Source organism: Erythrobacter sp. JB1-7 (genome assembly GCF_057365015.1).
On the sequence record NZ_CP200291.1, the window covers coordinates 3020413 to 3120059 of the forward strand.

Annotated in this window: 86 protein-coding genes, 5 tRNA genes, 1 other RNA gene and 1 pseudogene (1 of these 93 running past the window's edge); 47 read left to right on the top strand and 46 right to left on the bottom strand. The window is 57.9% G+C overall.

What is annotated here, in order from left to right; translation table 11 throughout:
* Together AC0V6W_RS14735 and argJ are read right to left on the bottom strand one after the other, a co-directional pair.
* Nucleotides 1–523: the 5' portion of an inositol monophosphatase family protein gene (locus tag AC0V6W_RS14735; protein ID WP_486151230.1), read on the bottom strand. 281 nt of this gene lie to the left of the window's left edge; the window shows 523 of its 804 coding nt (coding positions 1–523); its start codon is at nt 521–523; its stop codon lies off the left edge, out of view.
* A complete protein-coding gene (argJ, locus tag AC0V6W_RS14740; RefSeq protein WP_486151677.1) occupies nt 520–1755 on the bottom strand; it encodes a bifunctional glutamate N-acetyltransferase/amino-acid acetyltransferase ArgJ in 1236 nt (411 codons plus the stop codon). The genes AC0V6W_RS14735 and argJ overlap by 4 nt, the downstream gene beginning before the upstream one ends.
* Nucleotides 1756–1844: 89 nt before the next feature.
* On the opposite strand from argJ, the gene AC0V6W_RS14745 reads away from it, so the two are divergent.
* The 6 genes and pseudogenes from AC0V6W_RS14745 to AC0V6W_RS14770 all read left to right on the top strand — a co-directional run bounded on the left by AC0V6W_RS14745 (nt 1845) and on the right by AC0V6W_RS14770 (nt 9271).
* Complete coding sequence (locus AC0V6W_RS14745) at nt 1845–2537, top strand: energy transducer TonB (RefSeq protein WP_486151232.1); 693 nt, start codon at nt 1845–1847, stop codon at nt 2535–2537.
* A 78-nt stretch (nt 2538–2615) separates the two neighbouring features.
* Nucleotides 2616–2891: a hypothetical protein gene (locus AC0V6W_RS14750; RefSeq protein ID WP_486151234.1), complete on the top strand. Its 276-nt coding sequence runs from the start codon at nt 2616–2618 to the stop codon at nt 2889–2891.
* A 99-nt stretch (nt 2892–2990) separates the two neighbouring features.
* A pseudogene (gene secA / locus AC0V6W_RS14755) lies at nt 2991–5754 on the top strand (preprotein translocase subunit SecA).
* A gap of 33 nt (nt 5755–5787) precedes the next feature.
* Nucleotides 5788–6543 (top strand): sulfite exporter TauE/SafE family protein, encoded by a 756-nt coding sequence (locus AC0V6W_RS14760; RefSeq protein ID WP_486151236.1) that lies wholly within the window; start codon nt 5788–5790, stop codon nt 6541–6543.
* Between the two features lie 90 nt (nt 6544–6633).
* Complete coding sequence (locus tag AC0V6W_RS14765) at nt 6634–8310, top strand: formate--tetrahydrofolate ligase (protein ID WP_486151238.1); 1677 nt, start codon at nt 6634–6636, stop codon at nt 8308–8310.
* A gap of 136 nt (nt 8311–8446) precedes the next feature.
* Nucleotides 8447–9271, top strand: coding sequence for a hypothetical protein (locus tag AC0V6W_RS14770; RefSeq protein WP_486151240.1), 825 nt, complete (start codon nt 8447–8449; stop codon nt 9269–9271).
* Between the two features lie 19 nt (nt 9272–9290).
* On the opposite strand, the gene AC0V6W_RS14775 is transcribed toward AC0V6W_RS14770, so the two are convergent.
* Both AC0V6W_RS14775 and AC0V6W_RS14780 read right to left on the bottom strand, forming a co-directional pair.
* Nucleotides 9291–9365: transfer RNA gene (locus tag AC0V6W_RS14775), tRNA-Asn, on the bottom strand.
* 87 nt (nt 9366–9452) lie between these two features.
* A complete protein-coding gene (locus AC0V6W_RS14780; RefSeq protein WP_486151242.1) occupies nt 9453–10277 on the bottom strand; it encodes an NAD kinase in 825 nt (274 codons plus the stop codon).
* A 152-nt stretch (nt 10278–10429) separates the two neighbouring features.
* Here AC0V6W_RS14780 and AC0V6W_RS14785 point away from each other — a divergent pair, with 152 nt between their 5' ends.
* Complete coding sequence (locus tag AC0V6W_RS14785) at nt 10430–11275, top strand: EAL domain-containing protein (protein ID WP_486151244.1); 846 nt, start codon at nt 10430–10432, stop codon at nt 11273–11275.
* Here the strand turns inward: AC0V6W_RS14785 and mfd are convergent.
* Nucleotides 11272–14775, bottom strand: a complete 3504-nt coding sequence (gene mfd, locus AC0V6W_RS14790; RefSeq protein ID WP_486151246.1) for a transcription-repair coupling factor — start codon at nt 14773–14775, stop codon at nt 11272–11274. The two genes, AC0V6W_RS14785 and mfd, sit on opposite strands and share 4 nt — an antisense overlap.
* 86 nt (nt 14776–14861) lie before the next feature.
* On the bottom strand, nt 14862–15140 hold the full coding sequence (locus AC0V6W_RS14795) for an FAD assembly factor SdhE (protein ID WP_486151248.1): 279 nt from the start codon (nt 15138–15140) through the stop codon (nt 14862–14864).
* A 121-nt stretch (nt 15141–15261) separates the two neighbouring features.
* Between AC0V6W_RS14795 and recG the strand changes: the two genes are divergently transcribed.
* Entirely contained in the window at nt 15262–17325 is a 2064-nt protein-coding gene (recG, locus tag AC0V6W_RS14800; protein ID WP_486151679.1) for an ATP-dependent DNA helicase RecG, read from the top strand.
* A 17-nt stretch (nt 17326–17342) separates the two neighbouring features.
* On the opposite strand, the gene AC0V6W_RS14805 is transcribed toward recG, so the two are convergent.
* Nucleotides 17343–17843 carry a low molecular weight protein-tyrosine-phosphatase gene (locus tag AC0V6W_RS14805; RefSeq protein WP_486151250.1) on the bottom strand — a complete coding sequence of 167 codons (501 nt, stop codon included), beginning with the start codon at nt 17841–17843 and terminating at the stop codon, nt 17343–17345.
* Nucleotides 17844–17970: 127 nt separating this feature from the next.
* A complete protein-coding gene (locus AC0V6W_RS14810; protein WP_486151252.1) occupies nt 17971–19371 on the bottom strand; it encodes an ABC1 kinase family protein in 1401 nt (466 codons plus the stop codon).
* Between the two features lie 110 nt (nt 19372–19481).
* Between AC0V6W_RS14810 and AC0V6W_RS14815 the strand changes: the two genes are divergently transcribed.
* Entirely contained in the window at nt 19482–19967 is a 486-nt protein-coding gene (locus AC0V6W_RS14815; protein ID WP_486151254.1) for a DUF3429 domain-containing protein, read from the top strand.
* Nucleotides 19968–20004: 37 nt separating this feature from the next.
* Here the strand turns inward: AC0V6W_RS14815 and AC0V6W_RS14820 are convergent.
* Nucleotides 20005–20081 (bottom strand) — tRNA-Pro (locus tag AC0V6W_RS14820).
* 103 nt (nt 20082–20184) lie between these two features.
* Between AC0V6W_RS14820 and thyA the strand changes: the two genes are divergently transcribed.
* From thyA to AC0V6W_RS14845, 5 genes are all read left to right on the top strand, one after another.
* The gene (thyA, locus tag AC0V6W_RS14825; RefSeq protein ID WP_486151256.1) at nt 20185–21168 is read left to right on the top strand and encodes a thymidylate synthase; all 984 of its coding nucleotides are present in this window, start codon (nt 20185–20187) and stop codon (nt 21166–21168) included.
* Between the two features lie 71 nt (nt 21169–21239).
* Nucleotides 21240–22544 carry a thiamine pyrophosphate-dependent enzyme gene (locus AC0V6W_RS14830; RefSeq protein ID WP_486151681.1) on the top strand — a complete coding sequence of 435 codons (1305 nt, stop codon included), beginning with the start codon at nt 21240–21242 and terminating at the stop codon, nt 22542–22544.
* A 71-nt stretch (nt 22545–22615) separates the two neighbouring features.
* Nucleotides 22616–23614, top strand: a complete 999-nt coding sequence (locus AC0V6W_RS14835; RefSeq protein WP_486151683.1) for an alpha-ketoacid dehydrogenase subunit beta — start codon at nt 22616–22618, stop codon at nt 23612–23614.
* A 2-nt stretch (nt 23615–23616) separates the two neighbouring features.
* Nucleotides 23617–24930 (top strand): dihydrolipoamide acetyltransferase family protein, encoded by a 1314-nt coding sequence (locus AC0V6W_RS14840; RefSeq protein ID WP_486151258.1) that lies wholly within the window; start codon nt 23617–23619, stop codon nt 24928–24930.
* 88 nt (nt 24931–25018) lie between these two features.
* Nucleotides 25019–25095, top strand: a tRNA-Asp gene (locus AC0V6W_RS14845).
* A 49-nt stretch (nt 25096–25144) separates the two neighbouring features.
* On the opposite strand, the gene AC0V6W_RS14850 is transcribed toward AC0V6W_RS14845, so the two are convergent.
* The 5 genes from AC0V6W_RS14850 to AC0V6W_RS14870 form a co-directional block, all read right to left on the bottom strand.
* Nucleotides 25145–25396 (bottom strand): DUF2842 domain-containing protein, encoded by a 252-nt coding sequence (locus tag AC0V6W_RS14850; RefSeq protein WP_486151260.1) that lies wholly within the window; start codon nt 25394–25396, stop codon nt 25145–25147.
* Nucleotides 25397–25408: 12 nt separating this feature from the next.
* A complete protein-coding gene (locus AC0V6W_RS14855; protein ID WP_486151262.1) occupies nt 25409–25990 on the bottom strand; it encodes a 5-formyltetrahydrofolate cyclo-ligase in 582 nt (193 codons plus the stop codon).
* Between the two features lie 179 nt (nt 25991–26169).
* Nucleotides 26170–26360, bottom strand: a non-coding RNA gene (gene ssrS, locus AC0V6W_RS14860) — 6S RNA.
* 32 nt (nt 26361–26392) lie between these two features.
* Nucleotides 26393–26869 carry a cell division protein ZapA gene (locus AC0V6W_RS14865; protein ID WP_486151264.1) on the bottom strand — a complete coding sequence of 159 codons (477 nt, stop codon included), beginning with the start codon at nt 26867–26869 and terminating at the stop codon, nt 26393–26395.
* Entirely contained in the window at nt 26869–27114 is a 246-nt protein-coding gene (locus AC0V6W_RS14870; RefSeq protein ID WP_486151266.1) for a hypothetical protein, read from the bottom strand. Before AC0V6W_RS14870 ends, AC0V6W_RS14865 begins: the two co-directional genes overlap by 1 nt.
* Before the next feature lie 320 nt (nt 27115–27434).
* On the opposite strand from AC0V6W_RS14870, the gene tkt reads away from it, so the two are divergent.
* The 7 genes from tkt (at nt 27435) to thiE (ending at nt 34991) form a co-directional block, all read left to right on the top strand.
* Nucleotides 27435–29414 carry a transketolase gene (gene tkt, locus AC0V6W_RS14875; protein WP_486151268.1) on the top strand — a complete coding sequence of 660 codons (1980 nt, stop codon included), beginning with the start codon at nt 27435–27437 and terminating at the stop codon, nt 29412–29414.
* Between the two features lie 27 nt (nt 29415–29441).
* On the top strand, nt 29442–30449 hold the full coding sequence (gene gap / locus AC0V6W_RS14880) for a type I glyceraldehyde-3-phosphate dehydrogenase (protein ID WP_486151270.1): 1008 nt from the start codon (nt 29442–29444) through the stop codon (nt 30447–30449).
* A 114-nt stretch (nt 30450–30563) separates the two neighbouring features.
* Nucleotides 30564–31763 (top strand): phosphoglycerate kinase, encoded by a 1200-nt coding sequence (locus tag AC0V6W_RS14885; RefSeq protein ID WP_486151272.1) that lies wholly within the window; start codon nt 30564–30566, stop codon nt 31761–31763.
* A 1-nt stretch (nt 31764) separates the two neighbouring features.
* Nucleotides 31765–32853, top strand: coding sequence for a serine hydrolase domain-containing protein (locus tag AC0V6W_RS14890; RefSeq protein WP_486151274.1), 1089 nt, complete (start codon nt 31765–31767; stop codon nt 32851–32853).
* Nucleotides 32846–33304: a PaaI family thioesterase gene (locus tag AC0V6W_RS14895; protein ID WP_486151276.1), complete on the top strand. Its 459-nt coding sequence runs from the start codon at nt 32846–32848 to the stop codon at nt 33302–33304. The genes AC0V6W_RS14890 and AC0V6W_RS14895 overlap by 8 nt, the downstream gene beginning before the upstream one ends.
* 136 nt (nt 33305–33440) lie before the next feature.
* Nucleotides 33441–34331, top strand: a complete 891-nt coding sequence (locus AC0V6W_RS14900; RefSeq protein WP_486151278.1) for a fructose bisphosphate aldolase — start codon at nt 33441–33443, stop codon at nt 34329–34331.
* 12 nt (nt 34332–34343) lie between these two features.
* Nucleotides 34344–34991 (top strand): thiamine phosphate synthase, encoded by a 648-nt coding sequence (thiE, locus tag AC0V6W_RS14905; RefSeq protein WP_486151280.1) that lies wholly within the window; start codon nt 34344–34346, stop codon nt 34989–34991.
* On the opposite strand, the gene AC0V6W_RS14910 is transcribed toward thiE, so the two are convergent.
* A complete protein-coding gene (locus AC0V6W_RS14910; protein ID WP_486151282.1) occupies nt 34988–35437 on the bottom strand; it encodes an elongation factor P in 450 nt (149 codons plus the stop codon). The genes thiE and AC0V6W_RS14910 overlap by 4 nt on opposite strands.
* 194 nt (nt 35438–35631) lie before the next feature.
* Between AC0V6W_RS14910 and efp the strand changes: the two genes are divergently transcribed.
* Both efp and AC0V6W_RS14920 read left to right on the top strand, forming a co-directional pair.
* Nucleotides 35632–36195, top strand: a complete 564-nt coding sequence (gene efp, locus AC0V6W_RS14915; RefSeq protein WP_486151284.1) for an elongation factor P — start codon at nt 35632–35634, stop codon at nt 36193–36195.
* A 6-nt stretch (nt 36196–36201) separates the two neighbouring features.
* Nucleotides 36202–37020, top strand: a complete 819-nt coding sequence (locus AC0V6W_RS14920) for an inositol monophosphatase family protein (RefSeq protein ID WP_486151286.1) — start codon at nt 36202–36204, stop codon at nt 37018–37020.
* Nucleotides 37021–37292: 272 nt separating this feature from the next.
* On the opposite strand, the gene AC0V6W_RS14925 is transcribed toward AC0V6W_RS14920, so the two are convergent.
* Nucleotides 37293–37377, bottom strand: a tRNA-Leu gene (locus AC0V6W_RS14925).
* Between the two features lie 172 nt (nt 37378–37549).
* On the opposite strand from AC0V6W_RS14925, the gene AC0V6W_RS14930 reads away from it, so the two are divergent.
* Entirely contained in the window at nt 37550–39352 is a 1803-nt protein-coding gene (locus AC0V6W_RS14930) for an SLC13 family permease (protein WP_486151288.1), read from the top strand.
* Between the two features lie 366 nt (nt 39353–39718).
* Here the strand turns inward: AC0V6W_RS14930 and AC0V6W_RS14935 are convergent, their stop codons facing one another.
* Nucleotides 39719–39904 (bottom strand): hypothetical protein, encoded by a 186-nt coding sequence (locus AC0V6W_RS14935; RefSeq protein ID WP_486151290.1) that lies wholly within the window; start codon nt 39902–39904, stop codon nt 39719–39721.
* Nucleotides 39905–40097: 193 nt separating this feature from the next.
* Nucleotides 40098–41696, bottom strand: coding sequence for an isocitrate lyase (locus tag AC0V6W_RS14940; protein ID WP_486151292.1), 1599 nt, complete (start codon nt 41694–41696; stop codon nt 40098–40100).
* A gap of 152 nt (nt 41697–41848) precedes the next feature.
* On the opposite strand from AC0V6W_RS14940, the gene AC0V6W_RS14945 reads away from it, so the two are divergent.
* The 6 genes from AC0V6W_RS14945 to AC0V6W_RS14970 all read left to right on the top strand — a co-directional run bounded on the left by AC0V6W_RS14945 (nt 41849) and on the right by AC0V6W_RS14970 (nt 50770).
* Nucleotides 41849–43198, top strand: coding sequence for a helix-turn-helix domain-containing protein (locus AC0V6W_RS14945; RefSeq protein WP_486151294.1), 1350 nt, complete (start codon nt 41849–41851; stop codon nt 43196–43198).
* A gap of 146 nt (nt 43199–43344) precedes the next feature.
* Nucleotides 43345–44730 (top strand): TIGR03013 family XrtA/PEP-CTERM system glycosyltransferase, encoded by a 1386-nt coding sequence (locus AC0V6W_RS14950; protein WP_486151296.1) that lies wholly within the window; start codon nt 43345–43347, stop codon nt 44728–44730.
* On the top strand, nt 44730–46886 hold the full coding sequence (gene prsK / locus AC0V6W_RS14955) for an XrtA/PEP-CTERM system histidine kinase PrsK (RefSeq protein ID WP_486151298.1): 2157 nt from the start codon (nt 44730–44732) through the stop codon (nt 46884–46886). Before AC0V6W_RS14950 ends, prsK begins: the two co-directional genes overlap by 1 nt.
* On the top strand, nt 46886–48250 hold the full coding sequence (prsR, locus tag AC0V6W_RS14960) for a PEP-CTERM-box response regulator transcription factor (RefSeq protein WP_486151300.1): 1365 nt from the start codon (nt 46886–46888) through the stop codon (nt 48248–48250). Before prsK ends, prsR begins: the two co-directional genes overlap by 1 nt.
* Complete coding sequence (locus AC0V6W_RS14965) at nt 48234–49754, top strand: tetratricopeptide repeat protein (protein ID WP_486151302.1); 1521 nt, start codon at nt 48234–48236, stop codon at nt 49752–49754. Before prsR ends, AC0V6W_RS14965 begins: the two co-directional genes overlap by 17 nt.
* A 50-nt stretch (nt 49755–49804) precedes the next feature.
* Entirely contained in the window at nt 49805–50770 is a 966-nt protein-coding gene (locus AC0V6W_RS14970; protein ID WP_486151304.1) for a bile acid:sodium symporter family protein, read from the top strand.
* Between the two features lie 4 nt (nt 50771–50774).
* On the opposite strand, the gene AC0V6W_RS14975 is transcribed toward AC0V6W_RS14970, so the two are convergent.
* Together AC0V6W_RS14975 and panB are read right to left on the bottom strand one after the other, a co-directional pair.
* Nucleotides 50775–51839, bottom strand: a complete 1065-nt coding sequence (locus tag AC0V6W_RS14975; RefSeq protein WP_486151306.1) for a DUF475 domain-containing protein — start codon at nt 51837–51839, stop codon at nt 50775–50777.
* 38 nt (nt 51840–51877) lie between these two features.
* The gene (gene panB / locus AC0V6W_RS14980) at nt 51878–52750 is read right to left on the bottom strand and encodes a 3-methyl-2-oxobutanoate hydroxymethyltransferase (RefSeq protein ID WP_486151308.1); all 873 of its coding nucleotides are present in this window, start codon (nt 52748–52750) and stop codon (nt 51878–51880) included.
* Nucleotides 52751–52924: 174 nt separating this feature from the next.
* Here panB and AC0V6W_RS14985 point away from each other — a divergent pair, with 174 nt between their 5' ends.
* The 5 genes from AC0V6W_RS14985 (at nt 52925) to AC0V6W_RS15005 (ending at nt 58511) form a co-directional block, all read left to right on the top strand.
* Nucleotides 52925–54358, top strand: a complete 1434-nt coding sequence (locus AC0V6W_RS14985) for a sodium-dependent transporter (RefSeq protein ID WP_486151310.1) — start codon at nt 52925–52927, stop codon at nt 54356–54358.
* Nucleotides 54359–54461: 103 nt separating this feature from the next.
* On the top strand, nt 54462–55469 hold the full coding sequence (locus AC0V6W_RS14990) for an ImuA family protein (protein ID WP_486151312.1): 1008 nt from the start codon (nt 54462–54464) through the stop codon (nt 55467–55469).
* A gap of 381 nt (nt 55470–55850) precedes the next feature.
* Nucleotides 55851–57287 carry a Y-family DNA polymerase gene (locus AC0V6W_RS14995; protein WP_486151314.1) on the top strand — a complete coding sequence of 479 codons (1437 nt, stop codon included), beginning with the start codon at nt 55851–55853 and terminating at the stop codon, nt 57285–57287.
* A gap of 124 nt (nt 57288–57411) precedes the next feature.
* A complete protein-coding gene (locus AC0V6W_RS15000) occupies nt 57412–57939 on the top strand; it encodes a hypothetical protein (RefSeq protein WP_486151316.1) in 528 nt (175 codons plus the stop codon).
* A gap of 239 nt (nt 57940–58178) precedes the next feature.
* Nucleotides 58179–58511 carry a PilZ domain-containing protein gene (locus AC0V6W_RS15005; protein WP_486151318.1) on the top strand — a complete coding sequence of 111 codons (333 nt, stop codon included), beginning with the start codon at nt 58179–58181 and terminating at the stop codon, nt 58509–58511.
* A gap of 81 nt (nt 58512–58592) precedes the next feature.
* Here AC0V6W_RS15005 and AC0V6W_RS15010 read toward each other — a convergent pair whose 3' ends face one another.
* On the bottom strand, nt 58593–59174 hold the full coding sequence (locus AC0V6W_RS15010; protein ID WP_486151320.1) for a phosphoribosyl-AMP cyclohydrolase: 582 nt from the start codon (nt 59172–59174) through the stop codon (nt 58593–58595).
* 218 nt (nt 59175–59392) lie between these two features.
* On the opposite strand from AC0V6W_RS15010, the gene AC0V6W_RS15015 reads away from it, so the two are divergent.
* The 4 genes from AC0V6W_RS15015 to AC0V6W_RS15030 all read left to right on the top strand — a co-directional run bounded on the left by AC0V6W_RS15015 (nt 59393) and on the right by AC0V6W_RS15030 (nt 66774).
* The gene (locus tag AC0V6W_RS15015; RefSeq protein WP_486151321.1) at nt 59393–60631 is read left to right on the top strand and encodes a putative DNA modification/repair radical SAM protein; all 1239 of its coding nucleotides are present in this window, start codon (nt 59393–59395) and stop codon (nt 60629–60631) included.
* 199 nt (nt 60632–60830) lie between these two features.
* Entirely contained in the window at nt 60831–62321 is a 1491-nt protein-coding gene (locus tag AC0V6W_RS15020; RefSeq protein ID WP_486151322.1) for a UdgX family uracil-DNA binding protein, read from the top strand.
* Between the two features lie 2 nt (nt 62322–62323).
* Nucleotides 62324–66022, top strand: a complete 3699-nt coding sequence (locus AC0V6W_RS15025; protein ID WP_486151324.1) for an error-prone DNA polymerase — start codon at nt 62324–62326, stop codon at nt 66020–66022.
* Between the two features lie 8 nt (nt 66023–66030).
* Complete coding sequence (locus AC0V6W_RS15030) at nt 66031–66774, top strand: extensin-like domain-containing protein (protein ID WP_486151326.1); 744 nt, start codon at nt 66031–66033, stop codon at nt 66772–66774.
* 42 nt (nt 66775–66816) lie between these two features.
* On the opposite strand, the gene phoB is transcribed toward AC0V6W_RS15030, so the two are convergent.
* From phoB to recJ, 8 genes are all read right to left on the bottom strand, one after another.
* Complete coding sequence (phoB, locus tag AC0V6W_RS15035; RefSeq protein ID WP_486151328.1) at nt 66817–67506, bottom strand: phosphate regulon transcriptional regulator PhoB; 690 nt, start codon at nt 67504–67506, stop codon at nt 66817–66819.
* 137 nt (nt 67507–67643) lie between these two features.
* Entirely contained in the window at nt 67644–68312 is a 669-nt protein-coding gene (gene phoU / locus AC0V6W_RS15040) for a phosphate signaling complex protein PhoU (protein ID WP_486151330.1), read from the bottom strand.
* The gene (gene pstB / locus AC0V6W_RS15045; RefSeq protein WP_486151685.1) at nt 68312–69079 is read right to left on the bottom strand and encodes a phosphate ABC transporter ATP-binding protein PstB; all 768 of its coding nucleotides are present in this window, start codon (nt 69077–69079) and stop codon (nt 68312–68314) included. The genes phoU and pstB overlap by 1 nt, the downstream gene beginning before the upstream one ends.
* Nucleotides 69080–69096: 17 nt before the next feature.
* Entirely contained in the window at nt 69097–70380 is a 1284-nt protein-coding gene (gene pstA / locus AC0V6W_RS15050) for a phosphate ABC transporter permease PstA (RefSeq protein ID WP_486151332.1), read from the bottom strand.
* Between the two features lies 1 nt (nt 70381).
* Nucleotides 70382–71767 (bottom strand): phosphate ABC transporter permease subunit PstC, encoded by a 1386-nt coding sequence (gene pstC, locus AC0V6W_RS15055; protein ID WP_486151334.1) that lies wholly within the window; start codon nt 71765–71767, stop codon nt 70382–70384.
* Nucleotides 71768–71868: 101 nt separating this feature from the next.
* Nucleotides 71869–73110, bottom strand: coding sequence for an ATP-binding protein (locus tag AC0V6W_RS15060; RefSeq protein WP_486151336.1), 1242 nt, complete (start codon nt 73108–73110; stop codon nt 71869–71871).
* Nucleotides 73111–73220: 110 nt separating this feature from the next.
* Nucleotides 73221–73295 (bottom strand) — tRNA-Glu (locus tag AC0V6W_RS15065).
* Between the two features lie 109 nt (nt 73296–73404).
* On the bottom strand, nt 73405–75192 hold the full coding sequence (gene recJ, locus AC0V6W_RS15070) for a single-stranded-DNA-specific exonuclease RecJ (protein ID WP_486151338.1): 1788 nt from the start codon (nt 75190–75192) through the stop codon (nt 73405–73407).
* Nucleotides 75193–75273: 81 nt separating this feature from the next.
* Between recJ and AC0V6W_RS15075 the strand changes: the two genes are divergently transcribed.
* The 3 genes from AC0V6W_RS15075 to AC0V6W_RS15085 are packed head-to-tail and all read left to right on the top strand — an operon-like array spanning nt 75274 to nt 77340.
* Complete coding sequence (locus AC0V6W_RS15075) at nt 75274–75774, top strand: flavodoxin family protein (RefSeq protein ID WP_486151340.1); 501 nt, start codon at nt 75274–75276, stop codon at nt 75772–75774.
* Between the two features lie 51 nt (nt 75775–75825).
* Entirely contained in the window at nt 75826–76713 is an 888-nt protein-coding gene (locus AC0V6W_RS15080; RefSeq protein ID WP_486151342.1) for a hypothetical protein, read from the top strand.
* Between the two features lie 3 nt (nt 76714–76716).
* Complete coding sequence (locus AC0V6W_RS15085; protein ID WP_486151344.1) at nt 76717–77340, top strand: AHH domain-containing protein; 624 nt, start codon at nt 76717–76719, stop codon at nt 77338–77340.
* Here AC0V6W_RS15085 and AC0V6W_RS15090 read toward each other — a convergent pair.
* The 5 genes from AC0V6W_RS15090 to leuA form a co-directional block, all read right to left on the bottom strand.
* Complete coding sequence (locus AC0V6W_RS15090; protein ID WP_486151346.1) at nt 77337–78326, bottom strand: NAD(P)H-dependent flavin oxidoreductase; 990 nt, start codon at nt 78324–78326, stop codon at nt 77337–77339. The two genes, AC0V6W_RS15085 and AC0V6W_RS15090, sit on opposite strands and share 4 nt — an antisense overlap.
* A 49-nt stretch (nt 78327–78375) precedes the next feature.
* Nucleotides 78376–79431: an amidohydrolase family protein gene (locus AC0V6W_RS15095; protein WP_486151348.1), complete on the bottom strand. Its 1056-nt coding sequence runs from the start codon at nt 79429–79431 to the stop codon at nt 78376–78378.
* Nucleotides 79432–79675: 244 nt separating this feature from the next.
* Nucleotides 79676–80830, bottom strand: coding sequence for a serine hydrolase domain-containing protein (locus AC0V6W_RS15100; protein WP_486151350.1), 1155 nt, complete (start codon nt 80828–80830; stop codon nt 79676–79678).
* 61 nt (nt 80831–80891) lie between these two features.
* Nucleotides 80892–81668, bottom strand: a complete 777-nt coding sequence (locus tag AC0V6W_RS15105) for a glucose 1-dehydrogenase (protein ID WP_486151352.1) — start codon at nt 81666–81668, stop codon at nt 80892–80894.
* A 20-nt stretch (nt 81669–81688) separates the two neighbouring features.
* Nucleotides 81689–83365, bottom strand: coding sequence for a 2-isopropylmalate synthase (leuA, locus tag AC0V6W_RS15110; RefSeq protein WP_486151354.1), 1677 nt, complete (start codon nt 83363–83365; stop codon nt 81689–81691).
* A gap of 288 nt (nt 83366–83653) precedes the next feature.
* On the opposite strand from leuA, the gene AC0V6W_RS15115 reads away from it, so the two are divergent.
* Complete coding sequence (locus AC0V6W_RS15115) at nt 83654–84208, top strand: YHS domain-containing (seleno)protein (protein ID WP_486151356.1); 555 nt, start codon at nt 83654–83656, stop codon at nt 84206–84208.
* Nucleotides 84209–84271: 63 nt separating this feature from the next.
* Here AC0V6W_RS15115 and AC0V6W_RS15120 read toward each other — a convergent pair whose 3' ends face one another.
* Both AC0V6W_RS15120 and AC0V6W_RS15125 read right to left on the bottom strand, forming a co-directional pair.
* On the bottom strand, nt 84272–84745 hold the full coding sequence (locus AC0V6W_RS15120) for a hypothetical protein (RefSeq protein ID WP_486151358.1): 474 nt from the start codon (nt 84743–84745) through the stop codon (nt 84272–84274).
* A 96-nt stretch (nt 84746–84841) separates the two neighbouring features.
* Complete coding sequence (locus tag AC0V6W_RS15125; protein WP_486151360.1) at nt 84842–85990, bottom strand: alpha-hydroxy acid oxidase; 1149 nt, start codon at nt 85988–85990, stop codon at nt 84842–84844.
* Between the two features lie 338 nt (nt 85991–86328).
* Here AC0V6W_RS15125 and AC0V6W_RS15130 point away from each other — a divergent pair, with 338 nt between their 5' ends.
* Nucleotides 86329–86808, top strand: a complete 480-nt coding sequence (locus AC0V6W_RS15130) for a YHS domain-containing (seleno)protein (RefSeq protein WP_486151362.1) — start codon at nt 86329–86331, stop codon at nt 86806–86808.
* Between the two features lie 45 nt (nt 86809–86853).
* The gene (locus AC0V6W_RS15135) at nt 86854–87351 is read left to right on the top strand and encodes a hypothetical protein (RefSeq protein ID WP_486151364.1); all 498 of its coding nucleotides are present in this window, start codon (nt 86854–86856) and stop codon (nt 87349–87351) included.
* 108 nt (nt 87352–87459) lie between these two features.
* Here AC0V6W_RS15135 and AC0V6W_RS15140 read toward each other — a convergent pair whose 3' ends face one another.
* The 5 genes from AC0V6W_RS15140 to miaA form a co-directional block, all read right to left on the bottom strand.
* Entirely contained in the window at nt 87460–88074 is a 615-nt protein-coding gene (locus AC0V6W_RS15140) for a DUF4329 domain-containing protein (protein ID WP_486151366.1), read from the bottom strand.
* A 19-nt stretch (nt 88075–88093) separates the two neighbouring features.
* Complete coding sequence (gene ilvC, locus AC0V6W_RS15145; protein WP_486151368.1) at nt 88094–89113, bottom strand: ketol-acid reductoisomerase; 1020 nt, start codon at nt 89111–89113, stop codon at nt 88094–88096.
* Nucleotides 89114–89153: 40 nt separating this feature from the next.
* On the bottom strand, nt 89154–89672 hold the full coding sequence (gene ilvN / locus AC0V6W_RS15150) for an acetolactate synthase small subunit (protein ID WP_486151370.1): 519 nt from the start codon (nt 89670–89672) through the stop codon (nt 89154–89156).
* 34 nt (nt 89673–89706) lie between these two features.
* Nucleotides 89707–91461: a biosynthetic-type acetolactate synthase large subunit gene (gene ilvB / locus AC0V6W_RS15155; protein ID WP_486151372.1), complete on the bottom strand. Its 1755-nt coding sequence runs from the start codon at nt 91459–91461 to the stop codon at nt 89707–89709.
* A gap of 269 nt (nt 91462–91730) precedes the next feature.
* Nucleotides 91731–92678 carry a tRNA (adenosine(37)-N6)-dimethylallyltransferase MiaA gene (miaA, locus tag AC0V6W_RS15160; RefSeq protein ID WP_486151374.1) on the bottom strand — a complete coding sequence of 316 codons (948 nt, stop codon included), beginning with the start codon at nt 92676–92678 and terminating at the stop codon, nt 91731–91733.
* A gap of 28 nt (nt 92679–92706) precedes the next feature.
* On the opposite strand from miaA, the gene serB reads away from it, so the two are divergent.
* Nucleotides 92707–93537 carry a phosphoserine phosphatase SerB gene (gene serB, locus AC0V6W_RS15165; RefSeq protein ID WP_486151376.1) on the top strand — a complete coding sequence of 277 codons (831 nt, stop codon included), beginning with the start codon at nt 92707–92709 and terminating at the stop codon, nt 93535–93537.
* Between the two features lie 9 nt (nt 93538–93546).
* On the opposite strand, the gene AC0V6W_RS15170 is transcribed toward serB, so the two are convergent.
* Nucleotides 93547–94233: a nitroreductase family protein gene (locus AC0V6W_RS15170; RefSeq protein WP_486151378.1), complete on the bottom strand. Its 687-nt coding sequence runs from the start codon at nt 94231–94233 to the stop codon at nt 93547–93549.
* 117 nt (nt 94234–94350) lie between these two features.
* Here AC0V6W_RS15170 and AC0V6W_RS15175 point away from each other — a divergent pair, with 117 nt between their 5' ends.
* Nucleotides 94351–95148, top strand: a complete 798-nt coding sequence (locus AC0V6W_RS15175; protein WP_486151380.1) for a Coq4 family protein — start codon at nt 94351–94353, stop codon at nt 95146–95148.
* Here AC0V6W_RS15175 and AC0V6W_RS15180 read toward each other — a convergent pair.
* The 4 genes from AC0V6W_RS15180 to AC0V6W_RS15195 all read right to left on the bottom strand — a co-directional run.
* On the bottom strand, nt 95145–96374 hold the full coding sequence (locus tag AC0V6W_RS15180) for a TCR/Tet family MFS transporter (protein ID WP_486151382.1): 1230 nt from the start codon (nt 96372–96374) through the stop codon (nt 95145–95147). The two genes, AC0V6W_RS15175 and AC0V6W_RS15180, sit on opposite strands and share 4 nt — an antisense overlap.
* 1 nt (nt 96375) lies before the next feature.
* Nucleotides 96376–96696, bottom strand: coding sequence for a DUF6122 family protein (locus AC0V6W_RS15185; RefSeq protein ID WP_486151384.1), 321 nt, complete (start codon nt 96694–96696; stop codon nt 96376–96378).
* 115 nt (nt 96697–96811) lie between these two features.
* Nucleotides 96812–99091 (bottom strand): phosphoribosylformylglycinamidine synthase subunit PurL, encoded by a 2280-nt coding sequence (gene purL / locus AC0V6W_RS15190; RefSeq protein ID WP_486151386.1) that lies wholly within the window; start codon nt 99089–99091, stop codon nt 96812–96814.
* Nucleotides 99092–99107: 16 nt separating this feature from the next.
* Nucleotides 99108–99647, bottom strand: a 540-nt coding sequence (locus AC0V6W_RS15195) for a hypothetical protein (RefSeq protein WP_486151388.1), incomplete at its 5' end; no start/stop codon positions are given.

The following is a 99647-nucleotide window of genomic DNA, read 5'->3' on the forward strand; positions in this document are numbered from 1 at the left end:
CCATTGCGGATTGTTCTTCGGTGAGGAACATCCGGCTGACGGCGGTCACAGGCGGGGTTTTGCCCGTGGTGCGCGCTTTGATTTTCTCGCCATTGATAAACGCCCCTTCGCCTGCGCGGGTGTGGCAAAACCGGTTTTTGTTCGGATCGTAAATCCAACCCGCAACCGTTTTGCCCGCATCAGCCAAAGCGATGATGATACCGAAGGGTTCTCTGCCTTCGGTAAAATTCGCTGTGCCGTCCAGCGGATCAATGATCCAGCATTGCTCTGACAAACGATCGAGCACTTTCTTGTCCGCATGAACCGCTTCTTCGCCCACAACGGCGACCCCTGGGGCCAGTTTGGTGAGCGCTTCGGTCAGGAACGTTTCCACCTCGCGGTCAACGATGGTGACGGGATCATCCTCGCCTTTCATCTCAACATCGCTGTCTGCCAGCGCGCGAAAACGCGGCAGCATTGAACGCTGGGCGGCAAAACGCATCAGGTCGAGAATTTCCGTATCAAGGGCGCTAAGCTCGCTCATGATCTGTAATCCGCGTTGATTGAAATATATCCGTGAGTGAGGTCGCAGGTCCAAACGCTCGCGCGGCCTTCGCCCATGCCCAATTCCACCGCGAGGTCTATCTCCTCGCCTTTCAAATGCTCGGCCACGGGGGCTTCATCATAATCATCGACGGGCAGGCCATCGCGCGCGGCCCAAACCCCGCCAAACGCGATGGAGAGCTTGTCGCGGTCCGCTGGTTCGCCCGCTTTGCCCACGGCCATAACGACGCGGCCCCAATTTGCGTCTTCGCCAGCGATGGCGGTTTTCACAAGCGGAGAATTCGCGATTGCAAGGCCCACGCGCCGCGCGCTTTCATCGGACACCGCGCCCGACACGCGGATGGTGATGAATTTGGAGGCCCCTTCGCCATCGCGCACAACGGCCTGCGCCAGCTGGCGGCACATATCGGTGAGAGCGGCGGCAAAGGCATCCGCGCCGGGGCTGTCCCAGCTTTCGATCCTCGCATTGCCGGCCTTTCCGGTTGCAAAGGCCAGAACCGTGTCGCTGGTCGAGGTGTCGCCATCCACCGTGATGCAGCTGAAAGTCTGCGAATTGGCTATGCCGAGCAATTCTTGCAGAAATGCAGGCGCGATATCGGCATCGGTGAAGATATAGCCCAGCATTGTTGCCATATCGGGCGCGATCATGCCGGAGCCTTTGATAATACCCGATAGCTCTACCCGCGTAGCGCCGATCATGGCGCTGGTGTGCGCGCCTTTGGTAAACGTATCAGTCGTGCCGATGGCGCGCGCTGCATCCTCCCAGGAACATGGGGCTGTATTCAGAACTGCTGCAATGCCTTCGCGCGCTTTATCCTTGGGCAGGGGAACCCCGATCACCCCTGTTGAACACACCAGAACCTCGCGCGCCTCGCATCCAAGGCCGCCTGCGACCTGCGCCATGATCTGCTCCACCGCTTCGCGCCCGCGATAGCCGGTAAAGGCGTTGGAATTTCCCGAATTGACGATCAAAGCGCGCGCGCTGCCCGATTTCACCTGCTCGCGGCCCAGCTCCACTTCGGAGGATGCGCAGGCGGACTGGGTGAACACGCCGGCGACAGCGGTTCCCTCGCTCACTTCGACAAAGGTCAGATCAGCACGGGTTTTGGGTGAGCCATCCTTATATCCGGCATGAGCAACACGCAAAGTAACACCTGCGATATCGGGCAGATCAGGAAAAGGGAGCGCAAGCGGGGAAGGGGCAAGATCCATAATGCACAGCGCTCTAAGCGGCATTGGGGCCAGGTTCAATCGGCGTTTGGCTTATTGCCAAAATGCGCGGGGCGGTTAGGAATATGCCGATGAATAGGAAACATCTTTGTGCTGCGGCCATTGGCCTTCTTTCAACCCTCGCATCGCCTTTAGTGGCCCAGGAGGCTGCTGAGGAGACAGCGCCCGCGCCGCCGCCCATTTCGATTGCGCCGCCACCAGAGGTTATTGAGAACGATGACGGGAGCCTTCCGCCAAGGCTAGTTTCATACGACCTCTTAGGGGCGAAACCTGCCGACTATCCGCCTGAGGCATGGGTGGCAGGTGACGAGGGATCGGTGAGGTTTGAACTCTCTGTCAGCAAAGAGGGCAAGCCCGAAAAGTGCACCATTCTCGCCTCGTCTGGCTCAGCCCTTCTCGATCAAAAGACTTGCTCTATCGCGATGGAGCGCGGGGCGTTTGAGCCTGCGCTGAATGCGGAAGGGCAGCCTGTCCCGGGCAAGTATGTCGATTACATCGATTGGGGCAAGCGACAGCCCGAATTCGGCAGCAACACCGTCATCGATGTCACGTTCACCGTGACAGCCGAAGGCAAGGTTGAAAACTGCAACGTGAATGAAATGTCTGGCGATCTAAGCGAAACGATGCGCAAGAGTTTTGAGCGCGAGCCTTGTCCAGGCGTGGATCGTCCGCCGCGCGCAGTCTACCGCGACGAAAATGGCTATCCGGTGGCAAAGCAGGTTAATCTTAAGGTTTTAGTCGAGGCTAATGATATCTTAGAATGACGCTGCGATAACGCTCATCACCGGTCAAACGCGCCATTGCGGTGGACGTGAGCGGTGAATGACCCTATTTGAGACCACATGACCCGGCATCTGTTTGCCTTTCTCGCCCTGTTATCGGGCCTTGCTGCGATCAGCCAGCCAGTGCATGCGCATCTGGCTGAGGCATCGGCTGCGTGCGATACCGGGGTTGAGGCCAGCGCCGAAACGGCCGCGCAGGCCAATCATGGCGAAGTAAAAATCGCATCAGAAAAAGCCGATCAGCGCGATGCGAAACAGGGCGAGCTTGCGCTTCAGCCGCTGCCGCAGGCAATGCGTTTGCCTGTATTGATGGGTGTTGAGCGCGCTTACGAATAGCGCCTCGTTTTTTCCCTTTTCGCGCTGGCTGCGCGGTTTTCCCACATCTCACAATTCATGGCCCCACAAGCGGGCCGCATCCGTTTCAGGAATCCATCCATGTTCGAAGCTCTCGTCAAATCCGTATTTGGCTCCTCCAACGATCGCTATGTCAAATCGCTTGGTAAGATCGTTAAGCAAATCAATGATCTTGAACCACAAATTCAGGCGCTTTCCGATGAAGGGCTGCGCGCCCAGACCAATGCTTTTCGCGAAAAGCTGGATACCGGCAGCACGCTGGATGACATCCTGCCCGAAGCGTTCGCAACCGTTCGCGAAGCGTCCATGCGCGTGTTTGGCATGCGGCATTTTGATGTCCAGCTGATCGGCGGCATCGTGCTGCATCGCGGCGAGATTGCCGAAATGCGCACAGGTGAAGGTAAGACGCTGATGGCGACGCTTGCGGTGTACCTCAACGCGATTGAGGGCAAGGGCGTTCACGTTGTTACTGTCAACGATTACCTTGCGCGCCGCGATGCGCAGGACATGGGCAAGCTTTACAATTGGCTGGGCCTGAGCGTGGGCGTGATTGTCCCTAATATGGACGAATACACCAAGCGCGAAGCATACAATTCCGACATCACTTACGGCACGAATAACGAGTTTGGCTTTGATTACCTGCGCGATAATATGAAGCATTCGCGCGCGGAAATGATGCAGCGCCCGTTCTCTTTTGCGATTGTCGATGAGGTGGATTCTGATCCTGATCGACGAAGCGCGCACGCCGCTGATTATCTCCGGGCCGACCGAGGATAAATCGGACCTTTATGTTTCACTTGACGAAGTGGCCAAGGAAATCCCTGACGAATGGCTGGATAAGGATGAAAAGGCGCGCAATGTTCAATTGAACGAAGAGGGCCACGAAGAGGTTGAAAAGCTTCTGATAGAAAAAGGGCTACTGGAAACCGACAACCTTTATGACGTTGAAAACACGCAAGTTGTTCATCATCTCGATCAGGCCTTGCGCGCGGTCCATATGTTCAAGCGCGATGACAATTACATCGTCAAGGATGACAAGGTTATCCTGATTGATGAATTTACCGGCCGGATGATGGAAGGCCGGCGGCTGTCCAACGGTTTGCACCAGGCAATCGAGGCGAAAGAGGCAGTCAAGATTGAGCCTGAGAACCAGACCATGGCCTCAATCACGTTCCAGAACTATTTCCGCATGTATCCCAAACTGTCCGGCATGACCGGCACAGCCGCGACCGAAGCGGCGGAATTTTGGGACATCTACAAAGTCAATTGCGTTGAAATTCCGACCAATCTTCCCGTCGCGCGCGTTGATGAGGACGACGAGTTTTACAAAAACACGATGGACAAATTTGCCGCGATTGCAAAAGCCATCAAGGAAAAGAACGAGATTGGCCAGCCCATTCTGGTTGGCACGGTCTCCATCGAAAAGTCTGAATTGCTTAGCAAATTCCTCGATGAAGAAGGCGTCAAACACGAAATCCTGAACGCTCGCCAGCACGAACGTGAGGCGCATATTGTGGCGCAGGCGGGCCGCCTTGGCGCGGTGACGATCGCGACCAATATGGCCGGACGCGGCACCGATATTCAGCTGGGCGGCAATCTCGACTTTTTGATCGAGGATGAATTTGGCGCGGTGGAAGATGGCCCCGAAAAAGAGGCTGCCATCGCCAAGCTCAAAGAGGAAGTCGCAGCGGAAAAGGCCAAGGTCTTGGAAGCGGGCGGATTGTTTGTGCTGGGCACGGAACGCCATGAAAGCCGCCGCATCGATAACCAATTGCGTGGCCGCTCTGGCCGTCAGGGCGATCCGGGTCTTTCGCGGTTTTACCTGTGCCTTGAAGATGATCTTTTGCGCATCTTTGGCCCTGATACGCTGTTTTCCAAGATGATGAATTCAAACCTCGAAGATGGTGAGGCAATCGGGTCCAAATGGCTTTCCAAAGCGATTGAGACTGCGCAGAAAAAGGTCGAGGGGCGCAATTACGAAGCGCGCAAACAGGTCGTCCAATATGATGACGTGATGAACGACCAGCGCAAAGTCATCTATGAACAGCGCTCCGAAATCATGGATTCAGAAGCGGTGGATGACGTAGTGCTCGATATGCGTCACGATACGATTAACGCGATGGTCGGCACTGCGTGCCCTCCGGGTTCCTATCCCGAACAATGGGACATCGCCGGGCTTGAGGAAAAACTGGTCGAGATCTTCAATCTTAAAGTGCCGTTTGATGAATGGCTCGAAGAAGACCAGGTTGAGCCTGAAATCATCGAGGAACGCCTGCGCGCGATCACCGATGAGATGATGGACACCAAAACGGCCGAATATGACGAAGGCGCATGGCGCGGCGTGGAAAAAGAAGTGCTGCTGCGCCAGCTCGATTACCACTGGAAAGAGCATCTGGCGACTTTGGATGCGCTGCGTCAGGTGATCTGGATGCGCGGGATCGCGCAGAAACAGCCGATCAATGAATACAAGCAGGAAGCGTTTGGCCTGTTCGAAGGTCTGCTCGATACCCTGCGCGAGGAAGTGACCAAAATTCTGTTCCGCGCGCAATTGGTGCAGCAACAGCCCGAACCCGAAGCTTTGCCCGATCTGCCCGATTTCCTCACCGGACACATTGATCCGCTGACGGGTCTTGATAATTCCAATGATGGCGATGGTTCAGCAGAGCGGCCAGAGCTGTTCGGATCGCTAGCGGGATCTCCGCGTGCTGCATCGGGGCCGGGCGGGGCGAACACCGATAATCCCTATGCCAATTTGAATGTCAGCCGCAATTCGCCTTGCCCGTGCGGGTCAGGCAACAAATACAAGCATTGCCACGGAGCAGCAGGCGCGCGGCCAGCGGCGTAATTTGCGCGCGGCGCGTCAGAAAGGGGCTAGCCCGTGATTGGTGCGATCCCTGCGCTTTTGGCGCTCGCCTTTGCGGTGACGGCGCTGCTTTATGCGAGCGTCGGGTTTGGCGGCGGTTCGACTTATGCCGCTCTGCTCGCGATATCGGGGCTGGATTACCGCCTGCTGCCTTTGGTCGCGTTGGCGTGTAATATTGTTGTTGTTGCAGGGGCCAGCGTGCGGTTTGCGCGCGCGGGTTTGGTGCCATGGCGCGGCGCGCTGGGGCTCACCGCTTTGGCCGCGCCCGCAGCCTTTATTGGCGGGCTGATCCCGGTGGATGAGGCGCTGTTTATGGCGCTGCTCGGCATCAGCCTTATCCTGACCGGCGTGACCTTGCTCGTTCCTGTCAGCCCGTCAGCGGCAAACGAGCCGACACGGTTCGCCAACGCCATGCCGTTAGTTGCCGCGCCCATGGGCCTTGTTGCAGGGCTGGTCGGCATTGGCGGCGGGATATTCCTTGCGCCGCTTCTTCATCTGACGCGGTGGAAAGACGCGCGCGCCATTGCTGCCACGGCAAGCCTTTTCATCCTCATCAATTCGCTGTTCGGCCTCGCGGGGCAATTGGCCAAGCAAGGCCCCGGCGCGTTTACAGGTGCGATTGGATACAGCCTCCCGCTGCTGATCGCGGTGGCTATTGGCGGCCAGATCGGCAGCGTAATGGCTGCGCGCGTTCTGCCTGTGCGCTGGGTCAGGTGGCTGACGGCGGCTCTGGTTCTGATTGTGGGGGTTAGGATTTTGATAGCGGGATAATGTGATTGGCGCGCAAGGCAGCTTGCTTCGCCTGCGTTATGTTGCTTGGAGTGATCGGGCGCAATTCTGCCAAACAGGGGAAGATTGAAATTGCCCACCGATGTTGAAATTGCCCGTCAGGCCATTTTGAAACCCATCGCCGAAATCGCGCAGGATGCCGGTATCCCGGATGACGCGCTGATCCCCTATGGACGATATAAGGGCAAGATCGACACATCCGCATTGCCCGATGCGAGCAAGGGTGAGAAACCAGGGGGCAAGCTCATCCTGGTCACCGCGATCAACCCAACGCCTGCGGGCGAGGGTAAGACAACGACATCCATCGGCCTGTCAGATGCGCTCCACCGGATCGGCAAGAAAACCATGCTGTGCCTGCGAGAGCCATCGCTTGGCCCGTGCTTTGGAATGAAAGGCGGCGGGGCAGGTGGCGGCCGGTCACAGGTTATGCCGATGGATGAGATTAACCTGCATTTCACCGGCGATTTTCACGCCATTTCAAGCGCGCACAACCTGCTTGCCGCGATGATCGACAACTCGGTCCATTGGGGCAATCCGCTTGATATCGATGTGCGCCGGGTCACCTGGAAACGGGTGCTCGATATGAATGATCGCGCGCTGCGCCAGATCACGGCGTCGCTGGGCGGCGTGGCTAATGGCTTTCCGCGCGAGACCGGCTTTGACATCACCGTCGCATCGGAAGTGATGGCGATTTTGTGCCTCGCTTCCGATCTTGATGATCTGCGCCGCCGGCTTGGCGATATTGTTATTGGATACAGGCGCGATCGGACTCCGGTTTTCTGCCGCGATGTTAAGGCAGATGGCGCGATGGCAGCCTTGTTGAAAGACGCGGTTCTGCCCAATCTTGTCCAGACCTTGGAACAGCGCCCAGCATTGCTGCATGGCGGCCCCTTTGCGAATATCGCGCATGGCTGCAACAGCATTATTGCAACGAAAACGGCGTTGAAACTGGCCGATTATGTGGTGACGGAGGCGGGCTTTGGCGCGGATTTGGGCGCGGAAAAGTTCCTCGATATCAAATGCCGCCTTTCGGGCCTCAAACCCGATGCGATTGTGCTGGTCGCGACATGCCGCGCGCTCAAGATGAATGGCGGAGCGGCGAAAGACAGCCTCAATACGCCCAATCCCCAGGCCATCGGGAAAGGGTTCGCCAATCTCGCGCGGCATATCGAAAACATCAAAAAGTTCGGCGTGGAGCCAGTTGTCGCGATCAATCACTTCCATCTCGATACGCCCGAAGAAATTGCTGTCATAAAGGATATGGCCGCTGCCAAAGGCGCCGAAGTGGTATCATGCGAACACTGGGCCAAAGGCGGCGAGGGCGCTGAAGAGCTGGCGCGGGTCGTCGCAGCAAAAGCCGATGCAGGCGCACCTGATTTTAAGCTCCTCTACCCATCAGACATGCCGCTGGCAGACAAGATTACGACTGTCGCGACCCAAATCTACCGCGCGAGGGAGGTGAGCATCAGCCCGGCAATCCGCAAACAGCTTACGCAATGGGAAAGCATGGGATACGGCCACTTCCCCGTTTGCATGGCGAAAACCCAATCATCCTTCAGCACCGATCCATCCAAAGTCGGAGCGCCGGACGACCACACAGTCGAAATAAGCGAAGTGCGCCTGTCAGCGGGCGCGGGTTTCGTTGTGGCAATCTGCGGAGGGATTATGACGATGCCCGGCCTGCCCAAGAAACCGGCTGCGGAGACGATCTATCTGGATGAAACGGGTGAGATTGAGGGGCTGTTCTAAGGGGTGTTTGAAGGGGGCTTCCCAGTCCAAACTGTCACTTTCTCGACCATCAGATAACTCATCTAAAAATTGGTTGATTCCGTTCGGTTTTTATGTATTATTTAAACATCGTAAAAATTAGAGATTGGAATTCGCAATGAGCACGCGCTTTTTGCCTGTTCTCTTCGCGCCTTTACTTGCTCTGGAATCGCCAGCTTCTGCGATTGATAGAGCGATGATGAATGCCTGGGAGATAGGCACTGTTTCATATCTTGATAAATACTCGTTTCAGATGATCAAAGACCTTGCGGAAGTTGACCGCCACTGGGCGGTGACTTCCCGCCATCGAAAGCAAGGTGCCAATCATGATCATTTCGCAAACGTCAATCGCGCGGTTTGCAGGCTGAGCTTCCGTTGGATAAATACGGAGCGCAAAATGCGCTTGTCGCAGAAACAGAAGGGGCGCTATTCGATCTCTGCGCCTAAATCGGTTGAACCCTATAGGAATGCGGTCCGCGGAGGATTTCGAATGGCATCGTCATACACGGATCGACCGGTTAAATGTAACTCCCTGTCATGGAATGATCACAAGCGTTTTGTTTCGATGACCAGAGAATTGACACGCCAGCGCAAGAGGCTTGGCGGCCTGACAGCAACGAGGCGGCAAAATTCGAAATGGTCGACGACCTTTGCGGTTGAGTTGGCGCCATTGCCTTTCAAAGTCGAATTCATCGAAGGATCGGCAAAGCTGAAGATTGCACGCTCTTTGGGGCCGTTGAAGTTTGACATTCAAACCGGCCCAAAGCGCAATCAAACGGTTGAGAGATCACAATCCGAGTATCTCATTGTGAATACGCCGGACGGCAAGGCCCGCATTTTCTATGTTTACGGCATCGATCTGGATATTGATTTTCCGCCCTCAAATTTTCGAAGAACCGGATCTGCTATGATCTTCACATGCAGTTCGGCATGCGTTGGATAGGTCAGAATCGCCTGAAAAATGGCTCCCCGAGTTGGATTCGAACCAACGACCAAGTGATTAACAGTCACCTACTCTACCGCTGAGCTATCGGGGAACATCGCTTCGGGTTTCTCTCCGAAACAAGGTGAGCCGCGTATATGAGCGCGCTTTGCGCAATGCAAGGGGGTATAACGCGCAATTGTTAATCCACCACAAATTGTTCTGACACAATCCGGTCTTCGAGCGATTGGCCGGGGTCAAACAACAGCTCCAATTCGGTTTCGTGATCGATATCGAGAGTGACCTCGGCAATGTCGCGCAGTTCTTTCTGGTCGGCCACTGCGGATACGGGGCGCTTGTGCGCTTCGAGCACGCGCAGCTTAATCCGCATCTGATCGGGCAGGATCGCGCCGCGCCAGCGTCTGGGGCGAAATGGGCTGATAGGGGTGAGGGCAAGCATCTGGCTGCCCAGCGGCAGGATCGGGCCATTGGCAGACAGATTATAGGCGGTTGACCCCGCGGGTGTCGCCACCAAAACGCCGTCGCCAACCAGCTCATTTATGCGCACGCGGCTGCCCACGGTTACTTCGATCTTGGCGGTTTGCCGGGTTTCGCGCAGCAGCGACAATTCATTGATCGCGCGCAAAGCATACACGGTGCCGTCCTGCGTGGTCGCTTTGATCCGCAGCGGCGCGATCCGTTTTGCCTTGGTGCGCGATAACCGATCAAGCACTGACATTGTCTCATCAAACGGGTTCATCAAAAAGCCGACTGTTCCCAGATTGATACCGTAGGCAGGGATCACTCGGCCCGCATCCAGCATGGCGTGCAGGGTTTGAAGCATAAAGCCATCGCCCCCCAGAACCACGGCCACGCGCGCGTTTTCGAGCGGGCACCAATTGTGCTGATCCAGCAATGCTGCGCGCGCTTCTTGCGCTCGCGGTGTATCGGACGCGAGCAGAGCGATCCGCGATGTGCCGTCGCTTTCACTGGCGGGATGTGTGGTTATCGTCGTCTCCATCGCCATGGCCTGATCGTTTACGCAAAAGGCCTTAATTGACCGACCTAAGCGGGGCTCAGTTAAAACACCTCCACTACGGGCCAATCCTGATGTTCCATTATCGGTCGATTTGCAATTGCCATGGTCAATTCCGTTAAAGTGCGCCTATGTAGAGTGCCATGGATCACGCACAGCGAAACACGCGCACCTCTTTAAGAGGATCAACCCTGCAGGGCACAACTCGCGGCGTTCTGCCTGGTGTGCCTCCCGGCGCGCTGGAAAGCGATCTGCTGCGCGCGCTTGATCATTGTGAGATCGAAGTGCTGTTTCAGCCGCAATTTGCGTGCGAGGATGCAACTGTTAGTGGGGCGGAGGCTTTGGCCCGGTGGCAGCATCCCTCGCTTGGAGAGATTGGCGCGAGCGATCTGTTCGCAATTGCCGAACGCGCGGCATTGGTGGCGCCTTTGTCGCGCCATGTGGTCGCGCGCGCTTTGGAAGAGGCGGCCTCTTGGCCTGAAAATCTCAGCCTGTCACTCAACATAACGCCGGAGGAAATGGGCGATCCGCGCTTTCCAGCGGACTTTGCCGAACTGATCGGGATGAGCCGGATTAACCCTTCGCGTTTGATGCTGGAAATTACCGAGGATTTGCTGCTGCGCAATCTGAGTCAGGCAAGCATCGCGCTGTCCGGCCTGCGCAAGCTGGGCTTTCGCACGGCATTGGATGATTTTGGCGCAGGCTTTTGCAACTTTCAGTATCTGCGAGAATTGCCGCTGGATGCGCTCAAGCTTGACCGGGTGATGGTCAAAGGCATTCCCGGCGATCCCAAAGCGATTGCGGTTCTGCGCGCGATCATGGGCCTTGGTAAGGCGCTCGATCTGGATGTGTACGCCGAGGGGATCGAGAGCGAGATCCAACGCGCTGCCGTCATCAGCGAAGGGTGCGATTACTGGCAGGGCTTTTTGAAAGCGCAGCCGATGAGCAGCGAGGATATGCTGGGCGTGGCGCGCTCAGCCCAGAATTAGGCCGCTTTCTTTTGGGCGCGCTGCGCTTTGCGCACGATGCCTGACAATCCCTTGGTCAATTGGAACAAACCGTTCAGCCGGCTTTTCGGGTCGCCCCACGCCCGGTTGATGACCAGTTTCATATCAGGGCGCAATTTCGCGGTTTCGCGGCCCCCTTCGTTCAGCCGGTCAACATAGGCGATAAGGCCTGGACCATCGGGGAAATCGTCTTGGTGGAATGTCACTAAAGTCCCGCGCGCTCCCACATCGATTTTGGCGATATTGGCGGTGATGGCCTGATGTTTGATCTCTATCAGGCGAACGAGGTTTTGTGTGGGCGCAGGCAGATCGCCGAAACGGTCGATCATTTCCGCGGCGAGCCCCTCAATTTCCGCCTTGTCTTGCGCCTGGTTGAGGCGGCGATAGAGCGCCATGCGCACGGCTAGATCGGGGACGTAATTCTCCGGGATCATGATCGGCGCATCGACGGTGATTTGCGGTGACAAGGCATCGCGGCTTGCCTCCAATCCTGCATCGCCCGCTTTCGCGGCCATAATCGCATCTTCGAGCATGCTTTGGTACAGCTCAAAGCCAACCTCGCGGATATGGCCCGATTGTTCATCGCCCAACAGATTGCCCGCACCTCTGATATCGAGATCGTGGCTGGCGAGTTGGAAGCCTGCGCCCAAACTGTCCAAATCGCCGAGCACTTTGAGGCGCTTTTCCGCAATTTCGGACAATTGAACGTCTTTTTCGTAAGTCAGATAGGCATAAGCACGAAGCTTTGACCGGCCCACGCGGCCGCGCAATTGGTAAAGCTGGGCGAGGCCAAAGCGGTCTGCGCGGTGGATGATGATTGTGTTGGCCGATGGCAGGTCGAGGCCGGATTCTACGATGGTTGTGGACAGGAGCACTTCGTATTTGCCTTCGTAAAAGGCGCTCATGCGCTCTTCGATTTCATTCGCGCCCATTTGACCATGGGCAGAGACGCATTTCACTTCCGGAACGGTTTCGCGCAGCCATTCTTCGACCGCCTGCATGTCGGCAATGCGCGGCACCACGATAAAGCTTTGCCCGCCGCGATGGTGTTCGCGCAGCAAAGCCTCGCGCATCACCATCTCGTCCCATTCCATCACATATGTGCGCACCGCTAGGCGATCGACGGGCGGGGTTTGGATGGTCGAAAGCTCGCGCAATCCTGTCATAGCCATTTGCAGCGTGCGCGGAATGGGCGTCGCGGTCAGCGTCAGCATATGCACATCGGCACGCAGGGTTTTGAGTTTCTCTTTGTGCGTCACGCCAAAGCGCTGTTCCTCATCGACGATCACAAGGCCAAGGTTTTTGAACTCGGTTGATTTCGACAGGATTGCATGGGTGCCCACCACAATGTCGATATCGCCAGAGGCAAGTCCTTCGCGGGTTTCGCTCGCTTCTTTGGAAGAGACGAGCCGCGACAGCCGCCCGATTTTGAGCGGGAATCCGGCAAAGCGTTCGGAGAAATTCTGGAAATGCTGGCGGGCAAGCAAAGTGGTGGGCGCGACCATGGCAACCTGCTGGCCGTTCATGGCGGCGACGAAAGCGGCGCGCAAAGCGACTTCGGTTTTGCCAAAGCCCACATCGCCGCACACCAGGCGGTCCATCGGTTTGCCGCTTTCCAAATCGCGCAATACGTCGGCGATGGCCGCGTCCTGATCCTCGGTTTCCTCCCATGGGAAACGGTCGGCGAATTGGTTGTAGCTGGCCTCTTCTGCTTCAAAAACGGGCGCTTTCTTGAGTGCTCGTGCGGCGGCCACTTTCATCAGCTCGCCTGCAATGGCGGTGATGCGTTCTTTAAGGCGCGCGCGGCGTTTTTGCCATGCTTCGCCGCCCAATCGGTCCAGCGGAACGGATTCTTCGGAGGAGCCATAGCGCGAGAGGACATCGATGTTCTCAACCGGGATGAAAAGCTTATCGCCGCCCGCATATTCAAGCGTAACGCAATCGTGCTGGCTTTTGCCAACGGAGACAGGATCAAGGCCGAGATATTTGCCGATGCCGTGTTCGACATGGACGACCAGATCACCGCGCGCCAATGCTTGCAATTCAGCAAGGAAAGCATCGGAACCTTTACGCTTTTTCTTGCGCCGCACGAGCCGGTCGCCCAGCACGTCTTGCTCGGTCAGCAGCTCGAGGTCGGCATTGGCGAACCCTGTCTCCAGCGGCAGAACCATCGCGGTCGCTTGCCCCTTGGCCGCTGCGCCCAATGCCTCTTGCCATGTGCCAGCGAGCGCGGTTGGGGTGCCGGCTTCTTCGAGGATCGAAGCGATGCGTTTGGCGGAACCTTGCGAATAGGCGGCAAAGAGCGGCTTCCTGCCTGATTTTGCGAGCGCGCCGAAATGCTTGCCCGCCGCGTCGTAAACATTGTCCCCCCGCGCGCGTTCGGGGGTGAAATCGCGTGAGGCTTTGAAGCCGAAATCCACCGCCTTATCGCCTTCAGGCGCGGCAAAGACGCTCGCGCGGTGGGCAGGGGCGCTGTCCAAACTGGAGGTGAGTTCGGATTGCGCCAGATAGAGCGCATCGGCAGCAAGCGGGCGGTAGGAACCTGACTTATCGCCTGCCACCTGCGTGCGCTGTTCGTGGTAATCGGCGATGTCCTTTAGGCGCTCTTCGCCTGCACCCAGCGCGCTTTGGTCGATCACCACCGCATCATTGTCGCCCAGATGATCGAACAAAGTGGCAAGCTTTTCCTCAAACAGAGGAAGCCAATGTTCCATCCCCGCCAGCCTGCGCCCATCGCTGACCGCTTCATAAAGCGGGTCTTGCGTGGCGGCTGCGCCAAATTGTTCGCGATAGCGTGATCGGAACCGTTTGATGCTGTCGGGATCAATCAAAGCCTCAGATGCAGGCAGCAATAGATGCTCATTCAGACGCCCGGTCGAACGCTGAGTGTTCGGATCAAACAGGCGCAGGCTTTCCAGCTCATCCCCAAAGAAATCGAGACGCAAGCCTTGGTCCAGCGAGGATGGGAAAATGTCCACCACCGATCCGCGCACTGCAAATTCGCCGTGATCGACGACCGTATCGGTGCGCGAATATCCTTGGCGAGTGAGGAGGGCGGCAAGGCTGTCATGGCCGATCACGGTGCCCGATTTGAACTCGCGCACGCTTTCGCGGATGCGGAACGGGGTGAGCGCGCGTTGGAGGCAAGCATTGATTGTTGTCACCAGCAATTGCGGTTTGCCGCCGCCCGATTGCAGCTTGAACAAGGCTGACAGCCTCGCCGCGCTGATCGACAATGCTGGCGAGGCGCGGTCATAGGGCAGGCAATCCCATGCGGGAAATTCCAGCACTTCCACTTCGGGCGCAAAGAACCGCGCGGCCTCTGCCACTGACCGCATCGCGGCATCATCGGCGGCGATAAACACCGCGCGCCGGGATGCAGCCCGCGCCAGATCGCTCATCACCAAAGGCACAGCCCCGCGCGGTAGCGAAGCGAGAGTTAGCGGCGTTTTGGCCGTAAGGATACGGGAGAGGTCAGTCATGGATAATTTTCAAACTCGAATAGCAGAAACGCAAACAGCTCTGGGCGTTTCCGCGCAGAGCTAAAAAATTAAGGTTGGCAGGCCGCCTAGCGCGGAATGTCGACGTAATCGAGCTTCATCATCGCTTCGATCAGCGGGCCTGCGAATTTTTCCGGGACATCCTGCGTTTTGAGCGCCCACGCCATGATATCCACGTCGTCTTCATCGAGCAGGTCTTCAAACCACCCAAGCTCATCCTCCCCCCAATTGGCTGAATATCGGTCGAAAAAGCCGCCGATCATATAGTCAGCTTCGCGCGTGCCGCGGTGCCAGCTGCGGAATTTGGCGCGGGCCAAGCGCGCATCGAATGGGGGCGTGTCAGTCATGGTGGAGTGCTTAGCCAATTCGTCATCCCAGTGAAAGCTGGGATCGCTATCAACAGGCAAGCTCGATCCGATGGCGATCCCAGCTTTCGCTGGGATGACGATGGTGCTTAAGAAGAACGCAATGCGTCCCGATATTCTCAACCCTCTGTTTGCGACAAACGATGCGCTGGACGGCGTCGGGCCGAAATTGGCCAAGCCTCTCGAAAAACTTGGCCTCACTCGGATCAAGGATTTTGCCTATCATCTGCCCGAACGCTTCGTCACTCGGCGGGTGATTGCTGATCTGGATGAAGGCGGTGAGGGCGAGCAGGTTATCATCGCGCTGACGCCAACTGAACACCGCAGCCCCCGCAATCCGGGGCGCGGGCCGTACCGGGTGCTGGCGCAGGATGAGGCGGGCAATATCTGCGCGCTCACCTATTTTGGCCGCGCGTCATACACCGCGAAAAAGCAGCTCCCTGTGGGAGAGAAACGCTGGGTTGCCGGGCGATTGGACCGGTATGGCGATATGCTCCAGATTGTGCACCCGGACCATGTGGAAGAGGATTCTGCGGCCCATCTCGCGCGGATGAACGAACCTGTCTACCGCCTATCCGAAGGATTGACGCAGCCGCGCGTGGCGGGGCTCGTCGCCAAGGCTTTGGCGCAGGTGCCCGAATTGCCTGAATGGATTGAGCCGGGCCAGTTTGATGCTGCTGGATGGCCCGCATGGCGCGATGCGCTGCATCTGGCGCATAAGGATCAGCACCAGAGCGCACGCGACCGGCTGGCCTATGATGAGCTGCTTGCCAATTCGCTGGCGCTGTTGCTGGTGAAAGCGGATAGCCGGCGGCGGCGCGGGCAGGCACTGGCAGGGGATGGCGCCTTACGCGCAAAGCTGCAGTTGCCGTTTGAGATGACAGGCGCGCAGAAACGCTCCATTGCTGAGATCGAAGGCGATCTGCAGCAAGAAGCGCCCATGCTGCGCCTGCTGCAAGGCGATGTGGGAGCGGGTAAAACGGTGGTTGCGCTCGCGGCCATGCTAATCGCGGTCGAAGCGGGCAAACAGGCGGCAATGCTCGCCCCCACCGAAATCCTCGCGCGCCAGCATTTTGAGACCTTGCGCAAAATGGCTGCGCCTACGGGGGCAGAAGTCGCGCTGTTGACGGGCCGCGCCAAAGGCAAGGAACGCGAGAGCATCCTGATGGGGCTGCTCGACGGCTCGATTGACATTCTCGTGGGCACCCATGCGATTTTTCAGGACACCGTGAGCTACAAGGATCTGGGCCTTGTGGTGATTGATGAACAACACCGCTTTGGCGTGGCGCAAAGGCTTGCCCTGGCAGGCAAGGGGAGGCGCGCGCCGCACACTCTGGCGATGACAGCGACCCCGATCCCGCGCTCGCTCACTCTTGCGCAATATGGCGAAATGGATGTGAGCCGTCTGGATGAATTGCCGCCGGGAAGGCAAGCGATTGATACCCGCGTGGTGGCGCAGGAACGGCTCGATGATGTGGTTGCAGGCGTTGAGCGCCACCTTGCCACAGGGCAGCAGGCCTATTGGGTTTGCCCCATGGTGCGAGACAGCGAAGTGGCCGATATTGCGGCGGCTGAGATGCGTTATGCGGGGCTAAAAGAACGCTTCGGCGATGCGGTCACGCTCGTCCACGGACAGCTTAAGCCTGAGATCAAAGACGCCAATATGGAAAGCTTTGCGCGCGGCGATGCGAAACTGCTGATCGCCACCACAGTGATCGAAGTCGGGGTTGATGTGCCGTCGTCCACTCTGATGGTGATCGAACAGGCAGAGCGGTTCGGCCTTGCGCAATTGCACCAGCTGCGCGGTCGTGTGGGGCGAGGGGCTGACAAATCGACCTGCCTGCTGCTTCGCGGCAATGAGCTGTCGGAAACCGGCAAGAAGCGGCTCGCTCTGATGCGCGAGACACAGGACGGGTTTCGCATTGCCGAAGAGGATCTGGAGCTGCGCGGCGGCGGGGAACTCTTGGGCACGCGCCAATCGGGCGATGCGGCGTTTCGTATTGCTGATCTGGAACAGGTGCAAAAAATGCTCCCCATCGCGCACGCCGATGCGCGCATGCTGATCGAGCATGATGGCGGATTGACGTCAGCCAGGGGTGAGGCCGCGCGGATATTGCTGTATCTGTTTGAGCGCGATTGGGGTGTCCAATTGCTGCGCGGCGGATAGGATTATCCGATAAACGCTTAAAATTCGACCTTTACACCGCGTTCTTGAAAGCTGGTGACAAGTGCATGGGCAGCCGCGTTGATATCGTCCCAGGCGCGGCGAAAATCATCCTCATCGCCGTAATAAGGGTCTTTCACTGGCTCATTCTCGCGGCCTTCAACCGCATCCATCAGCATGGCAATTGACGCCGTGCCGTCACGCGGGGCGATCGCTTTCATACCTTCAAGATTGGCGCGGTCGAGCGCGAAAATATGGGTGAAGTCGTAGAAATCGGTCCGCTGCAATTGGCGGGCCTGAAGATCGGCGATGTAAGCGCGGTTCTCATTTGCGACCTTGATCGCACGCGGATCGGGCGGATTGCCGATGTGGTATGCACCTGTTCCCGCCGAATCGATACGGCAGTCAAAGCCCGCTTCCTCGCACGCAGCGCGAAACGCGCCCTCTGCCATGGGCGAACGGCAGATATTGCCGAGGCATACGAACAATATGCTCAATTCAGGCTTGCGGCGTTCCAACATATCAGCGCTTTAGCGTTGCAATTGAAACTAAGCCACAACTTACATTGCTGAATTTTGAGTAAATAGACGCTGATAGGCCGAATAGGGTTTTACACGCAGGTAACGCCGTTCAGGTGCCGGGCGCGTTTCAGGCCGCGCTCGCCGTCATGGGTTTGGTCGATTCCAGCACTTCTTCGGTGATGCGGCGGATATTGACCTTGGCTTTCAGCCGCGCGCCCAGGAGCGCGGTGCCCGATACTTTACGCTGTACAAACAGAGTCTCAATCGGCGGGAAAGCCCAGGTGTCCTTGTCCTGCGCGATTTCAAAACCTTCCTCGCGCAGATCCGGGATAAAGGCCCGGTCGCCAAAATCGAACGGCGCATCGCGGCGCATTTCGCCGATAACTATGTCGATCATTTTATCGACCCGTTCGCCATGCTTTTCAACCACGATGGGCTGCATAAACCCTGCATCGAGCGTCGCTTGGCGCACCTCATCGCGATTGCCCACAAGGCCCGCTTCGAGCATTTTGCGATAGCCATTGGCGACATCAGGATCGACCGGGCGGCAGGCTCCAAAATCAAGTAGCACAATCTCGCCTGTTTCCCGGCGAAACTGGAAATTGGCGAAATTGGGATCGGTCTGCATCACACCGAATTCGAACAATTCGCGCGCAACCAGACGCAGCAAGCGGCCAAACACCTCATCGCGGCGGTCGTCGGGCTCCTTGGCCAGCTCCTCGATATCAGCGCCTTCTTCAAACGACATCGCCAGGATAGCTCCGCGCGTCAGCCCTTCGTGCAAGCTGGGCACGACAAAGCCGGGCACGCCGGCCAGTTTTTCGCGATAGAGCTGCAATTGCTGGCCCTCGCGCTCGTAATCCGCCTCTTCGTGCAGCTGTTTTTTGGCTGCGGCGAGCAGTTTGTCGACTTCGAGTTCGGGCGGGGCAAAGCCTGCGACTTTCAGCAAAGTCATCACATTATCGACATCGCTATCAATGCTTTTGGCAACGCCGGGATATTGCACTTTGATCGCCAATTCCTCGCCATCGCGGGTCAGCGCTTTGTGCACCTGGCCAATGCTGGCAGCGGCAATGGGGCGCGGGTTGAACCAGCGGAATTGGCGGCGCCAGTCATTGCCCCATTCCGATTTGAGCACCTGATCGAGCTGCTTTGCCGGCATAAAATGCGCCTGATCGCGCAAAGTGGCCATAATCTTGGCCAGTTCATCGGGCAGAAACTCGCCTGCATCCAAGCTGATCATCTGACCCATTTTCATGGCCGCCCCGCGCAAGTGAGACAAACGTTCGGTCAGGCGTTTGGCATTGCCGGGGGTCAAAATCAGATCGCGGGTCGATATCTTCTCCCCGCTGGTCAGCCTGCGCGCACCTTCGGCCGCCATGCCGCCTGCCACCCCGCCGACGAGCTTGCCAAAAGTTGCAAAGCGCGAAACCCGCCCCGATGGGACAGAGCGGTGCCGCTTGCGCGCGGCGCGATCATCTTCGCGGGAATGCTGGGAAGAGGGCAGGTCGGAAAAATCGTCTGACACAGTGAAATGGTCGCCTTTTGAAGAGGGGCTTTGTTACCAAACTCAAAGTGGCGGTGCATGTTCCTTGGCGCAAGCGGGAACCGCGCAAGGCGCCATGCGCTTTTGATGCCATGGACGAGATCAATTCTACCGAAACTTCCCAGACTGAGGAGCTTACGCCTGCTGCACGGCTGCTGGGTTATCTGGGGCTACTGCCGCAAAGCATCTGCCTTGGCATTGCTCTGAGCGGTCACGAATATGCGTATTCGGCAATCGCTGGCGGATTTGCCTTTGGCGCAGCGATTTTCAGCTTTTTGGGCGGTGTGTGGTGGGGGCAAGCCATTCAGGCAGGCAAAGCAGGCGCGGGCGCTTACATCATTGCCGTTATCCCCAGCCTGTTGGCGGTCGCGCTGTTTTTGCCATGGACATTTGGCTGGGAATGGCCGGGGCCTGCGCTGATGTATCTGGGAGCGTTTATTGCTTTGTCGCCCGCAATTGACCGCACGCTGGGATTTGCGAGCCGCGATTTTCTGCTGCTGCGCGTGCAATTGTCAGCCGGATTGGGTTTGTTGACAGTGGCGCTGGGCTTTACCGCGATGAACATGATGGCTGTTTGAAGCCGCCATCACGCTTTTTCGGTTTTGGCTGAATACTTGGTCGGGAAGAGAGGATTCGAACCTCCGGCCCCCGCCTCCCGAAGACGGTGCTCTACCAGGCTGAGCTACTTCCCGACTCAATTGCACGATGCCTGAACGCAATCATGCGGTAGGGGCGCGCCTATAAGTGTGGATGGGCGGGGTGGCAAGCGGGCTTTTGCTGCGTATAGTTTTCGCCATGGCGACTTTGCAGACACCTGAAACGATTCCCTCCCGTCTTGATGGAGGCAGCGCGCATCCCGAATGGCAATATCTCGATCTGATGCGCCGCATCTGGGAAGATGGCGATGAACGCGGCGATCGCACAGGGGTTGGCACGCGTTCCATTTGCGGGGCGCAATTGCGATACGATCTGGCAGATGGCGCAATGCCGCTGCTGACGACCAAGCGGGTCTATTGGAAAACCGCCACGCGCGAAATGCTGTGGTTCCTTACCGGCGAAACCAATATTCGCCCGCTGGTGCTGCAAGGGGTGAAGATCTGGAATGAATGGCCCCATGCTCGCTATGTAAAAGAGACGGGCGAGGATATTGCGCTCGATGATTTTGCCACGCGGATCGCCGATGATGAGGCGTTTGCGCGGCGCTGGGGCGATCTTGGTCCGGTGTATGGCAAGCAATGGGTGGATTGGCCCACCTACCAATACCGCAAGGATGGCCTTTATGAGCGCGGGCCCGGCATCAATCAGGTCGCTGAAGTAGTGGAGAGCTTGCGCACCAATCCGGGCAGCCGCCGCCATATCATCGAGGGGTGGAATGTTGCCGAAGTGCCCCGCATGGCATTGCCGCCGTGCCACAAGACCTACCAGTTTCATGTGAGCGGAAGCGGCCAGGATGCGCGGCTCAATTGTGTGCTGTACCAGCGGTCTTGCGATGTCGCTTTGGGTCTGCCGTTTAACCTGTGGTCGGCCGCGCTTCTTACGCGGATGATGGCGGATCAAACGGGCATGCAGCCAGGCGAGCTGGTGTGGATGGGGGGCGATGTTCACCTGTATCTCAACCATGCGCATTTGATCGAGGAACAACTGACTCGCGAACCAAAAGGCAGTCCCACTCTCGCAATCACACGAAAGCCTGAAACAATTTTCGACTACTCAATCGAGGATTTTGAGGTGCATGATTACGCGCCAATGCCCCCGATCAAGGCACCTGTTGCGGTGTAGTTTCCCGCGCTTGACCGAGGGTTTTGGCTAACATACCCGATGATCCCAACACTGTCTTGGGAGAGAGTTTTATGGCCGATGGGGCCAATCCATCAGGTAATCGCCCGCAGCTGGCCCTGCATGTGCCAGAGCCAAAGTTTCGCCCTGGCGACAAGGCGGATTTCTCTGACATCGATATTGGCGCGCCAGGCGATCAGCCGCGCCCTGATGAGGCAACCAAGCCTGAGGATATGAAAGACCATGCTTATGGCTTGGTCCGGGTTCTTGGCGATGACAACAAGGCGCACGGGCCGTGGGATCCCAAGCTTGATCCCGATACGCTTCGCACAATGCTGGGCCATATGGCGATGGTGCGCGCCTTTGATGAACGCATGTTTCGCGGGCAGCGTCAGGGTAAGACCAGCTTTTACATGAAATGCACCGGCGAAGAGGCGACCAGCGTGGCGTCCTCTATGGCGCTGGCTTCCGATGACATGGTGTTCCCATCTTACCGCCAGCAGGGCATTCTGATCGCGCGCGGCTATCCGCTGATTGAGATGATCAATCAGATCTATTCAAACAAAGGCGACAAGCTGAAAGGCCGCCAGCTGCCGATAATGTATTCGAGCCGCGAACACAGCTTTTTCAGCATTTCCGGCAATCTTGCCACGCAAACCCCGCAAGCGGTCGGCTGGGCCATGGCAAGCGCGATTAAAGGCGACAGCCGGATCGCGGCGACATGGGTGGGCGAAGGCTCCACGGCAGAAGGCGATTTCCACAGCGCCTGCACCTTTGCGAGCGTTTATAATGCACCGGTTATTCTCAATGTTATCAACAATCAGTGGGCGATATCGAGCTTCTCCGGTTTTGCTGGCGCAGAGCGCACCACCTTTGCCGCGCGGGCGCTGGGTTATGGGATTGCTGGCCTGCGCGTGGATGGCAATGACGCACTGGCTTGCTTTGCAGCGCAGCAATGGGCCGCGAACCGGGCAAGGGCGAACCAAGGCCCGACGCTGATCGAATACTTTACCTACCGGGCAGAGGGGCACTCCACGTCGGATGATCCGTCCGGTTATCGCAGCGCGCAGGAGCAATTGGAATGGCCGCTGGGCGATCCGGTCACCCGGCTGAAAGACCATATGATCGCAATCGGCGAATGGGATGAGGACCGTCAGGCGGCAATGGACAAGGCATGCGCGGAGGAAGTGAAAGCCACGACCAAAGAAGCCGAGAAAAACGGCATTCTTGGACACGGTCTGCATCACCCCTTCCACACGATGTTCGAAGATGTGTTCGAGGATCTGCCATGGCACCTGCAAGAACAGGCAGAGCAGGCAACGCGCGAACGCAAGATCAAATGGCCCGACCATCACCCCATGGACGGAGCAGGCAAATGAACGCGCACGTGGACACAAGCACCCCAAAAACCCCCGCGGTAAGCGGCCCTGCGGTAAGTCGCAGGATCAATATGATCGAGGCGATTAACGAGGCGCTCGATGTGATGCTGAGGCGTGACAATGACGTCATCGTCATGGGCGAGGATGTCGGCTATTTCGGCGGGGTGTTCCGCTGCACGGCTGGCCTTCAGGAAAAGCACGGCAAAACCCGTGTATTTGATACGCCCATTTCGGAATGCGGCATTATCGGTGTTGCGGTGGGGATGGGGGCGTATGGCCTTCGCCCGGTGCCCGAAATTCAGTTTGCTGATTACATCTATCCCGGCCTTGATCAGCTGATTTCAGAAGCGGCGCGGCTGCGATATCGCTCTGCCACCGAATACATTGCGCCGATGACCGTGCGATCCCCGTTTGGCGGGGGGATTTTTGGCGGACAGACCCACTCGCAATCGCCCGAGAGCCTGTTCACCCATGTCGCGGGCCTTAAAACCGTGATCCCTGCAACGCCGTATGACGCGAAGGGTTTGTTGATCTCCGCAATTGAAGACAATGATCCGGTGATCTTTTTCGAACCCAAGCGGATTTATAACGGCCCGTTTACAGGCTATTATGACAGCCCGGTAGAGCCATGGAAAAAACACCCCGACAGCGAAGTTCCAGAGGGGTATTACAAAATCCCGCTTGGCAAAGCGCGCCACGTCAATGAGGGCGATGCGCTGACTGTGCTTGCCTATGGGACGATGGTGCATGTCGCTGAGGCGGTGTGCCAGAAAAAAGGCGTGGAGGCCGATATCCTTGACCTGCGCACGCTCATGCCGCTGGATATTGATGCGATTGAAGCGTCCGTGAAGAAAACGGGCCGCTGTCTGATCGTGCATGAGGCAACGCGCACTTCCGGCTTTGGTGCGGAATTGTCCGCGCTGGTGACAGAGCGGTGTTTTTACCACCTCGAAGCGCCAGTGGAGCGCGTTACCGGGTTCGACACACCTTATCCGCATAGCCTTGAATGGGCGTACTTCCCCGGTCCTGTGCGGATCGGCGAGGCTATCGACACAATTTTGAAAGACTGATCATGGCAAAATTCACATTCAACATGCCCGATGTAGGCGAGGGCGTTGCCGAGGCCGAGATTGTCGAATGGCACGTGAAAGTCGGCGATAAGGTCGAGGAAGATCAGCACCTCGTTGATGTGATGACGGACAAGGCGACAATCGACATTGAAAGCCCCGTTACAGGCACCGTTACAGAGGTTGCGGGTGATCTGGGCGATGTGGTCGCGGTGGGATCGATGCTGCTGGTGGTTGAGGTTGAGGGGGAAGATGGCGAGGGGGAGCGCGGCGAGCCTGCACATGCACCCGCGCTGGAGTCTAAAGTCGAAGTTGATGAACCCACATCCGCTCGTGCTGAGCCGGTGGCGCAAAGCGCCGTCTCCGACTCCGAAGCACCGTCCTCTTCTTCCGAATCAACTGAACAAAAGAAGGACGGCCCTTCGACAAGCTCAGGGCGAGCGGAAAGTAAGGTATTGGCCACACCTGCCGTGCGCCAGCGTGCGCGCGATTTGGGGATTGATCTTGCCGAAGTAAAACCCGCAAGCGATGGCCGCGTGCGCCATGCCGATCTCGATCAATTCCTCGCTTATAATGCAGGCGGTGGGTTCTCGCCCGCGGGCGCAAAACGCGATGACGAGGCGATCAAGGTTATTGGCCTGCGCAAGCGTATCGCGCAGAACATGGCCGCTTCCAAACGCCACATCCCGCATTTTACCTATGTTGAAGAATGCGATGTGACCGAGCTTGAAGCGATGCGTGCCAATCTCAATTCGGCGCGCGGGAATAAGCCCAAGCTGACGATGCTGCCGCTGATGATTGCAGCGATCACCCGGCTGATCCCCGAATTTCCGATGATCAATGCGCGTTATGATGACGAAGCGGGCGTGGTCACCCGCCATGGCGAAGTGCATTTGGGCATGGCGACGCAAACAGATAGCGGGCTGATCGTGCCTGTCATCCGCAATGCCGAAAGCCGCAATGTCTGGCAGCTTGCAAGCGAGATCGGACGGCTGGCCAATGCTGCGCGCGATGGATCGGCCAAGTCAGAGGAATTGTCCGGCTCCACCTTGACGATCACGTCGCTCGGCCCCTTGGGCGGGGTCGCGACCACGCCCGTCATCAACCGGCCCGAAGTCGCGATTATCGGTCCCAATCGCATTATCGAACGCCCGATGTTTGTAACTGGCCCCGATGGCGTAGAGCGGATTGAGAAACGCAAGCTGATGAATATCTCAATTTCGTGCGATCACCGCGTGGTTGATGGCTATGATGCGGCAAGCTTTGTGCAAGCGATGAAAAAGCTGATTGAAACGCCTGTTTTGCTGCTGGCGGAATAATTTTGGCTGTTTGGTGAGCGAGGGCGTTGACAGCCCATCACGCCCGGCCTAATGGCCTCGCTCCCAAGCGGTTTTGAACTGCTTTTATGCGGGTGTAGCTCAGTTGGTTAGAGCGCCGGCCTGTCACGCCGGAGGTCGCGAGTTCAAGTCTCGTCACTCGCGCCATTTCCTTACAATTTGAACCGGAAATGGCGCAGCGCGCTTGGGGCCTGCTTTATTCCGTTGGTGTTTGCGATGTTGTCTCTTTGGGCGGGGACCAGCTGCCGGTTTCCATCCAGATCAAAAACCGCTTGAGCGGCAACAGCCAGATCAGCCCCAAAATCACATAAACCACCGTTTGCGCAGCGCCTGACCATGTGCCGATCAGATCAGGCGCATAGCGCGCGATCACAATCGCATAGACCATGATCGCAATGAACAGGCCGATTATGCCAACAGGAATTCGCCAGGTCGGTGTTTCGCGCATCAATCGGGTCTTTCAATCCAGGCCATACATGCGGGTGGGGGTTACAACCGCATCCAGTTTCACATCATGCGGCTGTGTCGGCAATGTCTCAAGCAGCTGCACATCCCATGCAAGCCCAATGGTCATGACGCGCGGATGTTCCGCCAGCCAGCGATCATAATGCCCGCCGCCCTGGCCCAGCCTGTCGCCCGCTGCGGTAAAGCCCAGCAGCGGGACGAAGACGATATCGGGCGTCAGCGCGGATGCGCCGTGTTCGGGTTGCTGCAAATCAAATGCACCCGAAGTCAGATCGGTTTCGCCAAAAGGATCGGTGTGTTCGCGAAACTCCATCGCGGCATCTGCCGAGGCGAAAAAGGGCAGGGCGATGGTATGGCCGGCCTCGGCAAAGAATTTCGCATAGCCCGATGCAGGCGCTTCGCCGCGTGCGGCGTGATAGACGCCGATGGCGGCTTGCGGCTCGATATGCTTCAACAGCGGGGAAGGCGGGCGATTGAACAGCAAAGCGCGAATGGAATCAGGCTGGGCGGCGGCATGATCCTTGCGCGTTGCTCTAAGGATTTTGCGCAACTGGGATTTTGTTGAAATTTTATTCATGGATTGCTTCGCTACGCTCGCAATGACGAAAAAGGAACGGGCCGCAGACCCGCAAGGGCGACTGCCCGCCCCCTTCGGCTGACTGACAGACCAGCCGCTCAGGATAAACTTCGCGACGCGGCCTTTAGGCCGTGTGAGCGAGGATAGCGCACCCCGGATGCGGGTGCGCAAGCGAAAATGACGAGACCACCATGGGTCGTTTGCACGGAAATCCTCTGACGCGAAAACGTCAGGTGGGCGCCGTATACTCCGGTTCCCAGGTTCCATCCCCAAAGGGACGCAGGGGCCCATGTTCCAGAGCAGGGACAGCTCCCGTAGGAATGCTTATAGCCTCAGGGATATTCAATCGGCTCGTTCCGGGCAGCCTCGCCGCGACCTATCTAAGCGTCCAAGCCGCCAGCTTCAACCGCTGCGCGTACCGGCTTCAAGCGCGCTGGCAGCTGCTTCTGCGCGAGCGGCCAAAGCTTCGAGCTTTTCTGCAAGCGCATCATCGTCCTTGCCCGCCTCATCAGGCAGGTCCAAGCGAGGCGCGGCTGCATCGCGCAATTTCGCTATTTCGGCCTGCAAACGGGCATTTTGCGACGCCGCTTCATTGTTAGCCGCGCGCAATTGTTCGATTTCAGCTCGCAGTTCGGCCTTTTTACCGCCGGGCTTGTCCTGATCGGCTGGCGCGCCCGTTTTGCGCGCCTCGGTCAGTTCATCGGCGAGGAACAGAGCGGTGAAGACAAGGTTCTGCGCCTCTTGCGGAGTGCGCGCATCGCCGAGCTGGTTGTATTTCTCGTCAATCAACTGCGCGAGCCGTTCAATCTGCGCTTCTTCGCCATCGGCGCAGACCACAGGATAGGAACGCTGGCCGATGGTGATGTTGATAGTGCTCATCAGCCGTGCTCTTCGATCATCTGATCAATTTCGCGGAGCGTTTCGGCGACTTCTTCGCGTAGTTTTTCGTGGCTGTTCACGAGGGCTGCGATCCTGGCAGACCCAGAATCGGCGGGCTCCACATCGGCCGCAGGCGCGGCAGAATACGCGCCCCTTGATGCAGCAGCGTGTCTCTGTGCGACCTCTATGCGTTCCATGGCCGCATTCAAACGGTCCAGCGCGCTTTGTGTTCGGCTTCCGCCCATAATGGTGAAGGAATTATCAAGGTTACTTCGCGGAGGCAAAGTGTGCAGGGGCTGTGGCGGGCCGGGTCTGTTGATAAGTGGAGTTAGGCTGAGGCTTGGCGGGCTGCACTTGATCGGGGCTTGCCGCGTGCGCGTGGTTGACCTCTTATGGCGGCTCGGCAATGGCTTGTGCGCACACCGAATCGCCCAATTGCCGGGGTTATAGACCGGAACGCGCCGACAAGCGCACATGCGGGCGAAAAGCTGCAACGCCAACGCTGCAAAGCAACACTGCAAGGCCAACCGGCACAGCAGTCAATGAGCAGGAGATTTTCGCCAGCATGACGATTGACGCCGCCCGTCTCCAACCAATGGCCAATGCCATTCGCGCTTTATCCATGGACGCTGTTCAGGCCGCCAATTCCGGCCATCCCGGCATGCCGATGGGCATGGCGGATGTGGCGGCTGTGCTGTTTTCAAACCACCTCAAATTCCATCCCGCGCGCCCCGATTGGGCCGATAGAGACAGGTTTGTGCTGTCCGCCGGGCATGGTTCCATGCTGATTTACAGCCTGCTGCACCTTACCGGATATGCGCAGCCCACGATGGACGATATCCGCAATTTCCGGCAATTGGGCAGCCCGTGCGCAGGGCACCCTGAAAACTTCCTGCTCGAAGGGGTGGAATGCACCACCGGGCCTTTGGGTCAGGGGCTTGCCATGGCTGTCGGCATGGCCATTGCTGAGCGGCATTTGAACGCGGTGTTTGGCGATGATCTGGTCGATCACCGCACCTGGGTGATCGCTGGTGATGGGTGTCTGATGGAAGGCATCAATCACGAAGCTATCGGCCTTGCTGGCCACCTGAACCTTGGTCAGATGAATGTGCTGTGGGATGACAACCGCATCACGATTGATGGCGCGACTGATCTGTCGACTTCGGAAGATGTAAAAGCTCGTTATGCCGCAACCGGATGGCATGTGACCGAATGCGACGGGCATGATTTTGCCGATATTGAGCGCGCATTGTCCGAAGCGAAAGCCGATCCGCGCCCCTCATTGGTCGCGTGCCGCACCATTATCGGCAAAGGCGCTCCGAGCAAGCAAGGCACCAGCTCAACCCATGGCGCGCCGCTTGGCGCAGACGAAATCACGGCTGCACGAGAGTCGCTGGGATGGGATTCTGCGCCGTTTGATATCCCGCGTGACGTGCTGGCAGACTGGCGCGATTGCGCGAAACGCGGCCGCACCGCGCATGGCGAATGGACCGCGCGGCTTTCCGCATCAGACAAGCGCGCCGAATTTGAACGCCGTATGGCAGGCGATTTGCCCGATATGGGCGCGCTGGATGATCATATCGCGGCTCTGGTGGCGGAACCGCAAAAGGTCGCGACCCGCAAAGCGAGCGAGCTGGCGCTTGACGCGATCAATCCCAATGCGCCTGAGACAATCGGCGGAAGCGCTGATTTGACAGGCTCAAACAACACCAAAGCGGGCGGTATCGAAACGCTGGATGCGGACAATTATGCGGGCCGCTATCTCAATTACGGCATTCGTGAATTTGGCATGGCCGCCGCGATGAACGGGATGGCGCTGCATGGCGGCGTGATCCCCTATGGCGGCACGTTCCTGGTGTTCACCGATTATGCACGCGGCGCGATCCGGCTGTCGGCCTTGCAACAGGCGCGCGCAATCTATGTGATGACGCATGACAGCATCGGCCTTGGCGAAGATGGACCCACGCACCAGCCGGTGGAGCATGTCGCTTCGCTACGGGCTATGCCCAACCTCTTGGTCTTCCGCCCCGGTGATGCGGTGGAAACCGCAGAATGCTGGGCGGCGGCTTTGGCGCAAAAGGACCGGCCATCTATCCTTGCCCTGTCGCGTCAGGGATTGCCGCAATTCCGGCTTGAGGCGGCAGAAGAGAACCTGTCGAGCAAAGGCGGTTACAGGGTGCGAAGCGCAAGTTTGCCGCGAAAAGTGGTTCTTCTTGCGACAGGCTCCGAAGTCAGCCTTGCGCTTGAATGCGCGGATGCGCTTGAGGCTGAGGGCGTTGGCGCAGATGTGGTCTCGATGGTGTGCGCGGAATTGTTTGAAGAGCAAGATGATGCCTACAAACAGGACATCATTCCCGGCGGCGTCATGAAAGTGTCGATCGAAGCGGGCACGACTTTTGGATGGGAGCGCTACACCGGATTAAAGGGGCTGAATATCGGAATAGACAGCTTCGGCGCCTCTGCACCTGCTAGTGACCTGTTTAAGCATTTCGGTTTCACAGCGGACAAGGTGGTCCCGCAAATTCTTTCCAAACTTTCCAGTTAAAGCATAAGACAAGCAGGAGTTCTTCACATGGCGACTAAAGTTGCGATCAATGGGTTTGGCCGTATCGGACGGCTTGTGGCGCGCGCTCTTCTCGAACGCACCGATCACGATTTTGAGCTGGTCTCGATCAATGATCTGGCCGACACCAAATCCAATGCGCTGTTGTTCCAATATGACAGCACGCATGGCCGTTTCCCCGGCACTGTGGATACCGCAGATGGCGCGATTATCGTCAACGGCAAAAGCATTGCGGTGACCTCGGAACGCAACCCTGCTGATCTGCCCCATGCGGCGCAAGGCGTTGATATTGTGCTGGAATGCACCGGCTTTTTCCAAAGCGATGAAGCCTGCCGCCCGCACCTTGACGCAGGCGCGAAGCGCGTTTTGATCTCGGCTCCTGCCAAAGGCGTATCAGCGACAATCGTTTACGGTGTGAACCACGATGTGCTCACCGCTGATGATGTGATCGTCTCCAACGCCAGCTGCACCACCAATTGCCTCTCACCGGTTGCCAAAGTGCTGAATGACACTGTCGGGATTGAGCGCGGCTTTATGACCACGATCCATTCTTACACCAACGATCAGCGCATGCTTGACCAAATGCACTCTGACATGCGCCGTGCGCGCGGCGGGGCGCAGAATATGATCCCGACCACGACAGGCGCAGCGCGCGCTGTGGGTCTGGTGCTGCCGGAATTGGCAGGCAAGCTCGATGGCTCATCCGTCCGCGTGCCTACGCCCAATGTGTCGCTGATTGATCTGGTGTTCCAACCGGGCCGCGATACATCAGCTGAGGAACTCAACGCGGCGCTCAAAGCGGCTGCTGATGGCCCGATGAAAGGCGTGCTCGATTACACCGATCAGCCGCTTGTCTCAGGCGATTTCAACCACCACGCCGCAAGCTCCACTATCGACAGCCTCGAAACAGGCGTGATGGAAGGCAAGCTGGGCCGGGTTGTCAGCTGGTACGACAATGAATGGGGCTTCTCCAACCGCATGATCGACACAGCGGGTGTGATGGCGAAGTTTCTTTAATTGAACGCAACTCCGCTCGTCCTGAGCTTGTCGAATTACCGTTTTTCCTTAAGACGCGGCGCGAATGAGTAAGTACGACCCTTCGACAGGCTGAGGGTGAGCGGAGTAGATGCAGTGACCACATTCAAAACTCTCGATGATCTGGGCGATATCGCTGGCAAGGTTGCGCTTGTCCGGGTGGATCTCAATCTGCCGATGAAGGACGGCTCTGCCACCGATGTGACGCGGGTTGAGGCGGTTAAGCCGACCATTCTGGAATTGTCCGAAAAGGGCGCGAAAGTCCTTTTGCTCGCCCATTTCGGCAGGCCCAAAGGGCAGCGTTCCAGTGTGCTTTCCACCAGCATGGTGGTGGGCGATGTCGAAGGGGTGTTGGGCAAGGAACTGATGTTCATCCCCGAGGTCGCTGGCCCGGTCGTTGAGCAAAGCATCGGCATTTTGAGCAATGGCGATATCGGCCTGCTGGACAACACACGGTTCTGGCCGGGTGAAGAAGGCAATGACCCGAATTTCGCCCAGGCCATTGCCGCGCACGGCGATTTCTACGTCAACGATGCCTTTTCCGCAGCGCACCGCGCTCATGCCACCACCGAAGGTCTGGCGCATCACCTGCCAAGCTATGCCGGGCGGTCGATGGAAGCGGAGCTGAAAGCGCTCGATACAGCGCTTGGGTCGCCTGAGCAGCCCGTGGCTGCTGTTGTGGGCGGGGCTAAGGTGTCCTCCAAACTCGCAGTGCTCGAAAACCTTGTCGGCAAGGTGCAGCACTTGATTATAGGCGGGGGCATGGCGAACACATTCCTCGCCGCGCGCGGTGTAGATGTGGGCACATCCTTGTGCGAGCACGATCTCACTGAAACCGCTTCCAAAATCATGGACGAGGCGGATCATGCCGGGTGCACTGTGCATCTGCCTTACGACGTTGTCGTGGCAAAAGAATTTGCTGCAAACCCTGCATCTTTGCGCACCTGCAATGTCCACGAGGTTGCCGCAGATGAAATGATCCTCGATATCGGCCCGCAAGCCACCGAAGCGCTTGCCGATGTGCTGAAAACCTGCCGCACTCTGGTGTGGAACGGGCCGCTTGGCGCCTTTGAGACAGAGCCGTTTGACACCGCCACCATGGCGCTCGCCCGGCATGTTGCGGCTCTCACGCAGGAAGGCTCGCTTATCTCAGTCGCGGGCGGCGGCGACACGGTTGCCGCTTTGGCGCAGGCGGGCGTTACGAATGAGGTTACTTATATCTCCACCGCCGGCGGCGCGTTCCTCGAATGGATGGAAGGCAAGCAGCTGCCCGGCGTTGCGGCGCTCTCGAATTAGGATGCGCAGTGCTGCTCTATCGCTGGCCATAATCTTTCACGCACTATGGAGCGCACCTGCACTTGCCGATGGGAATGCGCACAGTGCCTTTGAAGCCAGCCTCGAACAGTTCCGAAAACAGACCAACACCCCGTCAATCAGCGCGTTGATTGTCAAAGATCAAGAGATTGTTTGGGAGGCATATCTTGGGACTTGGGATGATGAAGGTGATTTTCCGACCACCGCTCAGACCACCTACTATATCGCTTCAGTGACCAAGCCAATTGCTGCATCCGCAATTCTCGCTGAGAGTGCTGCGAGCGCGATTGACCTTAGTTTACCCATGACAAATGATTTGAAATGGAAGGGCTTCTGCGCGCACTTTCGCAATACCGAAATCCCGTTCATGGGCGGCGGTACTGACCGATTTGGCAATCTGATAGCGCCCATTGATTGCTCAAAACCTACCACTCTTGGGCATATGTTGGATATGCGGGCCAATGGCGAAGCGTTTGTCTACAACCCCATTGCGTTTGCCCGGATAGATCGAGCGATTGAGGGCGCTGGCGGTAGGTCATTGCGAACCATTGTGCGCGAACGTGCCATTCAGCCGGCAGGCGCCGAGAATGTTGCGTTGGGTTGGCGCGATGAAAATGCTGGCGACGCGCTGCGGTGGCTTGCAATGCCGCACACGATTGAAGACGGCCGGGTTCTAAAGCAGGCTTATCCCGATGACGATTTCCGCGCATCGGCTGGAATTATAGCCAGCCCCCGTTCAATCGCGGCGTTCGATATTGCGTACGACGAAGGCTTAATCGTCCCGCTGGCGGTTCGCGACCATTTGGCAACGCAAATAACCATTCCGCCCCTAGGCGATTATCGCAAAGGATGGTGGTTGGAGGAATATCGCGGGCAGCGCTTTATGTGGCATTCCGGTAAGGACGATGGAAAGTATTCTGCGGTTTACCTGAAAGTGCCGGCTAAAAACCTCACTTTGATTGTGTTGGCCAATTCTGATGCGATTTGGAATGAAGGTTCCTCAGTTGTGACAGCGCGCGTTGCACAAAGCCCCGTTGCCCGAAAATTTGTAGAGCTTTATGTCGATGACTGAGGAAAAAACCCAATACGGATACGGCAATGCAATTGAATGCCGTGAGGGCGAATTTGCCGGGTGGTATCACTGGAACCATGATCCGTTCGAAACGCGCTCTGGCCCGTTTTTTATGCGCCGCGAGGATGATGGCACTTATTTGAGCGCCTTTCGCGCCGAAGATCGCCATATGAACGGGGGCGGCGCGATGCATGGCGGGTGTCTGATGACCTTTGCCGATTTTGCATTGTTTGCGATTGCAACAGATGAACTGGACGGCGCGCATGCGGTCACGATGAATCTGTCGAGCGATTTTCTGGGCGCAGTTCAGCCCGGCGCTTTGGTCGAAGCGCGCGGCGAAGTTACGCGCGGCGGGGGCAAGACGATCTTTCTCCGCGGCCTGATCACTGGCGATGGCGCGCCTGCGCTGAGCTTTACTGGGATTATTCGGAAACTTTCACCCCGCACGTGAACCCATTGGGCTGATTGCCCTCTCCAAAGCCCCTTTGCGCCTATACTTGTGGCCAATTGCAGCGCCATTTTCCGCGCGTTAGGGCCTACGAAAATTAAAGACAAAACCAGACAGACTGAAAACACGAGGGACAGCCATGAACACCGAAGAAATGACCGCAAAGATTGCCGCAGGACAAGGCTTCATCGCAGCGCTCGATCAATCGGGCGGCTCCACGCCCAAAGCTTTGCGCGGATACGGCGTTGATGATGGCGAATGGTCAGGTGATGAGGAAATGTTCGGCCAAATTCACCAAATGCGCAGCCGGGTCATCACCTCGCCCTGTTTTTCCAGCGGCAAGGTCATCGGCGCCATTCTGTTTGAAAAAACCATGGACGGCATGGTCGATGGCAAAACCACAGCCGACGCGCTCAAAGCGCGCGGGATTGTCCCATTTATCAAGGTGGATCAGGGGCTTGCCGATGAAGAGAACGGCGTCCAATTGATGAAGCCTTTGGACAAACTGCCCGCACTGCTCGAAAAATCGGTGGGTCACGGCATGTTCGGCACCAAAATGCGCTCAGTCATCAAATCGGCCAATGCAGACGGAATTGCCGCGATTGTCGCGCAGCAATTCGAAGTGGGCGGCCAGATCGCGGATGCAGGCCTGATGCCAATGCTCGAGCCGGAATATGACATCACCGCTGATGACCGCGAAGCGGGCGAAGACATTCTGCTCGCGGAAATCATGAAGCATTTGGATAGCCTGCCGCAGGGGCGCAAAGTGATGCTGAAATTGTCGATTCCCGTAAAGGCTGGCCATTACACCCCCGCGATTGAGCATCCCGCCGTGCTGCGCGTCGTGGCGCTTTCGGGCGGTTATTCGACCGATGATGCGTGCGCGCATCTGGCGAAGAACCCCGGCATGATCGCAAGCTTTTCGCGCGGGCTGTTGCAGGACCTGCGCAAAGGCCAGTCGGATGGCGAATTTGATGGCGCTTTGGGTAAAGCGATTGACCAGATTGCAGCGGCCAGCGTTGCTGGCTAAAGCGCGCAGGTGATGACACCTGCTACTCAATTGTATCTGATTTCCCCGCTCGACGTGGGCGGGGATTTTCCTGACCGGCTCGAACGTGCGCTTGGCGCAGGCGAGGGGATGGTCACGGCATTCCAGTTCCGCGTGAAAGATGTAGACCAGCATGAGGCCGCGCGTCTGGCAGAGCCTTTGCAGGACATTTGCGCGCGTTATGATTGCGCCTTTATGGTGAATGATAGCGTGCCATTGGCCAAACGATTGCGCGCAGATGGCGTGCATCTGGGGCAGGGCGATGGGAGCGCTCGAGAAGCGCGCGAGGAATTGGGCCGCGATGTGCAAATCGGTGTGACCTGCCATGCCTCGCGCCATCTGGCGATGGAAGCAGGCGAGGCAGGAGCCGATTACATCGCGTTCGGCGCGTTCTTTCCTTCCTCCACCAAGGATAAGGGGGATGATGCGGAAACGCCCGATCTTGAGCTGGTAGAGTGGTGGACGCAGCTGTTTGAGATACCGCTGGTCGCCATCGGCGGGATCACGCCTGCCAATTGCGCGCCGCTGGTAAAAGCAGGCGCGGATTTCCTCGCTGTGTCAGGCGGAGTGTGGAACGGTGATGAAGCAAAAGCGGTCGCGGATTTTGCCGCTGCGATCAAAGCCGCAACGAAAAGCGATTAAGCCCGTCCGCCGAGCCGTGTGCAGATCAATTTGCTGAGCGATCCGTCGGCTTTCACCTGCTGCAATTGATATTCGCCAATGCGCTTGAAATTCTCACCCTTTTTGGGGCCGCGTGTGAATGTCAGCGATTTGCCGCGCATCAGATAAATGCCGCGCCCGTCTTCATTGGTGTAGCTGGAGGCTTGCGAAATGGTGAAGCTTTCCGCCTCTGTGACCTCGATCGCGCGGCCCTGAGCATCGCCGGGCAGGGCGCATTGATATCGGCCATGCGGCATGGTGCCCAAGGGGCCGCCTTCTGCCAATGGCGTTGCCGCCTGCGCCTCTGTTCCCTGCACGCTGGCGAGGATCGGTTTGAGCACCGGCCCCTCTGCTGAAAGCATGTTTCCGGATGATCCCGCGATCACGGCCGCCGCCGCTGTCAGCATGATAACATATCGAGTTTGCATGGTTTTTCTGTCCAATCCCCTTGGACAGCCTGATATCAGGGTGAATAAGTGGTTACCACAGGAAAGACACCAATTTACATGTCTAAAAAGGGTAACCTTGCTGTCGCCACGCCATCGGTCTATGCGGCGTGACAATCGAGCTTTTGCGGATTTATCGCCGGGCTCATCCACTTCTGAAAAAAGCGTGACTTCTCATGAAAATCAGCGGCGTCGATATCCGCCCCGGCAATATCATCGAATATGAAAACGGCATCTGGAAAGTTGCCAAGATCCAGCACACGCAGCCGGGCAAAGGCGGCGCCTATATGCAGGTCGAAATGAAGAACCTGCAGGATGGGCGCAAAACCAATGTCCGTTTTCGCAGCGCTGACACGGTGGAGAAGGTTCGCCTTGATACTGCCGATTATCAGTTCCTCTATGAAGATGGCGACATGCTCGTCTTTATGGATCAGGTGAATTACGAACAGATCATGCTGCCATCCGACCTGCTGGGCGATGCGCGTCCGTTTTTGCAGGATGGTATGCAGGTAATGCTCGAATTGTGGGAAGAAAAGCCGATTTCGGTGCAATTGCCCGCGCAAATCGAGGCGGAAATCGTCGAGGCTGATGCGGTGGTGAAGGGGCAGACCGCTTCGTCCAGTTTCAAGCCTGCCGTGCTCGACAATGGCGTGCGCATAATGGTGCCGCCGCATATTGCCAGCGGGACACGCATTATCGTTGACGTGTACGAACAATCCTATGTCGGCAAGGCGAGCTGATCTACGATGAGCATGTTTTCAGGCCTGATCCGCGTGATGGAGCGCGCGGCGCGCAAAGCGGGCGGGCGATTGCGGCGCGATTTTGGCGAAGTTGAGCATTTGCAGGTGAGCCGCAAAGGCCCTGCCGATTTCGTCTCGAAAGCCGATATGCGGTCCGAACGCACGCTCTATGATGAATTGCTCAATGCGCGGCCCGGTTGGGGTTTTGTGCTGGAAGAAGCGGGCATTATCGAAGGCGATGAGGGCAAACCGCGCTGGATTATCGATCCGCTTGATGGGACCAGCAATTTCCTCCACGGTATACCGCATTTCGCGATCAGTATCGCGGTGCAGGAACCTAGACTTGATGGCAAGGGTTGGGGCGAAGTCACTGCTGCAGTTATATATAATCCGATCCTTGATGAAACCTATTGGGCTGAAAAGACGCGCGGTGCATGGTTGCAGGATGCGCGGCTGCGGGTGTCAGCGCGGCGCAATTTGTCCGATGCTCTGATTGCGACCGGCATTCCTTTTGCAGGGCACGGCGACTTTGCCGAATGGAGCCGGATTTTCGGCGCTATCGGCCCCGAAGTTGCGGGCATTCGCCGATTTGGCGCGGCGTCGCTCGACATGGCTTATGTGGCGCAGGGGCGCTTTGATGGCTTTTGGGAAAGCGGATTGAACGATTGGGACACGGCAGCCGGCTGCTTGCTGGTGCGCGAGGCAGGCGGTTTCGTGACCGATTATCGCGGTAGGTCTCAGCCTGTGCATTCCAAACAGGTGCTGGCCGCGAATGATGCGCTGCATTCCAAATTGCACAAGATTTTGGCTGGATCGCTGCGTTAGTTTGTCTTGCGCTCGCCCATCCGGGCGAGCGTCCTCGCTAGATGGCCTCCGCTGCGCTGCGGCCCCGCTGCGGGCGGCCGGTCGGCCTTTCGCCGCCTGCGGCGTCGATCTTGAGCTATCTAACTTCTGTGTTGCGGCGCACGGTCGCGCCTGCGACCGCAAGCGCGACCGCGCGTCCGCAGGTGCCCGGAATGAAATGAAGGAATTGCACCGAGGATGCTCGCCCGGATGGGTGAGCAACAACAAAAACGCATTCTCACATTTTCTGAGAATGGTGCCCCTGGCCCGACTCGAACGGGCACTCCGTTAGGAACTCGATTTTGAGTCGAGCGCGTCTACCAATTCCACCACAGGGGCACTCCTGCATGCGGGAGCCGCGCTGTTAGCGCTCGATGGCGCGACTGGCAAGAACCCAATGATATTGGCCCCCGATTGGGCCGGTAAACGCAAAAACCCGCTTGCCATTCGGCTCATCTGCTGAGACATCGGGAATTGCACACTTATGCTGGACCTTCCCTCTTATCACGCAATGGCCGCAATGGCCGTGACGGTCGCGATGTTCGTTGCCTTTGCGCGTGGACGGATGTCGATTGAGATCATCAGCCTGCTGACGATCGCGGTGATTGCGGTGGGGCTGTATTTCTTCCCGATCCCGACGCTCAATCCAGAAACCGGCCTGATGGAGGAGGCAAGCCCAACCGACGGCCTTGCGCTCGCCTTTGGCGGGTTTGGCCATTACGCGCTGATTACGATCTGTGCGCTGATGATTATGGGCAGGGGGCTGGTCGTGACAGGCGCGTTGGAGCCTGCTGCGCGCATTTTGGAGCGATTGTTCAAGTTCAACCTGCAATTGGGCTTGCTCATATCGCTGATCATCACGCTGCTGCTCTCGATGTTTGTGAACAACACGCCTGTGCTGGTGTTGATGATCCCGATTTTCGCAGCTCTCGCGCACCGCGGCGCGATGGCGACGTCCAAAACGCTGATGCCGTTGAATGCCGCATCGCTGATTGGCGGATTGGCAACCACGATTGGCACTTCGACCAATATTCTGGTGGTTTCCATCGCGGTGGATCTGGGTATGCGGCAAATGGGTGTGTTTGATTTTACGCCGATTGTGCTGCTCGCCGCACTGGTGGCGCTGCCGTATATGTGGCTGGTGATGCCGCGCTTGCTAAAGGATAACCGCACCGAGGCGCAGGCGACAGAGCGGCAGTTTCACACGCGCATGCGGGTTGGCAACACGTCCTCGCTCGCCGGTATGGAAATGGCCGATATCGTCGATAAGCTGCCGAAAGGAATTACCCTGCACGGCGCACTGACGGGCGTTTTGCAACCGCTTCAGCAAATGCACATTTCGGGCAGCCATACCGCGCTCGAGGATGCAACGCGCGAATTGAAAGGGCAATTGGCTCCCAGCTGGGTGCTTGACCGGATCAAACGCACCGCGTCCGCGCAGGATGAAGACGTGATGGTTTACGAAATGACTGTCACTGCCGATAGCCGCCTGATCACGCGCACTTTGCCCAGTTCCGGCATTGCCGATCTTTACAGTGTTGCGGTGCTGGGCATTCACCGGCCAGACCGGCTGCTGGGCGAGAAAGATCAATATTCCGATGGCGGCGATCTGCGTATTGCAGAAGGCGATGTGCTGCTGGTGATGGGGCTTGATGAAGATCTGCAAACCTTCGCCCGCAATGACAGCCTTTTGATCCTGGATGGCGCGCGCGAATTGCCGCGCCGGTCAAAGGCGTTGCTGGCTGCGGCGATCATGGCGTTTTCGGTCACGACAGCGGCGATTGGCCTGTTCCCTATTGCGATTTCGGCGCTGGCTGGATCGATCCTGATGTTTGTGACGGGATGCGTGAAATTTGACCGGGTGGGGCGGGCTTTATCGGGGCAAGTGATCGTGCTGGTTGCGGCCAGTATCGCGATTGGCCGCGTGATTGATGAAAGCGGCGCTGCGGATTGGCTTGGTCAGGCTTTATCGCTGGGGCTGGTCTATTTGCCGCCTGCCCTGGTTTTGGCGGCTGTGATGGCGTTTGTGACTTTCATTACCAATTTCGCCTCCAACGCGACCGCTGCGACTGTGGGCACGCCCATCGCCTTTGGCATATCGGCGCAATTGGGCATTCCGGCTGAACCATTGGTGCTGGCCGTGCTGTTCGGGTGCAATTTGTGTTATGCGACCCCGATTGCTTACCAGACAAACATGCTGATCATGTCCGAAGGGTCGTATGAATTTTCCGATTACATCCGCACCGGCGTGCCGCTGGTGGTGTTGATGGTGACGACCCTGTCTATCCTGCTGGTGCTGTTCTACGGGCTATAGCGCGGCGGGTGAGGGCTTTGGCGGCGGTTCGAGCGCAGCCTTCGCTTTCCTACATATTGCGGATTGTGGCAGCATCGCTGGATGGTTTGCGATGCCTTGTTTCAGCGGATTTTCGGCGCGGTTTTGTGTGCCCGTTCTGGCCTGTTTTGGGCGGGTGACTTTATTGGTCCAGGACCGTGTAACATGCGGTCCATGTCTCAGCTAAGTGCTTGTAATGCTGCGATGTTGGGATTGGAGCGGCAAAGGCTGCGAACGCGGGCGAGTCGCCCATACGATAACGGCCGCCAAAGCAGGGGGTTCACCTGCTTCGACGGCCGCATTCTCCTCCCCAGGAGAACTGGTGTGCCAAGTGGTATGCGCGCAATGCTAGCTGGAAGACGGCACGTAAGTGCCCAGCCGGTGGTGCAATGCGTTGATCTTGGCAAGCTCTTCGCGATCCTCGGTCCCGCGGGCGTGGCTTTCCAAAGCACGGCGGAGCAGCTTCATGTCAGCCGTTGAAAGCAGCGCGCGAGCGCGTGAGGGTTCGCGGTTCGGTGTATCGGTATCGCTCATCGTGTGTCTCTCCGGTCGTCATCCGTATTCGGGCTTGATGGTGTCTAAGCTAATGACGGACGAGTTCGGTTCCCGCAAGGCCAGTCTTACGCTGACCTTGCGGGCCCCCTCTCCAACTGGGCAGGGAACCGGGAAACTGGTTCCCATCCGCTGCGGGTTATGCAGCGGCGAACTGGTTCCCATCCGCTGCGGATCACGCAGCGGCGAACTGGTTCATGGTGTTGTCCTTGCCGCCTGCCTTCAGGGCAGCCTCACCGGCAAAGTACTCCTTGTGATCATCACCGATGTCGCTGCCGGCCATGTTCTGGTGCTTAACGCAGGCGATGCCCTGACGGATCTCCTCGCGCTGCACGTTCTTGACGTAACCGAGCATCGCCTGGTCACCGAAGTACTCCTTGGCAAGGTTATCGGTGCTGAGCGCGGCGGTGTGGTAAGTCGGCAAAGTGATGAGGTGGTGGAAGATGCCAGCGCGTTTCGCTGCATCAGACTGGAAAGTGCGGATGCGCTCATCAGCCTCAATTGCGAGATCGGTGCCGTCATAGTCGATGCTCATCAAGCCAGCGCGGTCATAGGCGGACACGTCCTTGCCAGCCTGCTCCCATGCGTCGAACACCTGCTGGCGGAAGTTGAGCGTCCAGTTGAAGCTGGGCGAGTTGTTGTAGACAAGCTTGGCATTGGGGACGACTTCGCGCACCCGGTCAACCATGCCCGCGATCTGCTCAACGTGCGGTTTCTCGGTTTCGATCCACAGCAGGTCGGCGCCGTTCTGGAGCGATGTGATGCAATCCAGAACGCAGCGGTCTTCGCCTGTGCCTGGTTTGAACTGGAACAGGTTCGAAGGCAGACGCTTGGGCGACATCAGCTTGCCATCGCGGCTGATGAAGACCTGACCATTGGTGACGTTTGCAGGGTCAACCTCGTCGCAATCGATAAACGCGTTGTACTGATCGCCGAGATCGCCGGGCTCTTTGGAGAATGCGATCTGCTTGGTCAGGCCGGCCCCGAGCGAATCGGTGCGGGCAACGATGACACCATCATCAACGCCCATTTCAAGGAAAGCGTGGCGGCAAGCGCGGATCTTCTGGATGAAGTCCTCGTGCGGAACGGTGACTTTGCCATCCTGGTGGCCGCACTGTTTCTCGTCCGAAACCTGGTTCTCGATTTGCAAAGCGCACGCGCCCGCTTCGATCATCTTCTTGGCAAGAAGGTAAGTTGCCTCTGCATTGCCGAAGCCTGCATCAATATCAGCAATTATGGGAACGACGTGGGTTTCGTAATTGTCGATGGCGTTCTCAAGCCGTTTGGCTTCAACAGCATCGCCGTTCTCGCGAGCGGTGTCGAGATCGCGGAACATGCCGCCAAGCTCGCGCGCATCAGCTTGCTTAAGGAAGGTGTAGAGCTCTTCGATAAGCGCGGGAACGCTGGTCTTTTCGTGCATGCTCTGATCGGGAAGCGGACCAAACTCGCTGCGAAGGGCGGCCACCATCCAGCCGGAAAGGTAGAGGTAGCGCTGTTTGGTGGAGCCGAAGTGCTTCTTGATCGAGATCATCTTCTGCTGAGCAATGAATCCGTGCCAGCAGCCCAGCGACTGGGTGTAATTGGCGGGATCTGCATCATAGGCTTCCATATCGGCGCGCATGATCTTGGCAGTGTATTTCGCAATATCGAGCCCGGTGGGGAAGCGGTTTTGCAAAACCATGCGAGCCGCACTTTCAGGATCGATCGCGCGCCATGCATGGCCGTTTGCATCGACCAGTTCGCGCATTTGTGTGATTTGCTGAGTGTAAGTCATGGGAGATCTCCTATCTGATTCTGGGGAGTGAATGAGGCTCTGATGGACTGTTGCAGCGCAGCGAAACAGAGAAAGTTACAAGATATCTTGTCGATATCGGCAAATCAGGCGTTAATCTTGTGTAAGATTGTAAATGTATTTACAAAGATAGCATGGTTGAAAACGCACTTCTTGCTGGTCCTGCATTGCGCCGATTGCGCAAGCGCGAGGGCCTCACTCAGGCTGCAATGGCCAATGCGCTGGGCATTTCTCCCAGCTATCTCAACCTGATAGAGCGGAACCAGCGCCCTGTTTCTGCGCGCGTTCTGGTGCAAACGATAGAGCGGTTCGACTTTGATCCGCGATCCTTGCGCGAAGACGAATCGATAGGCGGTGCGGACGGATTGGCGCGGCGATTGGCGGACAAGCGCTTTACTGATCTGGGGATTGACCGGGAAGAAGTGCACGAATTCCTCGCTGCCGCGCCGCAAGCCGCTGCTGCCTTTGCAAGGCTTTATGACAACGCAGGCGCACCATCGGTTCGATCAGAAGATCCCCTGGCAGAGGCGCGATCGGCAGTCGAGCGGTGGCAAAACCACTTTGCCGACCTTGATCACTCGGCTGAAGCTTTGTCGGAGACTCTCCGCCTTTCCCACGGCGATATCAGCGCCGCGCTAAGCGAACGGTTGCGCGAAAAGCACCAGCTGTCGGTCAGGGTGCTGCCAACAGAAGTGATGCCGGGCATCGTTCACAGGCTCGATCTGCATGCCCGGCAATTGCAATTGTCCGAGATGCTGCCGGGCGCTGCCCGACGCTTTCAAATTGCCCGCCAGATTGGCAGTCTTGAAATGCGAGACGAGATTGAGGCGCTAGTCGCGGGTGCCAATTTGCGCTCTGATGAAGCCTATGATCAGTTTCGCGAGCATGTGACTGACTATGTCGCGGGCGCTTTGTTGATGCCGTATCGGCGGTTTCTAAGAGCATGCGAGCAAACGGCGTATGATGTGAACATCCTCCAGCGCCGGTTCGCTTCCAGCTTTGACCAAGTGGCACAGCGCCTCACAACGCTGCAAAGGGTGGGTGAACGCGGCCTACCGTTTTTCAGTGCGCGGTTTGGCAGAACAGGGCGCATGGTGTCCTATACAGCCGGGGCGAGCGGAGCGCTGTATCCGCTTGATGGTGCGCGATGGCCTGCCTGGGCGCCTTACGCAGCGTTTGAAAGTCGCGGCACTTTGCTTACCCAAGCCGTGACTTTTGGCGAAGGGGAGGCATCGCCCAAACACTGGTTCACCATGGCGCGCACTGTCGAAGTTGACGGAGTTGCCTGCTCTGCTCGAAAAGCGATCGTACTGGGGCTTGAGGCGCGTTTTGCGGGTGAATTGGCACAGGCGCGCGGCGTATCGCTTGACCGCGATGATGCGTTGCCGCTGGGTGTCGGCTGTCCCCGCTGCGGACGCATGGATTGCCTGACTCCATCACCCGAACGGATTGCGGGCAGCGATAGGCGACGCCAAAAGCGTTAGCCTGCAACATGATTTAGCGCACATTTTACCTAACGAAACGTGCATCTTCACAGCCATGTTACAAGGGTGTAAAGTTTACCGACACTTAAACAGTGCCGCCTATTAGGCACGCTAATAACAAACCTCGTGAGCGTCGCACCAGACCAATGATCAGACTGTTCAAACACTATATTCCTCATGCTGTGCTGCTTCTCGGCCTGCTGGATCTTGTCCTGCTGATCTTCGCAAGCGAAGCGGCGTGGCATTTGCGAGCCTATCAGATTGAGATGGAAGTCGGGCCACTGACCCAGCGTTGGGTTCCGATTATCGGTTCAGCTGTGGTGGTGTGGCTCGCGATGATTGCAGTGGGAGTTTATGGGCCGATCGCGCTTCGCTCTTTGCGGTTTGCAGGCGCGCGGCTCTTGGTGGCGATCAGCCTCGGTATCATCGCGCTTGCATTTATTGATTTTCTCCTGCCGGAAAGCACGTTCTGGCGATCCACATTGCTGTATTCGATGGGCTTTTCCACGTTAGTCCTGGTGGTGGATCGCTTGTTGTTGACCAGTTTCCTCGGCTCAACTGCGTTCAAGCGACGCGTGATGGTTTTGGGTGCAGGTGACCGGGCGGAACGCTTGCGCAAGCTTAGCGAAAGACCGGAGAGCGGATTTACGACCGTGTCGTTCATCGCGATGAGCGAAAGCGAAAAAGGTGTTTCTGAAGCGATCCCGCGCGAAGCCGTGCATGATTTGGCGCAATTTGTTGAAAATTTGGGCGTTAGCGAAGTTGTTCTCGCCATGCAGGAGCGGCGCAAGGCTCTGCCTTTAAGAGACTTGCTACGGCTCAAGACCAAGGGCGTTCACATCAATGATTTCTCTAGCTTTATTGAGCGCGAAACGGGGCGTGTTGATCTTGAAACGGTTAATCCGAGTTGGTTGATTTTCTCCGATGGGTTTTCGTCAGGCCGTATGTTCTCCAGCGCTGCCAAAAGATTGTTCGACATAGTGGCCAGTTGCTTGCTTTTGGCGCTCACTTTCCCGCTGATCCTGATTTTCGCCATTCTGGTAAAACTGGACAGCAAAGGCCCTGCATTTTTCCGTCAGCAGCGCGTTGGACTGTTTGGTGAGACGTTTGAGCTGATCAAATTGCGCTCCATGCGCACCGATGCCGAAAAAGACGGGGCGAAATGGGCAGAGAAAGACGATCCGCGCGTCACGCGCATCGGCAGCTTTATTCGAAAAGTCAGAATTGATGAATTGCCCCAAACTTGGAGCGTGTTGCAAGGCAATATGAGCTTTGTCGGGCCGCGTCCCGAAGTTCCGCAGTTCGTCAACGATCTGGAAAAAGACATCCCGTTCTACAGCGAGCGGCATATGGTAAAGCCGGGCATTACGGGGTGGGCGCAAATCAATTACCCGTATGGCGCGTCAATCGAAGACAGCCGCAAAAAGCTCGAATATGATCTGTATTACGCAAAGAATTACACCCCGTTTCTGGATTTTGTAATTCTGCTGCAAACCGTGCGCGTTATCCTGTGGCCTGAGGGCGCGCGGTGATGACTGGCGCGTTCGGCATTCCTTTGGATTTGGCGACGGCCTGCGCAATAGCGGGCGCCGTCTTCAGTGGTGCTGCCGCCTTGTGGATTGTGCGGTTCGGAGATCGCAAACGGGTTGACCGCGCTGCGGCAATGGCAGTGGCTTTTATGACGGCTTTGTGGTGCGTTTTGGGCGCATCCCTGGGTTTTGGTGAACCGGCCACAATGCTGGCGGAAACCTGCCGCAACCTCGCCATGATCGCCGTGATTTTTCGTCTGTTTTCGGTCGACGGGCGCGATGAAAGTCTGAAGCCGACGCGCCCCGTCCTGATCTCGCTTGCGCTGGTGCAGCTGTTCCAGCCCGTTCTGGTCATTATCGATCAGCGCATGACCGGCGTGCGAGAGATTTCCGCGTTGGTATTCGAAGCGGGCACATTGCTTTCGATGCTGGTGGCAATTGGCGCGTTGGTGTTGCTGCACAATCTGTATGTCGGCGCAGCAGCCGGGTCGCGCCGTGTTTTGCGCTGGAGCGCTATTGGGCTGGCGGGCATCTTTGCATTTGACCTCAACCTTTACACACTGGCCTATCTGGTGGGCGAACAGCCTGCATTGCTTGGTGCGCTGAGGACGGTTGTCAGCGGTGTCCTTACACTGGCTTTGGCATTCGGTTCCAGCGCGAAAAGCGCGAGCCGCAATTTCAACCCCTCGCGCGCGGTGACCTTCCAGACCTTATCGCTGCTGGTGATTGGCAGTTATCTGCTTGCGATGGTAATGATAACGCGCTCGCTAGCCTTTCTGGGCGGCGATATTGCGCGCGCCAGTCAGATTGTTTTCATCGTGCTGGCCGTGCTCTTTGCGATTGTTTGGCTTCCCTCGCCAAAACTGCGCGCGTGGCTGCGCGTTACTGCGACCAAACATCTGTTCCAGCACCGCTATGATTACCGTGAGGAATGGCTGCGCTTTACTCACACTATGGGGCGCAGCGCTAGCAATGGACCGAGTTTTCACGAACGCTCAGTCAAAGCGATTGCGGACATTACAGAGAGCCCCGCCGGGCTGCTTCTAACGCCCAATGAAGAGGCCGAGCTGGAGCTGACGGCGCGGTGGAACTGGGCAACCATCGAGGTGCCGGCCAATGCTGGCCCACATGACCTGTCCACCTTATTGGAGCGTCACAGCCACATTCTTGATCTGGACGAGACGCGCAGCGGGATTGATCGGCATGGAGAGCTTGCGCATGTTCCCACGTGGCTGACGCAGGCCAATGATGCGTGGGCGCTCGTCCCGCTAATTCACTTTGACCGATTGGTTGGCGCTATTGTTCTTGCGCGGCCTCGGATTGAGCGGCGTCTTGATTGGGAAGACTTTGATCTTTTGCGGGTCGCTGGCCAACAGCTTGCCAGCTATCTGGCAGAGCAGACGGGACAGCAAGCGCTGATGGATGCGAGCCGTTTTGATGAATTTAACCGCCGCATGGCTTTTGTAATGCACGACATCAAGAACCTCGCAAGTCAGATGTCGCTGCTTGCCACCAATGCGCAAAAGCACGCTGACAACCCCGCCTTTCGCAAGGACATGCTGGTTACCTTGCGCAATTCATCCGATAAACTGACAGCGCTGCTGGCGCGTTTGGGACGTTACGGTTCGGGGCAGGCGAAAGCCCCAGTGAGAACGGATCTCGTTAAAATCGCGCGCATTCTGCGGGGGCGATTTGAGCAAGGGCATCCCGTCACAGTCAACAGAAGCGCAGAAGTTCTGGTGCTTGCCGATCCTGAAGCATTGGAACAAGCGCTCATCCACCTTGTGCAAAACGCGGTTGATGCGAGTGAGGCTGGCGCACCTGTTGCGATCAACGTGCGGCAAGAGGGTTTGTCGGGGCTGCTCGATGTCGTCGATACAGGATCGGGAATGACACCTGAATTCGTTCGCTCAGGTCTGTTCAAGCCGTTCGTTTCATCCAAACAGGGCGGGTTCGGCATTGGCGCGTTTGAAGCGCGCGAAATGATCAAAGCGATGGGCGGCCGGGTCGCGGTGGAATCGCGCGAAGGATTGGGCACACGCTTCACCATTTCGCTGCCTCTCGCAGAGACGGCTGGGCTTTTGCAAGCTGAAGAGCAAATGCAGTCGCCCGTTACAAATCCAAACCCAATACCCCCACATTCCAATGAGGTTGCATAATGACCAATAAGAAACCCACTTTGCTGGTGGTGGAGGATGATGAAGGTCTCCAGGCACAGCTGAAATGGGCCTATGACGATTTCGAAGTTGTCATAGCTGGCGACCGCGAGAGCGCGATCAACGCCCTGCGCAGCGAAACGCCGGCGGTCATGACGCTCGATCTTGGGCTTCCGCCTGACCCGGATGGCACAACCGAAGGCTTTGCGGTGCTGGATGCGGTGATGGAATTAAAGCCTGACACCAAAGTCATCGTCGCGAGCGGCCATGGCGCACGCGAAAGCGCGTTGCAGGCGATTGAGCGGGGCGCGTATGATTTCTACCAGAAGCCTGTTGATATTGACGCGCTGGGCCTGATTGTGCGGCGTGCATTCAATCTGCACCAGATCGAAGAAGAAAACCGCCGCCTCGTCAATCACGCAGCAGAAGACAACACGGTCTTGGGCCGCTTGATTACGGGCGCGCCTGAAATGATGAAAGTCGCCCGAACGATCGAGCGGGTTTCGAAGACGAGCGTGTCAGTCATGCTGCTTGGCGCAAGCGGTACGGGCAAAGAATTACTGGCCCAAGGCTTGCATGATGTCAGCGACCGCGCGGATGGACCGTTTGTTGCAATCAATTGCGCTGCGATCCCGGAAAACTTGCTCGAAAGCGAATTGTTCGGCCATGAAAAGGGCGCTTTTACAGGGGCTGTCAAAACCACCGAAGGCAAGATTGAAAGCGCGAACGGCGGCACGTTATTCCTTGATGAGGTAGGGGATATTCCGCTGCCTTTGCAGGTGAAATTGCTGAGGTTTTTGCAGGAACGCACGATTGAGCGGATCGGCGGGCGCAAAACCATCGCGGTGGACACGCGCATCGTTTGCGCTACCCACCAAGACGTTGAAACAATGATCAGTGAGGGCACCTTTCGCGAGGATCTGTTCTACCGCCTCGCGGAAATCGTCGTGCGCATTCCCGGCCTTGCGGAACGCTATGGCGATGCCGTCTTGCTCGCGAAAGCGTTCCTCAAACGGTTTGCAAAGGAAATGAACCCGTCGGTCACAGGCTTTGCCACCGATGCTCTTAGCGCGATTGACGCGCATGAATGGCCAGGCAATGTTCGCGAACTGGAAAACCGGGTTAAGCGCGCGGTCATTATGGCAGAAGGCAAACTGGTTCATGCAGAGGATCTGGATTTCGGCGGAGACGATGAAGAAGACAGCGAAGTGCTCAACCTGAAAGCTGCGCGCGAACAGGCGGACAGGCGCGTTATCCGCCATGCTTTGGCCCGAAGTGAGGGCAACATTTCCAGCACTGCAAAACTGCTGGGGATCAGCCGTCCGACATTGTATGATCTGCTCAAGCAATATGACCTTAGTGCGTAAATCTGTCTCTTTGCCGTCTGGCGTCATCGCCGCTGTATTGTTGGCCGCGGGCTTAGCTGCGTGCTCGTTTGACGAGGCCGAACTGGTCCCGCCCGCCGCAGCGCAGCAGGCTGATGACAGCGAGGTCGCGCTGACCATCCGCACGGCTGAAACTGAAATGCGTGATGGCAATCTGGCAGAAGCGGGTCGTTTGCTGGATGATGCGCGCGCTGGAAATCCTGAAAACCCCGCGGTCTGGGTGGCAATCGCCCGGCTGCGCTTTCGCGGCGGGGAACATCTTAGCGCGATTGCGGCGGCTGACCGGGCGCTTGAGCTGGGGCCGGGATATGCTCCTGCACTTTTGATGCGCGGGCAATTGGTCCGCGATGCCAATGGCCTGTATGAAAGCCTGATTTGGTTTGAAGCGGCGGTTGAAGCGGACCCAACAAATGCTGAAGCAGTGGGGGAATACGCTGCCACTTTAGGCGATCTTGGTCAGAACCAGCAAATGCTGAAAGTGGTGCGGCAGCTTGCCGAAATTGAACCAGAAAACGATCAGGCACTCTATCTTCAGGCGGTCCTGGCCGCGCGCGCTGGCGAGCCTGTGATGGCGCAGAGCCTGCTGGAACGCAGCGAATGGCGGGAGATTGGCATCCCGGCTGCTATGCTGCTGGGCGCCGTTATCGATATGGAGCAGGGCAATGCCGATACTGCGACCGAAACTCTTGCTCAGCTTGCCAAACGTCAGCCGGCCAACAGCCGAGTGCGTGAACTGTATGCGCGGGCTTTGTGGCAAGCGGGCCGGGATGAAAAGCTGATCGAAGAACTGACCCCAGCGATCGAGCAGCCCGATGCCTCTGCTTATCTCACCATGTTGGTGGGCCGCGCGCATGAGAGGCTGGGAAACCGCGCAGCTGCAGCGCCTTTGATCGCCAAAGCATATCGGGATCAAAAATCAGGCTGGGGCGTGCTGTCCAGTGAAGCGGTGCTTGGTGGAAACCTGCCAGCGCCTACCAAACCAATCCGCATGGCCATAGCGTCCGGCGAGATTGCGGCGGCGGGTACGCAGGCGGCGCAATTAAAGCAGCGATTTGATCAGTCGGCTGATATTCTTGCACTTGCAGGGGATGCGGCTCTGGCTCAGGGCAATGCCGCGCGCGCCCTAGACAATTACAGCGAAAGCGCGCGAGTGCGCCGTCCATGGCCTATGGCCCGCAAGATTGTCGCAGCTTTGCGCAGCGCCGGCGAAGACCGAGCGGCGGACAATCTACTATCGCGCTATGCCTTGGGCGATCCGCGTAATGCTGATGCGGTAGTCGCGGTGCTGCGCAGCGCATTCGCGAAAGAAGAATGGGAGCGCTGTGCGCTGCTTGCTGATTATGCGATTGCGCTTGGTGCGGGTCAGGGCCACAGCGTGCTGACGATGCGGATTGATGCGGCGCGCGCGATGGGTGACGATGATGCTATGGCCCGATACGAAGCTTTGCTGCAAGCTGTGCGTCCATCCAAGCTGGTCCGCAATTAGCCCGGGCTGGCTCGACAAAATCATAAACGCGCTGCAAGGAACTTGGCCTGATGCGAGGCCTGCTTTCCAAATTTTCAGATCCCATGATTGTCATGCTGCTGGCAGCGATTGTGCTTGCCAATATTTGGCCTGCCATCGGCGAGCAACGCGAGAGTGCGCAGTGGGTCGCCAATAGCGGGGTGTTCGTCCTGTTCTTGGTGAACGGGATGCGGATCAAGCGCTCTGAAATCCTGGCGGGTTTTGCAAATTGGCGTTTCTTCGCGCCTTTGATGGCATGGGTGTTTGGCGCAATGGCGTTTGCGGGGCTGGGCCTCTCAAAATTTGCAGTCTTGTATCTCGACCCCAGGATTGCGCTGGGGTTTCTGTTCCTTGGATGTCTGCCGTCCACTATTCAGTCAGCCACCAGTTACACGACGCTGGCAGGCGGCAATATTGCTTTATCCGTGGTTGGCGCGGCGCTTATCAATATCGCAGGTTTATTTGTCACCGCACCGCTTTTCGCATTGCTCGGCGGAGGGGAAGCAAGCGCGCTAGGCAATGAGGTAATCCAGCGGATTGGTCTGATCCTGCTGCTGCCATTTGTCATAGGGCAGTTGGTGCAGGGATGGACGTACAACTGGGTGACCGCTCGCAAGACCAATATCGCATGGCTTGACCGCAGTGTGATTGCGATCCTTGTCTACGCCGCCTTTTCGAGCGCGATTGAGCAAGGTCTCGCGACCATGTTCACGCCGATGAGCGCGTTGCTGCTGGTCGCAATTTCAACCGTGTTTATGCTGGCAGCCAATGCACTATGCTGGGCGGTGAGCGGGATGCTGAATTATCCGCGCGCTGATCGGATCGCCTTCCTTTTTGCAGGAGCGCAAAAGAGCGTAGCAATTGGAGCGCCCCTTGCTGCCATCATGTTTCCGCCCGAGCTTGCCGGTTTTGTGATCGCGCCCTTGCTGCTGTATCACCTGCTGCAATTGGTGTTTGCAGCTCCGCTCGCCGCGCATTTTAGGCAGCAAGCCGCCTGAAGGGTCAGATCGTGCCCTCTGCCTCTTCGGGATGGCGTTTGTTGTAGCGGATCGACCACCACAGCGAGACCCCGATCAAAGTCGCGCCCAACAGGCCAGTGATCGTTTCGGGAATGTGATAACGTGCTGACACCAGCATGATGATGCCAAGCGCGATGATCGCCCAAAACGCCCCATGTTCCAGATAACGATATTGCGCCAAAGTCCCGGTTCTCACCAGGTGCACTGTCATTGAACGCACGAACATCGCGCCCACAGACAGCCCGAGCGCGATCACGATCATATTGTTCGATAGCGCAAAGGCACCGACGACCCCGTCAAAGCTGAAGCTTGCATCAAGCACTTCTAGATAGAGAAATCCGCCAAGACCTGAACGCACAATCTCGCCGGCGGCTTTCTTGCGAGCCTCGCGCTGTTCGATAAGCGCGCCCAGCGCATTGACGCCGATGTAAGTGACAAGGCCAAGCAACCCCGCAGTGAGGAATGTCAGAGCATCGTCAGCGGTCAAAAGGGTCGACACTCCGTAAAGTAGCGCCAAGACAAGACCGATCTCAATGGCAGGGACGGTGGAAAATTTGCTGATCGCGCGTTCGATTGACGCGATCCAGTGAACGTCCTTGTCCTCTTCAAAGAAGAAGGTCAGCCCGACCATGGCGAGGAATGCTCCGCCAAATCCTGCAATGCCGATATGTGCGCTGGCGACGAGGCGCTCATATTCCTCGGGGTTGCCCAGCGACAGTTCGATAGCTTGTATAGGGCCGATATTCGCAGCGATGGATACAATCGCGATGGGAAAAACAATGCGCATCCCGAACACCGCGATCAGTATGCCGATGGTGAGGAACCGCTGTTGCCAAACCGGGTCCATATCACGCAGCACGGTCGCGTTGACGACAGCGTTGTCGAAACTGAGCGACACTTCGAGAATGGAAAGCACAATCACGATCCATAGCAGCGATAATGTGCCCGTTATTGTGCCTGTGCTGGCCCAGCCATACCATGCGGCCAGTCCCAAGCAGGCTGCGGTAAACAGCAGCGAAGTGAAGTAGTATCGCATCAGCACTTGCATCAGCAAATCAGCTTTCTTTTGGAGAGAATTTGAAAGGGTCAGTCTTTGGGTTGATAAGTCTGATCTTCACCGGGGAAAGACCGTTCGCGCACTTCTGCCGCGTAGCTTGCCACGGTTTTGTCGATCACGCCTGCAATGTCCTCATAACGTTTCACGAACCGGGGGACACGCTCAAACATGCCAAGCATGTCTTCGGTAACCAGAACCTGCCCATCGCACTGGGCCGACGCGCCAATGCCGATAGTGGGGCACGATACCGCTTTGGTTGCAGTGATAGCGATGGGTTCGACAACCCCTTCGATCACGATCGCAAATGCGCCAGCCTGATCGAGCGCGATGGCATCGCTGACAATCTTGTCTGCTTCGCTGTCAGATCGCCCACGCGCTGCATAGCCGCCCAGCACATTAACTGCCTGCGGGGTGAGGCCAACGTGACCCATGACCGGGATGCCTCTGGAATTGAGAAAGTCGACAGTCGGTGCCATCGCTTCGCCGCCTTCGAGTTTGACAGCAGCGGCGCCGGTTTCCTTGAGCAGATATGCCGCGCTTTCAAATGCCTGTTCGGGCGAGCTTTCGTAAGAGCCAAATGGCATGTCAACCACGACGACGGAATGATACGAACCGCGCACAACTGCAGCGCCATGATTGGCCATCATCTCAAGGGTTACAGGGATCGTGGAGGGCAGGCCATAAATCACTTGCCCCAGCGAATCCCCCACCAAAAGCAGATCGCAATGGGCGTCCAGCAATTGCGCCTGACGCGCGGTGTAGGCGGTGAGCATAACCAGCGGCTGCTCGGTCACACCATCCTTTTTGCGCGCCCGAATGCGCGGCACAGTCAGGCGGCGCATGGGTTTGGGCGTGGGGTTGGCTCTGCTGGTGCTCGTATCGAGCTCGAATGTGGTCGACATGGGTGAAGCGTTTAGCGGCGGGCTGCGGCAAAGGCAAAGGTCGTGTCTGGGGGCGCTTAGGAAAGGCGCAGGAACGCAATCGCATTGGCTCTTGGCGCGGGCGCAATTTTCTTGCAGGAAGGCAGGATACGGGACAGCGCGCCGGGGATGCGCTTTACAAGGGACTTTTCAAACATGGTAGCAGCATCCGGTTCACCAGCACGCGAAGGCTGGTCATCGCGCAGTGCGTTCATTTTGGCGGCTGTGGGCGCAGCAGTTGGGCTGGGGAATGTTTGGCGGTTTCCCACACTGGCCGGCGAAAATGGCGGCGGAGCTTTTGTGCTGTTTTATGTCGCCTGCGTGTTTCTGCTTGGTCTTCCGCTTGTCATCTCAGAGATTTTTCTGGGCCGCACCGGTCAAGATGACGCGGTGAGTTCTATCCGCAAGGTTGCAGAAAAATCGGGCGTGTCTGGCAAATGGTCGCTGTTTGGTTTGATGGGCGTTATCGCAGCGTTTCTCATCGTCTCGTTCTATTCAGTGGTTGCGGGGTGGGTGCTCTATTATGCAGGTGTGATGGGCGGTGATTTTGTCAGCGCTCTTTTCGCCGGAGATCCTCTTCGCGGTGCGTTGGTGGGGCAAAGCCAGGAAGCTATTCAGGGCCGCATGGGCGACTTGTTTGCCAACCCTGTGCTGCTTTTGTCGATGCATTTCGTCTTTATGGGCGTGACGCTCTTTATCGTTGCGCGCGGTATTGGATCGGGGATTGAGACCGCCGCTACTGTGCTTATGCCAATGTTCTTTGTGCTGCTGGTGTGCATCACCATTTACGGTGCGTTTGCAGGCAATATGGGCGATGCGGTTGCGTTTCTGTTCACGCCTGACTGGTCTAAACTAACCCCTCAAGTGATGAACACGGCACTAGGACAGGCTTTGTTCTCGCTGTCTTTGGGGGTTGCTGGGCTCATTACCTATGGTTCTTATATCAAAGGGTCCGGCGGGCTTGGGCCTACATCCTTGACGATTGCTTTTGCTGATACCGGCGTGGCTTTGCTGGCGGGGATGATGATCTTCCCGATTGTGTTTGCCGTTGGTCTTGATCCAGCAGCGGGCCCGACTTTGGTGTTCCAGACATTGCCGTTTGCGTTCCAGACGATGCCTGCTGGCGCGCTGATCGGATTTTTGTTTTTTGTGCTGATCTTGGTTGCGGCGGTGACCAGTTCGATTTCGCTGCTCGAAGTCCCAACTGCCTGGGGAATTGGCGAGCTGGGGTGGAGCCGGACTAAGTCTTCTCTGGTGTTTGGCGGAGCAGCGTTTTTGATCGGTATTGCGTGTTTGCTCGGCTACAACGTGTGGGCAGATGTGCGCTTGCTTGGTTTCTGGCCGCTGTTTGCAGAGACGGATATTCTCGATACGGTCGATGGCTTTACAGGCAAAGTTATGCTGCCTTTGGGAGCGTTCTTCACGGCTATTTTTGTAGGCTGGCGCGCGGATCGCAGATTGGTCGAAGAAAAGACGGGATTGTCTGGCTTTTGGTTGAATGTGTGGCGGTTTCTGATCGCGTGGTTATGCCCGCTGGCGGTGGGGACCATTTTGGTCACAGGCCTTTTCCCGCAAATATTGGGCGGCTGATTTTTGGCGGCGATTGGGGGCGATAATCCCGTTGCAATCGCTTGCCATGTGTGGAACATAATGGGAACAGATAGGACTCTCGTGAGTCTTTCAAGCCGTTCCTATGACACAACCAGCACGCTCCTTTGGCGCTGATGCGCTTCATCCGTTTCCTGTTCCCTTGCGCGCGAAAAGCAGGGGCGCTTCTGCGCGGTTGTCGCTGCGTTTGCCTGTTAGCTATTCTGCCAGAGATGCCACTGCGCTTGCTCGAAAGCGGGAGGGGCGCTGGCAGCCGGGGCTGGCTGATCAGGCGCTGCATAATGAGGTTTTCGCAGGCACCAACAATGCCAGCGGGGTAGGGGCGGCGCTGTGTTTGGCGAGCGATTTCCTGCGCAAGCCGCAGCTAGGCGGTGCCTCCCTGGCAGAGGCGGAAAACCACCGGCCAATCTTGTGGGTGCAGGAAGCGCGCGCAATCCAGCGCAGCGGCCGGCCCTTTCTCCACGGGTTCCCGCGCGCTTGGCAAAGCCGGGTGATCCATGTCGAAGCGGAGACGGTGAAAGATGTTCTGTTTGCGCTGGAGGAAGGGCTGAAATGCCGCGATCTTGCTTGCGTGATGGGGGAAGTTGTCGGCAATCCGCGCGCGCTTGATTTCACCGCTTCGCGCCGGTTGAGCCTGACAGCGCAGAAGCATGGTGTTCCGCTGTGGCTGGTGCGGCTGGATGCGGAGGCTGACCTGTCTTCGGCGCGGATGCGCTGGCGGGTTTGCAGCGCGCCTTCCGCTCCCCGTCCAAGGGCTTTTTCGCAGATCAGAGGGGTGAATTTTCACGCTCCCGGACCGCCTGCCTGGCAGGCTGAATTGTTTCGCGCGAGGGGGTATTTGCCTGGAAAATGGATTTTACAAGATGATGAAGTACATGCTGGAGAGCCCGGTTTTACCAACTTTTCCACCGGGCATCTTATTGCCCGCGATCCCGATTTTGGCGAATCCAACATTCGCGAATCCAACATGCCAAAATCCAACATCCCCAGGCCCAATATCGGCGAACTCACGCCAGGCTGCGCCGCGCCGCATTCTCGCTATCTGGTTCGTGCAACTGTCGGTCGATCGCTGGCAGCTTTCGCTCGGATGTGAGGCGGGGGAGGGGGCGGATACGGCCCCCGCTGCGCCGCCCCCCACCACGCCGCCGCCCTCGACCGCGCGCTCTCCCACCACGCCCCCGACCGCTGCACCGCCCACCGCGCCGCCGCCTACCGCGCGCGGCCCTATTGGCCTGTCCCCCACCGCGCCGTCCCCCACCGCGCCCCAGTCCACCGCTCTGCCGCCAACCACGCACGGTCCTATTGGTCCGGCTCCTAGTGCGCGCGCGCCTACCACGCCCCAGCCCACCGCGCCGCCCCCCACAGCTCTCCCCCCACAGCTCTCCCCCCAACCGCTCTCATCGCCGAGACCGCGCATGGTTTGCGGGTTGAGGCGGTCAATGCGCCTGGCCGCCGCGCTGGTGTCCACGCAGGCATGATGCTGGCCGATGCGCGCACTCTTTGCCCTGCTATCCAGACCGCTCCGGCAGACCCGGCAGGCGATCTTGCTCTGCTGGAAAAGCTGTGCGTTTGGGCGCAGCGCTGGGGGCCGTGGAGCGCGCTTGACCCGCCTGATGGCGTGCTGGTCGATATCACCGCTGCCGCTCACCTGTTTGGCGGGGAAGAGCGCGTGCTGGCCGATGTTGAGGCCGTCTTTGCCCGGCGCAAACTCACCACCAGAGCGGCCATTGCGCCCACTGCTGGCGCGGCTTGGGCGCTGGCGCATTTCGGCCCGCCTTCCGCCCGTATCATCGCGCCCGATCAACCGATGATGCGCGCTTTGGGCGATCTTCCGGTGGCCGCGCTCAGGCTGGATGACGATGTGCTGACAGTCCTCAAACGGTTAGGGCTGAAACGGCTTGAAGACCTTGCCGCGATCATTTCTGGCGCGTCATCGTATGACCGTGCAAAGGCGCGCGATGCGCTGCACCGCCGGTTTCGCAATCGCAAATCGCCATCAGCCAATCCGCTTATCAGGCTGGACCAATTGCTGGGCCGCGTGCCCGAACCGCTGCTGCCGATTGCGGCGCAAACCCTGCCGATGGTGCAGCGCCGTCTGGCGGAACCGATCCGTCACCGCACTTTGCTTGATACAGTGCTGGGCGATCTGGCGCGCGATCTGGCGCGCGAACTGGAAGCGCGCGGCGAAGGTGCGCGGCGGCTTGAGTTGGGGTTGTGGCGGATTGATGGCGAAGTGATTGTGCGCAGCCTTGAACTGGCAGCGGCCACGCGCGAACCCGATCACATCCTGCGCCTGTTTGCCGAAAAGCTTGATAATATTGATGCCGGTTTCGGGATTGAGACGGTGCGATTGCGCGCGAGCTGGTCAGAACCTGTGGCCATGGCCCAAAAAGATGTCGAGGCAGAAGCCGAACGCTGCGGCACATCGCTGGCGGGGTTTGTTGACCGGCTGACAGCGCGGCTTGGCCCGGATGCGGTGCGCCGGCCCGTGGCTTATCCCAGCCATTTGCCCGAACGATCACAAAAGTGGCAGCCCCCCTGGACCCGATCCCGAACACTGGCCCCCACACCGGCGAGCAAAGCCATGAACAGCGCGCCAGACCGCTTAAAATGCTCGACAGGCCCGAACGGATCACGGTTCTGGATATATCGCCTGATGATTACCCGCAGCGATTTCGCTGGCGCGGCGCTGTGCATGAAGTGGTGCGAGTGGAAGGACCGGAACGCATCGCGCCTGAATGGTGGCGGGAAAAATCAACAGCGCGCCTGCGCGATTATTACCGGATTGAGGATGCGCAAGGGCAACGATACTGGATCTATCGCCACGGACAATCAGGCGATGGCCGCGGCGGAGAGCCTCAATGGTACTTGCAGGGGCTGGGGGCTTAGGGATGACCTTGGCTGGGCGTGAAAGCGGACAGTCGGCTTGCGACCCAGTTGCGGATATTTGCACTACCCCACCAATAAGATTAACGTCGAAAGAGTTCGCTCGCAGCAAGTGAATGAAAGTTCAGTGTAGATTGGAACGAAAAAGAATGAACACTCAAACCTCCAAATTTCCAATTGCCTGCGCCTTCTTCCTGGCGGCACTTCCAGCCAGCGCCCAGCCGGTTGGGAATGTCAACGAGATTGGAAATATCGAAACTAGGGCAACCGTCGGAATAACCATTCCATTCGGAGGTGGTGCGCACACCGCCCAAGGAAGCCCGCGGTTTGATCTGACGGTTGAAACCGCTCAACTACGTCGAAGAAACGCTAACGGATTTTCCAATCCTAATACGGTCTGGCCAGAACGCCGCAATGTGCGTCGCTCAATGCTGTCTTGGACTATCGAAGATAGGCCTCGTTTCCTGCTCAATGGTCGCATGTTGAGAAGTGATTTCCGACTCTATGCAAATGGTAACTCGGAGCAGGAAAACGAGGGCGAACGAAGCGAACGCTCAACTGGCAAGAAAGCACTTAGAGGCGCAGCCATAGCAGGAGGTGTCGTCCTCCTCGTCGCTGGTATCGGCGTCGCTGCCATTGCCCTTGATTGCAACAGTGACGATGGGTGTGGCGAGTAAATTTCACTTCCGGTTGGGAGTCCGCGCTTATACGCAACCAAGCCTTATCCGTTCACAGATAGTCCGCTTTCACCCCCAATAACAGCCACACCGCCGCCCCGATTACTCGCCTATAACCGGACGCCGACCTTGAGTTCTGGTGCACCCTCCAGAAGGCGCGCGCTGGCGGCACTGCACAAAATTCTTATCCAAGCGCTTAAGGATCGTTTACCAATTTGTGCAATCAGGCGGCTATGAATATGCAATCGATTCCCCGTTCTGCCGAGCGTCACCCGCTTAGCCTGATGGTTAAAAGCCGGGTGCAATCGCGCGTCATCTATGTCGATCTGATCGATATCTCCGAAGGCGGCTGCAAAGTGAAAGGCAGCGCAGGCTTCGCCGAAATTGGTGATCGCATCCTACTCAAAGTGGGCAGTGTCAACGCGCCGCTTGGTACGGTTGCGTGGGTCGATGGCAAATATGCAGGCGTCTCCTTTGAAGGGGAGATGCATGCAGGCGTGCTTGATCACTTGCGCGCAACGCAGGGCGGCCGCTTGATGCCCGATGCTGAGGACAAAAGCCGCAAGCTGTAAGCGGCTTATGAAAACACTGTCAGACATAGAAAAAGGCCGCCCTCTCAACTGAGAAGGCGGCCTTTTCGTTATGCGTGGCTATCAACCGGGGTTATACGGTAGTGAGCTGTGGTGGACGGTGATTTTCAGATTGCCGTCATCATCCTTCATATAGCCGAATGTGTATTCGACCTTGGTGTCAGCGCCATCGGGCCCGGTGAAGTGATAATTGCCCATCGCAACCGCTTTGTCGCCGTCCTTGTCGATAACGGTGCCTTGATTGTCCCAGCGCACGGCGGTGTAGGGGGCAAGGGCAAAGCCTTTATCTTCTGTGCCTTCGGTGCCGACAAAGTAGCTCAATGCGCCATCAAATGTGCCGCGGAACTGGTTTTCGGCTGCCAAAGTGGGTTTGAACAGCACTGTTTCGCTGTCTTCATAGGCGTAAAACTGGTTGATGTGATCGGTGGCGGCTTGGCGGTAGTCACCTTCATCGGTGTAAACCTTGCCGATTTTCACAATGCCTTCGCCCCAGGCTGCTTGTGCCGCTTGAACTTCTTCGGCGGTGATTGGGCTGACAGCAGCCTCTGCACCGTCGGCATCAGCGCCAGCGGCGTCATTTGCGCCGCATGCTGCAAGAGCGACGGCGCTTGCGGTGAGGAATGACAGGGTAATTGAATTCTTCATTTGGATACTCCCTTACAAGGGAACATCTTGTCTGGTCCCCTTTGCAAAAGCGGCGATTTGTGCCGCGATTTACGTCCGACATCACGAGCAGGATTGCTCGCCAGAGGGGCCCGGTCCGTGTCTCAAAAACGATGCATGCTGCGGCTGGTTCCCGCACGTGTGCAAATTTTGCAGTTGAAGAATTTTGCGTGAGAACATAAAAGGAACATAGAGGTTCCATGGCTCAGCAAACGATCAGACAAAAGCTTGAAATCCTTGCCGATGCGGCAAAGTATGATGCGTCGTGCGCGTCTTCGGGGACGGCCAAGAAAAACTCGCTTGGCGGTAAAGGTATTGGCTCGACCGAGGGGATGGGTATTTGCCATGCCTATGCGCCTGATGGACGGTGCATCTCTTTGCTCAAAGTGCTGCTGACCAATCACTGCATTTTCGATTGCCACTATTGCATCAACCGCAAAAGCTCCAATGTCCGCCGCGCGCGTTTCACCCCTCAGGAAATCGCGGACCTCACGCTCAATTTTTATAAGCGCAATTATATTGAGGGGCTGTTTCTCTCATCGGGCATCATCAAAAGCTCCAATCACACGATGGAGCAAATGGTCGAAGCGGCTCGTATCCTGCGCGAGGAATATGATTTTCGCGGTTACATCCATCTCAAAACCATTCCCGAGGCAGACTCGGAACTGGTTCAGCAGGCGGGGCTGTTTGCCGATAGGGTGTCGATCAATGTGGAACTGCCCACGCGCCAGGGTTTAAGCCGGCTCGCGCCTGACAAGGATGAAAACCAGATCGAAGGCGCGATTGCTCAGACCAAGGCGCGGATTGTTGAAGCGAGGGATGAACGCAAACGCTTTCGCCATGCGCCCCGCTTTGCCCCTGCCGGGCAATCGACGCAGATGATTGTGGGGGCGGACGGTGCCAATGATGCCGATATCGTTGGGCGAGCGGCCGGGCTGTATGGCAATTTTGGCCTGCGCCGGGTGTATTACAGCGCGTTTTCGCCGATCCCTGATGCCTCTGCCGTGCTGCCGCTGAAACGTCCGCCTTTGATGCGTGAGCACCGATTGTACCAGTCCGATTGGCTGATGCGGTTTTATGGCTATGCGCCGGGCGAGGTGGCCCAGGCGACGGATAAAGATGGCAATTTGCCGCTCGATATCGATCCGAAACTGGCCTGGGCGCTGAAATTCCGCGCGCATTTCCCGGTGGATGTGAACCGCGCATCGAAAGAACAATTGCTGCGTGTGCCGGGGCTGGGGACGGTTGCGGTGGGGCGGATCTTGCGCGCGCGTAGGCACCGGACATTGCGATTGGATGATGTGGCAAAGCTTACCCAGTCGATCGCCAAAGTGCGCCCGTTTCTGGTGGCGCTGGATTGGCGGCCCACGCAGCTGACGGACCGGGCGGATCTGCGCAGCCTGCTGGCGCCCAAATCTGAGCAGCTGGAGCTGTTTTGATGGGCTTTGTTTCGCGCAGAGAACGCCGAGCAAGCAGAGACGCGAAGATGTTGCGCGCGCCGCAGGCCTGTTCATTTTCTGCAATGCTGCTTTCAGACGGGTTCTTTTGGCAAAGATGCGGCTTTGCCGCTTGCATGATCTCTTTGCGTCTCTCTTCTCCTCTGCGCCCTCTGCGCGAGACCTTTTTTCTGAGCCGCCGATGACAACCCAAAACCCCGTCATGCAAAACGTCTCGCTCGGCGCGCATTATACGGTGCATATGCCGCAGCCTGATGATTTTGCCTTCTGGCGAGAACGGACGCGCGCTTTGATCCAGTGTGATGTGCCGCCCGACAGGGTGAGCTGGGTGGAGCCGGGCGGGACGGGTGATCTGTTCGCTTTGGAAGGGCCTTCACGCAGCGAAAAGCGCCTGCCTGTTCCGGGTAAAGATGCGCGAAATGTGCGCGTCTCCAAACGGTTTATGGCCCTTGCAAAGAATGCCGCTCTGCATTCTGATCCAGAGCGGTTCGGCCTGCTCTACCGCATGTTGTGGCGGCTCCAATCGAACACGCGGATTATGGAGGATAAGGCGGACCGGGATGTTCGCCGGATAGAAGATCTGGATAAATCTGTTCGCCGGGACAGCCATAAAATGCACGCCTTTGTCCGCTTTCGCGAAGTGCGCGATGAGAGTGGCCCAGAAACCCAAGACGCGCATTATGTCGCCTGGTTTGAGCCCGATCATCACATTGTGCGCGCCAATGCCGGGTTCTTTATGCGCCGCTTTGCCAATATGAATTGGTCGATCCTGACCCCGCGCGGCTGTTTGCACTGGGATGGGACCACCATGCGCGAAAGCGGGCCAGCGCGGCGAGAGGACGCGCCTGATGGCGATCCGGTGGAGGAATTGTGGAAGTCGTATTATTCCTCAATCTTCAATCCCGCGCGCCTGAAAGTGGGCGCGATGCTGGCGGAAATGCCCAAGAAATACTGGAAGAACATGCCCGAGGCTGAGCTGATCCCCGAGCTTATTGCAGGCGCGCAAGCGCGTGAGGCTGGCATGGTGGCCGCAGGCGCGCGCGAGGCGAGGGAGCGGCCTGCAACGCTGGACGTGATCGGCGCGGGGATAGCCGCGTGCCGGGACTGCGCAATAGCGGATTGCGGCACCCGCGCGGTGATGGGTGAGGGGCCTGCCGTCACGCCCCTAATGATCGTTGGCGAACAGCCCGGCGATCAAGAAGATGTGGCGGGCCGTCCGTTCATTGGACCAGCAGGGCAATTGCTGGATGAACATTTGCAAGCCGCCGGAATTGACCGCGATGCGGCCTATCTCACCAATGCGGTCAAACATTTCAAGTTCAAGGCGCGGGGCAAGCGCCGCATCCACCAGTCGCCCACGGCCAAGGAAATCGACACGTGCCGCTGGTGGCTTGAAGCGGAACGCACGATTGTGAAACCGCGCATCGTGCTGGCTCTGGGGGCGAGCGCGGCGCGCGGCCTCTTGGGCAAAACCATCAGCATCACCCGTGCACGCGGCGCGCCCATCGCTCTGGATGATGGCAGCGAATTGTGGATCACCGCGCACCCTTCCTACCTTTTGCGGCTCGATGGCGATGCGCGCGCGCAGCAGGCGCAATTGTTTGCGCGCGATCTGGCGGCGGTGAAAGCGCGTCTTTCTGAATTATCGGAGGCCCACTCCCGCTCGCTCTGAATATGCCTGACACGCCGCTTACCCCTGACAAACGCACGCTTGATCTCGATCCTGATCTGATTGAGCCGCCAGCGCGCGCGCCGTTTGTCGAACTTGGCGTGGTGAGCTGCTTTAGCTTTCTGCGCGGGGCATCTGATGCGGTTGACCTGGTTATGACCGCGCGCGCGCTTGGCTATGATGCGGTCGCAGTGGCCGATGCCAACAGCTTTGCAGGCGTAGTGCGCGTGCATACTGAGGCAAAGACGCTCAAACTGCGCCCAGTGATCGGCACCCGGATTGAAACGGTCGAGGGGCTGGCTTTCCTTGCCTATCCGCGCAACCGGGCCGCTTATGGGCGGCTGTGCCAGCTTATCAGCGAAGGGCGAATGCGCACGCTGGAGGGGGAGTGGCAGGATAAAGGCGTGTGCGCGGTCAGCCTGTCCATGCTGGCCCGCCATAGCGAGGATGTGCAGCTGATCGCGCTGCCGCCTGATGATCTGAGCGCGCGCTTTACGATTCCTGCTTTTGGGTGGGCTGCTTTTGGGGAGCCTGCTTTTGCGGGCCCCGCCTTTCCCGGCAATGTCACTCCGCTGGAGGGGGAGGGTGCGCAGGACACAATAACAGGGGCCTTACCCGATCTGCTGGTGCATCTGACCACCGGGCTGCCGACCTTGCGCCATCTTGCCGCCAGCTATTTGTACCGCGGCGATGATGCCGCCCGGATTGATTATCTGGCGGGCATGGCCGCAGCGTATGATCTGCGTCTGCTGGCCACCAATGATGTGCATTACCACGCGCCCGAACGCCGCCCTTTGCAAGATGTGATGACGGCGATTGCCAATAAGACAACCGTGGCAGAAGCAGGCCTGAAACTGAGTGCAAATGGCGAGCGCCACCTTAAATCGCCGCAGGAAATGCAGCGCCTGTTTGCCCGCTGGCCCGATGCCATCCGGGCGTCGCGCGAAGTGGCCGATGCGTGCGATTTTTCGCTGGATGAACTGCGTTATGAATATCCCGAGGAGATATTTCCGAACGATCAATCGCCGCAGCAATATCTGGTCAGCGAAACATGGGCAGGGGCAGCGCGGCGTTATCCCGACGGGGTGCCCGAAACGGTGCGCGAAACGCTGAAGCGCGAATTGGCCTTGATCGAGAAACTGGATCTTGCGCGCTATTTCCTCACGATCAAGGATATTGTCGATTTTGCCCGGCAAGTTGATCCGCCCATTCTGTGCCAGGGGCGCGGGTCTGCGGCGAATTCGGCCGTTTGCTATTGCCTTGAAATCACCAGCGTGGATCCTGCCAAACACCAATTGCTGTTTGATCGGTTTATCTCTGAAGAACGCAAGGAACCGCCCGATATTGATGTCGATTTCGAACATGAACGGCGCGAAGAGGTGATCCAGTATATCTATGCCAAATATGGCCGCCACCGCGCCGGGCTGACGGCAACGGTCATTCATTACCGCCCGCGCATGGCGATCCGCGAAGTGGGCAAAGCGATGGGCCTGTCCGAAGATGTGACCAGCGCGCTCGCCCGCACGGTGTGGGGCGGGCATGGCCGCGAAATTGGCGAAGCGCATGTCGAGGATATCGGCTTGAAGCTGGATGATCCGCATCTTCGCCGCGTGCTCAAATTGACCGAGCAGATGATCGGGATGCCGCGCCATTTGTCGCAGCATGTTGGCGGATTTATCCTCACGCAAAATCCGCTCACCGAAACGGTGCCGATTGGCAATGGCGCGATGCCGGACCGGTCTTTTATCGAATGGGACAAGGATGATATCGAAGCGCTGGGCATTCTAAAGGTTGATGTGCTGGCACTGGGCATGCTGACTTGCATCAAGAAATGCCTCGATCTGCTTGAGGTGCATCATGGCCGCGCTTTGACGCTCGCCAGCGTTCCACGCGAAGATCCGGAAACCTATGCGATGCTGCGCAAAGGCGATTCTCTGGGTGTGTTTCAGGTGGAAAGCCGCGCGCAGATGAACATGCTGCCCCGCCTGCGCCCGCGCGTCTTTTACGATCTGGTAATCCAGGTGGCGATTGTGCGGCCCGGCCCGATCCAGGGCGATATGGTGCATCCCTATCTGAAACGCCGCCGGGGTGCAGAGCAGGTGCAAATCCCCGCGCCTTCGCCCCAGCATGGTCCGCCTGATGAACTTTCCAGCATTTTGGAGCGCACTTTGGGTGTGCCGATTTTTCAGGAACAGGCGATGAAGATTGCGCTGGATGCGGCCAAATTTTCCTCGCGCGAGGCCAACCGGCTGCGCAAAGCGATGGCGACATTTCGATCGCGCGGGATGGTGGATGAATTGCAGGATATGATGGTGGGGCGGATGGTAGCGCGCGGGTATGATCCCGATTTTGCCGAACGGTGCTTTAATCAGATCAGGGGCTTTGGCGAATACGGCTTTCCCGAAAGCCACGCGGCATCGTTTGCGCATCTTGTCTATGTGTCGAGCTGGCTGAAATGCCATTTCCCCGCAGCCTTTGCGTGCGGCCTGCTGAACTCACAGCCCATGGGCTTTTACGCGCCCGCACAGATCGTGCGCGATGCGCGCGAACACGGGGTGGAAGTGCTGCCGGCGGATGTGAACGGGTCGATGTGGGATTGCACTTTGGAGGAGATGGGGGAGCCCTATGCCCACCCCGTTGCGACTAGCGAGCAAGCTCGCAAGTCTCACAAACCCCTCCCGCATGCGGGAGGGGCAGCGGAGCTTGGCAGCTTGCTGCCTAGCGCAGCCGGGTGGGCACCGAGTGCATCCATTCAGACTCAAACCAGCCAAGATACCCCCATCGCCCTCCGCCTTGGTCTGCGTCAGATCGACGGCCTGCCCGAACATATCGCCGCCCAGTTGATTGCCGAGCGAGAGGAGCGCGGCCCTTACCGCGATGTCGCCGAATTGAAAGAGCGCGCCGGATTGTCGCCTGCGCATATCGAGCGGCTTGCCAGTGCAGATTGCTTTACATCGCTGGGCCTGACGCGAAGGCAGGCCTTGTGGGATGCGCGCAGCCTGATTGCGGGGCCTGATCTGCCGCTGTTCCGCGCGGCGGATGAACGCGATGAAGGCGCGGAAAAGACGCCCACCCAGCTGCCCGTTATGCCTTTATCCGAAGAAGTGGTGGCCGATTATCAGACAACCCGGCTCAGCCTGAAAGCGCATCCGATGGCGTTTCTTCGCGCGAGCCTTGGGGATCGCGGCTTTGTGCGTGCGTGTGATCTGCGCAATCGCAAATTTCGCTCCATGGTGCAGGTCGCAGGCGTGGTTCTGATCCGTCAACGTCCGGGCAGCGCTAAGGGCGTGTGCTTTATCACGCTGGAGGATGAGACGGGCGTTATCAATCTGGTGGTGTGGCCTGATCTGAAAGAGAAACAGCGCAAGGTTGTGATGGGCGCGCGATTGATGGAAGTGCGCGGGCGGGTCGAATATGATGATGAGGTGATCCATGTGATCGCGCAGCATATGACCGATGCGACGCCGTCCTTGTATGGCCTTTCCGATGACATGCTGAACGCGCCAACCGCGCGCGCGGATCATGTGACCGCGCCTTTACAGGGCCGCAAAATGCCAGCGGGGCGAGACGCCGTGCGTGTGCGCGAGGATATTGATGCATTGCCCGGCGGTTTGGCAGACGGCGCGCTTTCTGCTTTGGCGCCCAATGTGAAAGGCCATCCGCGCAATCATCGCATCTTGCCCAAATCGCGCGATTTCCATTAAAGGCACTCATGCTCAAACCCCGTCCAAAGCGCCGAAAAGCCACAGCAAAGCCGCGCTTTCGCACCGAAAGCCGTTTGATACTGCTGGCGATTGCGGGGCTTATCATCTTTGCGGGGTGGAGCTGGCTCGCCGCGCATCCTGAGCACAATCCTTGGGCGCCGCTTAATCTCAACGATCCGGTTGGCATGGCGACCGCGCGAAAGCTGGTCGCGCTGCGCGATGATACGCCGGAATGCCGCGCGGTTCTGACCCGCAGCGATATCGCGTTTGAAGCGCTGGAGCCTGTGGGCGAGGGGCCATGCGCGCGCCCTGATCGCACGCAGCTTACCGGTTTTCCGCTCGCTCCCGATACGCCCGCTGTCACTTGCCCGGTCGCCGCCGCGCTTGCCATGTGGAAAGCGCGGTCGGTTGAGCCTGCCGCGCGCGATATTCTGGGCAGCGAGCTTGTACGGATGGAGCATCTGGGCGCGTATAATTGCCGCAGAATGCGCGGGGCCGGATCAGGTGCGGGGTGGAGCCAGCACGCCACTGCGAACGCAATCGACATATCCGCTTTTGTGCTGGCCGATGGGCGGCGGATCACTCTGCTTGGCGGATGGGACGGGGAGGGGGATGAGGCGCGTTTTCTGCGCCAGATCCGCGATGATGCCTGCGGAGTTTACGCAACCGTTTTATCGCCCGATTACAACGCCGCGCATGCCGATCACTTCCACCTCGATCAGGATGCGCGCTGGGTCAGCGTTTGCCGCTAGAGCTCAGGTCGCCTGCCTAGATCGCCTGCTTAGGTCGCTTGCTTAAGTCGCCTCTAGGGCATAGCCGGCAGAGCGCACAGTGCGAATGGGGTCTTTCACCCCGTCCACGCCAATCGCTTTGCGCAAGCGGCGGATATGCACATCAACGGTGCGCAATTCGATATCCGATCCTGTGCCCCATACCCCATCCAGCAATTGGCCGCGGCTGAACACGCGGCCGGGGCTTTCCATGAAGAATTTGAGCAGGCGGTATTCGGTCGGCCCCAATTGGAGCGAACGCCCGCGCCGCTGAACTTTGTGCGCCACCGGATCAAGGCGGATATCGCCAACCTCTATCGTTTCGCCAGCCAATGCCGGGCGAATGCGCCGCATCACGGCAGCGACGCGGGCCAGGAGCTCGCGCGGGCTGAACGGTTTGGTGAGGTAATCATCCGCGCCCGTTTCCAGGCCGCGCACCCGGTCATCCTCTGCCTCGCGCGCGGTCAGCATGATGATGGGAACATGGGCGGTTTCTTTGTCGCGGCGCAGGCGGCGGCATACCTCGATCCCGCTGGTGCCTTCGATCATCCAGTCAAGGATGATGAGATCGGGCACATCCTCGCTTGCCAGCACCATGGCTTCATCCCCGTCGCTGGTGCAGCGGACATTATACCCCTCGTTCTGAAAACGGTATTCGAGCAATTCGGACAAGGCCGGGTCATCTTCGACCAGCAGCAATTTGGCAGCGGACATAATCTTCGCAGCTCCTATGTCTCGATCAGACAAGACCCATAGTGTGATGTTTCATTACGGCTACAATTTGATGAAATAAGAGCGCCCAAGTTTTCCACACCCGTCCCGCAGCCTGCGCCGATTGAGCCCATTGCGGCTCAGCGATCTTCCTCGGGCGGATATTCGCCGGTTGCAGCAAAATGCACCATTTCAGCAACATTGGTGGCATGATCGCCGATCCGTTCCAGATTGCGCGCAACGAAAAGCAATTGCGCCGCGCTTGAAATAGTTGCCGGGTTTTCGACCATGTGGCTGACGAGATTGCGGAAAATGCTGTTGTAAAAGGCATCGACCTTGGCATCGGTCGCAATCACTTCGCGCGCCAGACCGGGATCGCGCGCGGCGTAAGCGGTGAGGACATCGTGCACCATTTCGCTGGCGAGTTCGCCCATGGCGGGCAGCAAAGTAAGCGGTTCGAACCGGTCGCGCCCTTCGATCATGCCCACGCGTTTGGCGATGTTTTTGGAATAATCGCCGATCCGTTCGACCACGCCGCCAATTTTCAGCGCTGCAATAACTTCGCGCAGGTCATCCGCCATCGGCGCGCGCAGCGCGATGATGCGCACAGCAAGGCGGTCCACTTCGCTTTCCAGCGCGTCGATTTTCTTGTCGCGCGCAACGACCCGGTCGCCCAGTTCCTCATCGCCCCGGATCATCGCTTCAAGCGCTTCCTGAATGGCAACTTCGGCGAGGCCGCCCATTTCCGCGATCAGGCCGCGCAGGCGGGTGATGTCTTCATCGAAAGCTTTGACTGTATGATCGGCCATCAGCCGTAGCGTCCTGTGATGTAATCCTTGGTCCGCTCTTCGATGGGATTGGTGAAGATATCGGAGGTTGGCCCGTATTCGACCATTTTGCCAAGGTGGAAAAAGGCAGTGCGCTGGCTGACCCGCGCGGCTTGTTGCATGGAATGGGTGACGATGACGATGGCATAGCGGCCTGACAATTCATCGATCAGTTCCTCGATCTTTGCCGTCGCAATGGGATCAAGCGCGGAGGCTGGTTCGTCCATCAGGATCACTTCGGGATCAACCGCAATCGCGCGCGCAATGCACAAACGCTGCTGCTGACCGCCTGATAGAGCCGTACCGGAATCCTCCAGCCTGTCTTTCACCTCATCCCACAATCCCGCGCGCGTGAGTGATTTTTCGACGATCACGTCCAGGTCGGGCTTTTTCTCTGCAAGGCCGTGGATTTTGGGGCCGTAGGCGATGTTTTCATAAATCGATTTGGGAAACGGATTGGGTTTTTGAAACACCATCCCAACCCGCGCGCGCAATTGCACGACATCCATCGTATCATCGAGGATGTTTTCGCCTTCCAATTCGATATTGCCCGTCACCTTTGCGACCGAGATCGTATCGTTCATGCGGTTAAAGCACCGCAGAAACGTCGATTTGCCGCAGCCCGATGGGCCGATAAACGCGGTGACGTAATCGGGAGAGACATCGATCGAAACCTCATCGATGGCTTTCTTATCGCCGTAATAGACAGAGACATTACGCGCGCGCATTTTCGCGGCGGTGTCTTCCATATTGTCGTGAATGACTGTCACCAGGTTTTCTCAAATTTGTTGCGGAGGTAAATGGCAAGGCCGTTCATGGCGAGCAGGAACAGCAAAAGGACAATGATCGCAGCGCTGGTGCGCTCGACAAAGCCGCGGTCAATCTCGTCTGACCACAGGAATATCTGTACGGGCAAAACGGTGGCGGGCGATGAGAAGCTGTCAGGCGGAGTGGCGACAAAAGCGCGCATCCCGATCATCAAAAGCGGTGCGGTTTCGCCCAGAGCGCGGGCCATGCCGATGATCGTGCCGGTGAGCATCCCGGGCATGGCGAGCGGCAGGACATGGTGGAACACGACTTGAATGGGCGATGCTCCAACAGCCAGCGCGCCATCGCGGATCGAAGGGGGCACAGCCTTGATCGCGTTGCGGCCCGAAATCACAATGACTGGCATGGTCATCAAAGCCAACGTCATCCCGCCGATCAGAGGCGCGGAACGCAGATTGGGAAAGATCGCCAGAAACACGGCCAAGCCCAATAGGCCAAAGATGATTGAGGGAACCGCCGCAAGATTGTTGATCGACACTTCGATCAGATCGGTCCAGCGGTTTTTGGGCGCGTATTCTTCGAGGTAAAGCGCCGACAATACGCCAATGGGAAAGGCGAGCATCAAAGTGACAATCATTGTCAGGATTGATCCCTTGAGCGCGCCCCAGATACCGACCTGTTGCGGGCTGGTCGCATCAGATCGCGACAGGAAAGCCCAATCCCAGTTTTCCGCCAATTTGCCCTCGCTTGCGAGCTGGCTCGCGAGAGCCTGCATTTCAGGCGATCCTTCGCCGGCAAGCCCTGCAGCCAGATCAGATGAAGCGGGCAGATAGAACGTTTGCGACCGCTCTATCAGGCTGGGATCAGCGGCGAGCGCGGCGGCCACATCGCGCCAGGCATCGCGGCTCAATTGCTCGGCGGCGGCTTCGCCCATGGCTTCGCTGGCGTAGAATTCCACGACATCGGGCAGGCCCTGCATCTCCAGCGTCTGCACCGCGCTTGGGGCGGTCAGCGATACTTCATCGCCGGTCACACCGCTTTCGGGAAAGTTGATTGGCACGGTCAGTTCGGCGCGCTGAAACCCGCCAATGCCATTGACCAGCATATTGCCGAGCAGGAAGATCAGCACCGCAACCGAGAACAGGATCGCGCCCTGTCCCATCAGTTTGAAATTGCGCTCGGACCTGTATCGTTTGGCGAGCCGCTTTTCAAAAGCGGGCGTGCGGGTAGGGCGAGTGAGGTCGGGGGTCAGATCAGCGGTGTCTGCAGGGATAGTAGCCATCTTATTCGTAAGCCTCCCGGAACCGTTTGACGACGCGCAAGGCGATAAAGTTGAGTGCCAGTGTCACCAGAAACAGGACAAAGCCCAGGGCAAAGGCGCTCAATGTGGCGGGGTGATCAAAGCTTCCTTCGCCGGTGAGCATTTTGACGATTTGCACAGTCACCGTCGTCATGCGTTCCAGCGGATTGGCGCTCAGATTGGCCGCGGTGGATGCGGCCATCACCACGATCATGGTCTCTCCAATCGCGCGGCTTACCGCCAGCATGATCCCTGCGACAATGCCGGGCAGAGCGGCGGGGAACAGCACTTTGCGGATCGTTTCCGATTTGGTCGCGCCCATCGCATAGGATCCATCGCGCATCGCGCTTGGCACGGCTGCAATGGAATCGTCAGCCATTGAGGAGACGAAGGGGATGATCATCACCCCCATCACAACCCCTGCGGCCAGCGCGCTTTCGGTGGAGGCATTCGTCATGCCAAGAGCAAGCGCTGCATCGCGGATGGCAGGGGCCACAGTGAGCGCGGCGAAATAGCCGTAAACGACCGTGGGCACACCGGCGAGAATTTCCAGCGCAGGTTTGACCCAGGCGCGCAATCGGGGATCGGCATATTGGGTGAGATAAATCGCGCTCATCAAACCCAGCGGGATCGCAACGATCATCGCGATGATTGCGCCAATAAAGATCGTACCCCAAAACAGCGGGATCGCGCCATAGCGGGAACCATCAGGGTTTTCAGGATTGCTCATCGGGTCGGGCGACCAGAATGTGCCGAACAGGAAATCGGCAGGCGATACCATCCCGAAAAAGCGGACCGTTTCAAATACGAGGCTGGCAAAGATGCCAAATGTTGTCAGGATCGCGACAAGCGAGGCCAGCAGCAGCACGACCATCACGGTGCGCTCTACCCGTGTGCGGGCGCGGAAATCGGGGCGGATACGCAGAAATGCAAACGCGCCGCCGCCAAATCCAATCAGCAAAGTGATCACTATGCCGATCCAGTTGTACCGCCCTATCGCCTCACGAAAGGGTTCTACCAGTGCCTCTGCGCCATCATTGAACACGCCGGGCGCATTGCCGCTGGCGACCGCGCGGGCTTCTGACAACCAGGCATCGCGTTCAAATCCGAAGGATGGCAGATTTTGCGCCCCTGGACTGGCAAGAACGCTCTGCGTGATCAGCTGCGGGGCGACAAACGACCACAGCGCAACAAAGGCCAGCACGGGGATGACGATCCACACCGCTACATACCAGGCGTGATAGACAGGCCGGGCAACAGGCCGCGTATCAGGGCTCGCCTTTTGAAAGCTCCACGCCTTAGCGCGCCCGGCAAGCCAGCCTGCAAGGCCAAGCCCGATGGCAATCAGGATAAGCGTAATCGGCGACATGGTTTAGTGTGAGTTCCCCGGTTTGCGGCCTTGCCCGCATGCGATTCTGGCAAGGCCAAGCCGCTGCCATGGCCGTTTCATGTTGAGGAAATAAGACAACGTCATGTCCACTGCGTTTCTTGCGGTTCCGGCGCGGCAATCTGGCCGTCACTGCTGCCTTGATTTTCGCTCTCGATAACAGGCAGCCGCACCGTGATGCGCGTTCCTTCGTCAAGCCTGCTCTCAATGTCGAGCCGTCCCCGGTGCCGCTCCACAATGTGTTTCACAATCGCAAGGCCCAGCCCGGTTCCGCCCGAAGCGCGGCTGCGGCCGGGATCGGTGCGGTAAAACCGCCGGGTCAGATGAGGGATATGTTCAGGCGCGATGCCGTCGCCTTCATCGCTCACACAAAGCCGCGCCTGACCATCGGGCGCGCGGTCCAAAACAACTGTGACAGGCGTATCGGGCGTGCCATATTTGAGCGCATTGTCGACCAGATTGCGCACCACTTGTTCCAATTGGCCGCGATCGCCGTGGATTTGCGCATTGCGATCGATCTGCAAAACCACGCGGTCAAACCGCTCTGATCCTGCGGCATCGCGCGCCGCGCGTTCCACCAGTTTTCCCAAAGCCAGTTCTTCGCTCGGTGCGTCATGCTTTTCAGCTTCAACGCGCGACAGGCTCATCAGATCGCTGATCAGCGATTGCAGCCGCTGGGCTTCGCGTTCAATCGTGGTCAGGAATTTCTTCGATGTGGCGGTATCAAGGCTATCAGTGGTTTCATTCAGCGTTTCGACATAGCCCAAAATGGCAGCGAGCGGCGTGCGCAATTCGTGGCTCGCATTGGCAACGAAATCGGTGTGCGCGCGGCTGAGGTCAGCTTCTGCGGTCTGGTTGATTAGCTCGATCACAGCAAGGTTCTGATCGATGCCGTGGCGATTGATTTGCCAGATATCCTGACGGCGCACCAGACCGCGCACGATGGCCTGTCCGTTGATGTTTTTCGCCAGCAATGAAATCGCCTCAGGCTGGCGAAAGGCGACGCGCGCGTCCTGACCGATAATGTGCTGGCCCAGCATTCTGCGCGCGCTGCGATTGGCCACCGCGATGGTGTTGCGATCTGTCAGGAGAACGGGAGTGGACGAATTTTCAAACAATGCGCGCATCGATTCAATCGAGAACGGCTTTTCAATCACAACCGCAGGCGGTTCGGGCGGACGGCCAGCGGCCACCAAAAGCGATCCGATCCACACCGCCAAAACCGCAATGGCAATGACAGGGTCAACATCCAGCGCAATAATGGCTGCGACCGTGACAAGCGCCAAAGTGATACCGGCAAATGGAAGTGATTGTCCAAAACCCATGGGCGCGCTTTATCGCCAAGCTTGCGCAAGGGGAAGCGCCCTTTATCCAGAGCCGCACCTGAGAGCCTGCCGCCGCCAGCTCTGCGCCATTTGTATGGGGGAGAGCGAAGTGGTGACCCCTACGGGAATCGAACCCGTGTTTCAGCCGTGAAAGGGCCGCGTCCTAACCGCTAGACGAAGGGGCCACGCTAATCGCGAGAGCGCGCATCTAGGAGCGTCGGCGATTACGGTCAAGCCCTCATGCAGCCCTGCCTGTCAGTTTTTATGCTGCGGCGTGGAAAAGTGCAGCCGCGCTCAATCGGCAAAGGCGGCATCTTCTAGGTGCAGTTCGGCTGCGGGACGGTTGCCCCAATCATCGCGTTTGACGCGGCCTGCAAAGTGAAACTGGCGGCCTTTGCTGCGGTGGATAAGGGTTTGCGCCATTTCGGTTTCGGCCGCGCGAAAGGCTATCGCCTTGAACGAATTACCATCGCGTCCGGCGGCGATGACGCGCAAATGATCCTTGCCCACAATATCGGCCTTTATCACGCGCACAGGGCCAACCGCGATGCGCGGGGCGGGCCAGCCAACGCCAAATGGCCCGGCTTCTTCCAATGTCGAGACAAGTTCAGGCGTAAGCCCGCCGGGTGCGAGAGACAGATCAAGCTGCATCGCCATCGACGCACGCGCCCGGTCAATATCGCGGGCAAGGCGGGTGTCGAGAAATTCGGTGAACTTTCCGATTGCCTCGGCTGAAATGGTCAGTCCTGCCGCCATCGCATGCCCGCCGCCTGCGACAAGCAAACCTTCCTCGCGCGCGGCAATGATGGCAGCGCCCAGATCCACTCCGCTGATGGACCGGCCCGATCCTTTGCCCGTGCCTTCGGTTTCATCCAGCGCGATGACAATCGACGGTTTGCCCGTTTTCTCTTTTATCCGGCCTGCAACAATGCCGATCACGCCGGGATGCCAACCGCTGGCGGACAGCACGTGGACGGCCATATTGTGCTGATGGGCCAATTGTTCCTCGGCCTGGGCTTGCACTTCGCCTTCGATGGCGCGGCGCTCTTCGTTGAGGTGGGATAGCTTTTCCGCGATTTCTTTGGCCTCTTCGCGGTCCTGCGTTGTGAGCAAGCGCACGCCAAGGGTCGATTCGCCGATGCGCCCGCCCGCATTGATCCGGGGGCCAAGCGCAAAGCCCAGATCAGAGGCCTGCGGTTTGCGCGTCAACCGGCTTGCATCCATCAGCGCCGCCATCCCGATCCGTTCGCGCCGGGCAAGCACTTTAAGCCCCTGCGATACGAACGCCCGGTTCAGCCCATGCAAAGCGGCGACATCGGCAACTGTGCCCAAAGCGACCAGATCAAGCAGAGCCATCAAATCAGGCTCATCGCGGCCGGTAAAGAAATCCTGCGCGCGCAATGTCCGCACCAGGGCTATCGCGAGCAGAAACGCGACGCCCACGGCTGCCAAATGGCCATGCGATGCGGCAAGGTCGTTTTCATCAAGGCGATTGGGATTAACAAGTGCGGCAGTGGGCGGCAGATCGGCGGAGCATTTGTGGTGATCGACCACAATCACATCCACCCCTGCATCGCGCGCCATCGTCAACGCTTCGTGCGCCATCGCGCCGCAATCAACCGTCACGATTAAGGTGGAGCCGCTCTCAGCGAGTTTCACCAAAGCTTCGCCTGTGGGGCCATACCCTTCGAGCAAGCGGTCAGGAATATAATATCCCGCATCCGCGCCAAGGTCGCGCAGCACTTGAACCAATAAAGCGGCGCTGGTCGCGCCATCGACGTCATAATCGCCGTAAATGGTGATCTGCTCATTCGCAGTCACCGCATCCGCAATGCGCTTTGCTGCCTGATCCATATCGTTAAACTCGGACGGGTTGGGCAAAAAAGCGCGCATTGTGGGCGATGCGTGCCGCGCCAGATCATCGGCTTCGACCCCGCGCGTGAGCAGCAATTGTTCAACGATGGATTTTTCAAGTCCATGCGCGCTGCCTTCAACTTCCATATTCCCGCCGCGCCACAGCCATGCCTTTCCATTCAAGGATTTGTCGACGCCAAGAACATGGGAAAGGGAATGTGCAGCCATCAGGCATACCTACAGCAAAGCTATAGGGGGTGACAGCCATGCGGTTTGACAATCGACAGGTCATCGGGTTTGCCGAAGCGTATGGATGAAAACACTGTAACCAAACCCGTTCTGGCAGTGATCTGGCACTCTCGAACAGGGGCAAGCGAGCAGATGGCCCGCGCCATTGCGGGGGCCGCTGATGGCGGCGCTGTGCTGCTGCGCGCGGACATGGTGAGCGAGCGCGATATGCTGGATGCGCGCGGATATGCATTCGTTTGCCCAGAAAATCTCGGCAGCATGAGCGGCGTGATGAAAGAGATGTTTGACCGCCTTTATTACCCTCTTTTGGGGGAGTTAGAGGGACGCGCCTATGCCTCGGTCATCGCTGCGGGATCAGATGGAGAGGGCGCGCATCACCAGTTGGAACGCATTGTCACTGGCTGGCGATTGAAAAGAGTGACTGAAAAAATGATCGTCAATTTTGCTGCGCAAACGCCTGAGGAAATATTGGCCACGAAAACTTTGCCCCAAAAGGTAGAACATAATTGTCGTGATTTGGGCGAAGGCCTAATTGAGGGACTGCGCAACGGCATATTTTAGTGTATGTGCCTGTCTGAGAAAGAGTGACATGTTAACATTGACACGTTAGACGTGCGCGCAACGGAGCCGCATTGTGTCAATGAATTGCCGCTCGCTACACAGGAAAGGGCAGTTGGTATCGCAGATAGTCCAAACGCTGCGTCGGAAGGCCTTTACCTGCTGTTTGCCCGTGGCAAACGGCCCACTCGCTTCGCCATTCGTGACTTTGCAAAAAGCCAGCGGGCTGTCTCAATGTCATTTGATCCTTGCGAAGGATCATCGCTTCATCTGGTTTCCACAGATGGCGAAACACTCAAAAGAAAAGAGCAACCACAGGTTGTCCAGCCGACCGAATCGGCCTGGGTTGAGCTGCTGCATAACGGTCTGACATTCGATTTAACGGGTCTGGCGCCGGGTCTTGCCTGTGAAATTCCTGCAATCGAACATCGGTTCGACTTGGATGATACCGGTTCGCTTTCGGTTTTGGAAAGTGTCCAGATTGTTCCGGGGGAACATTTGGTGGGCGGTCAGGCATCAATGCCGGTTGTTAAAGGCATGACAGCGCTGGCGCGCGATATGATCCATCAGTTCGATGATATTGTCGGCATCGTATGGCCGCCATCGGGCAGCGCGATTGGTCGCCGGTTTTTCGAGTCAATTTCAACGGCTTGGCTCGAAGGCGGGGCATTTCCAGCACTGGGTCTCACCGCATTTCGCGAAACGCTGGATGGCGCTTTGCAAAGTGTTGGTCTTGATTTTTGGGTCGGTCAAGAAATCAGGATTGAGCCTCCTTTATCCGAAGACAAGGTCGCAGCAACCAGGCTCGGCGTTAGACTTATCAATCAAATGATACTTATTGGTGGTCTTGAAGAACCGGAAAGAATTACTGGTCCTGATAGAACTCCACTTATCATGCGACCTTCTCGTAACCAAAAATTTATTAGAGTGTGGCCTGATTAATGAATGAACAGGGGCCATACGAAACGCACGAGCATTGCTGTGCAACCATCTTTAGATCGGTTGCAGGGGCATTATTATAACATAGGTCATAGAAAAAGGAGGCGAAGCGCCATTCCTTTTCGGCAGGCAAATTGTAGAGGCCAGCCTGATTACAGACCGTCTAGTCAGTGCCATCATCTTTTACCGCTACAATTACTCAACCTGCATTGTTTTGACCGTATGTTGAACGAAATTGGTCGCAATTCCATCGGCTTTCACGATTTTAGAGCAAACGGGATATTGCTTCCCTCGACTGAGCAGGGCTCAACCGCCACGGGTCTTCCGTTGCACCGGGGGCCGCATAAACGGTATAACGAGGTTGTGATCGCCCGCATGGGAAGCATTGAACGCGAATGGTCTGCTGCATGCATGCATGATCGCGCAGCCGCCAATGCCTTTGCCATTACCCAGCTCGAATGGCTGCAACGCGCGCTGCGCAAACGGTTGATTAATGAATGCGAACAAAGCCGCATGCGCAACCGGCTTGTGCTCAATCGCAGGGATCCGATTGGCACCGGCTTCGATTTTACCGCGCTCGATGACATGGCAGCCACGCTTTACGGCGCGACAGCGGCCTCTGCCAATTAGGCAGAGGTCCACGCGGTGTAGTCAGAATTCGCCATCATTCCGGCTTTCGCCTCGTGATATTCGCGTTCCAGGCGGGCGACCATGTCTTCGACGGTGCCGACGGATTTCACCGCGCCAACGCCCTGGCCTGATCCCCAGATGTCTTTCCACGCTTTGGCTTTGGTGTTCCCGCCTGATCCAAAGTTCATCTTCGATGGATCGCTGGTTGGCAGGTTGTCAGGATCAAGACCGGCTTTCTCAATCGAGGATCGCAGGTAATTGCCGTGCACGCCTGTGAAGAGGTTGGAATAGACAATCCCGCTCGCATCGCCTTCGACGATGCCTTGCTTATACGCCTGATCTGCGTTGGCTTCTTCGGTGGCGATAAAGGCGCTTCCGGCGTAAGCGAAATCGGCGCGCATGCCTTGCGCTGACAGGATCGAGGCACCGTGCGCGATGGAGCCTGAGAGCGCGACGAGGCCGTCAAACCATTCGCGGATTTCCTGCATCAAAGCAAATGGCGACAAAGTGCCAGCATGGCCGCCAGCCCCCGCTGCAACAGGGATCAGCCCATCTGCGCCTTTTTCGATTGCCTTGTTGGCAAAGCGGTTGTTGATGACATCGTGCATTGTGATGCCGCCCCAATTGCGCACAGCATCAAATATCTCGGTGCGCGCGCCCAGCGATGTGATGACCATCGGCACTTGCCATTTCTCGCAAGTTGCCATGTCTGCCATCACGCGGTCGTTCGATTTGTGGACGATCTGGTTCACCGCATAGGGCGCAGCGGGCCTATCAGGGTTTTCGCGGTTGTGCTTGGCCAGTTCTTCGGTGATCTGGTGCAGCCATTCATCCAGCAGGCTTTGCGGGCGAGCGTTCAGCGCGGGGAAGCTTCCGATGATCCCGGCTTTGCACTGCGCAATCACCAGCTCTGGCCCTGATACGATGAACAGCGGCGATCCGATCAGGGGCAGGCGAAGGCGGTCAAACGGGGCGGGAAGGGGCATTGCAGGTTATCTCCTATGAATTGCGAGCGAATTAGGTTGCAATGAGCAACTACGCAAGCTGTTCAAGGTGATAGAACCGGTTTGCATTGCCTGCATAAAGCGCCGCTTTCTCATCCGCGCTCGCGTGGGCTGTGATCCGTTTGAAGGCATTCCACAGCACCGGATAGCTCGCGCCCCACCGGTCAACGGGGTAGTTGCTTTCGAACATCGCGCGGTTTGTCCCGAATGCTTCAATGCAGGTTTCGATATAGGGCTTCCACAAAGCCGCCAGCTCCTCTGACCCTACACCTGCTGCCGGACCAGCCTCGGGCATGGCGCAATTGTGCATGGCTAGCCCGCCCAGCTTCACCATCACATTGTCGCATTTGCCCAATTCCACAATCGCATCGCGCCATACATCGAAGCGTTCTGAAAGCTTGCCAGCATAGCTCGCATTGCCCAGCGGAGTGCCGCAATGGTCAAGGCATATCGGCGTGTCGGGAAACGCGCGCGCAAGGTCTGTGACATCGCTGATCTGCGGTTCCAATATCCACGCATCGAATGACAGGCCGCGCTTGCCAAGCTCGCCAAACCCTTCGCGAAAGGTCTGATCGCGGTAGAGCTGCGCTGGGGCATGGAAGGGCGCGCCGAGCACTTCGGGGTCCGCATCCCACGCGCCCTGATGGCGTATCCCTTTGAACCGGGCAGGCGAGGCGGCTTGTAGCGCATCAAGCACGTCGCCCGCCGCTGCGCCGCGCGTCAGGTCGGCATGGCCGATGATCCCTGCGCACAGCCGCGCATCGCCGTAAAGGCCGCTGGCGGATTGCGCCGCCACGCCGTTCACATACTCAACTTCGCCAACCGGTTTCAGCGCATCGCCGTAGGATGCGTTGTAGAACGCGCTGCATTCCATGAAGACAGTGGCGATGATGTTGTGACCGCTTCCTGCAACCTCATTGTTGAATTGATCGAAAGCGTAGTAGGCCGCTGGCACCAGAGTTTCGATGAAGCGGTGGCGCGGTTCGGGGAACATGGGCATCATGGGGCGCAAGTCCCACAGGTGATGATGCGGATCGATGATCGGCAGATCGGGTTCGAGGATGGTCTCAAATGCAGGTTCACTCATGGCTGATTCTCCCCTTCGTGCGTCTTGCTTGACGCTTTTTGCAACTTTGTTCGATTCCAATCGCTTAGCCGAGACATGGACCGCATGTTACACGGTCCTGGGAATAAAAACGCGGGAGAGCCAAACTCTCCCCAAAACCGCCTACAAACGGCGCGAAATTGCATGGGAGAAACAGCAAACATCACCGTCCCCTACCCCATTGCCTGAGCGTAGGAAAATGCACACGCCCCTGCCAGCAATTGTATCACTTGTCCGTCAGCCCAAACACAATCGCTTCATTCAGAGCGGCTCCGCTGGTCGTATTGGCAATCGATACGACAATCCGGCGCGGCTGATCGGGCGATGCGGGCCGCGTGGAAAACAGCGCGCGATATCCGGTGTTCGCGCCGCTGTGAGAGACATAACGGACATCGCCAGCCGTCCCGGTATCATCATGCAGAACAAGCTGCGTTCCCAGACCATAAGCCTGCCCCTGTTCAAGAGTGACCTGCGGCGTAATCATCGCTTTGGCCATGGCAGAGGGAATAGCGTTTTCCTCCCCCGACGCGGCATCCATCAGCGCGGTGACAAAGCGCGCATAATCTTCAGATGTGGTCCAAAATCCTGCGGCTGCCTGTTCGGGATAATCGTGCCAGCTGTCCTCAACAGCAGCAAACACACCATCGAGGATGTCAAAGCCTGCATCCGCGCCGACAATTTCCAGCGGTGCAATCGCGGTTTCATCAATGGGCTGGGCAAATGTGCTTTGGTCAAGACCAAGCGGACCCAGTAAAATGTCTTGCGCCAGCGCATCAAAGCTTTGGCCAGAGACATCTTCTGCCCATAGCTGCGCGATCATATATCCGCCGCCTGAATAACGAAACTCGCCCGGCTCCCCATCAAACACCAGAGCGCTTTCGAATATACGCGGCGGGTTGGAGATAATGTCAGCGGCAGATGGCAGATCGCTTTCGCGCGGATATCCGGGATAACCCGATTGCGATGCGCCAGTTGTGTGCGAGAGCAATTGGCGCAAAGTCACCGGCCTGTCCCCGCCTTCCAGCGCGGCTATATCAAGCGAGGTAATCTGCGAGCGTACATCATCATCAAGCCCCACCGATTGCTGATCGGCCAAAGTGAGGATGACGGCAGCGGCCACCGCTTTGGAAAGGCTGGCGACCTGCATCAACCCCTCCGCTTTTGCTCTGCCAAAATAATAGGTTTCGGGCGGTGATCCGTTTTCAAGAATGGTAACGCTGAGAGCGGTGACGCCCAGCTTTTCGGCCTCGGGTTCAATCATTGCAGCAATGTCGCTTGCCGGGGCGGCGTTGAGCTGCGATTCCAGCTCGGGATCAATCGCAGGTGCAGTGCAACCGCTAACCCACAAAGACGTGCAAACAAGGGCGATGGATAGAGACATTTTGCGCAGCATTTTCATTCTCCGGTCAGTCCCCAATCCGTTTGTGATTGCCGCCTCTTACTCACGCGGTCGAAATCATTCCGCCATCCAGCGCAATCGTTTTACCCGTCAGCCAGGCCGATGCGCGGCTGCTGAGGTAAATGGCGGTGCCCGCAATGTCTTCAGGTTCGCCCATGCGGCGCAGCGGAATGCTTTTCAGTGCGGCATCGACCATGCCGTCATTTTCAACGATCTGCTTGGTCATATCGCTGGGGAAGAGGCCGGGCGCGATGGCGTTCACATTGATGTGGCTTGAGGCAAGATCGGTGGCGAGATGTTCGGTCAGATGGATGACGCCCGATTTGCTGGCGGAATAGGCGTAGGTCGGCATGCCCGAATTGCGGATGCCATTGATCGACGCGATGTTGATAATGCGCGCCGGGGTTTCCGCCGTGCCAGCGGCTTTCAAAAGCGGCAGGAATTTCTGCGCGACGAAAAACACCGATTTGATGTTGATATCCATCACCTTGTCCCACCCTTTTTCGGGGAATTGTTCCAAGGGTGCGGCCCAATTGGCCCCGGCATTGTTGATGAGGATATCCACGCTGTCTTCGTGTTTGGAAACTTCGGCCACAAACGCCTCGATCCCTTCCAGCTTTGACATGTCCGCAGCAATCGCGGTGCATTCGCCAAATTCGCAAAGTTCTTTGGCTTTGGCCTCAAGCCGGTCGGCCTTGCGCGCGGTGATGTAAACTTTCGCGCCGCCCACCAGCAGCCCTTTGGCCATCATCGCGCCAATGCCGCTTGATCCGCCAGTGACGACAGCCACTTTGCCCGATACATCGAAGAGGTTTTGCATGTATTCTCCCTTGGAAATTTTTAAGCCGCGATGGCCGAATTGGCGACGGACAAAACCGCGCGAACGCTGGCGGTTGCGACATCTTCGTCAATGCCGCAGCCCCAGATGACGCGGCCTTTGCTTTCGCATTTGAGGTAAGCGGCCGCGCGCGCATCGCGGCCAGAGCCAAGCGCGTGCTCGGAGTAATCGAGCACTCTGATATCAAGCTCGAACGCGCCTTCCAATGTGCTGACCACGCTGGATATCAGGCCGTTGCCTTTGCCAGAAACGCTTTGCTGACCGCCTTCGACCGCGATCTTGCCCGCGAACAGGCGTGTGCCATCGGGTGTGCGGCTTTCTTCGTAATCAACGAGGCTGAAATATCTGTCGGTGGTGCCGACATGATAGGTCGCGGTGAACGCGTCCCAGATATCAGCAGCGTTCAATTCGCGGCCCAATTCATCAGCCAGGTTCTGGACGTGGGCTGAGAAATCCGCCTGCATTTGCTTGGGCAGTTTGAGGCCTTGGTCTTGTTCCAGTACCCATGCAAAACCGCCTTTGCCGCTTTGCGAATTGACGCGGATGACAGCCTCATAATCGCGGCCAAGGTCTGCCGGATCGATAGGCAGATAGGGGACGCGCCAGGCTTCGTCGTTCTGGCTGGTGCGCGCTTCGAACCCTTTCTTGATCGCATCCTGATGGCTGCCGGAAAAAGCGGTGTAGACCAGTTCCCCGCCATAAGGGTGCCGCTGATGGACGGGCAGATCGTTGCAATATTCGACCGTTTCGATGACGCGGTCGATGTCGGAGAAATCGAGGCCCGGATCAACGCCTTGCGTGTACAGGTTCAGCCCCATGGTGACGAGGCAGCAATTGCCCGTGCGCTCACCATTGCCGAACAGACATCCCTCAACCCGGTCTGCGCCCGCCATCAGGCCCAGCTCTGCTGCGGCCACGCCTGTGCCTCTGTCATTATGCGTGTGGAGCGAGATCACCGCGCTTTCGCGGTTTGGCAGGTGCTTGCAGAAATATTCGATCTGATCGGCATAGATATTGGGAGTCGCAGCCTCCACCGTGGCGGGCAGGTTGAGGATGATCGGCTTTTCCGGTGTGGGAGCGAGCACGTCCATCACCGCAGCGCAGACCTCAATTGAGAAATCCAGTTCTGCGGTGGAGAACGTTTCGGGCGAATATTGGAAATGCCAATCGGTACTGGGCCGCTCGGCCGCGCAATCGCGCATCACTTTTGCGCCGTGGGCAGCGATTTCTCGCACTTCGTCGCGCGACATGCGAAAGACGATATCGCGCCATGCCGGGCTGACTGCGTTGTAAAGGTGCACGATGGCTGCGCGCGCGCCTTCGAGGCTTTCAAACGAAGTGCGGATCAAATCTTCGCGGCTCTGCGTGAGAACCTGCACCATCACATCATCAGGCACAGCATCCGATTTGACGAGGCTTGAGATAAAGTCGAACTCGGTCGCGCCTGCGCTGGGAAAGCCGACCTCAATTTCTTTCACGCCGACTTCGACGAGAAGATCGAAGAACCGGCGTTTCTTCACCGCATCCATGGGATCAATGATCGATTGGTTGCCATCGCGCAGATCGGTGGAAAGCCAGCGCGGCGCGCGCTCAATCAGGCGGCTTGGCCATTGGCGATCAGGCAGATCAATCTGGCCAAAGGGCGCGTATTTGGTCGAAGGGTTTTTCAGCATGGGCATGATGGCAGTGTCTCGAATGCGAAGGGGCAGGTGGTGTTTGGTTCAAAAGCCCTTGAGCGTCAGCAGGCGGCCACTGGCACGCGCGCCATCACGCCCAAGGGCGCGTAAGTCGTAGGAGAAGGCCAGCATGTCGCATTACAATCATGCTTGTGTGCGAATTTCGAAGCGGGTGCAAGCGGGCGAGTGACAAAAAGTTATGGCCCGGTGTAACCATTGCTGGCACCCCCGCGAAACAGGAGTGTGCCGGCGATCAGGCTGCCGGTGAAAACCCCCTTAGGAGGACAAATTATGAAACGTTCACTTTTCGCAGTCGCACTTCTCGCCACAGTCGCCGCATGCGGCGCGCCTGCCGCAGATGCTCCGGCTGATACTGATACCGCAGCAGCAGAGGTGGCCACCGAAACTGCTCTGTATAAAGACCTTGGCGGCGAGGCCACTGGCCCTGTGTATCGTAAAGCTAAAGGCGATACGCTGGCGGTGTCCGGCTATGACGTGGTTAGCTACTTCACCGATGACGGCGTTCCGGTTGAAGGCGCAGAGGAATTCACTGTGCGTTACGAAGGGTACGATTACCGCTTCGCCAGCGCTGAAAACGCAGACACCTTTGCCGAAGATCCAGCCAAATATGCACCAGCTTATGGCGGCTACTGCGCATGGGCCATTGGCGCGAATGATGCGCTCGCGGAAGGCGATCCCAATGTCTACGAAATCGTCGATGGCAAGCTTTATTTGAATTACAATGAGAGCGTTCAGGACAAGTGGCAGGCAGACATCCCCGGCTTTATTGCCAGCGGTGATGAAAATTATGCGACCCACTCACCTGATGAGCACTATCAGGACTAATCCGGGATAAACCGACTTTCAAAAGCCCCGCTGCTCATCTGAGTGGCGGGGCTTTTCTATGCCTCACCCACACCGCGCATCGCGGATGATATTGGTAGTATCGAGCATGATGTTGAGCCGCGGATTGGTCGCATCGGGCCGCACATATTCGCCGCCCGGCGCGACAAAGCGAACTTCATTCGCGCCATCGATCACATTGATGATCGCAAGCTGGACATCATCGCTCGCCTCAAGCCCGATAAACTGGCCCATTTCATTCGCGCCGCATGTGGCGCTGGCGGGATCGGTGGCCGTGCCGGGGGCAAAGGCGCCTTCGGCTGCATTGGGCAAAGGCTCTGCGACAGTCGGGGCGACAGTCCCCTGCGGCACAGGCGCTGTTTCGGGGGTAGCTTCAGGATTGCCCGATTTGATGCGCGCGGCAAATTCATCGGCGGCGCTGCCGGCATCGCCTGTATTTTCCGCCGTGCCGCATGCAGCCAGAGCAAGCAGCAACGGCGTGGCGGCGAATGTACCTGCGATTTTGGCAGCAATGGTCAAGGCTGGTCCCCCGATTGGCAATTGGTTCGCACCGTAAGGCGCGCGTTCTTTACGCGGTTATGACACCCCTGCGCTTGATCCGCCATCCCGCAGCTATCAATGCGCGCGCAAACGCTCGCGGGTTAGCTGGTCAACACGGGTGACCCCCATCAACCGCATTGCCCGCTCTATCTCGTCTTTCAGGATCGACAGGGCGCGTTCCACCCCGTCCTGCCCGGCTGCAGCGAGCGCATAGAGATACAGCCGCCCGCCCGATGCCACGCTTGCGCCGGTGCATAGTGCTTTGAGCGCATGCGTGCCGCGCCGCACGCCGCCATCGCAGATGATCTCAATTTCTCCGCCGACCGCATCGACGATTTCCGGCAATTGATCGAACGGCGTGCGGCTGCCGTCCAATTGCCGCCCGCCATGATTGGACAGCATGATCGCATCCGCGCCAATATCCACCGCGCGCCGGGCATCGGCGGCGCTCATTACGCCTTTCAGCACAAATGTGCCGCCCCATTGTTCGCGCAAAGCGGCGGCTGTTTCCCAATCCATGGATGTGTCGAGCATGGTGTTGAAATATTCTGCAATGCTCACCGCTTTGCTCGATCCCTCGCTCACATGCGTATCGAGATTGGGCAGGCGGAATTTGTCGCGCATCAGATAATCCAGCGTCCAGCGCGGGCGAGTGGCGTAACTGAAAATGCTGGCGGGAGTGAACCGGGGCGGGGTGGTGAAACCTGAGCGCAAGCACCGCTCGCGCTTGCCCGAAACAATCGTATCCACCGTCAGCGCCAGCGCATCAAAGCCGGCCGCCTGACAACGTTCGATCATATGAGTGTTGAGGCCCTTGTCTTTGTGAACATAAAGCTGGAACAGCTTAGGCCCGCTCGTCAACTCAGCGATTTCCTCGATTGAGCGGGTCGCGAGGCTGGAAATGCCGAACCACAGGCCAAACTTCTCCGCCGCTTTTGCCACCGCGGTTTCGCCCTGCCAGTGAAACGCGCGCTGGACCGCGGTGGGCGATAGCATCAGGGGCAGAGCGCTTTTGCGGCCAAGGATGGTGCAGGAGGTGTCGATCTGTTCAACCCCCGCAAGCACATCGGGCACCAGATCAACGCTGTCATAGGCCGAGGTGTTGCGCGCTTTGGTCTGCTCATCATCGGCCGCGCCGTCGATATAATCGAACACGGGAAAAGGTAGCCGCGCTTTGGCGAGCTTTCGAAAATCATCAATATTGTGACATTGCGAAAGCCGCATATTCGGTTGCTTTCCCCCTTGCGCGCGACCTTTGCCTGATTGCGTCTGCGATGTCGATTCTGCCCTATCGATATCGCGCTTTTTGCAGGCGCGTGCAGTTTTTCGAAATTTTTTTGGGCCGGGTGTCACCAATCCGGATATCCCCGCGAATACTAGATGTGCGCGGCCACTTGGCGGCAATCAGGAACCCCGGTCAGTTCCCCTGCTGACCAACCCCCTGACGCCCCTATCTGATTGTCTGCCCGGTGGTCGTCGCACGTTTTTTGTCTGGCTTTTGCTCTTGCTGGCCACTGTGTTTGCAAGAACGGGTCAGACTTACAAATTCTAGGAGAACCCCGATGAAACTATCTCATATCGGCCTTGCCTTTGCTGCATTGGCCGCACCTATTGCGCTGAGCGCGCCCGTTTCTGCTGATGGCGGCATTTTTGTTGGCGTCGAAGGCGCTGATATCGCGGTTAGCGGCTATGACACGGTCAGCTATTTCAAAGGCAATGGCGTGCCGCAGAAAGGTAGCGCAAAGTTTGCTGTAAAGCATGACGGCGCTGTCTGGCATTTTGCATCCAAGGCCAATGCCGATGCGTTCAAAGCCGATCCCGATGCCTATGCGCCGCAATATGGCGGACACTGCGCCTGGGCGATGAGCCGCGGTTCCCTCGCGCCGGGTGATCCCACCTTATACAAAATTCACGGCGGGAAGCTCTATTTGAACTTCAACCAGAACGTCCAAAAGACATGGCTGGGCGATATCGATGGCTTCATTGCCAAATCCGATCCGGCCTGGGCCAAAACGCCCGATGGCAAGAAATTCGGCGATTGATTGAAAACCATTTCACGAATGCACTGATTTTTGAAGGAATTACCTATGTCAAAATCCACAAGCCTTGCGAAAATGTTGATGGTTGCAGGCGGTCTTGCCGCAGCGAGTGCTGGCGCGCCAGCGATGGCAGAATTTCCGTGCGGTGCGCGCGGTGTCTCCAGCAGCTCGTCTTACTCCTCCGCTGATCGTGCAGCTGCTCGTGCTGAACGCAAAGCGCGCAAAGAAGCCAAGAAACGCGCAAAACGCCAGGCAGCAGCCTGCGGTGCGGCAGCGTGCAGCGCCTCGGCCTGTTCAGCGTCTGCCTGCGGCGCAGCGTGCGATGCCTCGGCCTGCGCTGCGGCGTGCGATGCCTCGGCCTGCGGTGCGGCGTGCGATGCCTCGGCCTGCGGTGCGGCGTGTGATGCTTCGGGTTGCGGCGCGGATGCCTGCGGTGCGGCGGCTTGCGGTGCCGCAGCATGTGGCGCGGCGGCCTGCGGTGCAGCTTGCGATGCCTCGGCATGCGAAGCGGATTGTTCCGGATCAGATTGCGCGCCGACTGCCTGAAGGCGCGTAGATTGGGTGTGGCCGGTGGGAGTTTCCTCCTAAATCCTGCTGGTCACACTCTTTTTTCAAAGGCTGAGAATAGAAGCAGGCGCTCTCGCCTCTCAAACCTCAGCAATCAGGCAATGGCCCGCTCTGCCGCGCTCGCAATTCTGTAAGAGTGTAGCGCGGCAGCGGATCAAGTTCTGGGCAGGATCTGTAACTCGGATCCTGCGCCAGACATCCGGCTCCGCACACCATATTGGCCGACGGTTCGCTCGCATCGACATGCCAGAACCGCCCCCCAGGGGTCGCGACATAGCCATCCATGCCCGCCGCCGCATCGCTTTCCAGATCAAACGTTGAAGGCACTTCGCTGTCATAATCATCGTTTTGAGCGGCATGCGTATGATAGCTGGCCACAGGGCGCATTCCCGGCTCATCGAAATACTGGATGCCGCAGCTTGCCTCGTCCCCTGGCCGCGGGTCAGATGCGCCCAGTTCGCCGCCTGTGCGTTCAAAAATGATACCGCACAATTCGATGTCCCGGGCAAAGGATTGCTGTTGCAGCTCGTTCAATTGTGCGCGGGCAAATTCCTGCACCTGCCCCTGTGTGACAGTGATTTCAAAGTCTTCAGGGCCTTTGACGTTCATATAGGCGCGCGCAACGATGATGACCCCTATGATCGCCATTGCGACGTAAATAAGCGGGTGAACAGGCGGAAGGGCAGGGGTGCGGGCGTCCATAATGACGCCCGCATACCCTTTAGTTCTTGGCTTTGTCGACCAGCTTGTTGGCGCTGATCCACGGCATCATCGCGCGCAGCTCTGCGCCCGTTTTTTCGATCGGATGCGCTTCTGCGGCTTTGCGCGATGCTTTGAGTTCTGGCTGGCCTGCGCGGTTGTCCAGTACGAAGTCTTTGACGAAACGGCCCGCCTGAATGTCAGCCAGAACGCGCTTCATTTCAGCCTTGGTTTCATCAGTGATGATGCGCGGGCCGGTTTTGATATCGCCATATTCAGCCGTGTTGCTGATCGAATAGCGCATATTGGCAATGCCGCCTTCATACAGCAGATCAACGATCAGCTTGGTTTCGTGAAGGCATTCGAAATACGCCATTTCAGGCGCGTATCCTGCCTCTGTCAGAGTTTCGAACCCAGCCTGGATCAAATGCGTGATCCCGCCGCACAAAACCGCTTGCTCGCCGAACAGATCGGTTTCGCATTCTTCGCGGAAGTTTGTCTCGATAATGCCGCTGCGCCCGCCGCCAACGCCGCTGGCATAGGCAAGGGCGGTGTCATGCGCGCTGCCGCTGGCATCCTGATGCACCGCGATCAGGCAAGGCACCCCGCCGCCGCGTGTGTATTCAGAGCGCACCGTGTGGCCCGGACCTTTGGGCGCGATCATGATGACATCGATATCGTCCTGCGGCTCAATCAGGCCAAAGTGAATGTTGAGCCCGTGTGCAAATGCGAGCGCGCTGCCCGGCTTCATGTGGCCATGCACATTGTCGGCATAGATCGCGGCCTGATGTTCATCAGGGGCAAGGATCATCAGAATATCGGCCCATTTGGCCGCTTCGGTGTTGGACAGCACCTTGAAGCCTGCTGCCTCTGCCTTTTTCGCGGTCGCTGATCCTTCGCGCAGAGCAATGGCAACTTCGCCAACGCCGCTATCGCGCAGGTTTTGTGCATGCGCGTGCCCTTGCGAGCCATAGCCAAGCACGGCAATTTTCTTCGACTTTACCAGATCGAGATCGGCATCGGCGTCGTAATAGACTTTCATTGTGAGGTGTTCCTTCTAAATTTCTGAATATGGATATGAATTAGGTTGTGCCGTCGGCGCCGCGCATCATGCCGACTACGCCGGATCGGCCCACGGAAACCAGTCCAAGGCCGCGCATAAGCGCGATAAAGCTGTCGATCTTGTCCGGCGCGCCGGTGAGTTCGAACACGAAACTTTCGGTGGTGGTGTCGACCACTTGCGCGCGGAACACATCTGCGATCCGCAGCGCTTCGACACGCTTGTCGCCTGTGCCGGCCACTTTGATCAGCGCCAATTCGCGTTCCACATGCGGGCCAGCGGCGGTCAGGTCGATAACCTTATGAACCGGCACCAGCCGTTCCAATTGCGCCTCGATCTGGTCGATCACTTCTGGCGGGCCATTGGTCACAATCGTGATCCGGCTGACGGCATGATCGTCGGAAATATCGGCCACGGTAAGGCTGTCGATGTTATAGCCGCGCGCGGTGAACATGCCGGTGATCTTGGCAAGAATGCCCGGCTCATTATCGACCGTTATCGCAAGGACGTGGCGCTCTGTTTCGGCGCTTTTGATTTTCATGGGAGTGTCTGTCTTTCCGCTTGTCTGATGCGCTTTAGACGAGCGCTTTCGCTTCGTCATCCATCGTGCCATCGACGCTGTCGCCATACAGCAGCATTTCGGTATGCGCTGCGCCCGATGGGATCATCGGCAGGCAATTGGCATCTTGGGCCACAAGGCAATCGACAATCACAGGGCCATCATAATCGATCATCGCCTGAATGCCTGCATCCAGCTCGTCCTCGCCGTGGATGCGGATGCCTTTCCACCCGTAAGCCTGCGCCAAAGCGACGAAATCGGGCAGACTGTCGGAATAGGAATTGGAATATCGGCTTTCGTAAGTCAGTTCCTGCCACTGGCGCACCATGCCCATATATTCATTGTTGAGGATGAATATCTTTACCGGCAGCCGGTATTGCGAGGCTGTGCCAAGTTCCTGAATATTCATTTGAATGCTGGCTTCGCCTGCGATGTCGATCACCAGGGCATCGGGATGCCCCAATTGCGCGCCGATCGCTGCGGGAAGGCCGTAACCCATTGTGCCCAGCCCGCCGGAGGTCAGCCATTTGTTCGGCTGTTCAAATCCGAAATATTGCGCCGCCCACATCTGGTGCTGGCCCACTTCGGTGGTGATGATGGGCGATTGTTCGTGCGTTAAAGCATGCAGCCGCTCCACCGCTTTTTGCGGCATGATCATATCGGGATGCTTTTTTGATTTGGCCGGGTAAGCCAGGCATTCACGCGCGCGCCATCCGGCAATGCGCGCTTTCCATTCGCCCATATCCTGCGGGCTTCGCGCACCCCACGCCTCAATCATCTGGTCAAGCACAGTCGCGCAATCACCCACAATGCCAAGGTCCACCGGCACCGTTTTGTTGATCGAGGAGCGGTCGATATCGATGTGAATTTTCTTCGAACCGGGCGAAAACGCATCGAGCCTGCCGGTCACCCGGTCATCAAAGCGCGCGCCGATGCAAACCATCACATCGGCCCCGTTCATCGCCATATTGGCTTCGTAAGTGCCGTGCATTCCCAGCATTCCCAGCCAATCGGGATGCTCGGATGGAAACGCGCCAAGCCCCATCAGCGTCGATGTGGTGGGCGCGCCGGTTAGATCTTGAAATTGGCGCAGCAATTCCGCCGCCTGCGGGCCGGAATTGATAACGCCGCCGCCTGTGTAAAAGATGGGCCGCTGGGCACTGGCAATCATCTCCACCGCTTCGCTGATCTGTTCAGCGGGGGCGACCATTTGCGGGGTATAGCGGTGTGTTGCGGTAAGTTTTGAAGCGCGGTTTTGGGAAGGCACTGCGATCTGCACATCTTTGGGAATGTCGATCACAACCGGACCCGGACGGCCCGTCGTTGCAATGCAGAACGCTTCTTCAATGGTGGCGGCCAGGTCGGAGGGGTCTTTGACCAGATAATTGTGCTTTGTGCAGTGGCGCGTGATGCCGACGGTATCGGCTTCCTGAAACGCATCGGACCCGATCAGTGCGGTGGGCACTTGGCCTGTTATGATGACAAGCGGGATCGAATCCATCCACGCATCGGCAATACCTGTGACGGCATTGGTTGCGCCGGGACCGGATGTGACCAGCACAACGCCGGGCTTACCGGTCGCGCGCGCATATCCTTCGGCGGCGTGGGCTGCGCCTGCTTCATGGCGGACGAGGATGTGGCGAATGCGTTCATCGCCGAACAATTCGTCGTAAATCGGCAGGACCGCGCCGCCGGGATAGCCGAACACATATTCGACCCCCTGATCTATCAGGCCCTGAACCAGAATTGCGGCACCAGATGGTTGCGCCACGTGCGTCTCCCAAATCTTTCAATTCAAAATAAAAAAGGCCCGAGGCGGTTATTCGCATCGGGCCGTTCCGGGTATTCGTATGAAGAACGCCCGATCAGCCCGTAACCACCACAGTCAAAATATTGGACATGATCAGATTGCCTTCCTTTATATACGTCTGCGACCATCGTTAAGCGATGCGTTTGACAATTCCAAGAACCAAACCGCCGCGCCGTGTTAAATTGCGTCTTGAAGGTCGCGCTAAAGGCCATATTATGATGCGTCAAGCGTTATTTTTGTAATAATGAACCAAAAATATCTGACGCATCGTAATTTTCGGACTCAATTTGCGGCCATTCCTCTGGAGACTGGTTGCGCAGCCAGGTGAACTGGCGCTTAGCGTAATTGCGCGTGGATTGCTGGGCGCTGATGATCGCATCCGCCATCGACAGCCGCCCGGCCAGATGCTCGCTCAGTTCCGGCACCCCAATGGCGCGCATAACCGGCAGATCAGGATCAAGCTCTCGCGCCAGCAGGGTTTCGACCTCCTCCAGCGCGCCGTTATCAACCATCATGCCAAAGCGTTTGTCGCAGCGTTGATAGACCCATTCACGCTCCGGCATCAGGACGGCGGGATAAAGCGTGATCTCCTCTGCGATCCCGCCTGTCTTGGACAATTGCCAATCGCCAAGCGTCACGCCGGTGGACCGTTTTACTTCCAGCGCGCGGGCAATGCGCTGGGTATCGCCGGGATTGAGATCGGCGGCGCGCTCTGGGTCTTCGATTTGGAGAGCTGCATAAGCGGCCTCGGTTGAAAGCGCGCGAGTGGCGGCGCGGACTTCGGGGGCAATTTCGGGAATGGGGGCAATCCCTTCGAGCAGGACTTTGATATAAAGCCCCGTGCCGCCAGCCAGAATTGGCACTGCGCCAGCTGCGTGGCAGGCGGCGATTTCCTCGCGCGCACGCTTGGCCCAATCGGCCGCTGAACACGCCCATGCCCCGTCCCAAGCACCGAACAGGCGGTGGTCGATCCCGCCCATCTCATCCTTGCTGGGCCGGGCAGACAGGATGGACAGATCAGAATAGACCTGCGCGCTGTCCGCATTCAGGATCACCGCCTCGCGCCCCGCTTTTTCAAGCGTTTTTGCAAGGTCCACGGCCAATGCGCTCTTGCCGCTTGCAGTAGGGCCTGCAATGAGCGCGACAGGTTTGGAAAGAGGGTCTTCGATAGTGCTCATAGCGCGGCTGATAGCAGACGCAGATGGAATGGCCACACGGCTTGATGCGGTGGGCGGCGATCTTGGCACCGTGGCGGTGTCGCCATTTGGCAATGAGGGGATCGAACTGAGCGCGCCCAGCGCACAGGCAGATGATGTTCGCGCGGCGTTAGATGGCGGCAGTACGGAGGCATCCGATGGTTTGATCGGGACCGCGCCGATTGCGATCCCGCAGCTGTTCGTCTCCGACATGGATTCGACCATGATCGGGCAGGAATGCATCGATGAACTGGCTGATTATGCCGGTCTCAAAGACAAGATCGCCGACATTACAGAACGCGCGATGCAGGGAGAATTGGATTTTGGCGATGCGTTGAGGGAACGTGTCGCGCTGCTTGGCGGGTTGGGCGAAGAGGCCATCACCCGGTGCCTGGCTGAACGTATCAAGGCCAATCCGGGCGCGCGCATTCTGGTGCAGACGTTAAAGGCCATGGGGTGCAAGACGGTGCTTGTAACAGGCGGCTTTCACCACTTTGCTGACCATGTGGGCCAAGAGCTTGGTTTTGATCTGGTGGCCGGCAACAGGCTTGGCGTTGTTGAGGGAAAGCTTACCGGCGCGCTCGAAGGAGCCATCGTGGACAGCGCCACAAAACGAGATGTGTTGGAGCGCGAGGCGGCGGCCATAGGGGAAGACGCGGTCACTTGCGCAATCGGGGACGGCGCGAATGATATTCCGATGATCGAAGCGGCGCATTATGGCTTTGCCTACCGCGCCAAACCCAAAGCGCGCGCGGCCGCCAATGGCTGGATTGATCGCGGTGATCTGACTTCGGTTCTGGCGCTGCTCGGCATCCCGCAAAGCGAATGGGTTACGGATTAAGCCTGCGCGTTAAAGCCAGCTCGCAATCTGGCTCAGCGGTTTTTTCTTCAAGGCATGCGCTGGCACGGTCGCATCTGGGGCAGGGCGGCCCACCACGACAATCATCAACGGCTTTTCCCATTCGGGGCGCTCGCACGCCTCGCGCAGGAAACCCATGGGGGAGGGCGTGTGCGTCAAAGTTGCCAATCCCGCCTCATGTAGACACGCGATTAGCAGGCCGCAGGCGATCCCGACGCTTTCATTGACGTAGTAATTCTGCGTTTTGCCATCCTCTTCAATCCCGCCTTTACGCTGGGCGAAAACCGCGATGAGGTAAGGCGCAGTTTCGAGAAAAGGCTTATCCGCATCGGTGCCCAGATCTTTTAGCGCGCCCAGCCATTCATCCGATGCCTTGGGTTTGCCGCCTTCTTCGCCGTAAAAGCGGCGCTCTTCTGCTTCGGCAGCTTCGCGGATGGCGCGCTTCTTGTCTGCGCTTTCGATCACCGCGAAATGCCAGGGCTGGTGGTTGGCCCCATTGGGCGCGGTGCCAGCCGCTTCGATGGCTGCTTCGATCACTTCTCGCGGGACGGGCGTGTCAGCGAAGTAGCGGCAAGAACGGCGCGTTTTGGCCGTGTCGCGAAAAGTGCGCGCCCGCTCTATCGCTTCATCATCGCTCAATTGTTCAAGGGCGTAAGGGGCCGTTTCGTGGGTCTTCATAGCCCAAGCCTATCCGCTTTTGCGCCGCTCTAGTCAACGCGCTGGACATCTTACTAACATTGATGTAGGTTGCATTCCAATGACTGATTATTGAGATTCGGATTTACGAGACAAACCATGGCCACCACCGACCTTCCTTTCCTTGCGCCCGACCGCAAAATCAGTGGTTTCCGCCCGTTCACCGCGCTGCGCCATTTCCGCAAGCTGGTGGCCGATAAAGAGGACACCAAACAGGTGTTCTACATTATCGAGGCGCTGTCAGGCCGCAGAGTTTTGGAAAAGGCGCGCAATTTCGTCGCAACGCCCAAAGCGCGCGAATTTATGCAGCGCGAAGACGTGTTGCCGATTGGCGAGATGCTTGATGATCATGCGCGCTGGGCTGATTGCGGGCCGAACACTCTGGCGCAGCATTACATCCGCTTTATGAAACGCGAGGGGCTATCCGCTGCGGGCCTTCAGGCTGAAAGCTATGATTGGCGGCCCCGACATGAACGGCCCAATGATCAACTGGAATGGTATACGTGCCGTCTGCGCGATACGCATGATTTGTCGCACATCCTGACAGGGTATGGCCGCGATGCTTTGGGCGAAGCGGCTTTGCTCGGCTTTTCCTATGAGCAGGATCACAATTTTGGCGTCAAATTCATCGCCTATGCCGCCGCGCGTCAGATCAAAAAGACGACCGAAACCTCTGCACCGATCTATGCTGCCATTCGCGAAGGACGCGATTTGGGCAAAGCTGCAGCAAAGCTCAGCCATATGGATGTCGAGGCGATGATGGCCCGCGATATCGACGATGTTCGCGCCGAAATGAATATCGGCAAGCCCGTGCTCTACCGCGAATGCCTCGCGCAATTGGAGAGCGAGGGTTACGGCGAACACGACATCGCAATCAACGATGCAGCGCCTGCTTAACCGGGCGTTCGCCGCGCAATCTGGCGGGTAACGCGCCACAGAACCGCGAGACCGGCATAGCCGAAAATGGCGGACAGCAGGAATGGTGCGCCGGGGAAATACAGCCCCGTGTCATCGGCATAGACCGCGAAAACGCTGGTCATCATAACCGGGCCAAACACGCTGGTAATGCTCATGGTGGAGGCGACTGCGCCTTGCAATTCGCCCTGTGCGTCTTCGGAAATCCGCTCGCTCATCATTTGCTGTATGGCGGGAAATGTGACGCCTGCAATGCTGCCAACTACAATCGCAAAGATCAGGAACCAGCCGGTTGGTGCGAATGCCATCAGGACATAGGATTGCAGCCCGATAACCAGCCCGCCGATCGCGGTGGCTTTCACGCCAAAACGCTTGATCAAAACGCCTGTCAGGCCAGCCTGCGTAAAGGCGAGCATCAGACCGTAAAAGGCAACACCGAGCCCAATATCAAACTCGCTCCAATCGAATTTCAGGCGGGTGTAATATGACCACACCGCCATCGTGGATTGCGCAGCGGTCTGCATCAGGAATATCACGCTGAGAAAGCCGAGGACGAGAGGGGTTTTCGACATCTCAAATATCGTGCCCAGCGGGTTGGCGCGCGCCAGTGTAAATCGGCGGCGGCGATCCTTGGGCAGTGTTTCGCGCAGGGCAAACCAGCCGATTACCGCGCCGCCTATGCACAAAATGGCCGCTGCAAAAAACGGCGCGCGCACTGAATATTCGCCCAAAGTGCCTCCGATTGCAGGGCCGATGACAAACCCGCTCGCGCCTGCACCGCCCAGCATTCCAAACAGTTTTCCGCGATCCTGCGGCCCGGCGATATCGGCAATGCACGAATTGGCCGCCGCCCAGCTCGCGCCCATAATGCCCGACAGGATGCGCCCTGCAAACAGCCACCACAAATCTGGTGCCAGCGCCATGATGATGTAATCAATGCCGAGCAGGAACACCGTCACCAGCAAAATGGGCCGCCTGCCAAACCGGTCGGACAATCCGCCAATAACGGGCGCAAACAGGAACTGCATCACCGCATAGGCAAACAGCAGCCAGCCGCCAATGCTCGCGGTTTGCGCCTCGGCAAGGCCTGTCATCTCTTCGAGCAAAGATGGCATGACAGGCACGATGAGCCCGATCCCCATCATGTCGACAAACACGATAAAGGCGACGAGGGTAAGAGTGGCTTTGCTGGAGAGGTCCGCGGTCACATCACCATGTCTGCATCACGCAATCACCATAGTCCACGCACAAATGCCAAAGCGCGCCTACGCCAAAGGCACGTATCCACCATTTGGGCACTGCGAGCATCGCGGTGAAGGCAAGGGCAGCCTGCCAGCCATGCAGCAGGTGAAAGCCGATTGAGCAACGGTTCGGGTCGAAAATCGGGTCTGCGAGCAGGTGATCGAGGTCGATCAGGTTTGCGCTGGCTATGACTAGTCCGGCGCGCCACCATTTGCCCCGCCAGATGAACCAGCCGATCGCGAAGGGGACAAGCCAATGCCCGCCGTAGTGGAGTAGGGGCTGGAGCATGAGCAAACACTTTCCCCGCTCGTCCTGAACTTGTCGAAGGACTGTTCTTCACTTCTGAATGGACGCGAGAAGAAAAGTGCGATGCTTCGACAAGCTCAGCATGAGCGGTTTCGTTTTATTGGCCCATCCACTCAGCGAAAAAGCTGGCGTGGGCTTCGCGCAGGTCGGAGAGAGGGACGTTCAATACGCTTTCCCCTCCGACTGTTCCGATGCGCGTAAGGCCAACCATCTCGGCTTCCTCAATATCTGGTCCCTCAGCAACGATTGCATTGAATGCTTCGATGTTGTCAGATGCTACCGTGATCACATAGCGGGCCTGGTCCTCGCCAAACCACCATTGGGCAGCGGTGTAGGCATCGTTCGAGGTTACCTCTGCGCCTTTGCCACCTGACATTGCCATTTCCGCCAGGGCTACAGCCAAACCGCCGTCTGAGATATCATGCACTGCGCTTAACAATCCTTTGCCGATCAACTTGCGAACAATCTGACCCGCACCGATTTCAGCTGCCAGATTTACTGGCGGCGAGCGACCATCTCTGACGTCTTTGACCAATTCAAGCCACAGCGATTTGCCAAGGTGAGATCGGGTTGGATCCGGCTTTGCCCAGAATTCCGGTGCCAGAAGGTAGATTGCATCGCCTTCCTCCTTAAACCCCATCGTCATCATCTTCGACGCATCATCAATAATGCCGACCCCGCCAATCGCTGGAGTGGGCAAAATGGCGCTGCCACCGCCGGTTGCCTTGCTCTCATTATAAAGCGACACATTCCCGCTCACGATCGGGAAGTCCAAAGCCCTGCACGCATCGCCCATGCCTTCAAGCGCGTGGACGAATTGCGCCATGATCTCGGGCCGCTGGGGGTTTGCGAAATTCAGGCAGTTTGTCACCGCGAGGGGCCGTGCGCCCACTGCGCACAGGTTCCGGTACGCCTCGGCAATCGCCTGCTTGCCGCCTTCATAGGGATCAGCATAGACATAGCGCGGCGTGCAATCGGTGGTCAGCGCGAGCGCTTTGTTGGTGCCGTGCACACGCACAACACCGGCATCGCCGCCTGTTTGCAGCGTGTCGCCCATAACCTGGCTGTCATATTGCTCGGAAATCCAGCGGCGCGAGGCAAGGGCGGGGCTGGCCATCAGCTTGAGCAAGTCCGCGCCGATGTCGGTGCTTTCCGGCACCTCATCCAAGGGCTTAACCTGCGCCCATGCCTTGTATTCCTCTTTCAACAGATAGGGCCGGTCATATTCCGGCGCATCGGCAGCCAATGGGCCAAGCGGAATATCGCACACCACTTCGCCGCCCCATTCGAGCACCATATGGCGGGTGTCAGTCACTTCGCCGATCACGGCGAAATCCAGCTCCCACTTTTCGAAGATCGCCTGCGCCATCGCTTCTTTGCCGGGTTTGAGCACCATCAGCATCCGCTCTTGGCTCTCGCTCAGCATCATCTCGTATGGCGTCATCCCTTCTTCGCGGCAGGGAACCTTGTCCATATCGAGCCGGATGCCCGCTTTCCCGTTGGTCGCCATTTCGACGCTGGATGACGTCAGGCCGGCTGCGCCCATGTCTTGAATCGCGACAATCGCATCGGTTGCCATCAGCTCAAGGCACGCCTCGATCAGCAGCTTTTCGGTGAAGGGGTCGCCCACTTGCACGGTGGGGCGCTTGGCCTCCGCATCCTCTTCGAAATCCGCGCTCGCCATGGTCGCGCCGTGGATACCGTCGCGGCCGGTTTTGGAGCCGACATAGACAATCGGATTGCCCACGCCTGTGGCCGCGGAATAGAAGATCTTATCCGCATCCGCGACGCCAACGGTCATCGCGTTGACAAGGATATTGCCATCATAAGCAGGGTGGAAATTCGTCTCCCCGCACACGGTCGGCACGCCCACGCAATTGCCGTATCCGCCAATGCCTGCGACCACGCCTTGAACCAGATGCTTCATCTTGGGGTGTTCGGGCCGTCCGAACCTCAGCGCATTGGCATTGGCAACAGGCCGCGCGCCCATGGTGAAGACATCGCGCAAAATCCCGCCAACGCCGGTTGCTGCGCCCTGATAGGGTTCGATGTAGGAGGGGTGGTTGTGGCTCTCCATCTTGAAAATCGCCGCCTGACCGTCGCCAATATCAATAACGCCCGCATTCTCTCCGGGGCCGCAGATTACCCAGGGGGCCTCGGTCGGCAGTTTCTTCAGATGCAGGCGCGATGATTTGTAACTGCAATGCTCTGACCACATGACCGAGAAGATGCCCAGCTCCACCATATTCGGTTTGCGCCCCAATGATTTGAGCACCTGCGCGTATTCCTCGGGCGAAAAGCCGTGCTGTTCGACGATCTCGTCGGTGATTTCGCTGGTGTTTTGGCTCGGGGCGGCGGGGCTTGGCTGTTCACTCATGGCCCATGCCCATATGTCAGCTAAGGGCTGAGGCCAAGCCAGCTTTTCGCATCACATAGCGGTTCTCCCCAAGCCACCATGCAAGACCTGTGAGAATCGCAAAGGCGAGCAGCGCCTGGCCATAGACAAACGGGCCAGCCGCTTCGGGATGGGGAGCAAACCAATTGACCATCTGCAAAGTGACCAAGGTACCGATCAGCACCAGCGGTGGAAGCAAAGGCCCCTTGCTGCGGCGCAGGTAAATGAGAAACGCTCCCAGAGTGATGCCCAGTTCCAGCGGCATCGCGATTTCAGGGTAGTTCCACAGGCCATAACCATAAGCTTCCCCGCTGCCGGTCAGCGTTAAATCGGGGCGGTGGGTCAGCCAGTCGAGCCCCCAATGCGAGATTACCACAAGGCCAGCGAGCAAAGCGCCCACTGCATCCTTGTGCTTGATCCACACAAACAGCGCAAACCCAAGCGCAAATGCGGCAGAGCCTGTTAGGCTGTGAGTATAAGGCAGGTGATACAGATCAAACGGCACCATCACGGTCGCATCAGGATCAATGCGCATTTT

Bases quoted from the DNA above. Each gene is read 5' to 3' on its own strand.
- argJ (WP_486151677.1), bottom strand. From the start codon at position 1,755: ATGGATCTTGCCCCTTCCCCGCTTGCGCTCCCTTTTCCTGATCTGCCC.
- AC0V6W_RS14745 (WP_486151232.1), top strand. From the start codon at position 1,845: ATGAATAGGAAACATCTTTGTGCTGCGGCCATTGGCCTTCTTTCAACC.
- AC0V6W_RS14750 (WP_486151234.1), top strand. From the start codon at position 2,616: ATGACCCGGCATCTGTTTGCCTTTCTCGCCCTGTTATCGGGCCTTGCT.
- AC0V6W_RS14770 (WP_486151240.1), top strand. From the start codon at position 8,447: ATGAGCACGCGCTTTTTGCCTGTTCTCTTCGCGCCTTTACTTGCTCTG.
- AC0V6W_RS14780 (WP_486151242.1), bottom strand. From the start codon at position 10,277: ATGGCGATGGAGACGACGATAACCACACATCCCGCCAGTGAAAGCGAC.
- AC0V6W_RS14785 (WP_486151244.1), top strand. From the start codon at position 10,430: ATGGATCACGCACAGCGAAACACGCGCACCTCTTTAAGAGGATCAACC.
- mfd (WP_486151246.1), bottom strand. From the start codon at position 14,775: ATGACTGACCTCTCCCGTATCCTTACGGCCAAAACGCCGCTAACTCTC.
- AC0V6W_RS14795 (WP_486151248.1), bottom strand. From the start codon at position 15,140: ATGACTGACACGCCCCCATTCGATGCGCGCTTGGCCCGCGCCAAATTC.
- recG (WP_486151679.1), top strand. From the start codon at position 15,262: ATGCGTCCCGATATTCTCAACCCTCTGTTTGCGACAAACGATGCGCTG.
- AC0V6W_RS14805 (WP_486151250.1), bottom strand. From the start codon at position 17,843: ATGTTGGAACGCCGCAAGCCTGAATTGAGCATATTGTTCGTATGCCTC.
- AC0V6W_RS14815 (WP_486151254.1), top strand. From the start codon at position 19,482: ATGGACGAGATCAATTCTACCGAAACTTCCCAGACTGAGGAGCTTACG.
- thyA (WP_486151256.1), top strand. From the start codon at position 20,185: ATGGCGACTTTGCAGACACCTGAAACGATTCCCTCCCGTCTTGATGGA.
- AC0V6W_RS14830 (WP_486151681.1), top strand. From the start codon at position 21,240: ATGGCCGATGGGGCCAATCCATCAGGTAATCGCCCGCAGCTGGCCCTG.
- AC0V6W_RS14835 (WP_486151683.1), top strand. From the start codon at position 22,616: ATGATCGAGGCGATTAACGAGGCGCTCGATGTGATGCTGAGGCGTGAC.
- AC0V6W_RS14840 (WP_486151258.1), top strand. From the start codon at position 23,617: ATGGCAAAATTCACATTCAACATGCCCGATGTAGGCGAGGGCGTTGCC.
- AC0V6W_RS14850 (WP_486151260.1), bottom strand. From the start codon at position 25,396: ATGCGCGAAACACCGACCTGGCGAATTCCTGTTGGCATAATCGGCCTG.
- AC0V6W_RS14855 (WP_486151262.1), bottom strand. From the start codon at position 25,990: ATGAATAAAATTTCAACAAAATCCCAGTTGCGCAAAATCCTTAGAGCA.
- AC0V6W_RS14865 (WP_486151264.1), bottom strand. From the start codon at position 26,869: ATGAGCACTATCAACATCACCATCGGCCAGCGTTCCTATCCTGTGGTC.
- AC0V6W_RS14870 (WP_486151266.1), bottom strand. From the start codon at position 27,114: ATGGGCGGAAGCCGAACACAAAGCGCGCTGGACCGTTTGAATGCGGCC.
- tkt (WP_486151268.1), top strand. From the start codon at position 27,435: ATGACGATTGACGCCGCCCGTCTCCAACCAATGGCCAATGCCATTCGC.
- gap (WP_486151270.1), top strand. From the start codon at position 29,442: ATGGCGACTAAAGTTGCGATCAATGGGTTTGGCCGTATCGGACGGCTT.
- AC0V6W_RS14890 (WP_486151274.1), top strand. From the start codon at position 31,765: ATGCGCAGTGCTGCTCTATCGCTGGCCATAATCTTTCACGCACTATGG.
- AC0V6W_RS14895 (WP_486151276.1), top strand. From the start codon at position 32,846: ATGACTGAGGAAAAAACCCAATACGGATACGGCAATGCAATTGAATGC.
- AC0V6W_RS14900 (WP_486151278.1), top strand. From the start codon at position 33,441: ATGAACACCGAAGAAATGACCGCAAAGATTGCCGCAGGACAAGGCTTC.
- thiE (WP_486151280.1), top strand. From the start codon at position 34,344: ATGACACCTGCTACTCAATTGTATCTGATTTCCCCGCTCGACGTGGGC.
- AC0V6W_RS14910 (WP_486151282.1), bottom strand. From the start codon at position 35,437: ATGCAAACTCGATATGTTATCATGCTGACAGCGGCGGCGGCCGTGATC.
- efp (WP_486151284.1), top strand. From the start codon at position 35,632: ATGAAAATCAGCGGCGTCGATATCCGCCCCGGCAATATCATCGAATAT.
- AC0V6W_RS14920 (WP_486151286.1), top strand. From the start codon at position 36,202: ATGAGCATGTTTTCAGGCCTGATCCGCGTGATGGAGCGCGCGGCGCGC.
- AC0V6W_RS14930 (WP_486151288.1), top strand. From the start codon at position 37,550: ATGGCCGCAATGGCCGTGACGGTCGCGATGTTCGTTGCCTTTGCGCGT.
- AC0V6W_RS14935 (WP_486151290.1), bottom strand. From the start codon at position 39,904: ATGAGCGATACCGATACACCGAACCGCGAACCCTCACGCGCTCGCGCG.
- AC0V6W_RS14940 (WP_486151292.1), bottom strand. From the start codon at position 41,696: ATGACTTACACTCAGCAAATCACACAAATGCGCGAACTGGTCGATGCA.
- AC0V6W_RS14945 (WP_486151294.1), top strand. From the start codon at position 41,849: ATGGTTGAAAACGCACTTCTTGCTGGTCCTGCATTGCGCCGATTGCGC.
- AC0V6W_RS14950 (WP_486151296.1), top strand. From the start codon at position 43,345: ATGATCAGACTGTTCAAACACTATATTCCTCATGCTGTGCTGCTTCTC.
- prsK (WP_486151298.1), top strand. From the start codon at position 44,730: ATGACTGGCGCGTTCGGCATTCCTTTGGATTTGGCGACGGCCTGCGCA.
- prsR (WP_486151300.1), top strand. From the start codon at position 46,886: ATGACCAATAAGAAACCCACTTTGCTGGTGGTGGAGGATGATGAAGGT.
- AC0V6W_RS14965 (WP_486151302.1), top strand. From the start codon at position 48,234: ATGACCTTAGTGCGTAAATCTGTCTCTTTGCCGTCTGGCGTCATCGCC.
- AC0V6W_RS14970 (WP_486151304.1), top strand. From the start codon at position 49,805: ATGCGAGGCCTGCTTTCCAAATTTTCAGATCCCATGATTGTCATGCTG.
- AC0V6W_RS14975 (WP_486151306.1), bottom strand. From the start codon at position 51,839: ATGCAAGTGCTGATGCGATACTACTTCACTTCGCTGCTGTTTACCGCA.
- panB (WP_486151308.1), bottom strand. From the start codon at position 52,750: ATGTCGACCACATTCGAGCTCGATACGAGCACCAGCAGAGCCAACCCC.
- AC0V6W_RS14985 (WP_486151310.1), top strand. From the start codon at position 52,925: ATGGTAGCAGCATCCGGTTCACCAGCACGCGAAGGCTGGTCATCGCGC.
- AC0V6W_RS14990 (WP_486151312.1), top strand. From the start codon at position 54,462: ATGACACAACCAGCACGCTCCTTTGGCGCTGATGCGCTTCATCCGTTT.
- AC0V6W_RS14995 (WP_486151314.1), top strand. From the start codon at position 55,851: ATGATGCTGGCCGATGCGCGCACTCTTTGCCCTGCTATCCAGACCGCT.
- AC0V6W_RS15000 (WP_486151316.1), top strand. From the start codon at position 57,412: ATGAACACTCAAACCTCCAAATTTCCAATTGCCTGCGCCTTCTTCCTG.
- AC0V6W_RS15005 (WP_486151318.1), top strand. From the start codon at position 58,179: ATGCAATCGATTCCCCGTTCTGCCGAGCGTCACCCGCTTAGCCTGATG.
- AC0V6W_RS15010 (WP_486151320.1), bottom strand. From the start codon at position 59,174: ATGAAGAATTCAATTACCCTGTCATTCCTCACCGCAAGCGCCGTCGCT.
- AC0V6W_RS15015 (WP_486151321.1), top strand. From the start codon at position 59,393: ATGGCTCAGCAAACGATCAGACAAAAGCTTGAAATCCTTGCCGATGCG.
- AC0V6W_RS15020 (WP_486151322.1), top strand. From the start codon at position 60,831: ATGACAACCCAAAACCCCGTCATGCAAAACGTCTCGCTCGGCGCGCAT.
- AC0V6W_RS15025 (WP_486151324.1), top strand. From the start codon at position 62,324: ATGCCTGACACGCCGCTTACCCCTGACAAACGCACGCTTGATCTCGAT.
- AC0V6W_RS15030 (WP_486151326.1), top strand. From the start codon at position 66,031: ATGCTCAAACCCCGTCCAAAGCGCCGAAAAGCCACAGCAAAGCCGCGC.
- phoB (WP_486151328.1), bottom strand. From the start codon at position 67,506: ATGTCCGCTGCCAAATTGCTGCTGGTCGAAGATGACCCGGCCTTGTCC.
- phoU (WP_486151330.1), bottom strand. From the start codon at position 68,312: ATGGCCGATCATACAGTCAAAGCTTTCGATGAAGACATCACCCGCCTG.
- pstB (WP_486151685.1), bottom strand. From the start codon at position 69,079: ATGGAAGACACCGCCGCGAAAATGCGCGCGCGTAATGTCTCTGTCTAT.
- pstA (WP_486151332.1), bottom strand. From the start codon at position 70,380: ATGGCTACTATCCCTGCAGACACCGCTGATCTGACCCCCGACCTCACT.
- pstC (WP_486151334.1), bottom strand. From the start codon at position 71,767: ATGTCGCCGATTACGCTTATCCTGATTGCCATCGGGCTTGGCCTTGCA.
- AC0V6W_RS15060 (WP_486151336.1), bottom strand. From the start codon at position 73,110: ATGGGTTTTGGACAATCACTTCCATTTGCCGGTATCACTTTGGCGCTT.
- recJ (WP_486151338.1), bottom strand. From the start codon at position 75,192: ATGGCTGCACATTCCCTTTCCCATGTTCTTGGCGTCGACAAATCCTTG.
- AC0V6W_RS15075 (WP_486151340.1), top strand. From the start codon at position 75,274: ATGGATGAAAACACTGTAACCAAACCCGTTCTGGCAGTGATCTGGCAC.
- AC0V6W_RS15085 (WP_486151344.1), top strand. From the start codon at position 76,717: ATGAACAGGGGCCATACGAAACGCACGAGCATTGCTGTGCAACCATCT.
- AC0V6W_RS15090 (WP_486151346.1), bottom strand. From the start codon at position 78,326: ATGCCCCTTCCCGCCCCGTTTGACCGCCTTCGCCTGCCCCTGATCGGA.
- AC0V6W_RS15095 (WP_486151348.1), bottom strand. From the start codon at position 79,431: ATGAGTGAACCTGCATTTGAGACCATCCTCGAACCCGATCTGCCGATC.
- AC0V6W_RS15100 (WP_486151350.1), bottom strand. From the start codon at position 80,830: ATGTCTCTATCCATCGCCCTTGTTTGCACGTCTTTGTGGGTTAGCGGT.
- AC0V6W_RS15105 (WP_486151352.1), bottom strand. From the start codon at position 81,668: ATGCAAAACCTCTTCGATGTATCGGGCAAAGTGGCTGTCGTCACTGGC.
- leuA (WP_486151354.1), bottom strand. From the start codon at position 83,365: ATGCCCATGCTGAAAAACCCTTCGACCAAATACGCGCCCTTTGGCCAG.
- AC0V6W_RS15115 (WP_486151356.1), top strand. From the start codon at position 83,654: ATGAAACGTTCACTTTTCGCAGTCGCACTTCTCGCCACAGTCGCCGCA.
- AC0V6W_RS15125 (WP_486151360.1), bottom strand. From the start codon at position 85,990: ATGCGGCTTTCGCAATGTCACAATATTGATGATTTTCGAAAGCTCGCC.
- AC0V6W_RS15130 (WP_486151362.1), top strand. From the start codon at position 86,329: ATGAAACTATCTCATATCGGCCTTGCCTTTGCTGCATTGGCCGCACCT.
- AC0V6W_RS15135 (WP_486151364.1), top strand. From the start codon at position 86,854: ATGTCAAAATCCACAAGCCTTGCGAAAATGTTGATGGTTGCAGGCGGT.
- AC0V6W_RS15140 (WP_486151366.1), bottom strand. From the start codon at position 88,074: ATGGACGCCCGCACCCCTGCCCTTCCGCCTGTTCACCCGCTTATTTAC.
- ilvC (WP_486151368.1), bottom strand. From the start codon at position 89,113: ATGAAAGTCTATTACGACGCCGATGCCGATCTCGATCTGGTAAAGTCG.
- ilvN (WP_486151370.1), bottom strand. From the start codon at position 89,672: ATGAAAATCAAAAGCGCCGAAACAGAGCGCCACGTCCTTGCGATAACG.
- miaA (WP_486151374.1), bottom strand. From the start codon at position 92,678: ATGAGCACTATCGAAGACCCTCTTTCCAAACCTGTCGCGCTCATTGCA.
- serB (WP_486151376.1), top strand. From the start codon at position 92,707: ATGGCCACACGGCTTGATGCGGTGGGCGGCGATCTTGGCACCGTGGCG.
- AC0V6W_RS15170 (WP_486151378.1), bottom strand. From the start codon at position 94,233: ATGAAGACCCACGAAACGGCCCCTTACGCCCTTGAACAATTGAGCGAT.
- AC0V6W_RS15175 (WP_486151380.1), top strand. From the start codon at position 94,351: ATGGCCACCACCGACCTTCCTTTCCTTGCGCCCGACCGCAAAATCAGT.
- AC0V6W_RS15185 (WP_486151384.1), bottom strand. From the start codon at position 96,696: ATGCTCCAGCCCCTACTCCACTACGGCGGGCATTGGCTTGTCCCCTTC.
- purL (WP_486151386.1), bottom strand. From the start codon at position 99,091: ATGAGTGAACAGCCAAGCCCCGCCGCCCCGAGCCAAAACACCAGCGAA.